Below are 102,773 nucleotides of genomic sequence, written 5' to 3' on the forward strand. Positions count from 1 at the left end.
GGCGGTGGCCTAAGCCGGCCGGCGGGTAAGGCCACGTCTTTCCAGTGGCCCCGCCTTTTAGCCTTACCCAGGCCACCGCACAGGGGCCCCAAACAAAACAACTTCACCCCAGCGGGCACCCCGCATTTATCTGGCGCAATCCAGCGGCGTCGCCGCCAGGCGACAAGCAGTCCCCCGAGGCGAAGCCGAGGCCCAGTGACCCTCAAACCCTCACCACAGCAAACGTATCAGCAGGCAACATCAACTCATCCCCAGCCACAACCCCCTCCGCCGCCAACAACACAGCCGTCACCCGCACCGGCAGCGCCACCGCCGCACCCCCAAGGTTGACCGCCACCCGCAGCGCTCCCCGGTGCAGCACCAGCCACCCATCCCCCGACTCAACCACAAACCGATCCAGCCGCGGATCGGCAAGCTCCGGATACCGCCGCCGCAACGCGATCAACGCTCGATACGTCGCCAGCACCGGCGAAGAGTCTACTTCGGACCAATCCAAAGTAGACGCGGAAACAGTCGCAGGCGACATCGGATCGGGTACCGAAGCCTCCCCCCACCCATGAGCCGCGAACTCCCGCCGCCGCCCCGTGCGGACAGCCGAAGCCAGCTCGGGATCCGGGAACGAGGCGAAGAACTGCCACGGTGTCGACGCCGCCCACTCCTCACCCATGAAAAGCATCGGCGTGTACGGCGAACAAAACACAATCGCCGCCCCGCACAACATCCTAGCCGGGGACACCGTCGCGGTCAGCCGATCCCCAGCGGCACGGTTCCCGATCTGGTCATGATTCTGCAGGTAAGCCAAAAACTGATACCCAGGCAAACTCGAGACGGGCCGCCCATGCGTCCGCCGCCGAAACGACGACCACGTCCCGGCATGGAAGAACGCCGACCGAAGAGTCGCGGGCAACGCCCCGGCGAAGTCCCCGTAGTACCCCGAAGTCTCCCCGCTCAACGCCACGTGCAGCGCGTGGTGGATGTCGTCACACCACTGCGCTGTCAACCCGTAGCCACCGGCAGACCGGGACCGCACATGCCGAGGATCGTTGAGATCCGACTCCGCGATCAGCGACAACGGCCGCCCAAGCCCCGCCGACAACGCGTCGACCTCAACCGACAACTCCTCCAGCACATGTGTGGCCCGAGTATCAATCAGAGCGTGCACCGCATCCAACCGAAGCCCGTCGACGTGAAAATCACGCAGCCAGCCCAGCGCGTTCTCGATGACATACCGCCGAACCTCATCCGAATCCGGACCGTCCAGATTCAGCGTTGGCCCCCAAAGATTCCGGCCTGCGAAATACGGTCCGAACCGGTCCAGATAAGCTCCAGAAGGCCCCAGATGGTTGTACACAACATCCAGGATGACCCCTAGCCCACGAGCATGGCAGGCATCCACAAACCGCTTGAACCCGTCCGGGCCGCCGTAGGGCTCATGAACCGCCCCCCACAGCACACCGTCGTACCCCCACCCCGCGACCCCGTCAAAAGCGTTGACCGGCAAAACTTCCACGAGGTCGATGCCCAGCGACACCAGGTGATCCAACTTCTCGATCGCCCCGTCGAAGGTCCGCGACGGCGTGAACGTCCCGATGTGCAGTTCGTAAACAACGCTGCCCGGCAGAGCCCGCCCGGTCCAGCCGGAGTCGGTCCACTCAAACGCCCCGTGCTCGTACCGACGAGAAGCCTCGTGCACGCCGTTCGGCTGCCACAGCGAACGTGGATCGGGCAGCGGAGTCTCGTCATCGTCAAGCAGGAAAGCGTAATCGATCCCGCCGCTGACCTCGGCGTGCCACCAGCCCTGATCGTCGCGGGCCATTTCGTGCTGGACGTCGTCAACGGTCACGCGGACGCGGGATCGAGCGGGGGCCCAAACGCTGAACGGTTCGGTCATCACGCGCCCCGGACCAGCAGAGCGACCGGGTAGTCGGCCAACAGGTCCCGCACGGACCCGTCGGTCACCCGGTTGGTGAGCTGGTCCACCCAAACCCCCTCCGGCAGTTCCACCACGGTGTCCGCCCAGCCGGGCAGGCTGACCGGCAACCGGGTCGCCACCGCGACCAGGCCGTTCCGCTCGAACGCCACGACGTGGTCCGCCGACGGGCCGGTCGCGTACACCGGGCGGTAGCCGGTGAACAGTGACGGGCGTTCCCGGCGGAGGCGGAGAACGGTCCGGACCACGTGCAGTTTCACCGCCCCGGTCTCGTCCACCGGCGGCGGCCACCCGGTCGCGAGCTTCGCCAGCAACCCGATCCGGCTCGCGTAGTCCACCGGACGCCGGTTGTCGGGGTCCACAAGCGACAGATCCCACAGCTCACTGCCCTGGTAGACGTCCGGCACCCCGGGCCCGGCGAGCTGCAACAGCTTCTGCCCCAACGAGTTCGACCACCCGTGCGCCGTGATCCTGGCGACGAACGCCTCGACCTCGGCCACCACGCCGGGATCGCCGAGCACCGCGCGTGGCCACCCCCGCACGGCCTCCTCGAACTCCTCGTCGTGCTCGGTCCAGGACGTGCGGATCTTGGCTTCCTTGGCGGCCTTGTCCAGGTACGCCGAAAGCCGGTCCGGGGTGATCGGCCAGGTGCCCACCAGGGTCTGCCAGGCCAGCAGGTTCAGCGTCGGCTCCGGCAGTCCCCGGCGCTCGGTCCACCGCCGCACCGCCGTGGCGAACTCGTCCGGGATCTCGGCCAGCACGGCCAGCCTGGCCCGCACGTCCTCCGACCGCTTGGTGTCGTGAGTGGACAGTGCAGTCATCGCCGTCGGATACTGGGCCTCACGGCGGGCTTGGGCGGTGTGGAAGTCGGCAACGCTGACGCCGAAACGCGACGGGTCGCCGCCCACCTCGTTGAGCGCGACGAATCGCGTGTACCGGTAGAAGGTCGTGTCCTCGGTGCCCTTGGCGACGACCATCCCGGACGTCTGCTGCAACCGGGTCGCCAGTTCGCCACCCGCGCGCACCTGCGTGTCGATCGCGTCGAGCGCGGCAGCCAAGTCCGGTCGCCCCCGGCGGACCTCGTCGACCGCCGTCGACCAGTGGTCCTCGCCTTCCGGCAGGTACGACCGGTACACCGGGAACGACACCATCAGCTCGGCGACGGCATCCCGCGCCACCGCCGCGTCGACTCCGGCCACACATCCCGCGATCCGCTTGACCTCGGCTGCCAGCGAAGTCGTCGCGATCAACCGGCGGGCCTCGCCGCGCATCGCGTCGTAATCCGTTGGTACGTCAAGTGATTCGGCGAGCGCGGTGAACGCGCCCTCGGCCGCCGGGTCGATGAAAACCCCGCAGAACTCCCGCAAGGCGTCGTACCCGGTCGTCCCCGCCACCGGCCACGACGACGGCAGTTCCTCGCCGGGCTCCAGGATCTTCTCCACCACGATCCAGCACCCGGACCGCTCCGCCAGCCTGCGCGCGTACCCGCCGGGGTCCGCCAGCCCGTCCGGATGATCGACCCGAAGCCCCTGCACGTCTCCGGCGGCGACCCAGCGCAGCACCTCGCGGTGGGTGTCGTCGAAGACCTCCAGGTCCTCGACCCGAACTCCGGCAAGGGTTGTCACGTCGAAGAACCGCCGGTAGTTCAGTTCCTGCCCGGCCCGCCGCCAGTCGATCAACCGGTAGTGCTGCCGGTCGTGCACCTCGGCGGCCGAACCACCACCCGTGCCCGGCGCGAGCGGGAACGTGTGGTCGTAGTACCGCAGCAGGACCCCGTCGACGGTCAGTTTCTCGACGTCGTCGTCCGAGCCCAAGACGGGCAGCAGCACCGGGAACGACGCGATGTCGAAGTACTTCGCGTACCGCGATGCCGGGCCGTGCGCGAGGACGTCCCACCACCACGTGTTCGCCGACGGGACCTCGACCGCCATGTGGTTGGGCACGATGTCGACCACCATGTCCAGCCCCACCGCGCGCAGCCGCTCGACCAGCGCCACCCGACCGGCCTCGCCACCCAGTTCCGGGTTGGCTCGGGTCGGGTCGACGACGTCGTACCCGTGCGTCGAGCCGGGGGTCGGGGTCAGGATGGGCGAGGTGTAGAGCGCCCCGACGCCGAGGTCGGACAGGTAGTCGGCGATCGCGGCGGTCTCGGCGAACCCGAAGCCCGGCCGCAACTGCACGCGGTAGGTGGACCGCATCACTCGCTCCCGGTGCGTCGCAACACGATGAGTGACCTGGATGGCAGTACCAGCCGCGTCTTGCCCGAGTACCGGGGCGGTTCGGTGTGCGACACCTGGCCGGTCGCGGTGTCGAGCACCACTTCCCACTCGGCGCCGTAGTCGCCGTCGGGGACGATCGCCTCGATGTCCTCGTGGTGGGCGTTGAAGCAGAGCAGGAACGAGTCGTCGGTGACCCGTTCGCCGCGGGCGTCCAGGTCCGGGATGCCGTCGCCGTTGAGGAAGGTGACCACACACCGGCCGAACCCGGACTCCCAGTCCTCATGCGACATCTCTTGGCCGGACGGGGTGAACCAGGCGATGTCGCGCAGTTCGTCACCGCGCCGGATCGGCCTGCCCGCGAAGAAGCGGCGGCGGCGGAAGACCGGGTGCCGGGCGCGCAGCGCCACCACACCGGCGGTGAACTCGATCAGGTCGGCATTCGCTGCGGCCAGCGACCAGTCCACCCAGGACAGTTCGGTGTCCTGGCAGTAGGCGTTGTTGTTGCCGTCCTGGGTGCGGCCCATCTCGTCGCCGTGCAGCAGCATCGGCACGCCCTGGGACAGCATGGTGGTCGCGATCATGTTGCGCCGCTGCCTGGCGCGCAGTTCGTTGACCGCCGGGTCGTCGGTCGGCCCCTCGGCGCCGCAGTTCCAGGACCGGTTGTCGTCGGCACCGTCGCGGTTGTCCTCGCCGTTGGCCTCGTTGTGCTTGCCGTTGTACGAGACCAGGTCGTTGAGGGTGAACCCGTCGTGCGCGGTGACGAAGTTGATGGAGGCGAACGGTTTCCGACCGTCCTCCTGGTACAGGTCGGACGACCCGGTGATGCGGGAGGCGAACTCGCCCAGGGTCGACGGCTCCCCGCGCCAGAAGTCCCGCACGGTGTCGCGGAACTTCCCGTTCCACTCCGTCCACAGGGGAGGGAAGTTGCCGACCTGGTAGCCGCCGGGGCCGACGTCCCACGGCTCGGCGATCAGCTTGACCTGGCTGATCACCGGGTCCTGCTGCACGATGTCGAAGAACGCCGACAGCCGGTCGACGTCGTAGAACTCGCGGGCCAGGGTGGCGGCGAGGTCGAACCGGAACCCGTCCACCCGCATCTCGGTGACCCAGTAGCGCAGCGAGTCCATGATCAACTGCAGCGTGTGCGGGTTGCGCACGTTCATCGAGTTGCCGGTGCCGGTGTAGTCCATGTAGTAGCGGTGGTCGTCGTCGACGACCCGGTAGTACGCCTGGTTGTCGATGCCGCGCATGGACAGCGTCGGGCCGAGGTGGTTGCCCTCGGCGGTGTGGTTGTAGACCACGTCCAGGATGACCTCGATGTTCGCCTCGTGCATGGTGCGCACCATGGCCTTGAACTCGGCCACCTGCGCGCCCTGCGCGGTCTGCGAGGCGTAGTCGGCGTGCGGGGCGAAGAACGCGATCGTGTTGTAGCCCCAGTAGTTGCGCAGCCCGCGCTCCTGCAGGCCGTGGTCGTGCAGGAACTGGTGCACCGGCATCAGCTCGATCGCGGTGATGCCGAGCCGCTTCAGGTGGTCGATCACCGCCGGGTGCGACAGGCCAGCGTAGGTGCCGCGCAGCTCCTGCGGGATGTCGGGGTGCTCCATGGTGAGCCCGCGCACGTGCGCCTCATAGATGACCGTCTCGTTGTACGGGGTGCGCGGCGGTCGGTCGTTGGCCCAGTCGAAGAACGGGTTGACCACCACGGCCTTCACCGTGTGCGACGCGGAGTCGTCGTCGTTGCGCTGGTCGGGTTCCCCGAACGTGTAGCCGAACACGGCCTGGTCCCAGTCGACGGTGCCGTCGACCGCCTTGGCGTACGGGTCGAGCAGCAGCTTCGCCGGGTTGCAGCGCATGCCGTGGCCGGGGTCGTGCGGGCCGGTCACCCGGTAGCCGTAGTGCTGGCCGGGCAGCACCCCGGGCAGGTAGCAGTGCCAGACGAATCCGTCGACCTCGGGCATCCTGACCCGGTGCTCGGTGCCGTCCGCGTCGAACAGGCACAGGTCCACCCGGCTGGCGACCTCGGAGAAGACCGCGAAGTTGGTGCCCGCTCCGTCGTAGGTCGCACCGAGCGGGTAGGGGGTTCCTGGCCAGGGCCGCACACGTTCTCCTCGGTCATGCCCGGCCCCGGGGTACGGCGCGAGGGCGGTCTTGTCGTCGGGGCAAGTCGCGCGCGTCCCAGCCTATGGCGACACGTGGGGGTGCCGCAGAACTGGGAATGGCGGGGCGGTGACGATCCGGCGGGTAGGCGACGACCTGTGGGCGGGGTCACCCGGGACGGTCAGTTGCCGCCCCAGTCACCCCAGTCGCCCCAACCGGGGATCGGGAAGCGCGGGGCGCGGGGTTGCCGGGTGACCGTGACGACCTTGGTCTGCACGGTGGGCACCGCGATGACCCCCGTGGCGGCCTGCATCGGCTGCGGCGCCATGGCGAGGGTCGTGGTGGTGGCCGACGGACTCGTGGTGGTGATGACGGCGGCGGGGGTCGGCTGCGGGGTGTCCGCGCGGGACGCGGCCGTGGACAGCACCGCGGCCGAGCCGCCGACCAGGAGCGCCCCGGCCATCAGGCTCGCGTGCACCAGCTTCGACGGGCGGGCCCGGACGGGGCTCTCCTTGGTGGCCCGCTCCTGTCTCGCGTGCCGTGGGGTGTGCCGCGGGGTCGGGCGGGCGACCGGGTCGAGCAGGGCGGACCCGGCGAGCAGGCGGGCGGTCTCGGCGGCGTCGGGGCGGTCGGCGGCGTCGCGCTGGGTCATCGCGGTGAGCGTGTCGGCCCACTTGGCAGGCAGCCACTGGGGGATGACGGGGTCGCGAGTGAGTCGCGCGATCGCGGCCTCTATGTCGGAGCCCTCGTAGGCGGTTTGTCCGGTAAGGCATTCCAGGAGCATTAAACCGAGCGAGTAGATGTCCCCGGCGGGGCCGGTCTGCTCGCTGCGGATTTGCTCGGGCGCGAGGTACGCGGCGGTACCTACGCAGTGGCCGGTGGACGTAAGACGGGCACCGCCCATCGCACGGGCGATACCGAAGTCGACGAGGTAGCAGGCGTCGTCGTCGTCGAACAGCACGTTGGAGGGCTTCACGTCGCGGTGCACGATCCCGCGCGAGTGCACGTACCCGAGGATGTCGGCCAACCGCATACCGGTCCTGGCGACGTCACGCGCGGGCATAACGCCGCGGTTGAGCCTGTCGCGCAGGGTGCCACCCTCGATGAGTTGCATCACCAGGTACGGACGCTCGTTGTCCGCGGCGACGTCGAACACGCGGACTACCCCCTGGTGCGACAGGCCCGCCAGCAACCGGGCCTCGCTGTCCAACCGCGCCAGGGTGGCCCCGTCGGCCTTCGGGTGGAAAAGCTTGACCGCGACGTGGCGACCCAACCGCGTGTCCAGCGCGCGGTGCACGTCGGCCATGCCGCCCGAGCCGATCAGCTCGCCGAGCCGGTAACGCCCGTCGAGCAGCGTCTCGGTCTCCATGCCATCTCCCCTGCTTACGCCTTGGCCGCGATTTACCCGAGCGGGAGCGCGCACAAACGTGAATCCTGGAGGTGGGAAACCGGTAACGGCCACGCATGACTTGACCCGTTCGGGGGTACCAAGCGGGGGACTCGCAATCCCACCACGAGGAGGCAGGCATGTCCCTGGAAGACGACGACATCCGCAGCGGTCACATCGCGGGAGTGGGCGGCGCCGACTCGGGCGCCGGATCGGACCACGGCGCGGCCGACGGCGGCGGTGACGGAGGTGCGGACGGCGGTGCTGACGGCGGCGCCGGTGTCGCGGATCACGGCGCCTCCGGCGTGCCCGGTGGCCACGACGGGGGCGCGGACGGCGGTGCTGATGGCGGTGCCGACGGTGGCGCGGACGGCGGTGCCGACTCGGGCGCCGGGTCGGACCACGGCGCGGCCGACGGCGGCGGCGACGGTGGCGCGGACGGCGGGGCCGACGGCAGCGCGTGATGGCCACCTCCAGCCCGGCCGGGTGGTCCACGCCGGACCGCCCGGCCGTCCGCCGGTGCGTCGGGGTCGAGCCGGACGAGTTCGCCGCGACCCACTGGGGCAAGCGCCCGCTGCTCACCCCGGCGGGCGGCCTGCCCAAGGCGTTCGACGACCTGCTCACCCTCGACGACATCGACGAGCTGCTGTCCCGGCGCGGCCTGCGCACCCCGTTCGTGCGGGTCGCCAAGGACGGCGCCGTGCTCTCGTCGGCCCAGTTCACCAGGGGCGGCGGGGTCGGCGCGGAGATCGGCGACCAGGTCGCCGACGACAAGGTGGCTCGGCTGTTCGACGGCGGCGCGACGGTGGTGCTGCAGGGCCTGCACCGGCTCTGGCCGCCGCTGGTCGACTTCGCCGGTCAGCTCGGGGTGGACCTCGGGCACCCGGTGCAGATCAACGCCTACATCACGCCGCCGTCGTCGCAGGGGTTCGCCGCGCACTACGACGTGCACGACGTGTTCGTGCTCCAGGTGGCGGGTCAGAAGCGGTGGCGGGTGCACGCGCCGGTACACCCCGATCCGCTGCGTGACCAGCCGTGGGACCAGCACGCGGACGCGGTGGCCGCCCGTGCGCTGGAAACCCCGGTCATCGAGGAGACGCTCAACCCGGGTGACGCGCTCTACCTGCCGCGCGGCTACCTGCATTCGGCCACCGCGCTCGGTGAGGTGTCCGCACACCTGACCGTCGGCGTGCACGTGCTGACCCGGTACACCCTCGTCGAGGCGTTGCTCGCGTTGGCGGGACAGAACGCCGATCTCCGCGCCACGCTGCCGCTGGGCATCGACGCCGCCGATCCGGACCAACTGGCCCCGCACCTCCCCTCGACGGTCGAGGCGCTGGCCCGGGTGCTGCGGACCATCCCACCGGACGAGGTCGCCCGGCGGGTGCGGAACAAGGTGTGGCAGGGGACGAGGCCGGAACCGTTGTCCCCCTTGGCCCAAGCCGCCGCCGCGCGGTCGGTCGGGGTCGGTTCCGTGGTTCGGCTGCGGGCCGGATTGCGTTATCGGATAACGGAATCCGGCGATCGGGTCGTATTGGAGGTGCCCGGGGACGAGCTCTCGTTGCCCGCGTTCACCGGCGTCGCGTTGGCCGACGTGCTCTCCGGTGCGCCGCGCGTGGTCGGGGACCTGCCGGAATTGTCGGTCGACGACCAGGAGGTCCTCGTGCGGAGGTTGCTCCGAGAAGGAATCCTCGTGCCCTGTGACCGTTGAACGCTGCGCCGAGGGATGCCTGCGCCGGGGTGATCCGATGGTGGCCACCGCACCCCCGGTGCGGCACTGGTTGCTGATCGAGCAGCCCGGCCCGTGGGGTCCGGACCCGTGGCGGGACTCGGCGTTGCCTGACTCGGTGGTGTCGGCCGTGGCGGCGCAGGCTTCCGCCGCCCGAGCCAGGGTTCTGCTCATCCGCAGGCCAGGTCGGACGGTGTCCGCGGAACGCCGGTGGGCGTTCGTGGATTCGCGGCCGGGACTGGAACGGGTGTGGTGGACGCGGTTCCGCGATCCAGCGGAGCTCACCGACCTCGGATTGGCCTCGCCCCAGGGCGAGTTGTCGCTTTCGCCGGTATACCTCGTCTGCGCGCATGGAAGGCACGACCCGTGTTGCGCGGTACGGGGACGCCCGTTGGCGGCCGCGTTGGCCCGGGAGCGGCCCGAAGAGACCTGGGAATGCACCCACGTCGGCGGGGATCGGTTCGCGGGCAACATGATCGCGTTACCGCACGGGCTCTACTTCGGCCAGGTCCCGGCGGCACAAGGGGTCGATGTCGCCGAGAAGTACGAGACCGGGGTGATCGAACCGGCGTACTTCCGTGGTCGGTCGGGATTCGCCGCCCCGGTGCAGGCCGCGCAGGACTTGGTGCGGGCGCACTCGGGGGACCACCTGGTCGACTCCTTCGCGCCGCTGGCCGTGCGGCACACCGGACACGAGCAGTGGGTCGTCGAACTGGTCGGCGCGAGCGTCGAGATCCGGGCGGTTTTCCGCCGCAGCGACACCCCGCTGACCTGCTCGGCGACCGTGCCCGCCGCCGTCCGCGGGTTCGAACTGGTGCGGTGGCTGGAAAAACCTCAGTGACCGTTCGCCAACCGGTGTGCTCGGCTGACCTGCTTCTTCGCCATGACCCGGAAAACGACCAGGTGGATCGGGTACACCGCGCGCCAGTACACCCAGCCCAGCATGCCCTTGGCGCGCAACGCCCCCACCTGCTCCAGTTTCGTGCCGCTGATGCGGTAACCCAGCCACGCCTCGCCGCAGAACCACTTCTCGGTCATCAGGACGATGTGCCGGTCACCGAAGTCCGCGACCGTCCACCAGTCCACTGTGGCGCCCTCGGTGACCTCGGGCGGGCGGTGCAGGCTCAGCTTCTCGCCGAACAGCTTGCCCAACACGATGCGCAGCCACCACGCCCACGCCCACCCGTACCAGCGCAGCGAACCACCGCAGCGCCGCAGGTCGAGCCGGGCGGCGGGGGTGACCGACGGCGGTAGGTCGACCACGGTGGTCAGGGTGTGCACGCCGTCGCGCAGGCCGTTGGCGAACTCGAATGCCCGGCGGGCCATGCCGTCGCGCTGATTGTCCAATGTGGACTTGATGGCGGCCCGCACCGGGGTTGGGGCGGTGCCGAACGCGCCGCTGGGATTGGTGACGGTGACATCGGTGGTCAGGCTGCCGATCAGCGACCGGCTCACCGCCCGGTCGACCGGGGTGACCAGGTTGACCCAGTGTGCGGACAAGCCCGGTGTCAGCAGGGGAACCCGGGCGATCCGGCGCCTGCGCAGGCCGCGCACCTCGGCGTAGCACTGCATGAGTTCCTGGTAGGTCAACACATCCGGGCCGCCGACCTCGTGCACCCCGGCGGGCACGTCGGCGTCGGCCGCGCGCAGCAGGTGCTCGACGAGGTCGTCCTCGCCGATCGGCTGGACCCGGGTGGCGACCCAGCGCGGGCACACCATGACCGGCAGCCGCTCGGTCAGGTACCGCAGCATCTCGAACGAGATGCTGCCCGCCCCGATGATCACCGCCGCGCGCAGTTCGACCACCGGGACGCTGGTCGACGCCAGCAGTTCGCCGACTTCCTGCCTGCTCTCCAGGTGCTCCGACAGCGTCCCGCAGCCCAGCCCGCCGAGGTACACAATCCGCCGCACCCCGGCTGCCTCGGCCGCTCTGGCGAATGAGCTCGCCATCTGCCGGTCCCGGTCGGCGAAGTCGCCGCCACCCGCCATCGCGTGCACCAGGTAGTACGCCGTGTGTACCCCCGCAAGCGTTTTCGTCACGGCGTCGGTGTCCGTGACGTCCACCGATTCCCGGGTCACGTCGTCCCCGGTCGGCAATGCCTCGATCCGCCGACCGATCGCCAGCACCGGTTGCCCGGCGAGCGCCGCGACCAGCTTGCGGCCGACGTAGCCGCTGGCCCCCGCTACCGCGATCACGCGGGGACGCGCAGGTGTCGGGTGAACCCGTGGACCGCGGCGACGGCGGCGTGCGGGTCGCGCAGCACGCCCACCCGGTCGCGCCAGGCGGCGTACCGCACCGCCGCCTCGATCAGGGTGGGTTCGGCGTACTGGCCCAGCACCAGCTCGACCAGCGCAACAACCCGTGACCGAACCCGGTCGTCGTCCAGGTTGGGCGAGTCGAGCACCTCGGCGACCAGGTCCACGGTCAACTCGGCTACGACCGTCCGGTCCGGCACGCACCCGCCAACGCACCGGTACACGAACGCCAGCAGACGATCATGCCCCGGTTCCCACTCGGCACCCATGCCGACCTCCCACCCGCGAACTGGGCAGACGGTATCCCGGTGCCCATCGCCTCGCTATTCGAGTTCCCCCGCACCCGGTCCGGCAATCCTCGCGCACCCCGGCGGCCCCCGGACTCGTTGGGTGGGTGGATCCTTGCCCGCCGCACAGGGGGAGTTTGTTCTCGGTGAACCTCGTCGACGCCGCCTGGGCGCTGGCTGATCAGGGCGTACCCGGCCTGCGCGAACGCCTCGGCGGCCCGCTCCGCGTCGGGGTGACCGGCGCCCCCGGCTCCGGCCGCTCGACCGTCGTCGCCGCCCTGACCGGCGGCCCGTTCGAAGTGGTCGACGGCCCCGCCGACGTCCGCCTCCACCTCGTCCGCCGCCCCGACGACCCGGTGGACGCCGACCCGGTCGCCACCATCGTCGTCCTCGCCCGCGCCGACGAACTCGGCGGCGGCCGCCTCGACGCCCTCGACTCGGCCCGCCTGATCGCCGCCGAACACACCCGCCTGGCATTGGGCGAACAGTGCCAACTCGTGGTCGCCACCGCCGCGTTACCCGCCGTGGGAAGCCGACAACTCACCCGCGCCGACGCCACCGCACTGTCCACATTGGCCAGTCGAGAAGACCTCCTGCTCTCCGCCGACCGCCTCACCCACCACCTCGGCCCGGACCTCCTGCACAAACTCGGCCTCTTCGGCACCCGCGCCGCCGTCGCCGCAATCCACCGCGGCGACCCCGTCCCCGCCACCCTGCTCGCCCTGAGCGGCATCCCCGACCTGCGCCAAGCCATCGACACGTACTTCCTCCCCCGCGCCGAAATGCTCCAGGCCCGCGCCGCCCTCCGCGCCATCGCCCACCACCCCGAAGCCGAACGCGCACTGGCGAGTGCCCACGAGCCGAGGGAACTCCGTCTGCTCGCCGACCTCGACACGGCCCGAGTCACCTTCACCGACCTCACCGAAGAAGCCCGCTGCCTCCTCGGCGCCTACGGCACCGCCCCCGCCACCCGCCTGTCCGCCACCGGTGATCCCTTCCAAGCCCACCGCCGCTGGCAAGCGCTCACCGAAGCCCCGCACCTGTCGCACAGGGAACGGCAAGCCGCCGCCACGGTCGCCCGCAGTTGCGAGGCATTGGTGGCAGTGGGGGTGGTCGACTAGCAAGGCCGGGCAAACAGGGCCGGATGGACATGGTGTGCTGGGTTGGCTCACGGTGTTCGCGGTCCCGTGGGGTAGCTCGTCGCCGCAGTAACCGACCGGCCAGGCTTGGCCATCGCGATTGCGAGGTTGACCGTGACGCTGGTTTTGCCGTCGTGGCGGGGGCGGCCGGTGACGGTCAGTACGCGGCGACGTGGACGCGGTTCTCGCCGACATTAAGCTGCTACGCATTTCCTTGCCGTCAGGCTGGTCTCCGTAGGCGCGCTTCCGATGTAGACAGTGGAGGATGTGTGGCGCGGTGTTCAGGTGCCGGGTTGGATTCCCGACCAGGACTCGACATCGCATTGATGGTGGGTGTTGTTCCCGGTACTGACGACCGTGCCGTCGGCGCGCGCGCCGAGGGTGTGGATGGAGCCCGCGGCCACCGTGACGATGTCCCGCCAGTCGTCGACGTCGCACTGCCCGTGGCTGTTGTCGCCTGCCGCGAGGACTCGTCCGTCTGCTGTGACTCCGACGGAGTGGTAGCTGCCTGCGGAGACCGCGACCACGTCTTCCCAACGTTCGACGTCGCAGGCTCCGGTCGATTGGTCCCCTGCCGCGAGAACACGACCGTTGCATCTGAGTGCGATCGTGTGCAGATAACCGGCTGAGATGGCGGTGAGGTCGCGCCAACCGTGGACGGCAGAACATTGTCCTCGGCGATCGTTTCCCACGGCCACTGCCGAGCCGTCCGCCCGGAGTCCGACTGAATGCCAGTCGCCACAAGACAGGGCCACGATTTCCCGCCAGGACCGCACCTCGCATTGGCCTTCTGCGCGTCGGCCCGCTGCCAGCACGGTGCCGTCCGCGAGAAGCCCGAGCGTGCGGCGCCAGCCCGCGGCCACGGCCGTGACGTCGCTCCACGCGGCGATATCGCATTGGCCGTCGGCGTTCCATCCCGTTGCCAGCAGGGTGCCGTCCGATCGAAGTCCGACCGTGTGCGACTTTCCGGTGTTGGACGCGCTGTGGACATTGCCCGCCGCCACAGCGACGACGTCTTTCCACCGCTCGACCCGGCACTCGCCCGCAGCATTGTTCCCGACGGCGATAACCGTTCCGTCCCAACGACGGCCGGCCGAGTGACGTCGCCCGGCCGCCAGCGCCGACGCGTTCCCCCGCATGTGGCCTCCTCGCCTGCCGCTGTGGCCGCCTGATCACGATGGCAGCCGTGCCCTCGTGGTCGCTCTCAACCATCGATGTCGGTTGAGTCGGCGGACCGTCATCGCGGTGGTAGCCCCGCCACAAAGCTGTTTCAGCAGCTCAGGGCGGCTCGGGTACGGCTCTTGTTCCAGCCGGTTGAGTTGTCCACACTCCGCTGACCTGTCCACAGCCCACCATGCCCAACCCTGTCGATCATGGATGCCCGGTAGACTGGCCTCGGGGACGCCCCCCGGGACTGGGTGGGGGCCGCCTGGACCCGTCGGGGGCTTGGTGATGTCGGTGGGTTGGGTTGGGCGGGCGCGGGTTCTGTGTGGTTGTCGGTGCCCATGATCGGTTGAGGATGGCGTGTCGTCGTCCTTGGTCGTTTGGCTACAGCGCCGGATGTGCACGCTGCGCTTTGGCCGGTCTGCGTGACCTCGCCGTAGAACCGTGACACGCCGCGCGAGACCGGCGACGGCCATTCCGACCACTCGGCATCAAACACACTGACCTTGCGACGGCGGGTTATCGGCGGACGGAGTCGATGTGGGTGCGGAGGGTGAGGAGGCGTTCGAGGGTGTGGCGGGATTGGGTGAGGTGGGCGGATTCGGCGTCGAGGGTGGATTTTATTTCTCGGGCGGATTCGGTGGCGGATTCGCGGAGGGAATGGGTGACTTCGGTTACTTGGTCGCGGAGGGCCCGGTGGACGATTCGGGTGGCGTCTTTTGCTTCTTTTCCGTATCGCAGGAAGAAGTCGTCGACGTGGCGTTGGGCGGCGGTTTTGGCGATGGCCTGTCGGCGTTTCAGGCGGGCGCCGCGTTCCTCGAAGACGCTGCGGGCGCCGAAGGCGGCGCCTGCGCCGAGGGAGATCGGGTTGATCAGCGGCAGCCCGGCCAGGGTGGTGGCCAGGCCGGACATCAGCAGGCCGCTGTACGAGCCGCGCAGGCCGACGAAGATTTTCTGGGCTGGGCTGAACCGTTCGATGTTGGGCAGCCGGAGGTGTTCGTCCCAGGCGGCGCCGAGATCGGACAGCAACTGGGCGGGAGCGATGTCGGCATCCGGCATCGCTTCCCGGGCGACCCGGGCCGCGATCCACTCGAACCGCTCGACCAGCCAGTCCGAGTTGACCCCGGCGACGTCGGTGAGGGCGTCGCGCAGCCAGTCGCTGAACTCGTCCCACACCTTTCCCGGGTCGGCGGCGTCGAAGTAGTCGTCGATCTCGCGGAGCACGCGGCGGGTGCGTTCGCGCAGGTCGTAGTCGAGGTCGGCGAGCAGGTCGCCGATGTCGTCGGCGAGTTGGGTCTGCCACCGGGTGCTGTCCCGGTGGAGCTGTTCGACGCGGCGCCCGGCGGCGTGCCATTCGGCGATGGCGGTGGACGAGCCACCCGCGGGCGCGGCGTCGAACTCGGCGCGCAGCGGCGCGATCAACTGGTCCAGCGCGAGTCCGCTGGTGGCCGCGGCCGCTCTGGCGGCGACGCGGGCGGGGTCGGCGAGGACGTCGCGGCGCAGGCAGCCGATCAGCTCCGCGAACCCGGATTCCTTGTTGAGCTCCTGGTCTTCGGTGCGCACGGCGGTCGCCCGCAACACCGATGAGACCGGCACGAGCGGTGCGGGCACCCCGACCTCGGCCAGTCGTTTCCGGTCCGCTTCGGCGATCCGGCGCCACCCGGGAACCAGGTCGATCTTGGTGAGCGCGACGAGCACGGTCGGGCACAGCCGGTGGACGTGGGTCAGCAGCTCCACTTCGAGCGCGGTCAGCTCGCTGGTCGCGTCGGTCACCACCAGGACGGCGTCCGCGTTGGCGAGGACGGCCAGCGCGCGGGCGGTGCGCGGGCACCCCGGCGCGCCGAGGCCGGGGGAGTCGACCAGGACCAGCCCCGCGCCGAGCAGGGCGCGCGGCAGGCCGATCTCGGTGCCCGGCGCCGGTGAGTCACCGATCAGCACGGGACGGTCGGCGTGCCGCACGATCGTGGGTTCCATGGTGGTGAGGTCGTCACCGATCGCGCATACGTCCGCACCGACCAGGGCGTTCACCAGGTATGACTTGCCCTTGCCGGGATAGCCGGCCACCACCACCCGGCGGCCAGGTTCGAGCAGGTCAGCGCGCCTGCCGACCAGCATGTCGACCAGGTCTTCCCGGTCTTGGGCGGCGCAGGCGCGGATGGTCTCGTCGAGCAGGTCCAGCCAGGGCGGTGCGGTCATCACCCGGATGAGAATGCCGTGTTCCCCCGGATAGGTGAAGAAGGCGGGGTCCGTCACCGAGGACTGGACCCCGCCTCCATCGCGGGTCGGCTCAGTGGCCGAGGTCCAGGTCACCCACCAGACCACCCACGTCGGGCAGGGCGGCGTGCTCACCGCCGAGCGGGGTGTCGTGCGTGAGGCCACCCAGGGTGTCGCTGACGTGGTCAGCCACCCCGGGCAGCGGGTTCGCGACCGGGAGGTGCGGCACCTCCGGCAACTGCACCGGGAGGTGCGACAGCTCGGGCAGGTGCGGTAGCTGGGTGGGCAGGTGCACCGGCAGGTGGTCGGGCAAGTCCGTGGGCAACTGCGGCAGGCCCCCGGGCAGGTGCGGCAGGTCGACCGGGAGCTGCGCGGGCAGGTGCGGCAGGTCGCCGTGGCCGACCGGCGCGTGGTGCTCGGGCGACGGGAGCGGCTGCGGCAGCGTGCCGCGCAGGTGCTCGCCGACCTCCTCGACCTGGTGCACCGGGGAGCCGCCGGTCAGGAAACCGCCCAGGCCCGCGGTGGAGGTGCCGAGCAGTTCGCCACCGGAGTGGACGTAGTCGGCGACGGTGCCCGCGGTCAGGTCCGCGCCGCGCAGCGCGTCGGCGTCCAGGACACCGGTCGGGTCCAGGTGCGGCAGGCCCGCGTGGCTGACCAGGCCCGCGGTGGACAACGTCCCGGCGCCCGCGACGGCGATGTCGACCTCCGGCACCGCGTGCGCGTCGAGCAGCGCGGTCGGATCGGTGGCCCCAGTGGACAGGAACGACACGTCGTGCTCGACCGAGACCGCGGTGTCGAACCCGGCGACCGAGCCCGCGGCGGTGGTCCCGTCCGCGGTGGTCGCCGAGGCGAACGAGCCGAAGTCGGAGTCGAACGCGGTCGCCACGCGGTGCGCGGCGACGTCGATGTAACCGGCGCCGTTGACCTCGTCGGACTGCAGCAGCGCGGCGGCGGTCAGCGACTGGCCGTCGGTGGTCAGGTCGGTGGCGTAGCCGAGGTCGTCAGTGGCGCCTGCGGCGGTCGCGTGCAGGCCACTGGTGTCGACGTCGGCGGAGTTGGTGCCGGTGAACCATTCGGCCGTCGTGTCCAGGTGGCCGGAGCCGGCGGCCGGGTTCACACCGCCGGTCAGGTCGGTGCCGGAGGTGAGCTGGGTGGCGATCGCACGCAGGTCGGTGACCGCGTCGGCGGACGGGGCGTAGTCGGCGACGAACGGGATCGCGTCCCGCACGTCGTGCACGTCGACCGCGCCCAGGCCCGCGTTGGCGAGGACCCCGGTGGGATCGGCGGCGAACGCGGTGCGGGCCGCGTCGTCGCCGAGCAGGCCGAGCACGAACTGGTGCAGGGTCTGCCCCTGCGCGGCGAAGTCACCGAGGTCGGTGGTCGGGATCGAGTCCATCGGGAGGCCGGAACCGGTGCTGGACAACTGCTTCTCCTCGAACGGGGTGGGGACGGCGCGCCGAGCCGGGGCATCGAGCGGGGCGCTTGGTCGACAACGCTAGGGCGGCGCGGCCGGGCTGCCATCGGGGATCACTCCCCGTCTAAATCCCCCACGGAAAGGGTGACGGACATTCACTTATTAGGGGGTTAGGGAGTGTTGGACTCACCACTCCGGGTTGCCGTTGGGGGTTGGTCGCCTGGTACGAACAGGGACGCCCACGACTCGAGGAGGACCGGCCGGACATGTCTTACGTGCTCGGCGTCGACATCGGCCGCACCCGGTGCGCCGCCGCCGTGCGCCGCCGGGACGCGGACGGCCACCACCCGGTCGACGTCGTCGCGCTGGACGGACCCGCGCGCTGGCTGCCGACGGCCCTCTTCCTCGGCGAGAGCGGGGAAGTGCTGGTGGGGACGGCCGCGGAGCGCGCGGGCGGCCAGCACCCCGACCGGCTCGCCCGCGGCGTGCTCGACCGGGTCGGCGACGACGTCCCGGTGCTGCTCGGCGGTGAGCTGTACCCGGCGGAGAACCTGGTCGCCGCCGTCGTCGGCTGGGTGGTCGACGTGGCCGGTGACGCCGAGGGGGAGGCCCCGGAGCGGATCGCCGTCACCCACCCACCCGAGTGGGGGGCGTACCGCCGTGGGCTGCTGCACGAGGCGCTGGCCGCGGCCGGTCTGCCCGGCGTCACCCTGCTGCCCACCGTCACCGCCGCCGCCGAGGCCCACCAGGCCGACAACCCGCTGCGGCCCGGGTCCGCGCTGGCGGTCACCCTGCTCGGCGGGCACCGCGCCGAGCACGCCCTACTCCGGCGTAACCAATCGGCGTTCGAGGTCGTTGCACACCACGTGACCTCCCAGGCGGGCGCGGCCCTCGACGACGCCCTGCACCGCCACGTCATCGACAAGCTCGGTCCCCCGGACGACACGGCCGTGATCATCGACGGCCCGCACGGCCCGGTGTCCCGGCCGAACATGCCCGCGCCGGGGCTGTTGAGCGCTTTCCGGCTGGCCTGCGCGTCGGCCAAGGAGCGGCTCTCGGTGGCGACCGAGGTGCGCATCCCCGTTCCGCACCTGCGCGCCGACCTCACGGTGACCCGCCACGACTTCACCGAGCTGGCTGCTCCGGTGCTGCTCCCCGCGCTCAGTACGACCCGCGCCTTCCTCGCCCAGGCCTCGGTCGGGGTCATCGCCGGTGGCACGGCCAGAATTCCGTTCGTCGCCGAGGTCGCCCCCGTGCTCGACGACCCGGCCACCGCGGCCGCCCGTGGTGCCGCGCTGGCGCTGGCCCCGATCCCGGTGCTACCCAGGCAGATCGCCCGATCCACTGTGGACGGTGCGCCGAGCGACCCCCGGCTGACCCCGGCCCGTCGCTCCACTGTGGACCTCATGGACGAGCCGCCGCCCCGGCCGCCGGTCGAAGTGGAGCCGCTGGAGCCGCCGCCGTCGCGGTTCCGGCCGCGTCGGAGCACGCGGTGATCCCCGGGCACGCGAGCCCGGACGAACTGGTCCTCGACGACCCGACCCGCAGGCTGTGCGCGGCGATCACCGCGGGCGGCCTCGCCCCGGTCCGGCTGGCCGTCGTCGCCCCCGGCGGCTACGGCAAGAGCGCGCTGCTCGACCTGCTCGCCACCACCCCGGGCGCACACCGCCGCGACCCGACCGCCGACCTGCTACTGGTCGACGACGCGCACCTGTTGACAGACAAGGACTTCGACGCGCTCGACGACTGTCTCTCCAACGACACCAAGGGCTTGGTCGTCGCCGCCCGGCCACGTCCGCGCCCCGCCCGGCTGACCGCGTTGCTCACCCGCCTGCGCGGCCAGATCGTCCTACGCCCCTTCGACCTCGACCGCTCCCGGACCTGCCTGACCGCCCTCGGCGCCAACCCGGACCACGCCGCTTTCGTCCTCGCCCAGACCGGCGGCGTCCCCGGACTGGTGCACCGACTGGCCCCACACCTGGCCGACGAAGCCGACAAGACCGACGAAACCATTCCGCCCGCCGTCGTCGAGGAGTTCCGGCTCGACCTGGACCGCCTCCCCGTCGACCAGGTCCACGCGCTGCTGGCCGCCGAGGTCAACGCCGACACGACGCTGCTGGCCGGTCTGCTCGGCTGCCCGCCGACCCGCGCCGCCGCCCTGGTCGACGAGGCCCGCGCCACCGGTTTCCTGGCCCAGGACGGTTCCCTGCTCCCGCTGGTGGCCGCGGTGCTGCGCGCGTTGATCCCCGGCGACCAGCGCGCGGCGGTGCTCGGCACCCTCGCCGAACTCCGGCTCACCCGCACCGGTCCCACCCGCGAGTTCGCCGCCGCGCTGCTCGCCGCTGAGGCGTCCGGCCCCGCCGCGGGTGCCGTCTACGCCGCCGCGGCCGCCGAGGCGGAACCGGGCTTGGCCGTCGAACTGCACCGGGCCGCCGAGAACGCGGGCCACCCGGTCGACGAGGTCGGCCGGGCGGAAGCCGAGGCGAGGTCCGGTGATCTGGACTCCGCGCTCCGCCGCGCCGACGTGCTGCTCGCCACCGGTGATCCCCGGGCCGCCACCGTCGCCGCCGCCGCGCTCGCGCACCGCGGTCAACCCACGCGCAGCGCCGAGTTGTACCGGTGGGCCGGGTCGGGCGCTTTCGCCGCCATCGGGCTGGCCGCCACCGGCCGGTTGTCCGACGCCCAGGCCGCCCTGCCCGGCCCGAACACCGGCGAACCGCCGACCCTGTTCGCCACCGCGACCGCCCTCGCCGCCAAGGGAGTGCTCGACTCCATCACGGGCGACGGCGACGCGCTGTCCACTGTGGTCAGAGCGGCCGAGGTGCTGGAACCGGTCGGCCGGGACGTGCTGCTGCCGGACAGCCCGGCCGCGATCGGCGCCGTCCTCGCCGTGCACACCGGCGCCACCGGCATCGCCGAACCCCTGCTGACGAGGGCGAACGCCGCCAAGATCGGCGGGGACCTGTTGCGCGCCAGGCATTCCCTGCTCGCCGCCTGGACCGCCATGCTCAGGGGCGAGACCGTCGACCCGGTCGACGGCGTCCGCACCCCCCGGGACTGGCTGTTCGCGGTCGGTCTCGCCGTCGGCTCGGCCCGGCGCGCCGGTGACCTGGCCGCGCTGCGCCGGGTGTGGGACCAGGCGCACGAAGCCGTCGTCCGGCACGAGGTCGACCTGTTCACCCTGCTGCCGCTGGGGGAGTTCGCGGTCGCCGCCGCCCGGCTCGGCGACCGCGACCGGTTCGCCCCGCACCTGCGCCGCGCCTGGGACCTGCTGGACTCGCTCGGCTACCCGGTCGCCTGGACGACCCTGCCGCACTGGTACTGCCTGCACGCCGAGATCGTCGCCGACCGGCCGGAGGCGGCCGAGCACGCCGAGGCGCTGGCCGAGCGGGCCGACCGGGGCCCGTTCCCGGCCGCGGTCGCCGAAGCGGCGCACTGCTGGTTGCGGGTGCTGGCCGGTGACGTGGACGCCGCCCGGGTCGAGGCGGCCGCCCGCGGCCTGCACGCGGCGGGCCTGTGCTGGGACGGCGCGCGGCTGGCCGGTCAGGCGGCGGTGCGCACCAACGACCGGAAGCGGATGCTGGCCCTGCTCGACTGCGCGCGGGTGCTGCGGGGCGGCGCCGTCCGCGACGACGGGGCCGCCGACCACAGCGGCATGGCCCGGTTGAGCGGACGTGAACTGCAGGTTGCCGAACTGGTGCTGGCGGGCATGACCTACAAGCAGGTGGGCGACCGGCTGTTCATCTCGGCCAAGACGGTGGAGCACCACATGGCCCGGATGCGGTCCCGGCTCGGCGCGACCAGCCGCGGCGACCTGCTGGCCCAACTGCGTGACCTGGTCACCGCCAAGGTCCCGGTCAGTCCTTAGTGGACCGCGCGGGGCCGCGGCGTCACGAGGTCATGATCAGCACCAGTGCGACGACGGCCAGCGGCGCCAGCGCCCACCAGGTCGCCGTGATGGCCACCACGGCGACCGTGGACACCGCCGCCACGCCGAGGAAGACGAACAGCCCGCGGTTGTTGCGCCGCGCCGTCGGCTTCTCCCAGAGCGAGTTGTCGTCGTCCCGCTCCCGCACCGGTGCCACGACGTGGTTGTTCGGCCGGGTCGGCTCGAAGTCGGGGTGCGGGTCGGGCAGGTCGTCGAACAGCTCCCGCAGGTCGGCGCGGGTGCGGGCCGCCGTGGCCATGGCGACCCGCTGCTCGTACTCGGCGATGTCCAACCGGCCGCCGGAGAGGTGCTCGGCCAGCGCGGCGAGCGCCTGCTCGCGCTCGGACGTGCCGACCCTGATGTTGGCCTCCCGACCCGTCCCCATGCGGGCCACTTTACGCCGGGGTCAGCCTTCGGAGCGCAGCTTGGCCTCGATTTCCACCAGTACGCGTACCGCGTCGCCGATCACGAAGTTGCCGTTCGCGAGGGTCGACTGGTAGGTCAGCCCGAACTCGGCGCGGCTGATCGTCGTGTTCGCCGAGAACGCCGCTTTCGTCGAGCCGTCGATGCCGACGCCGAAGCCGAGCAGCTCCGGCTCCAGGGTGACCGGCTTGGTGACGCCGAGCAGCGTCAGGTCGGCGTCGAGCAGGAAGTCCGCGCCGTTGGGGCGGATGCCGGTCGAGCGCAAGACGGCGGTCGGGTGGTTCTCCGCGTCGAAGAAGTCCGGGCCGAGCAGGTGCCGGTTGAACGACTCGAGGCCGGTGTCGAACGAGGTCGTGTCGATCTCCGCGGTGAAGGTCGACTCCAGCGGGTTCGCCGCCGTCACGATCTCGCCGGAGAACCGCTCGAAGCTGCGCCGGTACCGGGTCAGGCCCAGGTGGCGCACCACGAACGACACGTCCGAGTGGATGGGGTCGATGTCCCAGGTCCCGGTGACGTAGCCGGGGATCTGCTGCGCGGGGATCTGATCGACAGTGGTCACTGACGGGGCTCCTTGGTGCGGTGTGACTGGCGGTGTGTCGGGTTGGTGCGGCGGGCTCGCCGGAGGTCCGGGTGGTCCCGCCAACGGGTGACACCAGCCAAAGTGGCACCGACGGCCGGGCGCGTCAAAAAGTCCGGCCGATTGTCCGCTCCGCGAGACGGGTTGTGTCGCCCTAGTGTCAGGGGGGTGACTTATGACGTGGCGGCGGTGCGGGGCAGGTTCCCCGCCCTGGCCGAGGGAGCGGCGCACTTCGACGGGCCCGGCGGATCCCAGGTCCCGGTCGACGTGGCGGAGGCGGTGGCGGCGGCGATGGTGGCCGCCACGTCCAACCGGGGGCGGGTGACGGCGGCCGAGCGACGGGCGGACGCCGTCGTCGCCGAGGCCCGGCTGGCGTTGGGCGACCTGCTCGGCGCGGACCCGGGCGGGATCGTGCTCGGGCGCAGCATGACCCAGTTGACCTACGACTTCGCCCGCACGCTGGCCGGGGACTGGGGACCGGGCGACGAGGTCGTCGTCACCCGGTTGGACCACGACGGCAACGTCCGGCCCTGGGTGCAGGCGGCCGAGGCGGCGGGCGCGACCGTGCGGTGGGCCGAGTTCGACCGGGAGACGGCGGTACTTCCCGTGTCCGCCGTCACCGACGTGCTGTCGCCGCGGACCCGGCTGGTCGCGGTCACCGGCGCGTCGAACCTGCTCGGGACAAAACCGGACATCGCCGCCATCACCGCCGCCGCGCACGAGGTGGGCGCGCTCGCCTACGTCGACGGGGTTCACCTGACCCCGCACGCCGTGGTGAACGTGCGCGCGCTCGGCGCCGACTTCTTCGTCTGCTCGCAGTACAAGTTCCTCGGCCCGCACCTGGGCGCGCTCGCCGCCGACCCGGCCCTGCTGGAGACCCTGCGGCCGACCAAGCTGGAACCGTCGATGAACGCGGTGCCCGAGCGGTTCGAGTTCGGCACCCTGCCGTACGAGGTCCTGGCGGGCAGCACGGCGGCGGTCGGGTTCCTGGCGGGTCTCGTGCCGGGGGAGGGGACCCGGCGGGAACGGCTGGTCCGGTCGATCACCGCGCTGCACGAGCACGAGACCGTCCTGCGTGACCGGTTGGACACGGGGCTGCGTGCCCTGCCCCGGGTCCACGTCTACGGCGACCCGGCGCGCGACCGCACGCCGACCGCTCTGTTCACTGTGGACGGTATCCCGCCCGGAGTGGTGTACGAGCGGCTGGCACTGGCCGGGGTCAACGCCTCCGCCGGGTCGTTCTACGCGATCGAGGCCGCGCGCAGCCTGGGCATCCAGGACACCGGGGCGGTCCGCGCCGGGATCGCGCCGTACACCGACGAGTCCGATGTGGACCGACTGCTGACCGGGATGGCCGAGATCACCGCCTGACGGCGGGGCCCTGCCCGACGCACCCCGGGCAGGGCCCCGCACGCCGGGGTCGGTCAGCCGGTGACCAACTGCAGGCCGTAGGCCGACAGGATCGGGTTGACCGGCTGGAAGTACGTGGTGCCACCGGAACTGCAGTCGCCCGAGCCGCCGGAGGTCACACCCTGGGCCTGGTCGCCGCTGACCCACGAGCCGCCCGAGTCACCCGGCTCGGCGCAGGCGTTGGTCTCGGTGAGCCCGTAGACGGTGCCCTCCTGGTAGTTCACCGTGGCGTTCTTGGACTCGATCGTGCCGCAGTGCCAGCCCGAGGTGGAGCCGGAGCGGCACACGCTCTGGCCGACCCCGGCCTCCTGCGAACCGCCGACCGTCACATCGCCGTTGCCGTAGCCGTTGACCAGCGGCGAGGGCTCCCACGACGAGTTGGTCTCGACCCACGAGTAGTCGTTGCCGGGGAAGGTCGAGCCCTGGAAGGTGCCCATCGCGCTGCGGTCGGCCCCGGCCACGCTGGACCCCGGTTGTCCACAGTGGCCCGCGCTGACGAACCCGCCCTGCACCGAGAAACCCACCGAGCAGCGGGCGGCGTTGTCGATGTAGTAGGCGTCGCCGCCGACGACCTGGCCCGCGAAGGTGCGCGGCGCGGTGGTTGTCTCGTCCACCCGGACCGGGCCTGCCGCCCTTGCTTTATCCACAAAAGACTCCACGTCCGCGCCGCCCGCCCCGCGCCGGACCTCTAGGACGACGGTGTTGCTCCGCTGGTCGACGTACCAACTGGTGACCGCCTTGGGTGCGCCGGAGCGGGACTGCTCGTCGATGGCGGCCTTCGCGGCGTCGAGCGCGGACGCGGTGTGCGCGACCACGGCCGGGCGGGCGCCGGTGGCGCTGACCGCGGCCGACTTGGCGGCGTCGGTCACGCCGACCACGAGGGCGCCCCGGTCGAGCCACGAGCCGCCGAACGCCTCGCCCGCCGCGGTCCGCGCGGTGCCGAGCAGGGCGTTCGCCGAGGTCTCCGCCGCCAACCGCTGCCGGACCTGGTCGGCGGTGAGGCCGAGATCGCGCTGGAGGGCGGGGACGAGCGCCTCCGGGGCGGCGGTGGCGCTCGGCGTGAGCGCGACGGCCGTACCCGCGGCGATGCCGATGGCGGCTAACGAGACGGCGATTCTTCTCCGGGTGGAGCTGCTGCGCATGGGGATGGTCCTTCTTCCTTGCTCGCAGGGTGGCCGGGGAGCCTGGTGTCCCCCCGGGTGGCCCACTCGGTCGTCCCCCGAATCGGTGACCGCTGGTCGACGGGGTCGGCCGGGTGGTTCGGCTGACGCTAGAGCGCTCCGGCGCAGGTCGGACACCCTACGAAAGTCGGTTGAGTGAATCGTTCACCCATTGAGCGGCAATTCGGTTACCAACCGTAGGCGACGATATGCCCCTCGGAAGTCGGGTTTCGTTACGACATTAGAGTGAGCCGCGATGCGGGTTTTGTAGCGATACCGAAAACCAGGAGCGCGCGGTGGGCGAGACACACACGCGGTGGCCGCCGCCCGGCTGGATCATCACTTTCGACATGGTCGACTTCGCCGACGGCCACCCCCGGTTCATCGGCATCGGCGTGGTCGCGGGCCCACCGGAACGGCACCCGCACCTCGGCCTCAACCGGCTGCCGGTCCGGCCGCTCGACCCGGACGACAGGCCAGTCCCCGAGTGGGTCACGTGGTCGGACATCATTGACGCGGTCCCACCGCCGGGGTGGTGACCGACCGACCAGGCGGAGGTGTGTCGTGTCGCTGCACCCGCAGGTGCGCGCGGTGGCCCAGGCCGGTGGCGTCCCGCCGCCGCTGACCACGGAGACGCTGACCGCGGCGCGGATCGGCCTGGAAGCCTCGACCCTCGCCGAGGCCGGACCGGGCACCCCGCTGACCGCCGTGTCCGACGGCGACGCCGACGGTGTGCCGATCCGGCTGTACCTGCCCAGTCCCGCGAACCCGTTACCGGTGGTGTTCTACCTGCACGGCGGCGGCTGGGCGATGGGCAACCTGGAGACGCACGACCCGCTGTGCCGCTACCTCGCCGCGCTCTCCGGTGCCGCCGTCATCGCCGTCGACTACCGGCTGGCGCCCGAGCACGCGTTCCCCGCAGCGCACGACGACGTCGACACGGCCGTCGCCTGGCTGCACCGGGAGGGGGAGCGGTACGGGCTGGACACCGGCCGGGTCGCCATCGCCGGTGACTCGGCGGGCGCGCACATCGCCACCGTGGCCGCCAGGCACTGGCGCGACCGGGGCAAGCCGTTCGCCTGCCAGGTGCTGGTCTGCCCGGTCACCGACCACGACGCCGAACTGTCCGATGTGGAGAGTCCGGGGCTGCGGCCGCAGGGTCTGGAGTTCTGCTGGGACGCCTACGCCCCGGCCGGGGTCGACCGCGACCAACCGGACCTGGCGCCGGGCAAGGCGGACCTGACCGGGCTGCCGCCCGCGCTGGTGATCACCGCCGAGCACGACGTGCTGTGCGGCCCCGGGGAGGCGTACGCGATGCGGCTGGCCGAGGCCGGTGTGCCGACCGTCGCCGTCCGCTACCAGGGCATGATCCACGGCTTCTTCCGCAGGTTGGCCCGGTTCGACGCGGCCCGCCAGGCCGTCGCCCAGGTCGCGGCGAACCTGCGGGCCGAGTTGTCGTGAGCGCCACCCTCGTCGCCAAGGGGCTGGCCGCCGGGCACGGCGACCGGGCGCTGTTCACCGGCCTGGACCTGGTGGTCGCCCCCGGTGACGTCATCGGGCTGGTCGGGGTGAACGGCGCGGGCAAGTCGACGCTGCTGCGCACCCTGGCCGGTCTGCTCCCGGCGGAGGAGGGCGCCGTCCGGCTGAACCCGCCCGCCGCCACCGTCGGGTACCTGCCGCAGGAACCGGACCGGCGCCCCGGGGAGACCGTGCTCGCGTTCCTGGCCCGCCGCACCGGGGTCGCCGACGCGCAGACCGCGATGGACACCGCCGCCGAGGCCCTCGCGTCCGGCGCGGACGGCGACGACTACACCGTCGCGCTGGAACGCTGGCTCGCCCTGGGCGGCGCTGACTTCGACGACCGCGCCGTCGCCGCCGTCGCCGATCTCGGCCTGGGGGTGCGGCTCGACCAGGAGATGGTGTCGCTGTCCGGCGGCCAGGCCGCGCGGGCCGGTCTCGCGTCGCTGCTGCTGAGCCGGTACGACGTGTTCCTGCTCGACGAGCCCACCAACGACCTCGACCTCGACGGCCTGGCCCGGCTGGAGGACTTCGTGTCCGGCCTGCGCGCGGGCACCGTCGTCGTCAGCCACGACCGCGAGTTCCTGACCCGCGCGGTGACCAGCGTCCTGGAACTCGACCTGCACCAACAGCAGATCCACGAATACGGCGGCGGCTACACGGCGTACCTCGAGGAACGCGAACTCGCCCGCCGCCACGCCCGCGAGGCCTACGAGGAGTACGCGGACACCAGGTCGTCCCTGGAGCAACGCGCCCGCACCCAGCGCAACTGGATGGAGAAGGGCGTCCGCAACGCCCGCCGCAAAGCCACCGACAACGACAAGATCGCCCGCAAAACCCGCGCCGAGTCAACGGAGAAGCAGGCCGCCAAAGCCCGCCAAACCGAACGCCTCATCGAACGGCTGGACGTGGTCGACGAGCCGCGCAAGGAGTGGGAACTGCGGATGGAGATCGCCACCGCCCCCCGCACCGGCGCCGTCGTCGCCGCCCTCACCGAGGCCGTGGTCCGCCGCGGCCCGTTCACCCTCGGCCCGGTCACCCTGGAAATCGGCTGGGCCGACAGGGTCGCCATCACCGGCGCCAACGGCGCGGGCAAGTCCACCCTGCTCGCCGCCCTGCTCGGCCGCACCCCCCTGACCTCCGGCACCAGCTACCTCGGCCCCGGCGTCGTCGTCGGCGAAGTCGACCAAGCCCGCGCCCTCTTCTTGGGCGCGGAAGAACTGTTCGACGCCTTCTCCCGCCAACTCCCCACCTGGCCCACCGCCGACGTCAGAACCCTCCTGGCCAAATTCGGCCTCCGCGCCGATCACGTCCTCCGCCCCGCCGCCACCCTCTCCCCCGGCGAACGAACCCGAGCCGCCCTAGCCCTCCTCCAAGCCCGCGGCGTCAACCTGCTGGTCCTGGACGAGCCCACCAACCACCTCGACCTGCCCGCCATCGAACAACTGGAATCCGCCCTCGCCACCTACCCCGGCACCCTCCTCCTGGTCACCCACGACCGCCACATGCTCGACGCCGTCACCACCACCCGCGCCCTCACCCTCACCAACGGCCACATCACCGAATCCTGACCCCCTTCCCCTTGCCTCGCCGCCGCCTCCCCACCACCCTCCGGGCGGCCCCACCCTCCCGGGGGGCGTCCCTGGTCCAGTCTACCGGGGGTGGCGGCGCCGAGGTGGGGACGCTGGCGGGCTGTGGACAAGCCACTCAGATGTGGATGGTTGCGGTGGTGTGGTGTGGACAGGCTCGACAAACGGCGCCGCTCGGTTGCGCGTGGGACCAAGACCAGGCACCCTCCGGGCGGCCCCCACCCTCCCGGGGGGCGTCCCGGGTCCAGTCTACCGGGGGTGGCAGCGCGGAGGTAGGGACGCTGGCGGGCTGTGGACAAGCCGGTGGGTTGTGGATGGTTTGCGGCCGGTGGGTGCGGGGTGGGCGAGCTCCGTGGGCGGCATGGCTGGGCCGTGGAGTTGCCCGTGCCGCGAGGCCGTGAAGTCTCCGAGTATGCCCGCCCTGTTCGGCGGCGCCCTTTGTCGATCTGCGGGTTCGTCGAGGTAGAAGCGCCTTTGAGCCGCAGCAAGCGTGGGACAGGCTCGGCGGACGATGTGACTGGATTGTGGTTGTGCCGTGGGGCGAGACGACGCACCCTCCGGGCGGCCCCCACCCTCCCGGGGGGCGTCCCTGGTCCAGTCTATCGGGGGTAGCGGCGCGGGGGTAGGGGGGTTGGTGGGCTGTGGATGGGCCGCTGGGTTGTGGATGAATTGCGGTCGGCAAGGAGGAGCTCGGTTGGCGGTGGTCCGGGTCGCGTGGGCGTGAGCGGTGGATCGGCGGGATCAGGTCTTGATCGAGGGGGCCGGAGGGGGCTCACGCGGGGGTGGGCCGCAAGCGTGGGGTGAATGTGGTCGTGGGGAGAGGTGGCCGCGCAATCGGGGCGGAAAGGCAAACGGCGCCCGCCAAGGGAAGGCGGGCGCCGGATGGGATTGCGAATTGCAAGATGCGGGGAGTTAGTGCGGCGCGGTGGCCGTGTGCACCTTGCGGAGGGCGTTGTCGATGTGGCGACTGTATTTGCCCTTGGTTTTCTGGTTGACGAACTCGCCCGCCTTGGTGGCCATGCGGTTCACCTTGTCCGGGTGCTTGCGCACGTACTGGGTGGCGGCCGCGGCGGCGCCTGCCAGGGCGGTGAGCTTCTTCAGCTTCGGCATGGTGGGCTCCTTCCCGTGTCTCCCGTCAACGGTTGAGGTACCCCGATTGGTTCCTGGTCACGCGCACCCGCGAACGCATTACTGTGCACGTATGGCCACGTATGCATCGGTGCGGGGGCGGCGGCAGGCCGCGGTGACCCCGGCGCGGGTGGTGGCCGAGGCGTTGGCGCTGACCCGGTCGCACGGGGTGGAGACGTGGACGTTGCGGCAGCTCGCGGCGGCCGTCCAGGCGTACCCGGCCGTCATCTACCACCACGTCGGCGACCGGGAGGCCGTCGTCGCGGCCGTGTTGGACCGGGTGGCGCGCGAACTCCCACTGCCACCGGACAGCCTGCCGTGGCGGACCTGGTTCGAGCGGTTCCTCACCGACGCGCGGCCGGTGCTGCGCCGCTACCCCGGCGTCGCGCGGCGGCTGGCCGTGCACGGCGAGCGAGTCCCCGCCATGCACGACATCGTCGACCGCGGGGTGGACGTGCTCACCCGCGCCGGGTTCGGACCCCAGGCCGGCCCGGTCTACACCGTCCTGGTCACGCACGCCCTGCAGAGCATCGCCACCGAGGACGACCGCGACCGCGCCGCGCTACCCGGGCCGGACCTGTACCGCTACGGCCTGGCCCGGCTCCTCGACGGCGTCGGTGGCGTGGCGTCCCAACCGGACACTCAGCGGGTCAGCAGTCCGTTCAGCTCACCCCACCCCAGCGACTCGGCGACCGACTCGTAAGTCCCCCGCTCCAGCAGTTCCCGGGTCGCACGTTGCACGAGTGCGTAAGCGGCTTGCGGGATGGCGGATCCGAGGCTGGCCCTGGCCACGCCGACCGCCGCCAGTTCCGCCACCGACGGCGCCCCCGGGTGGACCATCGCGTTGACCGGGGCCGGGATCTCGCGCACCAACCGGCCCAACGCATCCAGGTCGGTCAGCCCCGGAACGAAGATCCCGGACGCGCCCGCGGCCAGGTACGCCGTTGCCCGTTCGACCGTCTCGGTGAAGCGTTCCCCCTCGTCCGCGCCGACCTGGCGCAGGTAGGTGTCCAACCGGGCGTTCAGGTAGAGCGCGACTCCAGCCTCTTCGGCGGCGGCGCGCGCCGCCGCCAACCGCTCTGCCTGCTCGGGGATGGCGCGCAGGCCGCCAGGGTGGCTGTCCTCGATGTTCACCCCCACCGCGCCCGCGGCGAGCACACCGCGGACCGTCTCGGCGACACCCTCGGCCGTGGCACCGAAACCCGACTCGATGTCCGCGGTCACCGGCACGTCCACCGCGGACACCACCCGCGCGATCAGTTCCAGCGCGAGCGCGCGGTCCAGCTTGTCACCGTCCGGCGCACCAAGACCCCAGGCCACACCGGCGCTCGTGGTCGCGACCGCCTTGGCCCCGGCCGCCACCGAGACCGCCGCGCTGGCCACGTCCCACGCGTTCGGGAGGGCCAGCACCCCGCCCCCGGTGTGCAGGGCGGCGAAGGCGGCGGCTCGGTCCTGTTGGGAAGTTGTCATGCCCACAGCGAACCACGGGGGACCGACAGTTCCGGGCCGGCCGAAAAGCGACGGTGCTGCTTTCTGGACTGTCAAGTCGTTTTACCGCCAATGACGCTGTACGGCCGACCATCATCCTGTCCGGGTGCATGAGGATTTCGACCGCTGCGTGCGCGCGGTGCGCTCCAAGGACGCGCGCTTCGACGGCTGGTTCTTCACCGCCGTACGGACCACCCGGATCTACTGCAGGCCAAGCTGTCCAGGGATGCCGCCCAAAGCAGAGAACATGACCTTCTTCCCCAGTGCCGCCGCCGCCCAACAGGCCGGGTACCGGGCGTGCAAACGCTGCCGCCCGGACGCCAGCCCCGGGTCGCCGCAGTGGAACGAGCGGGCCGATCTGGCCGCCCGCGCCATGCGGCTGATCGCCGACGGGGTGGTGGACCGGGCCGGGGTGCCCGGACTGGCCGCCCGGCTCGGCTACAGCGTCCGGCAGGTGGAGCGCCAACTGCTCGCCGAGTTCGGCGCCGGACCGCTCGCGCTGGCCCGAGCCCAGCGCGCGCAGACCGCCCGGCTGCTGATCGAGACCACCGCGCTGCCGATGAGCGAGGTCGCCGCCGCCGCCGGGTTCGGCAGCATCCGGACGTTCAACGACACGGTGCGCGAGGTGTTCGCGTTACCCCCGACGGAGCTGCGGCTGCGCGCGGGCAGGCAGGTCGCCAGCCCGGGGGTGATCTCGCTGCGGCTGCCGTTCCGCCAGCCACTGTGTCCGGACAACCTGTTCGGACACCTGGCCCGCACCGCCATCCCCGGCGTGGAGGAGTGGCGCGACGGCGCGTACCGGCGCACCCTGCGGCTCCCGCACGGCACCGGCATCGCGACCCTGCGGCCCACCGCGGACCACATCGCCTGCCAACTCGCGCTGACCGACCTGCGCGACCTGGCCCGCGCGATAAGCCGCTGCCGCCGCCTGCTCGACCTCGACGCCGACCCGATCGCCGTCGACGACCAGTTGGCCGCCGACCCCGTACTGGCCCCCCTGGTCCGCCGGGACCCCGGCCGCCGGGTGCCGCGCACGGTCGACGGGGCCGAACTCGCCATCCGGGCCGTACTCGGGCAACAGGTGTCCATCGCCGCCGCCCGCGCCAACCTGGCCCGCCTCGTCCTGGACCACGGTGACCCCGTCCACGACCCCACCGGCGGCCTGACCCACCTGTTCCCCACCCCCGCGTCCCTCTCCGACATCTCCCCGGACCGGGTCGCCCTGCCCCGGGCCCGGCGCGACACCCTCACCGCCCTCGTCGCGACCCTCGCCACCGGAGCGCTCGACCTGGGCGTCGGGGCGGACCGCGAACGGGCCCGCGCCCGCCTCGGTACCCTGCCGGGGTTCGGCCCGTGGACGGTGGAAACCATCGCCATGCGCGCCCTCGGCGACCCGGACGCCTTCCTCCCGGGCGACCTGACTGTCCGCGCGGCCGCCCGAACCCTCGGGCTGCCACACACACCGACGGCGCTGACGGCGCACGCCGCCGTGTGGCGACCGTGGCGCGCGTATGCCGTCCAGTACCTCTGGGCACTCGGCGAACAACGCGTCTGATCGTCCACACTGGACAACCATCTCGGACGGTTCGGCGCGCACCCCGAACCGCACGTTCCCCACCGGTGACCGCGCCGCCCGTCGGCGCGGTCACCGGTGATCTTCGTCCGATGGATCCCCCGAATTCCAACCTAGCGTGGGGGACTGACAATCCCGACGCGGTAGCTGGCTGCCTGTGGACAACTGGGCAAGCTGTGGCGGGAGGCCGGCCGGGCAGGCAAGTATCCGCGGCAGGCGCGACCTCGGCCGGCCTGTGGGCGATCGGTTCACATCGCCGTCGGATGTCCACAGGCTCGCCATGACCCGGCTGTTCTGCGGGCTACTTGTCCACGTTGCCGCCAGATATCCATGGGTCCGTCGCGATGTCGGCTGTCGTGTGGGTCATCTGTTCGCATCGCCGTTGGATGTCCGCGGCTCCACCGCGTCTCGGCTGTTCTGTGGGTCACCGATCCACGTCGCTGTCGGATGTCCGCGGGTCTGTCGCGATGTCGGCTGTCTTGTGGGTCACCTGTTCACATGGCCGCCGGATATCCACGGGCCTGCCGCGATCTCGATTGTCCTGTGGGCCACTTGTCCACATCGCCGCTGGAGGTCCACAGGTCTGCCGCGTCTCGGCTGTTGTGTGGGGCATCGGTCCATGTCGTCGCCGGATATCCATAGGTCTGCCACGACCTCGGCTGCCTTGTGGGCCGTCTGTGCACATCGCTGCTGGACGTCCACAGGTCTGCTGCGATCTCGCATGTTGTGTGGGCCACTTGTCCACATTGCCAGCGGATATCTACAAGTCTGTCGCGATGTCGGGTGTTGTGTGGGTCGTTGGTGCACATCGCTGCCGGATGGGCGCGGGGCTGTCGCGATGTCGGTTGCGCTGTGGGCCACTTATCCACATCACTGGCGGGCGTTCACAGGTTGGCCGCGGTCGGTCGGTTTTGTCGGGGTGGTCGCCTAGGCTTGATGTGGGGGCTGCTCGGTACGGAGATCGTTTTGCGGGGGACGGTGGGTTAGAGGCGGTCGACGTTGTCGCCGTCCATGCGGCCTCGGGTGTCGAGGATGGCGTGGGCTGTGTCGGCGATGGTGGGGAGGTCGAAGCAGCGGTGGGCCTGGAGCAGGATCACCAGGTCCGCACTGTCCACTGTAGACGAATGGGGCACCTCGACCCCGTCCACCGCGAACCTGGCGGCGTACGGGTCGTGGTAGGTGACGGTGGCGCCGAGGGCGCGGAGTTGGCGGACGACGCCGATGGCGGGGGACTGGCGGAGGTCGGCGACGTCGGCCTTGTAGGTGACGCCGAGGAGGAGGACGCGGGAGCCGTACACGCGGCGGCCGTCGCGGGTGAGCAGGTCGCGGGCGCGGCGGACGACGTAGCCGGGCATGCCCGCGTTCACCTCCTGCGCGGCGGTGACCAGGGAGCAGGGCAGGCCCTCGGCGCGGGCGCGGTTGGCGAGGTAGCGCGGGTCGACCGGGATGCAGTGGCCGCCGACACCCGGGCCGGGGGAGAACGGCTGGAAGCCGAAGGGTTTGGTGGCCGAGCAGCGCAGCACATCCCACACGTCGATGCCGAGTCGGTCGCAGAACACGGCGAGCTCGTTGACCAGCGCGATGTTGACCAGCCGGTAGCTGTTCTCCAGCAGCTTCGCCGTCTCGGCCTCGCGCAGACCGGCGGCGACCACGACGGAATCGACGAGCACCTCGTAGAACGCGGCGCACCGCTTGGCGCACATCGGGGTCAGGCCGCTGACCACCTTCGGCGTGTTCTCCAGGGCGTACTCGCCGTTGCCGGGGTCGATCCGCTCCGGTGAGTAGCCCAGGTTGAAGTCGGCCCCGGCGACGAGCCCGCTGGACTCCAGCACCGGCAGCAGCACTTCCTCGGTGGTACCGGGGAAGCTGGTGGACTCCAGCACCACCAGGCTGCCCGGCCGCAGGTGCTCGGCGACCGCGCGCCCGGCGGCCAGCACCGAGCGCAGGTCCGGCTCGCCGTCGACGAGACCGGTGGGCACGCAGATCACCACCGTGTCCGCTGTGGACACCTCGGCGAACGAAGTGGTGGCGGTGAACCCGCTCGCGAGCATGCCCGCGAGCGCGTCCGAACCGGTGTCCTGCACGTGCGAGCGGCCCGCCATCAGGCAGGCGACCACGGCGGGGTCGGTGTCGACGCCGACCACCCGCAGCCCCGCGCCGCAGGCCCGTCTGGCCAGGGGCAGTCCGACATAGCCGAGTCCGACCACCACGAGGTCAGCAGACACGGGTGCTTGTTCCTTCCTCCGGGGCGGGGGCTCAGACGCTGAAACTGCCGACCGGGCTGACGTGGGTGCCGTCGCCGGGGACCAGGTTGTGCACCGGGAAGATCGGGAACACGCACAGCGGGTCGAAGTAGATGGTGACCACCCGGTCCGTCTGGTTGATCAGCACGTGTGACAGCGGCGGCAGGGTGTGGCAGCCGGTCGGGTGCTTGTAGACGGTGACCGGGGTGAACTCCATCTGGAACACCACGACCTGGTCGACGGTGGTGTCCGCGGGCGGCTCGGCCGCGGCCGCGGGCAGGGCGGCGGCGAGGCTGGTGACGGTGGCGCACAGCGCGAGGAGAACCGGGCGGGCGAACCGCATGACGGAGTTCCTTTCCACGTGATCGGCGGTGATCGGGCGCGCACGGTCCATGCTGGTCATTTCCGGTGTTACCCGCAGTCGCTGAGTCGGGTACGGGTTTTCACCTCATTGATAAGTGGCGCGTGACCGCCGGTATCCCTAGCGTCCGCTAGATCAGGCGCATGAGCGAGAGGCATGGTGAAGATGACCCGCTACGACTGGCCGCTGTCACTACCGGCGCTGTCCCACCCCGGCGTCGAGAGCGTCCGGGCGGGCATCGAACCCGTGCTCGCCGAGGTCGGCGCGCACCCCATCTACCGGCGGATCGGCGGCCGCGCCGAGGTCGCGGTGTTCATGTCGCAGCACGTCTTCGCCGTGTGGGACTTCATGTCCCTGCTGAAGATCCTGCAGAACGAGCTCACCTGCGTGCGCGTGCCGTGGGTGCCGACCGGGGCGCCCATCTGCCGCAGGCTGGTCAACGACATCGTCCTCATCGAGGAGAGCGACGAGTTCGGCGAGGGTTACGTCAGCCACTACGAGCTGTACCGGCACGCGATGACCGAGGCGGGCGCGGACACCATGGCCATCGACGCGTTCCTCGACCTGCTGCGCGCGGGATCGTCGGTGCCGGACGCGCTGCTCGACGCCGTGGTTCCCGCGCCCGCGGCCGGTTTCGTGCGGTCCACGTGGGAACTGGTGAGCCGCGCGCCGGTGCACTGCCAGGCGGCCGCGTTCGCGTTCGGGCGCGACGAACTGCTGCCGCTGATGTTCGACCGGGTCCTGCCGCCGCGCGGGACCGGCGGGCCGCTGTCGCTGCTGCGCGTCTACTTGGAACGCCACCTTGAGGTCGACGCCGACCTGGCCACCCGGATCGTGGCCGACCTGTGCGGACCCGACGAGGTCAAGTGGGCCGAGTGCGTGGCCACCGTCGTCGGCGTGCTGCGGGCCAGGATCCGGCTCTGGGACGGCGTTGTCGCCGCGATGGACGCCGAACTCGCCCGCGCCTGACTACCGGGAATCCGGTAGGGCTAATGGAAATACATCCGAATAGGTGATACGCGTACCGGGCCGGCATGGGCATGCGTTGCTAGTGTCCCCATTGCGGGCCACTTCGTTCGGTTCCGCGCACAGCCAAGCACACGAAGGAGCAAGGTCGTGACCGCTAGCGTCCAGGACAGCCGGTTGAAGCGCCGATTCGAACTCTGGGACACCAACGGGGACGGGTCGATCGACCGCTCGGACTACGAGACCGAGGCACGCCGAATCCTGCAGGGCTTCGGCGAGCAGGAGAACTCCCCCAAGGGTCGGGCGCTGCTCTCCGCGTACACCGGCATGTGGGACACCCTCGCGAGCAAGGCCGGGGTGAACTCGGGCGGCCAGGTCACCCTGGACCAGTTCATCCAGATCACCGACTCCGAGATCGCCCACGGCGGCGACTCCGGCTTCGACCGCAACCTGCGCCCCACCATCGAGGCCATCGTCGACATCTGCGACACCGACGGCGACGGCGAGGTCAGCCCCGCCGAGTTCAAGCGCTGGATGCGCGCCGCAGGCGTGGACGAGCGCCAGGCCGAGCAGGCCTTCAGCCAGCTCGACAGCAACCACAACGGCTCCCTGTCCGTGGAAGAACTCGTCGACGCCGTGCGCGACTACCACCAGGGCAAGCACGACATCTCGCTGCTGGGCAAGTAAACCCAGTCGCCCCATCGCCCCGAGCGCCCACCGGCTCTCGGGGCGATGCCGCGTCTACAGTGGACTGGGTGGTCGGAGTACCAGGGGACCGGTACGGGGTGGGTCTACCGGTCAGCGGCGGAATGAGGCCAGGAGGGTGCGGCCGAGGATGGTGGGGGTGAGCATGTCCGCGGGGCGGATTCGCATGTTGATGACCTCCACGAAACGTCGGGCGACGACGGGGTCGGTCATGGCGGCGTGGTCGATGGCGGCGGACAGGGCTCGTTGGAGGGGGAAGGTGCGGGGGCGGGGGGCGGTGACGTGCGGGAGGCGGAGGTCTTCGGTGGTGCTTGTCGTCCAGCCCGCGTCGGTGATGACTTTGAGGTGGCGGAGGTAGGTGGTGATGGGGTCGCCCGTGGTCAGCCAGGAGGAGAGGGCTGAGGCGTGCAGGGTGGCGGCGGTGATGCCCTGGCCGTAGATGGGGTTGAAGGAGGCCACGGCGTCGCCGACGGGGAGGAGGTTGCGGGGGAAACGGGGGAGCAGGTGGAAGTCGCGGCGGAGGCTGTGCGGGAAGCGGTAGGGGATGACGGGACCCGCGGGGGCGCACGAGTCCACGAGGGTGGTGAAGGCGGGGGCGGGTTCGGCGTGGCAGCGGGACGTGAACTCGGCGCGGTCGCGGGTGGGGCGGTCCGGGCCGTAGCCGGAAACGGTGCAGATCCAGCGGTCCGGGCCGAGGGGGGCGACGCAACTGACCCCGGGGGACGGGGAGGACGGCGACCGTACCGAGTGGACACACAGGAGGTCGTCGAGGCGTTGACCGGGTGCGCGGTGGAACAGGGCTGTCGCGTAACCCAGGTCGAGGTTGACGCGGCGGCGCGGCGGGCCGGGGTGGTCCAGGGCCGCCAGCCAGGAGCCGAGCCTGCTGCCGCGGCCGGTCGCGTCGACGACGAACGCGCACGCCATCTCCGCGCCGGACGCCAGGCGGACGCCGGTGATCTCGGTGGTGCCGGTGAAACCGACGACCCGGTCGGACACGAGCCGCACGGACGGCAGCACGGCGCGGCGGATGTGCCACTCCAGCAGCGGGCGGTGGATCGGCATCAGGCGATCACCCGGGACCGGCGGGCGATCCCGGCCGTCGACCAGCATCCGGCCGTCGGACAGCGGGTCGCAGACCACGGCGCCGTCGCGGGCCAGCGCGGCCTGCAGGTCGGGGAACCAGTGGGTCAGCAGGTCCTGGGCCTGGCCGAGCAGCATGTGGAACTGGTCGCCGTGCGCGGCCCCCGGGCGGTTGACCGGTGACGCGGGCAGGGCGTCCGGCTCGACGACCACCACCTCGTCCACCCAGTCGCGCAGGACCCGGGCGGCGAGCAGGCCCGCGACGCTGCCGCCCGCGACGACGGCCCTCACGACGACTGGACGAACTGGACGGGGGACTCCGGCGACAGCGCGATCTGCGCGCCGGTGACCGGCTGTTCCGCGCGGATCAGGATGTTGTAGTGGTTCGGGAAGTGGCACGAGTCGAAGCCGAGGACCCGGCCGACGACCTGGTCGCCGATGCGGACCTCGTCGCCCCGGTCGATCACCCCGCCGTGGTGGATCTCGGCGAACCCGAGGAAACCGACCCGGTCGATGCTGGGGTCGCCGACGGTGTGGTCGGTGGTGACCAGCTCGTGCACCTCGCCCCGCCGCACGCACCGGCTGGCGAAGTCCTCCAGGCGCATGCCCCGGTCGTCGCGGCTGTGCACCAGGACCTTCACCAGGACCCCGGACACCGTGCGCTTGCTGCCGTCCTCGATCACGACTTCTCCCCGATCAGCGCGGGCCGCGACCACTGCTCGGCCCGGTAGGCGGCGTCGACCAGCGCCAGGGCGGCGAGGCCATCGCGGTCGACCCCGCCGGTGTGGATGGCCACGGTGAACGCGCGCAACACCCCGGCGTACTCGTGCCACAGCGACTGCTTGAACCCGGCGAACCCGGCCAGCATGTCCGCGCGGTGCACGGCCCCGTCGGCCAGCCGGACCTCCAGGTCCTTGGTCTCGCCGCGGTGGTCCCAGTCCAGCTCGACCACCGCCCGCGCCCCGCTCTCGGCGGCCAGCTCCACCACGGCCCGCCGGTCGACGCCGTGCGCGTCCCGCCGGATGTCCACCCCGCCCACCTGCAGGGTGCCCAGCAGCAGCCGGACCAGGTCGAACGCGTTGGGACCGTTGTCGGCGACGCAGCCGCCGCCGCAGCGGGCCGGGTCGAGGTACCAGCGGTCGGCGCCGACGTGGTCCTCGATCCGCTCCAGGTACCGCACCCGCACCGACTCGATCGGCACCCCGCGCGGCAGGCTCTCCAGCAGGGCGCCGACCCGGGCGTTGTACCGGCGGTGGAACGAGGTGAACAGCACCGCGCCCCGGGTCGCCGCCAGCTCGGCCAGCGCCAGCCCGTCCCGCAGCCGGGTGGCCAGCGGCTTCTCCACGCACACCGGCAGCCCGGCGTCCAACAGGTCGAGGCACACCCCGGCGTGCTGGTCGTTGGGCACGGTCACCACCACGCCGTCCAGGCCGCCCGCGGCGATCATGTCCCGGTGGTCGCGCCAGCACGGCACCTCGTCCCGGTACGGGGCCAGCGCCTCCGGCCGCACGTCGCACACCGCGCCCAGCCGCAGCGGGCCGCCCTCGCCCAGCGCCGCCAGGTAGTACCGGGAGATCACGCCGAGCCCGATCACGCCGATCCGCATCAGCCCACCTCCGGCAGCGCGACACCCAACCGGTCACCCAGCTCCACCAGCTCCGCGTACAACTCGCCGCTGAGCGGGACCCCCTCACGGCGGGACCGCTCCGCCCGGCGGGCCTCCGGTACCCCCGGGTAGGACACCTGCCCGTCCGGCTGGACCGGCGGGCAGGCCAGCAGCGCCCCGAACAGCGACCCCGCCTCCCGCTGGTAGGTGCCCGGCTGCCGCAGCGCGGCGGGGGCGACGGCGAGCACGAAGTAGCCGATGTCGTCGTCCGGCGCGCGGTCGACCGACAGCGCCGCCTGGGACGGGCCGAGCCCGGCACCCGGCACCAGCGCGGCCAGCACCTCCACCATCAGGCCGAGGCCGAACCCCTTGTGCTGGTCGCCGAGCCAGGTCAGGTGCGCGGTGCCGTCGTCGAACCGGGTCGGGTCGGTGACCGGCTCGCCCGCGTCGTCGACCAGCCAGCCCGCCGGGACGTCGACCCCGGCGCGGGCCGCCGCCCTGACCTTGCCGGTCGGCACCGTGGTCGTGCTCATGTCCAGCAGGAACGGCGGGTGCTGACCGGCGGGCGCGGCGACGCTGAGCGGGTTCGTGCCCAGCATCGGCACCCGGCCACCCGGCGGCCGCGTGATCCGCTGGTGCCCGCAATTGGCCGCGACCACGCCGATCATCCCGTGCGCCACCGCCCGCATCGCGTGCGGGCCTGCGCAGCCGAAGTGCGTGCCGCCGCGCACCGACACGAGCCCGATCCCGAACTCCCCCGCCCGCTTGGTGGCCAGGTCCATCGCCTCGCCCGCCAGCCACAGCCCCAGCGCGCCCTGACCGTCGAGCAGCACGGCGGCGCCCCGGTCGGACAGTACGCGCGGCTCCGCGTCCGCCCGAGCCCGTCCCGATGCCAACAGCGGCAGGTAGATCCGGCTCAGGTTGGTGAGGCCGTGCGAGGTCATGCCGACGATGTCGCCGTGGCACAACGCCGTCGCGGCCGCCTTGGCCCGCTCGGGCGGGATGCCGTGCGCGCTGAACACCGCCGAGGTGAAGCGGAGCAGGTCGTCGTGCGGGACCCGCACGGTGGTCACGGGCAGGGCCTGGTCGAGGTCCGTCATGGTGCTGCCGTTCTGGTTGTGGCCGGGGGATCGGGTGGGGCCGGGGGATTGAGTGGAAAGGTGCGCAAGATCCGCGACACCTGGTCGGCGAACGCGGAGAGGTCGCCGACGGCGACGAACTCGCCGTCGGCGTGGGCGTTGTTGGCGGCGAGGTCCCCCGGGCCGAGGACCGCGGTGGCGGTACCGGGGACGCCGGACATCCAGATCGCGTCGCACGTGAACGCGGGCTCGGTCTCGGGCCAGGCGGGGATACCGGCGCCGGTCATCACCGCGTCCAGCCAAGGATGCTTGCCCGACAGTGCCGGTAGGCCGCGTTTGAGCCAGTCGACCGTGGTTACCCGTGCGGCGTCCGCGGCCGTGCGGGCCAGTTCCGGTACCGACGCGAAGGTCTCACCGAAGCGGGTAAGACCGTCGGCGACAGCACGATCCAGTGCCGCGGTGAGTTGTTCGCCGTCGTCCGCGTAGGCGAGGTTCACCAAGAGGTCGCCACTGCCGTACACGCGGTTGTGCCGGGTACCGGTGTGCAGCCCGGCGATGCACGCCTGGCCACCGGCGAGTTGACCCGCCAGGTGCTGGGCGAGGTAACCGAGCAACACGGTCGCGTTGTGGCCGTCGCCGGGGCGGTCGTCGATGGAGCCGGAGCCGGTAACCCTGACTCGCGCGGTAGCCGACGCGGTGGCTCGTGGCAGGTAGCGCAAACCGGTTGGTTCGCAGAAGACGTTCAGGGCGCCGTAGTAGCCGAGTTCGATGAGCGGGCGCGTCCCGAAGGTGCCCATCGCGCCGCCCTCCTCACCGGAGACCGCTTGCACCAGAACGGAGATCTCACGGCCGATACGGCGGTCTCGTTTCGCGGCGTCACGGATACCCGCCAACAACGCCACAGCGGGCCCCTTGGCGTCGACGGCGCCGCGACCTCTTACCACGGCGCCGTCGTAGTGCCCGGGTTCATGCCCGGCGACGGTGTCAAGGTGGACGTTGAACATGACGGTCGGCGCGTCCGCCGGTCCCATGCGCAACACGAGGTTCGGTTGCCCCGCGAGGAAAGACGGGTTCTCCGCCGCCGCGCGTACCGCCGCCGGTACACCTGGCAGCCGCAGCACCGAGGGATCAGCGGGACCGTGGTGCACGACGGTGAACCCCGTCGCCGCGTCCGCGTAGAGGTACTGGCACTCCCACAGCAGCGCGGGCTCGACGCCCTCCATCGGGCCCGCCGTGGGCAGGTTGATCAGCCGGAGCAGCAACGCCGCGTCGGCATCGGTGAACTCGGCCACGTCACCGGCCCGTGGTGGCGAGCAGGGTCTCCAACGCGCGCCCGGCCGCGATGAACCCCTCGGCCGACCCGGACCCGCTCTCCTCTTCGTGCGGCAGCAGACCGAGGTGCGGTTCGATCGACAGCGCGCCCTGGTAACCGCTCTCGGTCAACACATCCAGGCACTCGGCGACGTCGGCGGTTCCCTGGCCCGGCAGCGTCCACCGGGGACCGTTCGCGTCGGTGACCCCGTCCTTCACGTGGACGTGGGCGACGTACTCGACAAGAGGCCGCAACTGCTCCACCGCCGAATAGCCATAAGCGATGCCGTTACCGGTGTCGAACAGCAGCCGCAAACCGGGGCTGTCGGCCTCTTCCAGCATCCGCAACGCCCGCTCGGACTCGCTACCGGCCCACCCGGCGCAGTTCTCGTGCAGCAACACCAAGTCCGCCTGCTCCGCGCGCAACGCCAACTCGCGCATCCGGCGCAGCGCCCGGTGCTCCCACTCGTCGGCGTGCAGGCCGTCGTTCGGGTACGACATGACCCGCACGTACCGGGTGCCCAACCGGCCGCAGCGGTCCGCCAACACCCGCAGCTCCGCCAGGTCACGCCCGAAGTCACCGGTGATCACCGAGGACCAGTCGCCGATCCGCGAGTCGACGCAGACCGTGCGCAGCCCCAACTCGGCCAGCGTGCCCGCGACCCGGTCGAACGCCGCCTCGGTCAACCCGGCCAGCGGCACCCCGTCCACCGTGCGCAGCTCGATCGCCGACCAGCCCAGCGCCGCGATCGCGGCGACCTGCGCGGCCAACCCCGGACCGGCCTCGTCCCCGATCCCGGCCAGCACCGTCACCGCTCGACCCCCACCGGCACCCGCAACCCGGCCCGCCGCTTCGCCTCCGCCACCAGCACCGCCACCGCGACCCCGGTCGCGGGCTCGTCCACGATCGGCTCCTCGCCCTCGAAATGCCGGTACACGCGGGTGAAGAACGCGGCCAGCGAGTCGTCCCGGAACACCGAGTCGACCTTGCCGCCGCGCGTGCGCACCGACAGTTGCGCGTACTCGTCGGCCGCACTGATCGGGTAATGACCGACCAGGGTGCCGCCCTCGAGCTCGACCGTCATCCGGCGCTCCCGGACCGGTGACGTCAGATCCGCGCGGATCTCGGTGTGCACACCGTCCGCGTGCCGCAACCGCAGCCACGCGCTGCCCATCGCCGGGAACACCGCGTCGCCCAGCAGCATGTCGGCGCACCCGGCACCCAGCACCTCGGCCCCGCCGGCCAGCATCAGCGCGACCGTCAACGAGTGCGGTAGCTCGACGTCGAACGCGCTCGGGTGGTCGTCACCGGCCAGGGTTCGCGCGAACCGCGGCTTCGACTGCACGAACTCCACCGACTTCAGCCGCCCCAACCGGCCACCGCGCAGCACACCCAGCACCCGCGCGGTCAGCTCGCTGCACCGCCACTGCGCCACCGGGACCAGGTCCAGCCCGGCCTGCTCACGCAACCGCAGCACCTCGCGCAGCTCCACCTCGTCGACCGCCAGCGGCTTCTCCACCAGGAACCGGCGGAACCCCAGGTCGGCCAGCTCGGTCAGCGGCCGCAGCCGCGCCGACGGGCCGGTGCACAGGTGCACCACCGTCCGCCGTGGATCGATCATGGTGGCCGCGTGCGCCAACGAGTGCGCGACGGCCACATCGGACGGTCCCGACGGCTCGGCGGGCTCGTCCGGCCCGCGCTGCGGGTCGTAGACCGTGATCGGCGGCTGCCCGTACGGCCTGCCGCCGCCGTGCCCGAGCTTGCGCAGCACCGGCAGGTGCAGGCCCGCGCCTGCCCTACCGAGCCCGACCACCAGGGTGCCCAGCATGGGTGGCGTGCCTCCTCTGGCCGACCGCGGGACGGGCCAACCCTGGTGGGCACCCGGTGGGCGTGTCAACGCGGACCCCGGACCGCCACACGACCGTGTGATCTTTTGATTTCCTTGCGGCGCAACGGATGCCGACCGCCTAGTTTGGACGGCGCGTGTCCTGGCGCGGGGAGTGTCCGGGACACGCGCCGGAACGGGTGGGTCCGGGTCGGTGCCGTCGGTGTGGTGGACCGGCTCGGGACCGATCGCGCGGGCCGGTTGGGCACAGGGGTCGGTCGGGTACGCGGACCGGTCGGGACGCAGGTCGACCGGGAGTGAGCGGTCGGTCGGGGACACGCAGAGGACGATCATGGAGCACGCCGCGGTAGTCGCGGACCGGGGGACCGCCGCCGCGCCCGCGGTGCCCTTCTTCACCCAGGCGGCGTCGTTCACCGCGCTCTGGCCGTCGGTCCGGGCCAACCTGGACGCGGTGGTCGACCGCGGCAAGTACTCGCACGGCCCGCTGGTCGGCCGGTTCGAGCGGGCGCTGGCCGAGCACATCGGCGCCGCGCACGTGGTCGGCGTCAACTCCGGCACCGACGCGCTGGTGCTGCTGCTGCGCGCGGCGGGCCTGGAGCCGGGTGACGAGGTCGTGGTGCCCGCGTACAGCTTCGTGGCGTCGGCGTCCTCGGTGGTGCTCGCGGGCGGCCTGCCGGTGTTCGCCGACGTCGACCCGCTCAGCTACGGCATCGATGTCGACACGGCCGCGACCACCGGCGCCACCCGGATGGTCATGCCGGTGCACCTGTTCTGCCAACTGGCCGACCTCACCGCCGTCGCCGAGTTCGCCCAGCGGCACGCGCTCACCGTGGTCGAGGACAGCGCCGAGGCCATCGGCATGCGCTGGGACGGCGTGCACGCGGGCCTGCACGGCGCGGGCGGGGTGCTGTCGTTCTTCCCCACCAAGACCCTCGGCGCCCTCGGCGACGCGGGCGCGGTCATCACCAACGACGACCGGATCGCCGAGACCGCCGCCGCGCTGCGCCACCACGGCAGGCACGGGCACACCCTGGACAACTTCCCCGGCATCTCGAACGAGACCGTCCTGCCCGGACTCAACAGCAAGATGGACGACATCCAGGCCGCCGTCCTGCTGGCCAAACTGGACCGGTTGGACGCCGACATCGCCCGCCGCAACCGCCTCGCCGCGCTGTACTCGGACGGCCTGCGCGGCTGCCCCGGTGTGCGGCGGCTCCCGGTGGTGGTCGACCGCGACGTCGACACGAACCCGGTGTTCTACGTGTACCTCGTCGAGGTCGAGCACCGCGACGCGCTGGCCGCCTACCTCGCCGCGCACGCGGTCGGCACCGAGACGTACTACCCGGTGCCGCTGCACCTGCAACCCTGCTTCGCGCACCTGGGCTACCGCCGCGGCCAGTTCCCCCGCGCCGAGGCCGCGTCCGCCACCGCCATCGCGCTGCCGCTCTACCCGGACCTCACCGAGGCCCAGGTCGACCGGGTGTGCGCGGTGGTCCGCGGGTTCTACGGCGGGGGTGGGGCATGACGCTGCCGTTCTTCCCGCCGGACCTCTTCGACGACGAGCGGGACGTGTTGCTGGAGACGGTGTTCCGCATCGGCACCGCCCCGGCGCAGCGGTTCATCCTCGGCGAGCGCACGGCCGCGTTCGAGCAGGCGCTGCGGCTGCAGTTGGGCGCCGCGGACGTGATGGCCTGCGGGAGCGGGACCGCCGCGCTCACCCTGGTGCTGGGGGCCATGGGTGTCGGGCCGGGCGACGAGGTGGTGGTGCCCGCGTTCGGGTGCGCGCCGCTCGCGTCGTCGGTCGTGTCGGTGGGGGCGACGCCGGTGTTCGCCGACGTGCACCCGTGGACCATGGTGGTCGAGCCGTACGAGGTGGAGGCGGCGATCTCGGCCCGCACCGCCGCGATCATGCCCGCGCACATGTTCTCGGTGATGGCCGACATGCCCACCATGCGGGCGCTGGCCGACCGGCACTGCGTCCGGCTGGTCGAGGACTCCGCGGTCGCCCAGGGCGGCACGCTGGCCGGGGTGCCCGCGGGCCGCTGGGGCGACGCGGGGGTGTTCTCGTTCGTCCAGGTCAAGACGTTCGGCACCGCCGGTGAGGGCGGTGCCGTGGTCACCGACGACCCGGAGCTCGGTCGGCTGGTGCGGATGCTGCGCAACCACGGCCAGGACGGCCGCGACCGGTTCGTGCACCACGTCATCGGGCACAACAGCCGGTTCGACGAGGTGCTGGCCGACTTCCAACTGCACCGGCTGCCGGGGTTGGCGGGCAGGCTGCGCAGGCGCGCCGAGATCGCCGACTACTACACCGAGCGGTTCGCGCCGCTGGTCGAGCGCGGCGTGCAGCCCCCGCCGCCGGGCCGCGACGGCCGCTGCTTCTACGTGTACTCGCTGCTGGCCGACCGCCGCGACGACCTGAAGCGGCACCTGACCACCCGGGGCGTCGGCAGCCACGTCTACTACCCGGCGCCGCTGCCCGCGCAGCCCGCGTTCGCCCGGTACGCCAAGCCCGGCCAGTACTGGCCGCACGCGGAACTGGCGTCCGCGCGCACCCTCGCCCTGCCCATCTACCCGCACCTGACCGACGCCCAGGTCGAGCACATCGCCGACGCGGTCTGCGACTTCCCAGGAGGCCCGCGATGACGATGCCGTTGTCGCCGATCGGCGTCAGCAGAATCGGTGCCTACGCCCGGTTGGCGAAACTCGACGTCTGGGACTACTACCTGGCGCTGCCGCTCGCCTGGTCGCTGGCCGGGTTCACCCCCGGCGCGTTCGCGGTGCTGCTCGTGTTCGGGTTGGGCACGGTGTGCCTGGTCGCGGGCTCGGTCGCGTTCGACGACGTCACCGGCTACCGCGACGGCAGCGACGCCGCCAACTACGGCCAGGACGCGCCCAGCCGGGGCCTGGCCCGCAAACCGCTGCTCACCGGCGAGCTGACCGAGGCGGACGCGATCCGGTTCGGCTGGCTCGCGGTCGGCACGGGCGGCGCGCTGTGGCTGCTGGCCGCGGCGGTGGCCCCGAGCGCTCCACTGTGGACACTCGGGCTGGCCGCGCTGTGCTTCGGGTCGGCCGCCCAGTACTCCTGGGGGTTGAAGATCAGCTACCGCGGCTGGCAGGAGGTGTTCCTCGCCGGTTTCGGCGCCGGGCTGGTCCTGGTCGGCCAGGGGCTGTGCACCGGTCACGCCACCGGGTTCGGCGTCGTGCAGGCCGTCCTGTTCGGACTCGGACCGCTGATGTTCGGCGTCTACTCGAACACCCAGGACGCCGACGCGGACGCCGCCGTCGGCAGGCCCACCGTGGCCGCCCTGGTCTCGGCGCGGGCGAACCTGGTGTTCATCGCGGCGCTCACCGTCGCCGAACTGCTGCTGGTGATCACCGTCACCGGGCTCGGCCCGGCGCCGTGGTGGTTCGCCCTGCTGATGCTGCCCGCGATGGGGGTCCGGGTCCACCAACTGCGCCTCGGCGTCGGGCTCGGCGACCTGCTCGCCGCCCGCCGTCTCGGGCTCTACGCCCATCGCCTCACCGCCGCGACGCTCGTCGCGGTGAACCTGATCAGTGTGGTTGGAGTCGGCTCGTGAGCCCTGACCTCGATGTCGCCGTTGTCGGAGCCGGGCTCGCCGGGCTCGCCACCGCCCACCGGCTGCGTGCCCAGGGCCGCTCGGTGCACGTGTTCGAGTCCGCCGACCAGGTCGGCGGCCGGATGCGCACCCTCCGCCAAGACGGCTACACCGTCGACACGGGCGCCGAGATGCTCAGCAGCAGCGGCTACCAGGCCACTTGGCGGCTGCTGGCCGACCTCGGCATCGAGGAGGAGCACGTGCCGCTGATCGGCCGCGGCATCGCCGTCTGGCGCGAGGGCAAGCCGCGCAAGCACGTCGGCGACCTGCGCGGCCTGTTCTCCGGCGCGGGCCTGTCCACCGCGGCCCGGCTCAACCTGGTCGGCATGCTCAGCAACGCCACCCTGCGCCGCCGCTCGTACAGCGTGGACCGGCCGGAGCGGACCCCGTTGGGCACCCAGACCATCGCCGAGGTGGCCCGCGGCGACCTGCACGACTACCTGCTGCAGCCGCTCTCCGGCGGCTTCTTCGGCTGGGACACCTCGGTCGCCTGCGCGGGCCCGCTGGTCAGCCACATGCTCGCGGTCGGCCCCACCAAGACGCTGCGCAGCTACGACGGCGGCATGGACTTCCTCACCCGGCTGCTGGCCGAGCAGGTCGAGGTCAGCACCGGGGTCGCGGTCCGCGAGGTGGTCACCACCAGCACCGGCGCCCGCCTGGTCGCCGACAAGACCCCGCTCACCGCGCGCACCGTGGTGCTGGCCGTGCCCGCCCCGGTCGCCGCCGAACTGCACCCCGAGGCCCCCGAGTACGTCCACCTGTGCCGCTACCAGCCGATGATCAAGCTCATCTGCCTGCTGGACCGGCCGCTGACCGGCGCGGGTCGGGCGTTCGCGCTCGCCGTCCCGGCCGTGGAGAACCCGCTGCTGGCCGGGGTCGTGTTCGACGACCGCAAGAACCCGGACCGGGTGCCCGAGGGCGCGGGCATGGTCACCCTGGTCGCCTCGCCCGGCTCGGTCGCGGGCCTGCTCGACCAGGGCGACGACGAGATCAGCCGGGTGCTGATCGCCGAGGCCGAGCGCTATGTGCCGGGGGTCGCGCACGCCCTGCGCAGCACTGTCGTCGTCCGGCACCAGTACGGCCTGCCGATGCCGACCGCCGAGGCCATCGCCATCCGCGGCCGGTTCGCCGTCCGCCCGGTCGTGCCGGTCGAGTACGCGGGCGACTGGTACACGCTGCGGCCGAGCAGCGAGTCCGCCGCCCGCTCCGCCGAGATCGTGGTCGACCGGCTGGCCACCGCCGTCCAGCCGGTGACGGCGGGCGGCTGAGATGACCATCGGGTACGTGTTCGCGACCCCGTTCTCCCGGGAGGGCGAGCGGCTGTCGCTGGGTGAACTGCTCTGGGACCCGGGCACCACCAGCAGGCTCGCCGACCTGGTCGGGCCGGGCACCCGCTGCCTGGAGGTGGGCGCCGGGCGCGGCTCGATCGCGGGCTGGATGGCCGCCCGCGGCGCCGACGTCACCGCCGTCGACCTGGACGCCTCCCGGCTGGACTGGCTGCGCGCGCGTGGGGTGAGCGTGCACGAGTGCGACATCACCGTCGACGCGTTGCCGGGCAGGCGCTACGACGTCGTGCACGCCCGGCTGGTGCTGCAGCACGTGCGGGACCGCGCCGAGGTGGTCCGCAGGCTGTGCGCGGTGCTGCGGCCGGGCGGGCACCTGGTGCTGGAAGACACCGACACGGCCACGACGCTGGGCACGGTGCAGGGTGTGCTCCGGCCGGACGTGCGGGCCGCCGCCTACGCCGTGATGGCCGAGTCCGGCTACCACCCGCGCTGCGGCCTGCTGGACGTGGACCTGGCGCTGCGCGCCGGGTTGGTCGACGTGCACGCCGAGGGCCGGGCCGAGGTCGTCGGCGGTGGGACCCCGGCCGGGCGCTGGTTCGTGCTGTGGCTCGAACACCTCCGACCCGCCATGGTCGCGGCCGGTCAGGTGTCCAGTGTGGACATCGACGCCGCGGTGGCCGAGCTCGGCGACCCGGACCTGCGCTGGCTGTCCCAGGTCATGATCACCGTCATCGGTCGGAAGGCAGCCGATGTGCTCGCCGCGTGAGCCGGGAGGCCGGTGATGGCCGGGCCGACCGAGCTGGGCACCCTGTTCGACGACCTGCTGGCCCGCCGGGTCAAGACCGTCGTGCGGCTGGCGCGACCGCTGGACATCGCGCCGGAGTTCGGCACCCGCTACGACATCGCCGCGCTGGCCGGGCTGGTGCGCAACGTCGCCGGGTGGTTCGCCGCGGCCGGTGTGCGGCCGGGCGACCGGATCGCCGTGGTCAAGCCGAACCACTGGGACTACGTGCTGCTCGCCTGCGCCGCCGCCAGGGTGGGCGCCGTGCCCGCGCTGCTGTCCGACCAGGTGGCCCCGCACACGCTGGAGGTCATGCTGGAGCGACTGGACCCGGCGCTGCTGGTGACCACCCGCACCGTGCTGGACACCGCCAAGTCGCACGGCATCACGCTGATCGCCAAGGCCGCCCACACGATCACCCTGGACGGCCGTCACCCGGACACGATCAACCTGGACCGGCTGCGCGGGCACGAACCACCAGCCCCGGTCACCCGGGACGACGACGACCCACTGGTCATCACGCACACCTCCGGGACAACCGGCGTCCCGAAGCTGGTCGCGCACACCAACCGCACCCTGCTCATCGGGTTGGCAGGCGCCGAATCCACCCGGCTGCCGATCGTGTCGGCCCGGCGGCGGGACACGGTGTGCTCGGCCATCTCGTTCGCGCACGGCCGCGCGGTGCCGTGGACGGCGAGCGCGTTCTGGTTGGCCCCCAGGGAAATCGTCATCGTCGACTCGGCGGACACCGCCGAACCGCTGCTGCGCGAACACCCCCCGACCACCATCGAGGCGCTGCCGTCCACCTACGTGCGGTGGCGGCCGCTGGTAGAGCGCGACGACCACCCGTTCCGCGACGTCCGGCTGTTCGTCAGCACCTTCGACGCCATCCACCCCCCGGTCGTCCGGGCGTTCCTCGGCGCGACCCGGCGCAGACCGCTGTGGGTGCAGGTGTGGGGCCAGACCGAGACCGGCCCGCTGACCTTCCGGTTCCTCACCCGCCGCTCCATCGCCCGCCGCGACCGCAGACACCCCACCACCCGCAACCTCGGCCGCCCGGTCCCCGGCCGCGCCCGCCTGCGCGTGGTCGACCCGCGCACCCTCGCCCCCGTCCCGCGCGGCACCCCCGGCATCGTCCTCGCCCGCACCCCCACCCTCGGCCTCGACTACCTCGGCGAACCCGACCGCTGGACCGACAAACTCACCCCCGACGGCTGGTGGAACACCGGCGACATCGGCGTCCGCACCCGCCTCGGCTCATTCCTGCTGCTGGACCGCGAGGTCGACGTCCTCCCCGGCCAGAGCTGCGTCGAACTGGAAGACGTCCTCGAAGACCGCGTCCCCAACGTCGTCGAGTGCGTGGTGCTCGGCACCCCCGGCAGACTCCCCCAACCGGTCATCGTCACCGAAGACGGCAACCTCGACCCGACCACCTGGCGCCAAGCCCTGCACGACCTCCCCGCCCTCGCCGACCCGGTGGTCCTCCCCTGGGAGCAGATCCCGCGCACCGCCACCGGCAAAGTCCGCCGCATGGAACTCCGCGCCGTCATCCGCACCGGCCAAGACACCTTCGGCACCGGCCGCTGGACCTGACCCGTTGGCCCGCACCGAGCCGCTTCGACGACCCTTGGCGGTTCGCGTTGAGCCGCGCCTCGATGGCGGCTGTTGGCTTGCGCCAAGCGCTTCGATGACCCCTCCGTTGGCGCGCACTGGGCCGCGCCTCCGGTGACGCCTGTTGGTCGGCAGTGGGCCGCACCCCGACTACCGCCCTTCGCGCGTTCGCCTGGCCAGTCCGGACACGGCCGCGCTGGTGGCTCCGGCCGGTTGTCCACACTCCACCGGGTTGTCCACAGCAGCCCCCGTCCCCCTCTTGACAACCCGCGATTCGCGCTACGGTCAGGAATGGGCCCCCGAACCCCGGGTGGGTGGGCGCTGCGTGGACCCGGGTGGGGTTAATGTCAAGAGCTCGCGCCTGCGGATTGGCCGGATGCGGGCTCGACGGGTTGGTTGGGCGGGGCTCGGTGAGATGGCCGGATGTGAGTTTGACGGGTTGACTGGGCGGGTTTGATGGGTTGGCCGGATGCGGTTTCGGCGGGTTGGTTGGGCGGGATTCGGTGGGGTGGCCGGATATGGGGTCGGCGGGCTGGTCAGGTGGGGTTCGGTGGGGGTGGCCAGATGCGTCGATGGGTTGGCTGGGCGGGGGTCGGTGCTGGGCCGGGTGCGGTGAGTCGTGGTCGGGCGGGTAGGTGTGGGTGAGCCGGGGCGCGGGTGAGCGGGCGCACCGGGGGTGGTCGGGGTCGAGTGGACGGAGGGCCGGGGTGGGGTGGCGGCGTGGGCGGGTGGATCTGACCGAGGCGGTTGATCGGTTGGCGGGGGCGGTGCGCAAGCAGTGGCGGGACGAGGTGGCGCGGCGGTCGTTGAATGATCCGTATCCGTTGCCGGTGAGTTGGGGGCCCGCGCCCGCTGACCTGGTCGCGGAGTGGGGTGCCATTGCTCGGCTCGCCGAGCACGGGGCGGGGTGGCTCAGGCCCAAGGACGGCTGGGCGGCTGGGCCTGATGAGCTGGCGGGTTCCGATGGTGGCCTGGTCGACGTGTGGCGCAAGGTCCCGACCGGGCGGCTGGTGGTGCTCGGGGAGCCGGGGGCGGGCAAGACGATGTTGTTGGCGCGGTTCGTGGTCGACCTGTTGGGGGCGCGGGCGAGTGGTGATCCGGTGCCGGTTCTCGTGTCGGTCGCGTCTTGGGATCCGCGCGGGCGGGACCTGCGGCGGTGGTTGACCGAGCGGTTGGCGGTGGACCACCCGGCGTTGGCGACCGGGGAGCGGCCGTTGTTCGAGGCGTTGGTGGACAACGGGTCGATCATCGTGGTGTTGGACGGGTTGGACGAGGTCCCGGAGCCGTTGCGGGCATTGGCGTTGGCCGGGGTCAACGAGATGTTGGACGGCGACCAGCCGCTCATCCTCAGTTGCCGGACGGCCGACTACCGGGCGGCCGCCCGGCCGGACGGCGGCGCCGGGGTCACCCTCACCGGTGCCGCCGGTGTCCAATTGCGACCGTTGGACGTCAAGGATGTGATCGGCTACCTGCGCAGCAGCGCGGGTGGGCCCGCGAGTGAGCTCCGGTGGCTCCCGGTGGAAGAAGCCCTGTGGGCCGGGGGTGTGCTGTCCGAGGTCCTGGTGACACCCCTGATGACCACGCTGGCCCGCGTCATCTACAACACCGGCCCCGCCGACCCGGCGGAGCTCGTCGCCTTGCCGGACCGCCAGTCCGTTGAGCAGCACCTGTTCGACGGGTACCTCCCGGCCGCCTACCGGGACCACCCCAGCCGCCGTTCCCGTTGGACATCCGACGATGCCCAACGTTGGCTCGGCTTCCTCGCGCACTACTTGGAGACCGACCGCTCCGGTTCTCCCAACCTCGCCTGGTGGCGGCTGCGTGCTCCCGCGCGGGTCCCGTGGTGGCAGGCGGCGGTTCTCGTCGTCGTGATGGCTGTTGTCGCTGGGTGTGCGGCGGCGTTGCTGTTCTCGATGGCGAACAAGACGCCCTTCCTCATGGGGGTGGCGTTTCCCGTGGCCTGCACGGTGGTGCTCACCGCCGCGTCGGCGTGGTGGTTGACCGGGCGGTTCGTCGATGTGGTCGTCGTGGTCGCCGTCGCGGGTGGGTTGATCGCGAACCTGAGTGACTTCTCGGACATCCGGGGTATGTGGCTGCCGCCGTCGCTGCTGATCGTGGTCGGGTTGGCGGTCGGGTTGATCCGGCCGCTCCGGGAGAACCTGCCGAACGCGCTGGTGGTCGTGGTGGTGGTCACCGTGGTCGCGTTCCTGGTCTACGGCTTGCCATATGTGCAGAACCTCCCGGTTTCCGTCGTGGCCTACTTCGTGGCCGACGGCAGCCTCGCCATGGGGACGCTCGCCATGGTCGCGATGTCGCTCGCCGGGCGGTCTCCCGGTTTCCCCGCGTGGTGCGCGTATGCCGTGGTCGTCGCGGCGACCCGATTGGCGTTGTCGTCACCGGAACCCCTTGAAGAGGAGCCCGCTCTGGCGGTGCGGCTCGGGATCGGGTTGATCGCCGTCGCCTGCTGTCTGGTGCTGCTCGGCCGATCGCGGCGGGGGATCGGGATCGTGCTGTTGCCGCTGGCCACGTTGGTCGTGAACGCGTTTCTCGTGCCGGGCGGTTTCACGTCGATGGATGCCGTTCTGGTCGCCGGGATGTCGTTCGCGGCGGCGGTGGCACTCGGCCGCGGTCACGTCCTGGAGTCCACAGAGGTCCAACCGTGGGCGCGTAGACCCGTACTGGTCGGCCTCGGTGCGGGTGTGCTGTGCAACGCCTACTACCCCGTGCAGTACGCGTTGACAGCGGGGTTGTTCGTCGGGCTGGCGGTTGAGCTGGTGGCCCGCAGGCGCCCGGATGCCGGTCCGGCGCAACGGATCCGGTTCGCCTACCGGGCGTTCCCGCTTGGCGCGGGCGTATTCGGGATCTTGACGTTCATGTTGCTGCCGCGACTGGCCGACGCGTACTCGTCGATCGCGGCCGCGATGATCGCCGCCGTGGCGGTGGCGTTCGTGTACGGGGTGGACGCGCCCCGACTCATCACCGCCGTCCGTTCGCCGCGAGAGGTGTTCAAGCGGGATCGGGCGGTCTTCCGTGCCTGCGTGGTCGTTGTCGCGGTGGTGGTGGCGGCCGCGATCGGGCTCGCGGTCACCGACCTCACCATCGGAATCGTCGGCGGTGTCCTTTATGGCTTGCCTGCGGGCGTTGTGGTCGGGGCGAGCAGGACACGGTGGTTCCAGTACGCGGTCGCTCGGGCGAAGCTGCGCCGCGAACTGCCGTGGCGGCTCATCGACTTCCTCGCCGACGCCCATGAAGTCCACGGTGTGTTGCGGCAAGACGGGGCGACCTACCAGTTCCGGCACCTCGACTTGCAGCGGCGGCTGGCGGCTACTTGCGCAGTGGGGCGGGCAGGGTGAACTCGATGGTTTCGCGGGTCGTCTCGTGTTCGGACACGGTGACCTCGCCCAGGCCGGATAGGGTCGTGACCACTTCGTCCACCAGGTGTGGTGGGGCGGAGGCGCCTGCGGTGAGGCCGATGGTGTGGGCGGTGCGCAGCCATTCCGGTTTGATGTCGCGGACGTCGTCGATCAGGTGGGCTGGGGTGTCGTGGCGGCGGGACAACTCCACGAGCCGCTGTGAGTTCGACGAGTTGGTGGAGCCGACCACCAGGACCAGGTCGGACCGCTTCGCCACGGCCAGCATGGACGCTTGGCGATTCGTTGTGGCGTAACAGATGTCGTCGGAGCCGGGGCCGCGCAGGGCGGGGAAGCGGGCCTGCAGCGCGGCCACGATCTCCGTTGTCTCGTCGACCGCGAGCGTTGTCTGGGTCAGGTAGGAGACCCGGGTCGGGTCGGGGACCTCGACGGTGGCGGCCTCCTCGACCGACTGGACCAGCAGCATCCCGTCGACCTCGCCGAGTGTTCCCTCCACCTCCTCGTGACCCGCGTGGCCGACCAGGATCACCGTGTCGCCCCGGATGTCGAACCGGCGGGCCTCCGCGTGCACCTTGGTGACCAGTGGGCAGGTCGCGTCGATCACCCGCAGGTCCCGCGCCGAGGCGTCGGTGCGGACGGCGGGCGACACACCGTGCGCGGAGAAGACCACGGTGGACGAATCCGGCACGGCGTCCAGCTCGTCGACGAACACCGCGCCCCTGGCCTCGAGATCGGCCACCACGTGTCTGTTGTGGACGATCTGCTTGCGCACGTACACCGGCCCGTCCGACTGGTCCAGTGTGCGTTCCACCGCCTGCACCGCCCGCTCGACCCCGGCGCAGAACGAGCGCGGCGAGGCCAGCAGCACCGACCGCGACCGGGCGACGGCCAGCCACGACCGCAGCGCGGACCGGGCGGCTTGGCCGAGGTCGCGGTCGCCGGACCACTGCACCCCCAGACCGTGGTCGCCGAAGGTGACCCAACTGGCGTCCTGGGCGGGCTTGAGCACGTCGCGCACCACGGGGGTGCCGCGCCTGCGGAGTTCGCCCTCCAGCAGCGGGGCGGCCGGGCAGGTGGCGACCGCAGGCGGGCAGTGCAGCTCGTCGGCGACCAGGACGGTGCCGTGCGGCAGGGAGACCACGGTGCTCCTCGTCAGTGGTCGCGGCGGATGACCAGGTCGGCCAACGCGGTCAACTCGGCGGCGGCCCGCGGGTCCGAACCGGCGGCGGCGAGGTGGTCGGCCGCGTCGGCGAGCAGGTCGTCGGCCCGCTCCCGCGCCCAGGCCCGGCCACCGGCCGACTCGACCAGGTCGGCGGCGCGCACCAGGTCGGCGGCCGACAGGGCGTCGGTGCGGTGGTAGAGCACGGCCAGGTCGCGGGCCGCGGCGGTCTCGGAGGTCAGCGCGGCCACCACGGGCAGCGACTTCTTGCGGTTCTCCAGGTCGGAGTACACCGGTTTGCCGGTGGCGGTCGGGTCGCCCCAGATGCCCAGCAGGTCGTCGACCACCTGGAACGCCAGGCCCACCCGCTCGCCGAAGGACCGCAGGTGGTCCACCCGGTCCGGGCCCGCGCCGCCGAACAGGGCGCCGAGCGCCGTGGCGCAGCCGAGCAGGGCGCCGGTCTTGCCCTCGGCCATCCGCAGGCACTCGGCCAGGCCGACGTCGGCGCGCTGCTCGAACGCCAGGTCCATCGCCTGACCCTCCTGCACGGCCAGCACGGCCGCGGAGAGCACCCGGGCGGCGGGCTGCGATCGCGGGTGCCGCGTGCCCGCCAGGACGTCGAAGGCGAGGGTCAGCAGGGCGTCGCCCGCGAGGATCGCCGGGCCCAAGCCGAACACGCTCCACGCGGTCGGCCGATGCCTGCGGGTGCGATCGCCGTCCATCACGTCGTCGTGCAGCAGGGTGAAGTTGTGCACCAGTTCCACCGCGACGGCGGCGGGCAGCGCGTCGGCGGGCGACCCGCCGACGGCCTCGGCCGCGGTCAGCACCAGCGCGGGCCGGATCGCCTTGCCCGCGTCGGCGTCGGTGAGCCTGCCGTGCTCGTCCCACCAGCCGAAGTGGTAGCCCGCGATGTGCCGCATCGAGTCGGGCAGGGTGTCGACCGCGGCGCGCAGGGCGGGGGCGAGTACGGCGCGGCTGTGCGCCAGCACCTCCCTGGCGGAGCGGTGACCGGTGGCGGGGACGACGGTCACGGGGTGGTTCCCTTCGCGGGCGTGGCGTTCCTCGGGACGCCGGGCGTCGGGAACGTGGACTGTGGGGTTGATGTGCACGGGCCGGTCCTCGATTCGTGCGGTGCGGCGGACGGCGGGCCCGGGGGAGCCCCGCCCGCCCACCGGTTCGCGGTGAGCGGGCGGGTGGGGGAGATGCCCTTGGTGGACCGAACCGCTAGAGCCCGATCTGGACGTTCTCCAAGACGCCGAGCGCGTCCGGGACCAGCACCGCGGCGCTGTAGTACGTGCTGACCAGGTAGGACAGCACGGCCTTGTCGTTGATGCCGGTGAACCGCACGGACAGGCCGGGCTGGTACTCGTCCGGGATGCCGGTCTGGTGCAGGCCGATCACGCCCTGGTCGGACTCGCCGGTGCGCATGACCAGGATCGACGTGACGTTCGTGTCGGTGATCGGGATCTTGTCGCAGGGCAGCAGCGGCACCCCGCGCCACGACTGCACCTGCCTGCCCTGCAGCTCCACGGTCGGCGGGTAGATCCCGCGCTTGGTGCACTCCCGGCCGAACGCGGCGATCGCCCGCGGGTGGGCCAGGAAGAAGTTCGACCGGCGGCGGCGGGCCAGCAGGTCGTCCAGGTCGTCCGGGGTGGGCGCGCCGTCCCGGGTGTGCACCCGCTGCCGCAGGTCGGCGTTGTGCAGGAACCCGAAGTCGCGGTTGTTGACGAGCTCGTGCTCCTGGCGCTCGCGCAGCGCCTCGATGGTCAGCCGCAACTGCTGCTCGACCTGGTTCATCGGCTCGTTGTAGAGGTCCGCGACCCGGGTGTGGATCTTCAGCACGGTCTGCGCCACGGACAGCTCGTACTCGCGCGGCGCCGAATCGTAGTCCACGAACGTGCCGGGCAATTCGTGCTCGCCGCTGTGCCCGGACGACATGGCGATCTCGGCCTCGCCGTGCTTGTTCGCCGCGGGCGGCGGGCTGGCCCGGAACGCGTCGACGTGCCTGCGCAGCGCCGCCGAACGCTCCTGCAGCGACAGGAACTCCGACCGCGACAGCGTCATCACGATGCAGGCGGTGCTCGCCTTCGCGGTGAACTGCCAGGTGGCGTCCGGGTCGATCAGGCCGCGGTCGCCGAAGAACTCGCCGTCGGCCAGCACGGTGAGCGCCGCCTCGTCGCCGAAGTGGCCCTCGGTGTACGTGGTGACCTTGCCGTGCGCGATCAGGTGCACCGCGTCCGCGGGTCGACCCGCCTCGACGATCGTGTCGCCCGCCGAGAACTCGCGCTGCTCGAACCGGCTCGCCAGCTCGGCCAGCGCCGCGTCGTCGGTGAGGTCGCGCAGCAGCGCCAGCTCACGCAGCTCGGTCGGCACGATGTCCACGTCGGCGCCGGTGTTGGTGAAGGTCACCCGACCGTCGCCCAGGGTGTAGCTCAGCCGCCGGTTCACCCGGTACACCGCGCCCTTGGCCTCCACCCAGGGCAGCAGCCGCAGCAGCCAGCGGGTGCTGATCTCCTGCATCTGCGGCACGGACTTGGTGGTGGTGGCCAGGTTCCGCGCCGCGCGGGTGCTCAGGCTCTGCTGGTGTTGCTGATCCGTCTCAAGTAGACCGGTCACGCCGGATACCGCCAATCAGGGTTCGGGTGGGTCACAGACCGATCTGCACGTCGTCGAGCACGGCCAGCGCGTCCGGCACCAGCACGGCCGCCGAGTAGTAGGCGGTGACCAGGTAGGAGATGATCGCCTTCTCGTTGATCCCCATGAACCGCACGGACAGGCCCGGCTCGTACTCGTCCGGCAGGCCGGTCTGGTGCAGGCCGATCACACCCTGGTTGGCCTCGCCGGTGCGCATCAGGATGATCGAGGTGGTGCGGGTGTCGCTGATCGGGATCTTGCTGCACGGCAGGATCGGCACGCCGCGCCAGGACGGCACGTGGTGCCCGCCCAGCTCCACCGACGCCGGGTAGATCCCGCGCTTGCTGCACTCCCGGCCGAACGCGGCGATCGCCTTCGGGTGCGCCAGGATGACCGACGGCTCCTTCCACACCTTGGCCAGCAGCTCGTCCAGGTCGTCCGGGGTCGGGGCGCCGGTGCGGGCGTGCACCCGCTGCCGCGGGTCGGCGTTGTGCAGCAGGCCGAACTCGCGGTTGTTGACCAGCTCGTGCTCCTGGCGCTCGCGCAGCGCCTCGATGGTCAGCCGCAACTGCTGCTCGACCTGGTCCATCGGCTGGTTGTAGAGGTCGGCGACCCGGGTGTGCACCTTCAGCACGGTCTGCGCGACGGACAGCTCGTACTCGCGCGGGGAGACCTCGTAGTCGACGAAGGTCTCCGGCAGCTCCACCTCACCGGAGTGGCCCGCCGCCAGGTTGATCGGCACCTCGCCGTCGCCCTGCTCGTGCGCGCCGCTGGCGATGAACTCCTCGATGTGCGCCCGGATCGACGCGGAGCGCTCCAGCAGGCCCTGGAAGTCGGCCCGGCGCAGCGACAGCACGGTCACCGCGGTGGCGGCCTTGGCGGTGAAGTCCCAGATCTTCTCCTCCAGCAGGCCCCACTGGTCGAAGTACTCGCCGTCGGTGACCACGCCGACCACGGTCTCGTCGCCGTACTGGCCCGCCGCGCGCTGCTCGACCCGGCCGTGCGCGATCACCAGGAACCGGTCGGCGGCGTGCCCCCACTCGACGATGGTGTCGCCCGCCGCGTACTCCTCCTGCTGGAACAGGCCGCCGAGCGCGGAGAGCGCCTCCTCGTCGTCGAAGTCGCGCAGGAAGGCCAGCTCGCGCAGGTCGCCGGAGACCACCCTGGGCTGGGCGTCCGCCCGGTCCACGGTGATCCGGCCGTCGCCGACCACGTAGTCGATGGCGATCCGCCCGTCGCCGACCACGTAGCTGCGCCGCTGGTTCACCCGGTAGGTGCCGCCGCCGACGTGGGTCCACGGCAGGACCCGCAGCAGCCAGCGGGAGGTGATCTCCTGCATCTGCGGCACGGACTTGGTGGTGGTGGCGAGGTTCCGCGCCGCCTCGGTGGTCAGGCTCTGCTGCGGCGACGTGTCGCCGACGGGGCGCAGGGTCTCGGTCACGGTGCTACCGCCAATCGGTTGTCCAGGCGTGAATGGAGGAAAAGGCCGTGGGACAATGCCGAAGACCGGGTTTCCCTGGCCCGCCGGAAAAACCCTGAAAAGCGTCTCACCTTCACGTTGTGCCTGGTGGAGACCCCGGTGCTCACCTCGGATTGTCGACGGGCACGAAGCTAGCACCGGGAATTTGTGACGGTACAGTCCCCGAATCGGCTGGTACTGGCCCGGGTGAACCGACCGGAATTGGTGATCATGCAGACCGGGAGTAGTCATTTGCCCCCTGCGTCACCCGATCTTGTCCCCGATTGGTCCAGGCGTGACACAGGGGTACCCCAGATGGACGCACGGTGACCGGGCAGACTTGCCCGCATGAGCGAAGGCGCGATCCTGGTCCTCGGTGGACGCAGCGAGATCGGACTCGAGGTGGCCCGCCGGGTGGCGCCCGGCAGGCGCGTCGTGCTCGCCGCCCGCCGAGCCGGTGACCTTGATCACGAACGGGCGCTGCTGCTCGCCGACGGCGCCCGATCGGTCACCACCGCGGAGTTCGACGCCGACGACCTGGCCACGCACGAGTCCGTCCTGGCCGGGATCGGTCCCATCGACACGGTCATCGTCGCGTTCGGAATTCTCGGTGACCAAGAGGTCGCCGAAACCGACCCCACCCACGCGGTGTCGATCGTCCACACCGACTACGTCGCCCACGTGCACGTCTTGACAATCCTGGCGAACATGTTGCGGCGCCGGGGAACCGGGACGATCGTGGTGTTCTCCTCGGTCGCCGGGGTCCGGGTCCGGCGGGCGAACTACGTCTACGGGTCCGCGAAGGCCGGTTTGGACGGATTCGCGTCCGGGCTCGCCGACGCCCTCGCCGGATCCGGAGTCCGATTGCTCCTGGTCCGCCCGGGATTCGTGATCGGACGGATGACCGAGGGCATGTCCCCCGCGCCGTTCGCCAGCACCCCCGCGCGAGTCGCGGAGGCGACCGTACGCGCGCTGCGGAGCGGTCGGGGCGAGGTCTGGGTCCCCGCCGTCCTCCGCCCCCTCTTCGCCACCCTGCGCCTACTCCCCCGCCCCCTCTGGCGCCGCCTCCCCCGCTAGCCGCTTGGGCCTTCCCCCACCCCTGCGGGCTGCCCTCGCCCTGCGCCCCGTTGCTCGCCGCTCCGTTGCTCGCCGCTCCGTTGTTTGCCACAGTGCGCCAGCCCGCTCGCGGCACCGCCCTCGACGTGGGCCACCCCCGGCCCCTACGACCCCAGACCGCCGCGGGCCCAGACCACCGCCGGCTTCGCGCCACGGTCTCCTTCGCCCCGGCCCGCCACGCCCCGGCCCGCCACGCCACGGCCCGCCACGCCACGGCCCGCCACGCCACGGCCCGCCACGCCACGGCCCGCCACGCCACGGTCTGCTTCGCCACGGCCCTGCCACACCGCCAGCGAATACGACCACCGCTCGGCCAAAGGCCGACACCGCCGACAGACCAAGACCACGGCCCCCCAGGGGCCCGCCCTCCCCTGGGTCACTGGGTCCCACTTCAAAGCGTATCGCGGTGGGCGCGGTGTCAAGGGGGGTGCGGGGTGGGCTGTGGACAGGGGGGTGGGTTGTGGACAACTCGCGGTCAGGTGGGGGCGAACTTGGGGGCACGTGGGCACGTGGAGGGCGGGCTTGTGATCGAGCGGGGGTGAGTGGGCGGGCGAGGGGCGGGCTCGTGACCGAGTGGAGGGGTGGCTGGCGGTCGAGTGGATGGGCGGGCTCGCGACCGATGGGTCAAGTGGGCGCGGACTCGTGATCGGAGCGGGTCGAGTGGAGGGGCGGGCTCGTGATCGAGTGCGGGCACACCCGTGGTCGAGTGCGGGCGGACTTGTGACCGAGGGGACAAGTCCGTGATCGAGTGGTCGTGTGCGGGAGGCCCGTGACCGGGTGGAAGGGTGGACTCGCGATGGAGTGGCGGTAAGCCCGTGGGTCGAGTGGCCGAGTGCGAGGTGGGCTAAGCCGTCGGGTGGGTTGAGTGGGGCACTCGTGGCCGAGTGGGGGCGAACCCGTGGTCGCGCGCGAGGCGGGCTCGCGACCGACTGGAAGGGGCGGACTCGCGATGGAGTGGGGCAACCCGTGGTCGAGTGGTCGCGCGTGAAGTGGGCTAGTGGTCGAGTGGGTTGAGTGGAGGGCGTTCGCGTTCGAGTGGGGGCACTCCGTGGTCGAATGCGGGGCGGGCTCGTGATCGGGTGACTTGAGTGGGGGCACTCGCGGTCAAGTGGGGTGAGCCCGTGGTGGAGTGCGGGGCGGGCTCGCGACCGAGTGGGTTGAGTGGAGGGGCACTCGGGCAGGGGCGAGCCTGTGGTCGAGGGGAGTGGCGAACTCGCGATTGATTGAGTGGTCGAACAGTGCGTCAGCGGTCCTCGGCGGTGGCGAGGAGTTGGTGGGGGAGGCCAGCGGGGAGGTCGGTGCGGCGGCTGACATTGAGTTTGCGGTAGACCCTGGTGAGGTGTTGTTCGACCGTGCTCACCGTGATGTAGAGCTTGCCGCCGATTTCGCGGTTGGTGTGGCCGAGGGCGGCGAGGACGGCGACTCGGCGTTCGGCTTCGCTGAGGGCGTCCATGCCGGTGGGTTCGCGGTGGGACTGTTCGGGGACCTCGGGGTCGCGGCCGGGGAGGAGTTCGCGGCTGAGGGGTTCGGCGTGGCAACTCTTGGCCATCTGCAGGGCGCGGCGGGCGACCGTTCGGGCTTTTTCGCAGTCGCCGGAGGCGTTGTGGGCGTGGCTCAGGTCGAGCAGGGCCCTGGCCAGTTCGAAGCGGTCGCCGCCGGTGTGCAGCAGGTCGACGGCCTCGGTCAGCAGGGTGATGCGGCGGTCGGCGGTCGACGCGGTGGCCAGGACGCGCAGGGTCGCGCCGCGGGTGCGGGCGCCTTCGCTGCCGGGGCGGGTGAGTTGGTCGGCGATCAGCGCGCGGGCGCTTTCCCGGTTGCCGAGGGCGACCTGGGCCTGGGCGGCACCGGCCCGCCACGGGACCAGGGCGGGCAGGTCGACGTCCCACCCGGACATCATCTCGCCGCAGCGCTGGAAGTCGCCGAGTGCCGCGTGTGGACGGTCGGTGGCCAGGTAGTGGCAGCCGCGGGCGTAGAGGTACTGCAGGCCGAACTGGGTCTGGTACATGGCTTCCGGCACCGGGACGCGCAGCAGCGCGGCGGCTTCGTCGTGCTTGCCCATGGCGGTCGCGGCGGCCACCCTGGTGGACAGCGGGACGCCGATGGCCACGCCCCAGCCCTGCGGGGAGAGCTTGGCGAACGCGGTGGCGGCGTGTTCGGCGGCGGCGGGCAGGTCGCCTTGGCGCATCGCGATCTCGGCGCGCATGGCGCCGAACACGGCCTGCCAGGTGACGGCGCCGCGGGCGGCGGCGTCGGTGAGCAGCGACTCGCACCAGTGCGCGGCGCGGTCGTTGCGGTCGGCGTGCACTAGGGCGGCCAGCGCGGACAGTTGTGAGCCGAGGGTCTGCTCGCCGAGCCTGCAGCTCTGCAGGATGTGTTCGGCGGCGACGACGATCTCCTCGCGTGGGCCACCGAAGCGGACCCGGTCGAGCATGGCCGACGCGCGCGCCCACGGGTTGGCCAGCGTCGCGGCCGACTGGCCGGTCTGCTCCGGCACCGGCACCCCGGCCACCACCGGCGGGAACAGGAACGCCAGCCAGTGGAACACCAGGCTCAGTTGACCGGCCTTGGGCGCGTCCCGGTGCGCGGCGGCCGACGCCAGCCCGGTGAGGGTGCCGGACAGGTCGTCGGTGTGGCCGTACCAGAGCAGGAACTTGGCCAGGTGCACGGAGTTGCGCTCGGAGAGCCTGCCCTCGGCGCGGGCGGCGCGCAGCGACGGCAGGTGCCGGGCGGCGGCCGATGGGTTGCGCCGCCACTCCACCCGCAGCAACTGGGTGGTGATGTCGGCGCGCTCGTCGGCGTCCCGGCTGATCCGGGCGGCCAGGTCGAGCCTGCCGACGGCCAGGTCGAACCGGTCGGCGACCAGGTCCTCCTGCGCGGCGTGCCGGAGCACCTCGACCGCCCACGCGGCCTCGGTGTCCTCGCCGGTGCCCTCGGCGGCGGTGAGGTGGTGGGCGACCTCGTCGGCGGGCGCGCCGTCGCGGTAGAGCAGGCGGGCGGCGCGGGCGTGCAGGCCGCGGCGCTCGGCGGGGGCGAGGCTGTCCAGCACGGCCGCCTTGGCGACCGGGTGGCGGAACCGGCCGCCGTCGAGCAGCCCGGCCATCTCCAGCACGTCGAGCACCTGGGCGGCGGAGTCGGAGGTGATGTCCAGCAGGATGCCCAGCAGCACCGGCGACCCGGCGTCGCCGAGCAGGGCGAGGCCGCGGGCGACCAGCAACATGGCCGGTTCCCAGCGGTGCAGGCAGGCCAGCACGGCGGTGCCGAACTCGGGGCCGACGGCGATGCCACCGCTACCACCGCTGCCCCCGTCGGCGGGCCGCAGCCGGGCGCGCGCCCGGTGGTCGACGTGGTCGGCGATCAGCGCGGTGACCAGCAGCGGGTTGCCGCCGCTGATGGCGTGGTGCACCGGGGCGAGTGCCTGCGCGGTGGCCGGGTCCAGCCGGGTGGCGAGCAGTTCGCCGACCCCGGCGCGGCTCAGCGGCGCCAGCCGCAGGTGCGCCGTGTTGGGTTGGCGGGTGACCTCGGCGCGGAACACGGCCTGGGTGGGTCGGGGCAGCGCCCACTCGGTGAGCAGCACCAGCACCCTGGCGAACCGCATCCGCCGCTGCAGGTACAGCAGGGCCTGCAGCGAGGGGGCGTCGGCGAACTGGACGTCGTCGACGGTGAGCACGACGGTGCGGTCGCGGGCCAGGTCGAGCAGGCAGGCGCAGACGTCGTCGAGGACCCGGGCGCCGGTGCGACCGATGGCGGTCGGGTCGGTCACCGAGTCGAGGGGGTCCACCTGGTCCGGGCCGTGGCCTGACCGCTCGTCCGGGGTGCCCGCCGCGCGCAGCGGACCGGTGAGCCGGGCGGCCACGGCCACGGGTAACGACGGCGCGGCGAACAACTGCCGCAGCACCCCGAACGGCAGCGTGCGCTCGGCCCGGGAGCCGGTCGCCGCGAGCAGGACCGCCCCGTCGGCGGCCACCCGTTCGGCGAAGGTGTCCAGCAGTTCGGTCTTGCCGCTGGCGACGCCGCCGCTGATCAGCGCGACCTGCCCGCGGCCGCGGCCGCTCTCGGCGTAGAGCCGCCCCAGGGCGGCCAATTCCTCTCCCCGTTCGACCAGCGCCATGCCCCGCCCCTTTCCCCTCCTGGCCCCGGTGGCGGTTCCCCGGCCCACCCTGTCCGAAGTCACACCCGGTGATCGCTGAATTCCGCGGCCCACGTTCCGACGTGAATCTAACGGCAATCACCGCCGTTGTGGAAGGTTTGCCAATTGACTGGATGAACAGTGCGTGATGTTGATGCCTTTTCGCTTTTTCGGTGGACCGATCGGAGCATCCGACTAGGGCGCAGGACGTACTTCGGCCCGATTGGATGGGTGCTGGTTCAACGACTTTATCCGGGGACAGTCCTGTGACCGGCGGTCACGGGGAAAATGGTGAGCGATGTCGAACCGGTTGGCGAATACCCCACTGAAGACCTCAAGAGCGCCTTAAGTTGCCGCAGGTTAGGGGTGTTCGGGGGTTGCGCTCACCCGGGCGCAGGGGGTGAACCGCCCGGACGGGCGGAACCGGACACCGGCCGACTCTACCGCGTCAGCTACCGGTAGTCACCAAATCCGTTCCCGAATGGCCTAGTCCGATGCTCGGGGTCGGCCGTTCGGCCGGAAAGGCGTTACCGCCCGGTGTGTCGGATCCAGAGCAATCCGAGAACGGGCAGCACCAGGGGGACGAATCCGTATCCCATACCGAATACCGACCAGACGGTGGCGTCCGGAAAAGCGCTCGGGACGACCACGCTCGCGGTTCCGACGGCGATCACGCCGAAGAGTTCGAGCGCGCAGGAAACAACCGCCAGCCGCCGCGACGCGGTACTCCCCTTCGCCAGGCAGGCGGTGGCCACCACGTACACCACGGCGGCCAGCGCGGACAGCAGGTAGGCCAGCGGCGCCCGGTCGAAGTGGGTGGCGATCTGGGTCGCGGAGCGGGCGCAGGCGGCCAGCGCGAACAGCGCGTAGACCGCGATCAGCAGCCGCCCCGGGCCGGACCGGGTCGCGGTGCGCAGGTCGTCAGCCACGGGTCCACACCTGCCCCAGGCGCACGATCAGCACCGGGACCACCAGTGCGCCGACGACCAGCACGGCGGTGCCCCACCGGGTCCGCTCGGCCAGCGACCAGAACACCGCGATCGGCAGGATCAGCAGCGCGCCGAGCAGGTAGCCGCCGTAGGTCACGCCGGGCACGGGGTGGTCGGCGCCCGCGAGCTTGACGAACCCCAGCACCGCCTGGACCAGCAGGCCCACCTCGATCAGCGCCAAGAGGCCCAGGTAGGCGAGGCCGGACGTGCGGTCCGGGCGCAGCGGGCGATTGGCGACCACAAGCACGACGGCCCACAGTGCAGCCACGACAGACACCCAGATCAGCGCCTGTGACAGTCCAGTGACCATTGCCCGCTCCCGGCCTCGCGTGAACCGGGTGAGAGTCGCATGCCCCGCCGCGTGTGCCGTGACCGGGGGCGTTCAGTGTGGTCTGCCGCACGCCCGCCGTGGGTCAGTCCACAGTGGAGAGTGAACGCACCTGGGCGCGGATGCGGTCGAGTACGGCCGGGACGTGGTTGTTGAGGTAGAAGTGCCCGCCCGGGTAGACCTCGCGCTGGTACCCGCCGGAGGTGTGGTCGGCCCACTGGTCCACCTCGGCCAGGGTCGCCTTCGGGTCGGCGTCGCCGGTGAGGGCGAGGATCGGGGTCCGGGTGCGCCTGCCGTCGGTGCGGCGGTAGGTCTCGGCGGCCTTGTAGTCGCTGCGGATCGAGGGCAGCACCATGCGCAGGATCTCGTCGTCGTCGAGCAGTTCGGACTCGGTGCCGTTGAGCCGCTTGATCTCGGCGATCAGGCCGTCGTCGTCGAGCAGGTGGAACCGCTCGTCGCGCAGCGCGGACGGGGCGCGGCGGCCGGAGGCGATCACGCCGTGCACCTCGGTGCCGCGCTCCTCGAGGACCAGGGCGAGCTCGTAGGCCACGGAGGCGCCCATGCTGTGCCCGAACAGGGTCAGCGGCTTGTCCAGCAGCGGCGGCAGTTCGTCGGCGACCCGGGTGGCCAACTCGGTCACCGTCTCCACGCACGGCTCCTGGCGGCGGTCCTGCCTGCCCGGGTACTGCACGCTGATGACCTCGATCGCGGGCGCCAGCGCGCGCGACACCGGGAAGAAGTAGCTGGCCGACCCGCCCGCGTGCGGCAGGCACAGCAGCCGGGTCGCCGCGTCGGGAGCCGGGTGGAACCGGCGCAGCCACAGGTCCGTGCTCATCGTGGATCCCTTCCCCTCGCCACACTCCGACACACTCCCCAGCGGCGATCGTGCCGGTGCCGCGGTCACCTCGCCCGCGGGCGAGTCAACCGCATCCGACAACCCCACGGCGACCGCTATGAGGCGGATCACCGGGTTCGGCGCCGGGAGCGAACCACCGATTCCGACGATTCCCCGGGGCGGCCACCCCTATTTCCCCACTCCCCGAACAGAGGTGCTGACCTGCGGCGGGTGCACCCCGTGTCCACCCCTGGACACCCCTATTCGGCACCTTCTCCGCCAGGTTGCCTGCTTGGCGTCGAGTTAACGGGAAAATATCTTCCCGGCAATCGGCTTCACTTCTCGGACACCATCCGGCGGGAGTAGATTGCCCAGGCCGAACGCCGCTCGCGGGGTGTGGAGGGAAGGCCGGATGACACTGGTCGAACGCCGGACCGCGGTCGACGCGTTGGTTGGCTGGCTCGCCGAGTGCGCGTTGGGCGGCTGTCGGGTGGTCGCCGTCGTCGGTGGGCCCGCGACCGGCAAGTCCAGCCTGCTCGACCTGTTCGCCGACCGCGCCGCCGGGTCCGGGGCGCTGCTGCTGTCGGCCACCGGGGCGCGCGGCGAGCGGCGCATCCCGTTGGGCGCGGTCCGCCAACTCGCCTCCGGACTGCCGGACGACCTAGTGGCTCGACCCAGGGGGTTGGCCGGGTCTCGACCTGCCCACGACGTCCCTGGCTGCGTTGCCGAAACGGCCAAGTACGTCCAGTACGAGGCCGTTGCGGCGCCTTGCCAGGAACGCCGTGGACAGGCCGATACCCAACCAACCCCCTGGGTCGAGCCACTAGGCGGCGACTTCGTCGACCTGGTGCTCGCCGCGGCCCGGGAGCGGTCCGTGGTGGTGGCCATCGACGACATCCAGCACGTGGACACCGCGTCCCTGGACCGGTTGACCGAGCTGCGCGAGCGGGCGGCCGCCGTGCCGCTGCTGGTCGTGGTCACCGACTGGGAGCCGCTGTCGACCGAGCTGACCACCACCGCCGACCACCGGCTGCGCCTGGGCCTGCTGACCGAGCGCGGTGTCGCCGACCTGCTGCGCGCCGAGACCGGCTCGAACCCGGACACCGCCGATGCCGCCGAGTACCACCGGGTCACCGGTGGGAACCCGTTGCTGCTGCACGCCCTCATCGCCGACAACCGGGGTGGCGGCGCTGTGCGGCCGGGGTTCGCGTTCCGGCAGGCCGTGCTCGCCTGCCTGCACCGGTGGGACCCGCGCCTGCTCGACCTGGCCCGCGCGCTGGCGGTGCTCGGCAACTCGTCCGCGCCTGGCGCGCTGGCCGAGATGATCGGCTCGTCGGAGGCGGTGGCCGCCCGGCTGACCGGGGTGCTGTGCTCGGCCGGAGTGCTCGCGGGCTGGCGGTTCCGACACGCCGCCGTGCGCGCCGCGGTGCTCGACGGGTTGTCCCCCAACGAATCCGGGCGATTACACCTGCGCGCGGCGGACGTCCTGCACCGCCGCCGCGCGCGACCGGTTGAGGTGGCCCGTGAGCTGGTGGCCGCCGGGCGAGTCGGGGGTGACTGGGGGATCACGGCGTTGCGGTCGGCCGCGTTGGACGCGATTGCCACCGACCGGGGGGAGTTCGCGGTGCGGTGCCTGGAGTTGGCGCTGCCCGGCACGTCCGGTCGGGTCCGCGCGGACACCGCCGCCGACCTGGCGGGCGCGGTGTGGCGGTACCAGCCTGCCGAGTTCGGCTATCTGTCCGATGTGGACGCTGTGACGGCGACCCGGTTCACCCTGTGGCAGCAGGCCCCCGAACCGTCCGCCGTGGACTTCGGGCTGGGGTTGGCCGACGAGTGGATCCGGGGTGGGCGCTCGCCGGTGCGGGCGAGCCGGTCCTGGGAGCACGCGGCGGCCGCGTTGACCGCCGGGCTGACCCGGGGTGCCGCGAGTGAGGTGGTCGTCGACGCGGAACGGGTGCTGCACGGCTGCCCGCTGGCCGACCGGACGCTGGAGGTGCTGGCCGCCGCGATCACCGCGCTGCTGCTGGTCGACCGGGTCGACCTGGCCGAGCGTTGGTGTCGGGAACTGCTCCGGGAGGCCGAGGCGCGCCGGGCGACCACCTGGCAGGCGCTGCTCGGCGCGGTGTCCGCCGACGTCGAACTCCGCCAGGGTGCGATCGGCGCGGCGCGGGCCACCGCGGAGCACAGCCTCCGGCTGCTGCCCGCCCGGTCCTGGGGCGTGCTCATCGGGCTGCCGCTGGCGACGATGATCACCGCCGACACGGCGGCCGGTGTCGTCGACAGCCCGGCGCTGCGTGAGGTCGTGCCGGACGAGATGGCCGAGACCGTGGTCGGCGCGCGGTACCTGCGCGCCCGCGGCCACCACTACCTTGGCTCGGACCGGGTACTCGCCGCCATCGCCGACTTCCAGGCTTGCGGGCGGTTCCTGACCCAGGTCGGCGTCGACCTGCCCGGTCTCGTCCCGTGGCGCACCGACCTGGCCGAGGCGCACCTGCGGTTGGGCCGTGTTCGGGCGGCGGTGCAGTTGGCGCGCGCCCAGTCCGAGTTGCCAGCCGGGTCCGCCCGGCACACCCGCGCCCGGTCGGTGCGCGTGCTCGCGTTGGCGGGCCACCAACCGGTCCGGCTGCTCCAGGAGGTCGCGGAATCGTTCCGCGCCACCGGGGACCGCTTCTCCGCCGCCGTCACGTTGGCCGAGCTCGCCGCGGTGCTGGCGAACCGGGGTGAGGGGACCCGGGCCCGCCGGGTCGCCAAGACCGCGTCCGACGAGGCCGCCGCGTGCGGGGTGTCCGGACTGCTCGACCGGGTTCCGGTGCGGTCCGGCCCGGCGGCGGGCCAGTCGCCGCCGACGTTGAGCGACGCCGAGCACCGGGTCGCCACCCTGGCCGCCCTCGGCCACACCAACCGCGAGATCGCGCACAAGCTCTACATCACGATCAGCACGGTGGAGCAGCACCTGACCAAGATCTACCGCAAGCTCGGCGTCAGCAGGCGGTCCGACCTGCCCGCCGGACTGGCTGTCCACAGTGGAGGGATGGTCGGGTAGCGGCGCTCAGCGGTCGGACAGCGCGGTGATCCGCTCCGAGACCATGTTGGCCACAGTGGACACGAACGAGGTCAGGTAGTCGTGGCCGCCGGAGAAGACCTGCAGCTCGAACTGCCCAGAGGTCACCTCACCCCAGGCGGCGGCGCGCTCGGCGGCCGGGTCGGTGTCCTCGACCATGGCCAGGACGTGGCAGGAGACCCGGTTGTCCCGTTGCCAGCGGTAGGTCTCGGCGGCGGTCCGGTCGTCGCGCAGGGTCTCCAGCGGGGTGGGCGCCGGGGACCGCGCGGGCTGGGTGAACTCGTCGGTGTCGACCGCGGGCGCGCCGAGCCGGGGCGGGGCGGGCGCCCCGGAGACGAACAGCGCCAGCGGCTGGTGCCCGGCGCGTTCAGCGCGGACAGCCGTCTCGAACGCTACCGCGGAGCCCAAGCCGTTGCCCAGCAACGCCAGTGGCAGGTCGACCCGCGACCGCAGCGCGGTGGCCACACCGTCGGCGAGGCCGGTGACCGAGGTGATCGACGGCTCGTGCCTGCGGTCGCGCCGACCCGGGTACTGCACGCCGAGCACCTCGACCGGGCGGGCGATGGACTGGGCCAACTGCAGGAAGAAGGTGGCCGACGCGCCTTCCGGCGGGAAGCAGACCAGCCGCGAGCGCGGCTCGGACGCGGGCCGCAGCCTGCGGATCCAGGAGTCGCCGGTGGTGCTCATGGCCTCCCGGTTCCTCTCCGCGCGCGGGCGTTGGGAACTTTCCGGCGCCTGCCGGTCAACGTGCCAGTCCGCCGGGCGGCCGGGCAACCCCTAGCGGTCCCGCCATCGGATGTCCGGCAACCGGATCGGCCCAGGAGGGCTAGGGGTTGAGGCTAGGGGGACGGTCCGGTCTAGCGTGGCCGCGGAGGGACCATGACCGATCTGGCGGACCGGCAGGCACATGCGCAGATGTCCTTGTGGCAAGAGCACGTGCGCGCCGTCAGCGAACGTGGTGACCCGTATGCGAAACTGCTGCGCGCGCCCGAGGACCCGTACCCGCTCTACGAGCAGATCCGCGCTCGCGGCCCGCTGCACCTGAGCGGGCTGGGTGTGTGGGTGACGGCTGATCACCGGTTGGCCAACAAGGTGTTGCGGGACCGCCGGTTCGGGGTGCGCCGCGCGGACGGCACGAAAGCACCCGAGTTCATGCCGTTCGACAACTCGATGCTGGGTCTCGACCCGCCGGACCACACCCGGTTGCGCAAGCTGACCGTGCCGTCGCTCAACCCGCGCAGGCTCGCCCGGTGGCGGCCGGTCGCCGAACGGGTGTGCCACGAGCTGATCGACGGGATGCTGTCCGGCCGCGCCGAGGTCAACTTCATGAGCGCCTTCGCCCAGCGGTTGCCGCTGCGGGTGATCGGCGACCTGGTCGGCATCCCGGAGCGGCACCGACGCGCGTTCTTCCAGTTGAGCAGGCGGATGGCGTACCTGCTGGACGGGGTCGCCTCGGTGGCGGTCGCGGCCGACGTGCGGGCGGCGATCGCGGAGATGACGGTGCTGTTCACCGACATCGTCGCCGAGCGCAGGGTTGAGCCGCGCGACGACCTGATCAGCGACCTGCTGCCCGCGGTCGACGACGGTCGGTTGGCGATGGCCGAACTGGTGCCGCTGTGCGTGTTCCTCCCGTTGGCGGGCACGGAAACCACGGTCAACCTGATCGGCAACGCGGTCCGTGCGCTGCTGCTGCACCCCGAGCAGTGGACGGCGTTCAAGGCCGATCCGGCGCTCGCCCCGGCCGTGGTGCAGGAGACCCTGCGCTACGACACGCCCGTGCAGCAGTACCGGCGGATCGCGCACGTCGACGTCGAACTCGGCGACGCGATTGTGCCCGCGGGCGCGGAATTGGCGATCTGCGCGGGGGCGGCGAACCGCGATCCCGAGGTGTACCCGCGTCCGGAGCGTTTCGACATCGGCCGGGAAGCAGGACCCGAGACATTGTCCTTTTCCGCTGGAATCCATTTCTGCCTCGGTGCGGCGCTGGCCAGGATCGAGGCCGAGATCGCGCTGGCCGCGGTGGCCGAGCGGCTGCCCGACCTGCGCCCGGTCGGCCAGGTCCGCCGCCGCGATTCCTTTATCATCCGGGGGATGCTGCAGTTCCCGGTCGCGGTGCGGCAGTAGGGGCCTGCTAGGGGTTGTCCGGTCCGGACTGTCGTCCTTATCGTTGGCGCGCGGAGAGGTGGGAATGCGCGCGACGGCGGTTCCGCGCGGGTTCCGCGAGCCGGTCGTGCGCCGTCCGAGAGGTCTGGGGTAGATGGCAGACAAAGAGACCTTGCGGGACTACCTCAAACTCGTCACCGCCGACCTCCGGCAGACCAAGGCCCGGCTGCGCGAGGTCGAGGAGGGCGCGCGGGAGCCGATCGCCATCGTCGGGATGGCGTGCCACTACCCCGGTGACGTCCGCTCCCCGGACGACCTGTGGCGGCTGGTGGCCGAGGGCCGCGACGGCGTCACCGAGTTCCCCGCCGACCGCGGCTGGGACGTCCGGTTCTCCGACGACCCGGACGTGCCCGGCACCAGCTACGTGCGGCACGGCGGGTTCGTCGCCGACGCCGCCGAGTTCGACCCGGCGTTCTTCGGGATCTCCCCGCGTGAGGCGCTGGCGATGGACCCGCAGCAGCGGTTGTTGCTGCGGGCGTCGTGGGAGGCGTTGGAGCGGGCCGGGATCGACCCGGAGGCGTTGCGCGGCAGCCGGACCGGCGTGTTCACCGGCACCAACGACCAGAGCTACCTGTCCCTGCTGGTCGGCGACCCGCAGGGCACCGAGGGCTACCTGCTGACCGGCGGCGCGACCGCGGTGGCGTCCGGCCGGGTCGCGTACGTGCTGGGCCTGGAGGGGCCCGCGGTCACCATCGACACGGCGTGCTCGTCGTCGCTGGTCGCCATGCACCTGGCCGCCCAGTCGCTGCGCTCGGGTGAGAGCACCCTGGCCCTCGCCGGTGGTGTGACGGTGATGGCCACGGCGGGGGTGTTCACCGAGTTCAGCAGGCAGCGCGGGTTGGCCGCCGACGGCCGCTGCAAGTCGTTCGCGGACGCCGCCGACGGCACGGGGTGGGCCGAGGGCGTCGGCGTGGTCGTGTTGGAACGGTTGGCCGACGCCAGGCGCAACGGTCACCGGGTTTTGGCCCTGCTGAAGGGTTCCGCCGTCAACTCCGACGGCGCGTCGAACGGGTTGACGGCGCCGAACGGGCCGTCGCAGCAGCGGGTGATCCTGTCGGCGCTCGCGTCGGCCGGGCTCGGACCGTCCGATGTGGACGCCGTCGAGGGGCACGGCACCGGCACCGTGTTGGGCGACCCGATCGAGGCACAAGCCCTGCTCGCCACCTACGGCCAGGGGCGCACTGAGCCGCTGTGGCTGGGATCGGTCAAATCCAACATCGGGCACACCCAGTCCGCCGCCGGGGTCGCCGGGGTCATCAAGGTGGTGCAGGCGCTGCTGGCCGGGGTGTTGCCGCCGACGCTGCACGTGGACGAGCCGTCGCGCGAGGTCGACTGGGCCGGTGGGGCGGTGTCGTTGCTGACCGGGGCCCGGCCGTGGCCCCGGGGCGGGCGGGTGCGCCGGGCGGGCGTGTCGTCGTTCGGGGTGAGCGGCACCAACGCGCACCTGATCATCGAAGAGGCACCGGCGGTCGAGGACGAGCCGGGCCCGGTGTTCCCGGCGGAGGCGCCCCTGGTCTTGTCCGCCCGCTCCCAGGCCGCGCTGCGCGAGCTGGCGGGTGAGCTGCTGGTGGTTGACGGCTCGGCCACTGACATCGCCTGGACGTTGAGCGGCCGCGCCTGCATGGAACATCGGGCCGTCGCGTTCGGGCCCGACGACCTCCGCGCTTTGGCCGACGGTTCGTCAGTACTCCATGGGCAGCAGCCGGGCGAGCTGGCGTTCCTGTTCACCGGCCAGGGCGCCCAGCGGGTCGGGATGGGCGACGGGCTGCGGGTCTTCCCGGTGTTCGCCGCCGCACACGACGAGGTCATGGCCCGGCTCACCGGGTTTGACCTGCGCACCGAGGCGATCGACCAGACCGCCAACGCGCAGGTCGGCCTGTTCGCCCTGGAAGTGGCGCTGTTCCGGCTGTTGGAATCCTGGGGTGTGCGGCCGGGCGTCCTCATTGGACACTCGATCGGCGAGCTGGCGGCTGCGCACGTCGCGGGCGTCCTCTCCCTCGACGACGCCTGCGTGCTGGTCGCGGCCCGCGCCCGGTTGATGCAGGCCCTGCCGACCGGCGGCGCGATGCTGGCTGTCGAGGCGGATGAGAACGAGATCCCGGCGGCCCTGGACCTGGCCGCTGTCAACGGACCACGGTCGCTCGTCGTCTCCGGGGTTGGCGACCTGGTCGACGAGTGGGAACAGCGGTGGCGCGCGGAAGGCAAGCGGGTCAAGCGGTTGACCGTCTCGCACGCATTCCACTCGCGACTGATGGAACCGATGCTCGACGAGTTCGGTCGGGTCGCGAGCGGGCTGACCTTCCAGCCGCCGCGGATCCCCATCGAGGCCGCTGGCGATGTGACCACACCGGACTACTGGGTCCGGCAGGTCCGCGACACCGTCCGATTCGCCGCGGCCGTCGAGCGCGCCGACGCGACCCACTACCTGGAGTTGGGACCGGACGGTGTGCTGTCCGCCCTGGTCGACGGCACGCCCGCACTCCGGGCAGGCCGCGACGAGCCCAACACGCTCTTGCGCGCCCTCGCCGCGTTGCACGTCAACGGCATCGGAGTTGACTGGCGGGCGGTTCTCGGCGGTGGACGGCTCGTCGACCTGCCCACGTATCCGTTCGCGCGCGAGCGCTACTGGCCGCGCCCCGGTGTTTCCGCCGGTCTCGGTACCACCGGACACCCGTTGCTCACCGGGTCCGTCGAGGTCCCGGGCGGTCGCCTGTTCACCGCGCGCCTGGACCTGACCGCGCGCCCCTGGTTGGCGGACCATGTCGTGCACGGCCAGGTTGTGCTGCCCGGGACCGCATATGTCGAGATGGCCCTGTTCGCGGGTCGCACGATCGGCATCCCGGGGCTGGCCGAGCTGGTCCTGGAGAACCCGATCGTCCTGGAAGGACCGCTTGACCTCCGGCTGAACGTGGACGATGAAGGCACGTTCACCGTCCACACGCGACTCGACGACGACTGGGTCCAGAACGCCACCGGACGGCTCGCCGAGGCCGACCCGGTCGAAGCGGACTTCGCCCAGTGGCCGCCGGTCGGCGCGGAGTCGGTGGACCCGGAGGCGGTATACGACCGCTTGGCCGCTGCGGGGCTTGTCTACGGTGAAGCGTTCCGGGCCATTCGATCGGTGTGGGTACGCGGCGCGGACGTGTTCGTCGACCTCGTCACCGAGGATCGCGGCTACCTTGTCCACCCTGCCTTGCTTGACGGTGCCCTCCAATCCGTTGCCGCCCAAGCAGGTACGGCTGAAGCAGGCGTTCCCTTCACCTGGACCGGTGTGACGGTCCAGACCACTGGCGCGGTCGAGTTGCGGGCCAAGGTGTCCCCGGTGGACGGCGGCATCAGCGTGGTCGCGGTCGATCCGGCGGGTGCGGTCGTCGTCTCGGTCGACCGGGTGATCACCCGACCGGCTCAGCGCACCGGCGTCGACACCCGCGACCTCTACACCGTCGACTGGGTCCCGGCCGCCGACACCCCGCTCCCGCCGCACACGGTCATCGAGCCGTCTGATGTGGACGACCTGCTGCCGCGACTCCAGGCGTTGCTCGCGGGGGACGACGTGGTGGTCATCCGCACCGACAACGCCGTCCGCGCGCTCCCCGGTGATGACGTCGACCCGGTCAAGGCCGCGATCTGGGGCCTGGGCCGATCCGCGCAGTCCGAGCACCCCGGCCGCGTCATCCTGGTGGATGGCGACCCGGCCAAGGCGACCGGCGACTCCCAGGTGGCCGTGCGCGGCGACACGCTGCTGGTACCACGACTGTCCGCTGTGGACCAGGGCTTGCGTGTTCCCGAAGGCCCGTGGCGGCTGGATATTATCGAGCGCGGCACGGTGGACAACCTTGTCTTGGCGCCGGTCGAGCACCGCGAGCTGGCCGACCGCGAGGTCCGGATCGCGGTCAAGGCCGCTGGGCTGAACTTCCGGGACGTGCTCAACGCGCTCGGCATGTACCCGGGCGAGGTCGACCTGGGCGGTGAGACCGCCGGTGTCGTCACCGAAGTCGGCCCGGCCGTGACCCGGTTCCAGCCGGGCGACCGCGTTCTCGGCCTGGTCACCGGCGCGATCGGCCCGGAAGCGGTCACCGACGAACGCCTGCTTGTCGCCATGCCCGCCACCTGGTCGTTCGTCACCGCGGCCACCGTCCCGGTCGTTTTCGCCACCGCCTACTACGGACTGGTCGACCTCGCTGACCTCAAGGCGGGCGAATCCGTGCTGGTCCACGCCGCCGCCGGTGGAGTCGGCATGGCGGCCGTGCAGTTGGCGCGGCACCTGGGTGCCGAGGTCTACGGCACCGCGAGCCCGGCCAAGTGGCCCGCGACCGGCCTGGCCGACGAGCACCTGTCCTCGTCGCGTGATCTTGACTTCGCGGACAAGTTCCCGCAGGTGGACGTGGTTCTCAACGCACTCGCGGGCGAGTTCGTGGACGCCTCGCTGGGGTTGCTCAAGCCTGGCGGCCGGTTCGTCGAGATGGGCAAGACCGACGTCCGCACCGGGGTTCCCGGCTACCGCGCGTTCGACCTCGGCGAGGCGGGGCCCGACCGCATCGGCGAGATTCTGAATGTCCTCATGGGCCTCTTCGCCGCAGGCACCCTGACCCCGCTGCCGGTCCGCGCGTGGGACGTGCGGCGCGCGGCGGAGGCGTTCCGGTTCGTCGGGCAGGGCGGCCACATCGGCAAGGTCGTGCTCACCCTGCCCCGCGCCCTGGACCCCGACGGCACCGTCCTGATCACCGGCGGCACCGGGGCGCTCGGGACCGCCCTCGCCCGGCACCTCGTCGACAACCACGGCATCGGCGACGTCATCCTGGTCAACCGCTCCGGCCACGGTGACGTCCCGGGTGCGCGGGTCGCGGCCTGCGACATCACCGATCGGGACGCCCTCGCCGCGCTGGTCGGCGGAATCCCGAACCTCACCGGCGTGTTCCACCTGGCGGGCGTGCTCGACGACGGTCTGGTCGAGTCGCTGACCCCGGACCGGGTACGCGCGGTGTTCGGCCCGAAAGCGCTTGCGGCCCAGTACCTGCACGAGCTGACCGACCCGGACGTCTTCGTCCTGTACTCGTCGATCTCCGGCACCTTCGGCAGCCCCGGCCAGGCCAACTACGCGGCGGCCAACGCCTACCTCGACGCCCTCGCCACCGCCCGGTACACCGCCGGGCTGCCCGCGCTGGCGCTGGCCTGGGGCGCTTGGCGCACCGAGGGCGGCATGCTCGGTTCGCTCGGTGCCGCCGAGGTCGACCGGATTGCCCGGTCCGGCTACCCGCCGCTGTCCGTCCGACACGGACTGTCGCTTCTGGACTCGGCGCTCGCCCTGCCCGGCCCGGTGGTCGTCCCGGTCACCCTGGACCGCCCGGTGCTGGCGGGCAAGCCGGTCCCGCCGCTGTTGACCGCGTTGATCCGCCCCAAGACCGGGCCTGCCGTCGACCCGACCCGCCTGGTCGACCTGGTGTGCGCGCAGACCGCCGCCGTTCTCGGGTTCCCGTCGGCCGCGTCGATCGACCCGGACCGGCCGTTCAAGGACCTCGGGTTCGACTCGCTGACCGCCGTCGAACTCCGCAACTCGCTCGCCCTCAAGATCGGCAAGCCGCTCCCGGCGAGCCTGGTCTTCGACCACCCGACCCCGACCGCCGTCGCCGACCACCTGCGACGGTTGCTCGACGCCGCTCCCGCCAAACCCCGGCAGAAGGTCGAGACCACCGTCGGGGTGGACGACCCGATCGCGATCGTCGGCATGGCCTGCCGGTTCCCCGGCGGTGCCAACACCCCCGAGGCGCTGTGGCAGTTGGTGCTCGACGAGGTCGACACCATCGGGGCCGTGCCCGGCGACCGTGGCTGGACCGAGCAGGCCTTCGTCGGCGGGTTCCTGGCTGACGCCGCCGACTTCGACGCCGCGTTCTTCTCGATCTCCCCGCGCGAGGCCCTGGCGATGGACCCGCAGCAACGCCTACTGCTGGAAACCGCCTGGGAGGCCGCCGAACGCGCGGGCATCGACCCGACGACGCTCAAGGGCAGCCGGACCGGTGTGTTCATCGGCACCGCCACCTCCGGGTACGGCATCGGCCACTTCGACATCCCCGAAGGGTCTCGCCCGCACGTGCTCACCGGCACCGCGACCAGCGTGATCTCCGGCAGGCTCGCCTACGCCCTCGGCCTGGAAGGCCCCGCCGTCACCGTCGACACCGCCTGTTCGAGTAGCCTCGTCGCCCTGCACCTGGCTATCCAGGCGATGCGCAACGGCGAGTGCGACCTTGCGTTGGCCGGTGGCGCCACGGTGATGACCTCGCCGAGCATGTTCATCGACGCGGCCCAGGGCGGGGCGCTCGCCGGGGACGGCCGGTGCAAGGTCTTCGCCAAGAGCGCCGACGGCACGGGTTGGGGCGAAGGCGTCGGTATGCTGCTGGTCGAGCGGCTCTCGGACGCGGTCAGGCGCAACCACCCGGTGTTGGCACTGGTCAAGGGTTCGGCGGTCAACTCGGACGGCGCGTCCAACGGTCTCACCGCGCCGAACGGTCCCGCGCAGGAACGGGTGATCCGCCAAGCACTGGCCTCGGCCGGACTGCGACCGTCCGAAGTGGATGCCTTGGAAGCGCACGGAACCGGCACCGAGCTCGGTGACCCGATCGAGGCGCAGGCCGTCATCGCCACCTATGGCGCGGACCGGGCGAACCCGCTGCTGCTGGGCTCGGTGAAGACCAACATCGGGCACACGCAGTCCGCCGCCGGGGTCGCCGGAGTGATCAAGATGGTGCTGGCCCTGCGGCACGGGGTGCTGCCCCGGTCACTGCACATCGACGAACCCACCCCGCACGTGCCGTGGGACCGGGGCGTCCGGCTGCTGACCGAGCGGGTCGACTGGCCCGCCACCGGTCGCCCGCGCCGCGCCGCCGTGTCGTCGTTCGGTATGAGCGGCACCAACGCGCACACCATCCTTGAACAAGCACCGGAAACCGCTGCTGCCGAGCAGTCCGGCGACGGTCCGTGGCTGCTCTCTGCCCGCTCCGCGCAAGCCCTTCGTGCTCAGGCGGCTCAGCTCCACGGCATCGACCCGAGCGGCGTCGCGTTCTCCCTGGCTCGCCGGACGCAGTTCGAACACCGAGCTGTCCTCTTAGGACCTGACCACGCGGCCCAGCTCGCGGCCCTCGCTGATGACCTCCCGGCAGCCGGGTTGGTTCGCGGGGTTGTGACCCGGCCTGGCCGGACCGTGTTCGTCTTCCCGGGGCAGGGCACCCAATGGGCGGGCATGGCGGACGCGTTGCTGCGCGAGTCGCCGGTGTTCCGGGACAAGTTCCGCGAGTGCGCCGCCGCGCTGGGGCGGCATGTCGCCTTCTCGGTGGAGACGGCCCTGCTCAACGCCGACTTCGACCGGCTGGACGTGGTGCAGCCGGTGTTGTTCGCCGTCATGGTGGCGCTGGCGGAACTGTGGCGGGACCGGGGGATCGAGCCGGACGCGGTGGTCGGCCACTCGCAGGGCGAGATCGCGGCCGCCCACATCGCCGGAGCGCTGACCCTGGCCGACGCGGCGCTGATCATCGCCGAGCGGAGCAAGCTGCTGCTGCGGTTCGCGGGCCTGGGCGCGATGGCGGCGGTGTCGCTCTCGCACGACGAGGCCCTGGCCCGGATCGAGCGGTTCGACGGCAGGCTCACCATCGCCGCCGTCAACGGGGCCCGGTCCACCGCCGTCGCCGGGGACCACGAGGCGGTCGACGAGCTGATCGCCGAGCTGGAGGCCGCCGAGATCCGGGTCCGCCGGGTGCGGATCAACGGGGCCGGGCACTCGCCGGTCGTCGACGCCGTCCGCGCCGAGGCCCTGCGAATCCTCGCCCCGGTGGTCCCGCGCGAGTCGACGGTCCCGTTCTACTCGACCGTCACCGGCGCCCGCCTCGACACCACCGAGCTGGACGCGCACTACTGGTTCGGCAACATGCGTCGCCCGGTCCGGTTCGAGAGCGCGACCCGGGCCCTGCTCGAAGACGGCCACGCCACGTTCATCGAGTGCTCCCCGCATCCTGTTCTGGCGGGCGGCATCAACGAAACGGCGGACGACTTCGGCGTCGACCCGGTGGTACTGGCCACATTACGCCGGGACGAGGGCGGTCTGGCGCGGTTCGCGCTGTCCGCCGCTGAGGCACACGTGCGGGGGATCAGTCCGACCTGGGAGTTCGCCGGGGCCCTGGTCGACCTGCCCACGTACCCGTTCCAGCGCTCCCGCTACTGGCTGGAGCCGACCGAGGCGGGCTCCACCGCCGAGGACGCCAAGTTCTGGGCCGCCGTCGACCGTGGTGACGCCGACACCCTCGGCATCGATCCGGCCGCACTCCCCGCATTGGCCGCGTGGCGGGCGAAGACACGCGAAGAGTCCACTGTGGCCGATTGGTCCTACCGGGTGGTCTGGCGGCAGTTGAGTGCGCCGAAAACCGCGGAGCTGACCGGGGCGTGGGCGGTTGTCGCGTTTGGCCACCAGGCTGAGCTGGCCGCCCGGGTTGCGGCCCAGATCACCGCCGCAGGCGGCGAGCCGCACATCCTCCGGGCCGATGGCGCCTCGGAGATGTCGTTCGCGGGTACGGTTTCCCTGCTGGGCCTGGACAGCACGCCGGACCACGCCGCGACGTTGGACCTGCTCAAGATGGACGGTCCACTGTGGCTGCTCACCAGCGGCGCCGTGTCGGTCGGCCGCACTGATCCGTTGGGTGATCCCGACCGGGCGCAGGTCTGGGGTCTCGGCTTGGTCGCGACCCTGGAGCGACCCACCCAGGTCGCCGGTCTCGTCGATCTGCCCGTCAACTTCGACGACCGGGCCATCGCGCGGGCACTCGCGGTGTTGGGCGGCGGCGAGGACCAGGTCGCCGTCCGCTCCTGGGGTGTGTTCGGGCGCCGGATGGTGCGCGCGGGCGAGTTGCCCGCCCAGCGCGACTGGCGTCCACAAGGGACAGTTCTGGTCACCGGCGGCACCGGCGCGCTGGGTGCCAGGGTCGCCCGGTGGCTGGTCGACCGTGGCGCCGAGAAGGTCATCCTGACCAGCAGGCGCGGGCTCGACGCGCCGGGCGCGCGGGACCTGGTCGACGAACTGGATGTCCTGGTCGTCGCCTGTGACGTGGCCGACCGGGACGCGGTGGCCGCGTTGCTGGCCGAGCACCCGGTCAACGCCGTCGTGCACGCGGCGGGGGTCGCCCAGTCGACGCCGGTCACCGAGACCACCGCCGAGGAACTGGCCGAGATCACCGCCGCCAAGGTCGCCGGGGCCGCGCACCTCGACGAGCTCGCGGGCGATGTCGACGCGTTCATCCTGTTCTCCTCGGGCGCCGCGACCTGGGGCGGCGCGGGCCAGGCCGCCTACGCCGCAGGGAACGCCTACCTCGACGCGCTCGCCCAGTACCGCCGCGCGCGGGGCCGACCGGCGACTTCCGTCGCGTGGGGTGGTTGGGCTGACGGCGGGATGGCCGACGCGGCCGCCGTCGCCGCGCTGGGCCGCCGTGGTCTGCGCCCGATGGACCCCGACCTCGCCCTGGTCGCGCTGGGTCGGGCGGTGGACGCGGACGTCACCTGCCTGACCGTCGCCGACATCGACTGGCCCCGGTTCGCCCCCGGCTACACCGCCGCCCGCCCCCGGCCGCTGATCGGCGAGATCCCCGAGGCACAGGTCGAGGAAGCCGCTGTCGAGAGCGACGAGCTGCGCGACCGGGTGCTCGCGTTGCCCGACGGCGACCGCGCGGACCACCTGCTCGACCTCGTCCGCACCCAGGCCGCCGCCGCGCTCGGGTACACCGACACCACCGCCGTCGAACCCGACCGGGCCTTCCGCGACCTCGGGTTCGACTCGCTGACCGCCGTTGATGTGCGCAACCGGCTCAGCGCTGCCACCGGTCGCCGCCTGTCCGCGACGATGGTGTTCGACTACCCGACTCCGCGCGCCCTCGCCGGTCACCTGCTCGCCGACGTCCTCGGCCTGACCGGCCCAGTCAGCCAGGTCACCGCGAGCGCGTCCGACGAGCCGATCGCGATCATCGGTATGAGCTGCCGCTACCCCGGCGGTGTCAACTCGCCGGAAGACCTGTGGCGACTGGTGCTGGCCGGGACCGACGCGGTCACGCCGTTCCCCGACGACCGTGGCTGGGACCTCGACGCCCTCTACCACCCAGACCCGGACAACCCCGGCACCTCGTACGTCCGCGAGGGCGGTTTCGTCCTGGACGCCGGGCATTTTGACGCGGAGTTCTTCGGGATCAGCCCGCGCGAGGCGACCGCGACCGACCCGCAGCAGCGGATGCTGCTCGAAGCGACCTGGGAGGCGTTCGAGCGGGCCGGGATCGACCCTGGTACCCGGCGGGGAAGCCGGGCGGGCGTGTTCGTCGGTACGTCCTTTGTGGGCTATGGCATCGGCGCGCTCGCCCCCGGCAGCGACGCGGAAGGCTTCTTCCTCTCCGGGACGGGCACGGCGGCGGCGTCCGGGCGGGTGTCTTACACCTTCGGGCTTGAGGGGCCGGCGGTCACTGTGGACACCGCGTGCTCGTCATCGCTGGTGGCGATTCACCTTGCCGTGCAGGCGTTGCGGCGTGGGGAATGTGATCTCGCGGTGGCGGGTGGCGTGGCGGTGTTGCCGTCGCCGACCTCGTTCACCGAGTTCAGCCGTCAGCGCGGGCTCGCGGCCGACGGCCGGTGCAAGCCGTTCGCGGCGGCCGCCGACGGGACCGGCTGGGGTGAGGGCGTCGGTGTGCTGCTCGTCCAGCGGCTGTCGGACGCGGTGCGCGACGGGCATCCGGTGCTGGCGGTCGTGAAGGGCAGCGCGATCAACCAGGACGGCGCCTCGAACGGCCTGACCGCGCCCAACGGGCCGTCGCAGCAGCGGGTCATCCGGGCGGCCTTGGCCGATGCCGGGCTGCGACCGTCTGATGTGGACATCGTGGAGGCGCACGGAACCGGGACGACGTTGGGCGACCCGATCGAGGCCCAAGCGGTCATCGCCACCTATGGGCAGGAACGGGAACACCCGCTGCTGCTCGGCTCGGTCAAGTCGAACATCGGGCACACCCAGTCGGCCTCCGGTGTCGCCGGGGTGATCAAGACCGTGCTGGCGTTGCGGCACGGGATCGTGCCGAAGACCCTGCACGTCGACGAACCCACCCCGCATGTCGACTGGGCCGAGGGCTCAGTCGAGCTGGTCTCGGAGACGGCCCCCTGGCCTGCGGTGGACCGGGTGCGACGCGCGGGCGTGTCGTCATTCGGCGGCAGCGGGACGAACGCGCACCTCGTGCTGGAGCAGTACACCGCCCAGATGCCCGAACCTGCGGAGACTTCCTCGCCGGTGCCGTGGGTGATCTCCGGCCGGACCGACGACGCTCTGCGCGACCAAGCGGCGAAACTGCGTGACTACCTGGTCGAACGCAAACCCGCACCGGCCGACGTGGCGTACTCGCTGGCCACCACTCGCGCCCGGTTCGACCACCGCGCAGCCTTCATCGCCGCCGACCTGGATTCCGCTGTGTCCGCTTTGGATGATGTGGCCGTTCGGGGGGTCGCGCGGACCGGGAAGACCGCGTTCGTGTTCCCCGGGCAGGGTTCGCAGTGGGTGGGGATGGCGGTCGAGCTGCTGGCGACCAGCGAGGTGTTCGCCGCCGAGCTGCACGCCTGCGCCGAGGCCATCGCCCCGCACGTCGACTGGAACCCGCTGGACGTCCTGACCAGCGGCGATGGTCTGGACCGGGTCGATGTCGTGCAACCGGTGCTGTTCGCGGTCATGGTGTCGCTGGCAGCGCTGTGGCGGTCACACGGGGTCGAGCCGGACGCGGTGGTCGGCCACTCGCAGGGTGAGATCGCCGCCGCGTACGTCGCGGGCGCGCTCACATTGGACGACGCGGCCAAGGTCGTGGCGCTACGGGCGAAGGCGATCACGGCGCTGGCCGGACACGGCGGCATGGTGTCGGTGTCCTTGCCGGTCGAGCAGGTGCGGGATCGGCTGAGCCGCTATGCGGGGATCTCCGTCGCGGCCGTCAACGGGCCCGCAACCGTGGTGGTCGCCGGTGAGGTCGACGTCTTCTTGGCCGACTGCGAAGCGGAAGGTTTGCGGGCCAAGCGAATCCCAGTGGACTACGCCTCCCACTCGCCGCAAGTCGAGCGGATCGCCAACGACCTGCGGCGCCTGCTCGCTGATATCAACCCGCGTGCCTCCCGGGTCCCGTTCCGTTCCACGGTCACCGGCGATTGGCTGGACACGACCACATTGGACGGCGAGTACTGGTACCGGAACCTGCGGCAGACCGTCGAGTTCGAGTCCGCAACCCGCGCGTTGGCCGATCAGGGCTACCGGTTCTTCGTCGAGGTCAGCCCACACCCGGTGCTGATCCCGGCCATCAGCGAGACGGTGGACGCCGTCGCGGTCGGCACCCTGCGCCGGGACGAGGGCGGTCTGCCGCGTTTCCTGGAGTCCGCCGCCGAGCTGCACGTCCACGGTGGACCGGTCGACCTGCGGGCGGCGTTCGACGGGCTCCCGGTGCGGGCCATCGAGTTGCCCACCTACGCGTTCCAACGGCAGCGGTACTGGCTGGAGCTGGTTTCCGCCGGGCTGGGCGATGTCGCCGCCGCCGGCCTGACCGCCGCCGACCACCCGCTGCTCGGGGCCGCCGTGCCGCTGGCCGCAGGCGACGGGCTGGTGCTCACCGGTCGGATCTCGCCGCGCACCCACCCGTGGTTGGCCGACCACTCGGTTCTCGGCACGATCCTGTTGCCCGGCACGGCATTCGTCGAACTCGCCGCGCACGCGGGCGCCCAGGTCGACACCTCGCGCGTCGCTGAGTTGACCCTGGGCACACCGCTGGTTCTCGGCGAGCAGGACGCGGTATCGTTGCAGGTCAAGGTCGGTGGGCCGGACGGCGCCGGTCGACGCGAGATCTCGATCCACTCCAGCGCCGACGGCACCACCTGGACCAAGCACGCCACCGGCACCCTCGCCCCCGCCGCGCCACTTGGTCTCGACTGGACCGTGAGCGGCGAACCCGTTGACCTGAGCGGGTTCTACGGCGGCATCGCCGATCTCGGCTACGGCTACGGTCCGGCCTTCCAGGGGCTCACGGCCGCTTGGCGCGCGGACGGTGTGGTGTTCGCCGAAGTCCGGTTGCCGGAGGACCTGCCGTCGACCGGGTTCGCGGTGCACCCCGCGCTGCTCGACGCCGCCCTGCACGGCATCGGCCTGCTCCGCGAAGGCACCGACCGCCCGGCCGAACTGCCGTTCTCCTGGAACGGCGTGACCGTGATTCCCACCAATGCCAAAGTCCTGCGCGCTCGCATCACCGAGTCCGACGCTGGTGTCGAACTCCAGGTCACCGACGAAAGCGGCAATCCGGTCGCGCACGTCGAGGCGTTGGTGGCCCGGCCGATCGGCGCCGAGCTGTCGACCGCGCGCCGGGGCATCGCCGACGCCCTCTTCCGGCTCGACTGGTCCACTCCGATCACCCTCGGCGACCCCGGCACGTCCCGGTGGACTCTGCTCGGCCCGGACCCGCTCGGCCTCGGTTCGGCGCTCGCCCTGGGTGGCAATCAGGTGATCACCCACGCTGACCTGGACCAACTGCTCGAAAATGAGGTTGGTGATGCCACTGTTGCCCAGTTCATCGCCGACGAGGCCGACGAGTCACCGGAACGGGCCACGACGAGAGCACTGGACCTGGTGCGGGCGTGGCTCTCCGACGAGCGGGTGGCGGCGGTACCGCTGATCATTGTCACCCGCGGCGCGGTCGCCGTCACCGATGGGGAATCACCGGATCTGATCGCGGCACCGGTATGGGGGTTGCTGCGGTCGGCCCAATCCGAGCACCCGGACCGGTTCTGGCTGGTGGACGTCGACCAACCCGGGTTGGTCGCGGCGGCCGTCTCCGCCGGGGAGCCGCAGATCGCGGTCCGTGGCGCGCGGGCGTTCGCCCCCCGGCTGGTCCGGCACCCGATCACCGACGGCGACCCCGGCCTGACCGGGACCGTGCTGGTCACCGGCGCGACCGGGACCCTGGGCGCGGCTTTGGCCCGGCACCTCGTCACCGCCCACGGTGTCCAGGACCTGTTGCTCACCAGTCGTTCTGGGCCGCAGGCGGCCGGCGCGGACGAGTTGGTCGCCGACCTCACCGACCTCGGCGCGCGAGTGCGACTGGTCGCGTGCGATGTCGCCGACCGGGACGCCGTCGTCGAACTGCTGGCCGCCAACCGGGTCGACGCGGTAGTCCACACGGCGGCCGTGCTCGACGACGGTGTGCTCACCGCGCTCACCCCCGACCGGGTCGCCAAGGTGCTGGCTCCGAAGGTGCGGGGCGCGCTCAACCTGCACGAACTCACGTCCGACCTGTCCGCGTTCATCCTGTTCTCCTCGGCGGCGGGCGTGTTCGGCGGCGCGGGTCAGGCGAACTACGCCGCTGCCAACGTCTTCCTCGACGCCCTCGCCCAACACCGCCGCGCCCAAGGGCTTCCGGGCGTGTCGCTGGCCTGGGGACCGTGGGCGGAACGCACCGGGATGACCGGTGAGCTCACCGACGCCGACGTGCGGCGGGTCATGCGGTCCGGCCTCGGCCAACTGTCCACGGAGGACGGTATGGCGCTGTTCTCCGCGGCGAGCGGGGCCGGCGCCGCCGCGCTGGTGCCGATGGCGTTCAACCCGGGCGCGCTGCGCGGTCGTGGCGCGGTGCCGCCGGTGCTGCGGTCGCTGGTCCGGGTCGACACCCGGGCCGTGGCCGACGTGCGGGCCAGGATCGACGCTGCCCCCGAGGCCGATCGCGGCCGGATTCTGCTCGACCTGGTCCGTGGCCAGGTCGCCGCCGTCCTCGGCTACCCGGACGCCGCCGCGGTCGCCCCCGACCGGGGATTCCTCGACCTCGGCCTCGACTCGCTGACCGGCGTCGAACTGCGCAACCGGCTCGCCGCCGCCACTGCCCTGCGCCTACCCGCGACGCTGGTGTTCGACCACCCGTCCGCCGGTGCGGTCGCCGACTTCCTGCGCGGCGAGTTGGGTCCACGTTCGGCGGGTGAAGCGGTCCTCGCCGAGCTGACCCGGCTGGAGTTGTCCTTGGGCGGGGTCCAGGACGGCGATCGGGAGCGGGTCGCCGCCCGGCTGCGCGCGCTGGCGGCCCGCTGGGACGCCCCAGCCGCCGGTGCCGACCTCGCGGGCGCGTCGGCCGAGGAGATCTTCGACCTGCTCGACAGCGAGTTCGAGAAGTCCTGAGAGGACGGTCATGGCCGACGAGGAGAAGCTGCTCGCCTACCTCAAGCGGGCCACGACCGAGTTGCGCGCGGCCCGGGACCGGGTGCGCGCGCTGGAGGACCGGGCCGCCGAGCCGATCGCCGTCATCGGTGTGGCCTGCCGGTACCCGGGTGGTGTCGAGACCCCGGAAGACCTGTGGCGGCTGGTGTCCGACGGGGTGGACGCACTTGGGCCGCTGCCGACCGACCGGGGCTGGGACCTGGCCGCGCTGCCCGGGTCCGCCGAGGGCGGGTTCCTGGCGGACGCGGGCGGGTTCGACGCGGGCATGTTCGGGATCTCCCCGCGCGAGGCGCTGGCGATGGACCCGCAGCAGCGGCTGTTGCTGCACGTGTGCTGGGAGGCGGTCGAGCGCGCCCGGATCGATCCGTTGTCGCTGCGTGGGAGCCGGACCGGGGTCTACGCGGGCGTCATGTACAACGACTACGCGACCTCGGTGCCCCCGGAGGCGTTGGACGGATTCCTGGGGACCAGCAACGCGAACAGCGTGCTCTCCGGGCGGGTCGCGTACAGCCTCGGACTCCAGGGGCCTGCGGTGACCGTCGACACCGCGTGCTCGTCGTCGCTGGTCGCGTTGCACTTGGCCGCTCAGGCGTTGCGGTCGGGGGAGTGCACGCTGGCGTTGGCGGGCGGGGTCACGGTGATGGCCGGGCCGATGATGTTCGCCGGGTTCGGGTTCGACGAGGGCACGGCCGCTGACGGTCGCTGCAAGTCGTTCGCGGCCGCCGCCGATGGCACCGGGTGGGGTGAGGGCGTCGGCGTTCTGTTGCTGGAGAAGCTGTCGGACGCGGTGGCTCATGGGCACCCTGTGTTGGCGGTGGTTCGGGGGTCTGCGGTCAACTCCGATGGGGCGTCGAGTGGGCTGACGGCACCGAACGGCCCCGCACAGCAGCGGGTGATCGACCAGGCACTCACCGCCGCGCGGTTGACACCATCCGATGTGGACGTGGTCGAGGGGCACGGGACCGGGACCGTGCTCGGCGACCCGATCGAGGCGTCGGCGCTGGCGGCGACCTATGGGGCCGGGCGGGTGGCACCGCTGTGGCTCGGGTCGGTGAAGTCCAACATCGGGCACACGCAGGCGGCGGCGGGGGTCGCCGGGGTGATCAAGATGGTGTGGGCGCTGCGGGAAGGTGTGCTGCCCGCGACGCTGCACGTGGACGAGCCGTCGCCGCACGTGGAGTGGGGTGCGGTACGGCTGGTGACGTCCGCGCGGGCCTGGCCGGAGGTGGCTCGGCCGCGCCGGGCGGCGGTGTCGTCGTTCGGGGTCAGCGGGACCAACGCGCATGTCATCTTGGAACAGGCGCCTGCGGCTGACGTTCGGGACGAGGCTGTTCCGAGTGGACTGTTGCCGTTCCTGGTTTCGGCCCGGTCTGGGGTGGCGCTTCAGGGGCAGGCTCGGCGGTTGGCTGGCCTGGCCGTGTCGCCGGGGGATCTGGCGCGGTCGTTGGTGGAGACGCGGGCGGCATTGGAGCACCGCGCGGTGGTGCTCGCCGAAGATCCGACCGCTGGTCTACGGGCCTTGGCGGACGGGGTGGAGTCGCCGGAGGTGGTGCGGGGAACCGCTGTGAGTGGGCCGGTGGCGTTTCTGTTCACCGGGCAGGGCTCGCAGCGGACCGGCATGGGGTTGGCGCTGCGGGTGTTTCCTGCCTTCGCACGGGCGTTTGACGAGGTGTGTGCCGGGCTGGGGCTAGAGGTTGGCGTGTTCGAGGGAGGACTTGACCATACGTCGATTGCTCAGCCCGCGTTGTTCGCTTTTGAGGTGGCGTTGTTCCGGTTGTTGGAGTCGTGGGGGATGCGGCCGGACTTTGTGATCGGGCATTCGATCGGGGAGTTGGCTGCGGCGCATGTGGCTGGGGTGTTGTCGCTGGCGGACGCGTGTGTGTTGGTGTCGGCGCGGGCGCGGTTGATGGGCGCGTTGCCTGGGGGTGGGGCGATGCTGGCTGTTGAGGCGGCTTCGGTTGAGTTGCCGGAGGGGGTGGAGCTGGCTGCGGTCAATGGGTCTTCTTCGCTTGTGGTCTCCGGGGACAGCGCGGTTGTGGAGCGGTTGAAGGCGCGGTGGGTCGCAGAGGGGAAGCGGGTCAAAGAATTGGCCGTGTCCCATGCCTTCCACTCGCACCACATGGAGCCGATGCTGGACGAGTTCGCTGTGGTGGCCAAGGGGTTGGCCTATCGGCGGCCGGAAATTCCGGTGTTGCCCACGGCCGATGGGGATGTGGCCACGCCGGAGTACTGGGTGCGGCAGGTGCGGTCGACGGTGCGGTTCGCGGACGCGGTGGCGGAGGCGCGGGCGCAGGGGGTTCGGCGGTTTGTCGAGATTGGGCCGGATGGGGTGTTGGCGGCTCAGGTTGAGGGGATCGCGACCCAGCGGGCCGGGCGCGATGACGTGGGGACGTTGCTGCGGGCTGTCGCGTCGGCGCACGTCTTGGGTGTTCCGGTGGACTGGCGGGCTGTGTTCGAGGGCGGGCGGGTGGTTGATCTGCCTACGTATGCCTTTGATGTGCGGCGGTATTGGCCGGTTCGGGAGGTTGACACGGCGTTGTGGCGGTATCGGGCGGAGTGGCAGCAGGTGCCAGCGGGGCCGGTGCCGGTGCTGACGGGGACCTGGTTGGTGTTGGGGGCGCCGGAGGTTGGGCGGGCTATCGCGCGATATGGGGCGACCGTGGTTGACACGGACAACGGGGGGCCGTTGGCCGGTGTGATTACTGGTCTTCCGCTGGTCGAGACTTTAAGGGTTGTGCAAGCGTTTGTGGGGCGGACTCGGGTGTGGGCGGTGACGGTTGGCGAGTCGCCGGACTCGTCGGCGGTGTGGGGGTTTGGGCGGTCGGTGGCGCTGGAGTACCCGGACGGGTGGGGTGGGTTGATCCAGCTTGAGCCGGGGTTTGACGAATCGTTGATTCCTGGGGTGTTGGTGGGGCGGGAAGACCAGGTTCGGGTGTCGTCGGTGGTGGAGGGGCGGCGGTTGCGTCGTGCGCCGGAGGCGGTGGGGGTGTGGAGTCCTCAGGGGACGGTGCTGGTCACTGGGGGGACAGGGGCCTTGGGGCAGCATGTGGGGCGGTGGGCTGCTCGGACGGCGGATCGGGTCGTGTTGGTGAGTCGGCGGGCGCCTTCGGTTGATTTTGATGCGGTGGTTGTGGCTTGTGATGTGTCTGATCGGGATGCGGTGGCTGCGTTGGTGGCGGAGTATCGGCCGGATGTTGTGCTGCATGCAGCGGGGGTTGGGGGGTTGGGGCGGGTTTCCTCGTTGAGTGCTTCCCTGGTGGAGTCGGTGTTTGCGGGGAAGGTGGAGGGGGCTCGGCATTTTGCGGAGTTGTGTCCGGATGCCGAGTTGGTGCTGTTCTCGTCTGCGGCGGCGACGTGGGGTGGGGCGGGACAGGCTGCTTACGCTGCGGCGAATGCGTATTTGGATGGGTTGGCTGCTGGGCGGGCTCGGACTACCTCGATTGCTTGGGGGCCTTGGGCGGGGGAGGGGATGGCGGCGGGGAGTGATCTTGCCCGGCGGGGGTTGGTGGGGTTGTCGGTGGAGCAGGGGTTGCGGGCGCTGGGGGAGGCGGTGGCGTCTGATCGGGTGGTGACGGTGGCGGGGGTGGATTGGGCTCGGTTTGTGCCGGTGTTCACGGCTGCTCGGGACAGTCCGTTGCTGTCGGAGTTGGTGCCTGTTGCGGATGTGGATGAAGGGTGGTTTCGGGCGCGGCTCGCTGAGATGCCTGGCGATGAGCGGGCGGGTGCGGTGGCGCAGTTGGTTCTTGTTGAGGCGGCGACTGTGTTGGGGCATGCGGATCTTGGGGGGATTGAAGCTGGGCGGGCGTTTCGGGAGTTGGGGTTTGATTCGTTGACGGCGGTGGAGATGCGGGATCGGATTGCTTCGGCTACTGGTCTCTCGTTGGCTGCGACGGTGGTGTTCGACTATCCGACGCCTGCTGCGTTGGCGGGGTATTTGTTGGGGGAGCTCGATCCTGAGGTTTCTCTTCATGAGGTGTTTGCGGGGATATCGGTGGAGCGGTTGGAGGAGGCTGGGTTGTTGCAGCCGCTTCTGCGGTTGGCTGGGTTGGCGGACTCCTCGGAGGTTTCTGATCTGGACGCGTTGAGTGGGGATGAGTTGTTGCGGTTGGCGTCTGGTGGGGGAATGGTGTGAGGGGGCACTGGGCCTCGGCTGCGCCTCGGGGGACTGCTTGTCGCCTGGCGGCGACGCCGCTGGATGCGCCAGATTTTACGGGCGGTGCCCGTTGTGGTGAAGTTGTTTTGTTTGGGGCCCCTAGCGGTAGCCTGGGTAAGGCTAAAAGGCGGGGCCACTGGAAAGCGTGGCCTTACCCGCCTGCCGGCTTAGGCCACCGCTCCCCCCAAACAAAACAACTTCACCACAACGGGCGGTTGGGTCCGGCGGGTTTCGAGGCGCGGGGGGTGGGCTGGCAGCCTTCGTCGATGTGGGTTGGGTTGGGTTGGGTTGGGTTTGGTTTGGGGTGTGCGGTGCAGGTTGGTCGCGGTGCTTCTTCGCCTGGTTGGCGGTTGGGATCGGTGGGTTTCGAGGCACGCGGTGCTGGTTGGTCGTGGTGTTTCGTCGGTGTGGGGTGGGGTTTGAGGCGCGCGGTGCGCGCTTGTTGTGGTGGGTTGATGGGGTTTCCGGGAGCGGGGAGTGGTTGTGGCTGGGTCTGTTGAGCAGTATGTGGAGGCTCTGCGCAGCTCTCTCAAGGAGAATGAGCGGCTGAAGGCGCGGAATCGGGAATTGGTGGGGGCCGGGCGGGAGCCGGTGGCCATTGTGGGGATGGCTTGTCGGTTGCCGGGTGGGGTGGGGTCTGCGGATGACCTGTGGGATCTGGTGGCGCGGGGTGGGGATGGGATTTCGGGGTTTCCTGTTGATCGGGGGTGGGATCTGGGGAGGTTGTACGACCCTCGTGGGGAGCGGGAGGGGACGTCGTATTCGCGGGAAGGGGGGTTTGTTCATTCGGCGGGGTGGTTTGATCACGGGTTCTTTGGGATTTCTCCGCGTGAGGCGGCGGCGATGGATCCGCAGCAGAGGTTGTTGTTGGAGACCTCGTGGGAGGTGTTTGAGCATGCGGGGATTGATCCTACTTTGTTGCGGGGGAGTAGGACTGGGGTTTTTGTGGGGGCGGCTACCTCGGGGTATGGGTATGAGGTAGTTGATGAGGGATATGGGTTGACGGGGGCGGCTACCAGTGTGTTGAGTGGACGGGTTTCCTATTTCTTCGGGTTCGAGGGGCCGACGGTTACGGTTGACACGGCTTGTTCCAGTGGGCTGGTGGCGTTGCACCTGGCTGTGCGGGCGTTGCGGGCGGGGGAGTGTGAAGCGGCCGTTGCGGGTGGGGTGACGGTGATGGTGCGGCCTTCTGCCTTTGTTGAGTTTTCGCGGCAGGGGGGGTTGGCGGGGGATGGGCGGTGTAAGTCGTTTGGGGCGGGGGCGGACGGGACGGGGGGGGCGGAGGGGGCGGCCGTCCTGTTGGTGGAGCGGTTGTCGGATGCGGTGGCCAAGGGGCATCGGGTGTTGGCGGTGGTGCGGGGGTCCGCCGTCAACTCGGATGGGGCTTCGAATGGGTTGACGGCGCCCAATGGGTTGGCGCAGCGGCGGGTGATTCGGGATGCGTTGGCGGATGCGGGGGTGGAGGCTCGCGACGTTCAACTGGTGGAGGGGCACGGGACGGGGACCGTGTTGGGGGATCCGATTGAGGCGTCGGCGGTGGTGGCGACGTATGGGCAGGGGCGGGGGTACCCGGTTTTCCTGGGGTCGGTGAAGTCCAACATCGGGCACACGCAGGCGGCGGCGGGGATTGCGGGGGTGATCAAGGTTGTGCAGGCAATGCGCAACCGGATCTTGCCTGCGACGCGGCACGCTGAGGTGCCGTCGCGGCATGTGGAGTGGGCGGCTGGGGCGGTGGAGCTGCTGGTCGAAAGCCGCGAATGGTCCGTCGTGGATGGGGTGCGGCGAGCGGCGGTGTCGTCGTTCGGGGTGAGTGGGACAAACGCGCACACGATCATTGAGGAGAGGGCGGAGGTCGAGCGGGAGAGCAGTGCGGCCGACCTGCCGTGGTTCGTGTCGGGGCAGACTGCGGAGGCTTTGCGGGAGCAGGTTTCCCGGCTTGGTGGGGTGACGGCGGCGCGGGGGGATGTGGCGTTCTCGCTGGCCACCGGGCGGGCTGCGCTGGAGCAGCGGGCGGTGGTGCTGCCAGGAAGTCGGTCCACTGTGGTGGGTGAGGTGGTGGCGGGGAAGGTCGGGTTCCTGTTCAGCGGGCAGGGGTCGCAGTGGTCGGGGATGGGGGTTGGGCTGCGGCGGTTCCCGGTGTTCGCTGAGGTCTTTGACCGGTTGTGTGCTCGGTTTGGGGTTGATCCGGCGGGTGAGCTGGATCGGACTGAGGTGACGCAACCGGTGTTGTTCGCGTTTCAGGTGGCGTTGTACCGGTTGGTGGAGCACTGGGGGATCAAGGCGGATTATCTGGTTGGGCATTCGATTGGGGAAGTCGCGGCGGCGCATGTGGCGGGGGTGTTGAGCCTGGAGGACGCCTGCACGCTGGTTGAGGCGCGGGCCCGGCTGATGGGGGCGCTTCCCGGTGGGGCCATGTTGGCGGTGGAGGCCGACGAGCTGGAGTTGCCCGATGGGGTGGATCTCGCGGCGGTCAATGGGCCTCGGGCGCGGGTGGTGTCCGGCGATGTTGCCGCTGTCGACGAGCTTGCGGCGCGGTGGCGGGCGGAGGGGAAGCGGGTTAAGCGGCTGGTGGTGTCGCATGCGTTTCACTCGCGGCACATGGATGGGATGTTGGCCGAGTTCGGTCGCGTTGCCGCGAAGCTGACGTACCAGCGGCCGGGTGTTCCGATTGTCACCACGGCGGGAGGTCAGCCGGACTCGGCTGAGTACTGGGTGGGGCAGGTTCGGGCGACAGTCCAGTTCGCGGCTGCTGTTGACACCCTGGTGGGGAAGGGGGTGACCAAGTTCGTCGAGATCGGGCCGGATGGGGTGTTGTCGGCCGCTGTTCGGGATTGTGCGGACGGGGTTGTCGCGATTCCGTTGCAGCGGGCCAATCGGGATGCGGTTGATACCTGGTGGCGCGGCCTGGCCGGGGTGTTCGTCGCGGGGGTGCCGATCACCTGGCCGGAGCCGGGGCGGCGGGTCGACCTGCCCACCTACGCGTTCCAGCGCTCGCACTTCTGGCCGGTCTCCACGACCAACCACCGCTACCGGGTGACCTGGAAGCCAGCGCACACCGCTGCGAAGGGGCTCACGGGTACCTGGCAGGTGCTCACTCGGAAGCCGGACTCGGACCTTGCTCGCTGGTGTGCCAAGGCTCTGGGTGACCACGGGGCGACCGTGGTGGTCGGGTCTGAGCCGGTGCAGGCCGATGGTGTGTTGTCGTTGCTCACCAGTACCGCTCCACACCCGGAGTTCCCCGTTGTCCCCCAAGGCATCGCGGACACGCTTGATCTGGTGAAGGTGGAGGGTCCGCCGATCTGGCTTGCCACGCGGGGCGCGGTCGCGGTGGATGAGCCGTTGGCCGACCCGGACGCGGCGCCGTTGTGGGCATTGGGGCGGGTGGCGGCACTGGAACACCCACATCGGTGGGGTGGGCTGGTTGACTTGCCGCCCGAGCTGGACGAACAGGCGGCGGACCGGCTTGCTGCGGCGCTCGTGGGGGTGGAGGACCAGCTCGCCATCAGGGCGGGCAGGTTGTTCTGCCGTCGCCTGGAGGCCGCGCCCGCCGGGGTGGCGGACAACTGGCGTCCACAAGGGACTGTCCTGGTCACGGGTGGTACCGGGGCGCTTGGTGGGCATGTCACGCGGTGGTTGTTGGGCCGTGGGGCGGAAAAGGTTGTGCTTGCCAGTCGGCGTGGGGCGGAGGCTGCTGGAGAACCCGATCCTCGGGTGACGGTGGTTGCCTGTGATGTCACCGATTCTGTCGCGTTGACGGCGTTGTTGGCCGAGTACGTGCCGACCGCTGTGTTCCACGCGGCGGGGAGCGGGGAGTACGGGGCGATCGCCGATACTGATCTCGCGCACTTCGCAGCGGTGCTTGACGCCAAGGTGAGCGGGGCTCGGACAATTGCCGCCGCCTTGCCCGACCTGGACCGGTTTGTGCTGTTCTCCTCGGTGTCCGCGACCTGGGGGAGTGGCGCACAATCGGCGTACTCCGTCGCCAATGCGGCGTTGGACGCATTGGCCGAGTCGGTGGGGGCCACTTCCATCGCGTGGGGGCCGTGGGCGGGTGCGGGCATGGCAGGCGCCGACAGCACCGTCGACTACCTGCGCAAACGCGGTCTCAACCCGCTTGACCCGACCGTCGCGATCGCCGCGCTCGGGCAGGCCGTGGACCAGCGTGACACCTGTGTCACGGTCGCGGATGTCGACTGGGCCCGGTTTGTCCCGGCCTTCACCACCGCCCGGCCCCAGCACTTCTTTGCCGACTTCGTCGAGACCGTCGCGCCCGAGGTGGAAACCGCTGTCGAAGATTTCTCCGGTTTGTCCGAAGGAGACTATCGTCGCACGCTGCTGGATCTGGTGCGCACCAACGCGGCGGCCGTCCTCGGTCATGCCGATCCGACCGCCGTGAAGTCCCACCAGGCGTTCAGCGACCTGGGATTCGACTCGCTCACCGCCGTCGAACTCCGGGACCGGCTGGCGGCGGTCACGGGACTCAAGTTGGCCACCACGATCGTCTTCGACCACCCCAGCCCGGCCGCCCTCGCCGATCACCTGGTCAGCTTGGCTCGGCCCACCGCCAAGGTCACCACGACCACGCACACGGCCGTCGACGGTGAGCCGATCGCGATCATCGGTATGGCCTGCCGGTACCCGGGCGGGGTCCGCTCGCCCGAGGATCTTTGGGAGTTGGTGTCCGAGGGGCGGGACGGCATTGGGGACTTCCCGACCGACCGTGGCTGGGACCTCAGCCGTGTCTACGACCCCGATGGCGGTAACGGCACCTCTTACGTCCGCGAGGGCGCGTTCCTGGACGGGGTAGCCGAGTTCGACCCGGTGTTCTTCGGTATCTCCCCGCGTGAAGCGTTGGCCATGGACCCGCAGCAGCGCCTCTTGCTCCAGTCGTGCTGGGAGGCGTTCGAGCGTGCGGGGATCGACCCGGAGTCGATGCGCGGTAGTCGTACCGGGGTGTTCGCGGGCACGAGCGGACAGGACTACCCGGTGCTCTTAGCCGGTGCGCGTGATGTCAGTGAAGGGCATCAGGGCACCGGTAATGCCGCTGCTGTCTTGTCCGGTCGGGTCGCCTACACGTTTGGGTTGGAAGGACCCACGCTCACCGTTGACACTGCCTGCTCCAGCAGTCTGGTGGCCTTGCACCTCGCGGTCAAGGCGCTCAGGCACGGTGAGTGCGACTTGGCGTTGGCCGGTGGCGTGACCGTCATGTCGACGCCGTCGGCGTTCGTGGAGTTCAGCAGGCAGTTGGGCCTCGCGGCCGATGGGCGGTGCAAGTCGTTCGCGGCGGCCGCTGACGGGACCGGATGGGGCGAAGGCGTCGGCGTATTGCTGGTCGAGCGGCTCTCCGACGCGCGACGGCACGGGCACCGGGTGCTCGCCGTCGTCCGGGGCTCCGCCGTCAACTCGGACGGGGCGTCCAACGGGCTGACCGCACCCAACGGTCCGGCCCAGCAGCGGGTCATCCACCAGGCACTGGCCGACGCCCGGCTTGAACCGTCCGATGTGGACGTCGTGGAGGCGCACGGCACCGGTACCCGGCTCGGCGACCCGATCGAGGCGGAAGCCCTGCTCGCCACCTACGGGCGGGACCGGGACACCCCGCTGTGGTTGGGGTCGGTGAAGTCGAACATCGGGCACACCCAGGCCGCGGCCGGGGTCGCCGGGGTGATCAAGGTGGTGCAGGCGCTGCGGGCAGGCGTGCTGCCCCGCACCCTGCACGTGGACGAACCCACCCCGCGCGTCGAGTGGGCGGCGGGCTCGGTCGAGCTGCTGACCTCGGCCCGGCCGTGGCCGGGGCCACCCGGGTTGCCCCGCCGGGCCGGGGTGTCGTCGTTCGGGATGAGTGGCACCAACGCGCACGTGATCATCGAGTCGGCGCCGGACCAGGTCGACCCGGATCCGGTCGGCGCGCCACCCGCCCTGATCGTGCTGCCCGTGTCGGCCCGCACCGAACACGGCCTGGTCGCCCAGGTCGAGGCGCTGCGGGGGTGCGGCCACGACCTGGTCGACCTCGCGCACTCGCTCGCCACGACCCGGTCCGTGCTGGACCACCGGGCGGTCCTGTTCGGCGACGTGAGCCTGGACGGCGCGGTCATCGGGCAGGCCGACGAGGGCCGCACCGGGTTCCTGTTCACCGGTCAGGGCTCCCAGCGGCCCGGGATGGGCGCGGGCCTGTACGCCGCCTTCCCGGTTTTCGCGGCCGCGTTCGACGATGTCTGCGCCCGGGTCGAGCTGCCGATCAGGGATGTTGTGTTCGGCGGCGGGGTCGAACTGGACCAGACCGCCTACACCCAGCCCGCGCTGTTCGCCCTGCAGGTCGCGCTGTTCCGGCTGGTCGAGTCCTGGGGGCTGCGGCCGGACGTGCTCATCGGTCACTCCATCGGCGAACTCGCCGCCGCCCACGCCGCAGGCGTCCTGTCCCTGGACGACGCCTGCGCCCTGGTCGCCGCCCGGGGCCGCCTGATGCAGCAGCTCCCACCCGGTGGCGCCATGCTCGCGATCGAGGCCACACCGGACGAGCTCGACCTGCCCGACGGCGTTGACCTGGCCGCCGTGAACGGCGAGCGCTCGGTCGTGGTTTCCGGTGCCGGCGCACTGATCGAGCAGGTCAAAGCGCGGATGGCCGGGCACCGGACCAAGCAGCTCGTCGTCTCGCACGCGTTCCACTCCCGGCTCATGGACCCCATGCTGGACGAGTTCGCCGCCATCGCCCGGTCGCTGACCTACCACCGCCCCCGGATCACCCTGTTGACCACTGTGGACGGTGACCCGGCGACCCCGGAGTACTGGGTGCGGCAGGTCCGGGAGCCGGTGCGGTTCTCCGCCGCCGTCGAGCGGGCCACCGGCGTCACCCGGTTCCTGGAACTGGGGCCGGACGGGGTGCTGAGCGCCGCCGTCGACCGGCCGTCCGCGCCGACCCTGCGCGCGGGCCGGGACGAGGTGGAGACCCTGCTGCGCGCGGTCGCCGAGATCCACGTCCACGGCGGTGCCGCCGACTGGGGGGCGATCACCGCGGACTGGGGTGGTCGTCGAGTCGACCTGCCCACTTACGCCTTCGCCCGCGAGCGCTACTGGCCGACCCCGGCCGTCCTCGCCGATGTGGTCGCGGCGGGCATGGGCGCGACGGACCACCCGCTGCTGGGCGCCGGTGTCGGGGTCGCGGGCGGTGACGGGGTGTTGTTCACCGCCCAGTTGTCGACCCGCACCCACCCGTGGCTGGCCGATCACCGCGTTCAGGGCCGGATTGTGTTGCCGGGCACCGGGTTCGTCGAGATGGCCGTGCGGGCCGGTGACGCATGTGGACTGGGCACGCTGGAGGAGCTGGTCCTGCACGCGCCGCTCGTGCTGCCGGACCGCGGAGCGGTGCAGGTCCAGGTTGCCGTTGAGGCCGGTGCGATCACCGTGCACGGACGGGCGGCGGACGAGACCGGTTGGTCGGAGCGGCCGTGGACCCTGCACGCGACCGGCACCCTGGTCGCCGATTTTGGATCCATTGTGGACTTTGATTGGCCACCGCCGGGCGAGGCCGTTGACATCAGCGGGTTGTACGCGGACCTGGCGTCCGCCGGCCTGTCGTACGGCCCCGCTTTCCAGGGCCTGCGCGCGGTCTGGAGTGGACCGGGAGCGGTGTTCGCCGAGGTCACGGTCCCGGAGTCGGATGCCAGGTTCGGCCTGCACCCCGCCCTGCTGGACTCCGCGCTGCACGCCCTCGCGGTGGACGCGCGCGGGTCCGGCGGCCCCGGTGTGCCGTTCGCCTGGTCCGGGGTTCGGCTGTCCGCGACCGGGGCCACCACCCTTCGCGTGCGGCTGACCAGGGACAACGACGGCGTCAGCTTGGTCGCGGTCGACCCGGCCGGGACGCCGGTGATCTCGGTCGACCGGGTCGTCCTGCGCGCCGCGACTGCCGAGGTGAGCGCGCCGCCGCTGCACCGGGTCGCCTGGCAACCGGTCTCACTCGGCGACCCGTCCGGCCGATGGGCCGTCCTCGACAACGACGAAGCCGCCGCGGGCCTAGCCGCCGCGGGCGCCGAGATCGTCCCGCTTGCCGACGCCGACAAGGTATTGCTGACCTGGCACGGGGACATCGTCGACCGGGTGGTCAACGCCATCGACGACGTGCGGACACTGCTGGCCAGACCGGTCACACTGGTCGTCCTGACCCGGGGCTCCGTCGCCGCCGAACCGGGCGACGACGTCCCCGACCTCGCCGGATCCGCCGTGTGGGGCCTGCTGCGGGTCGCCCAGAACGAGGAACCCGACCGAATCCAACTCGTCGACGTCGACGCCGACCCCTGGGCCGCACTCGTCCGCTGCCCCGACGAACCCCAACTCGCGATCCGCGCAGGCACAACCCTGGTGCCCCGCGTGGTGCCCGACCCCGGCACCGACCTCGTCCCCCCGTCCGGCGACTGGCGACTGGACACGACCGGCCGTGGCACCCTGGAGAACCTGGTCCTGACCCCCGCTCCGCCGGTCGAGTTGGGACCGGGCGAGGTGCGGGTCGCGGTCCGAGCGGCGGGCCTGAACTTCCGCGACGTCCTCAACGCGCTGGGCATGTACCCCGGCGAGGTCGCCATCGGCGGCGAAGCGGCCGGGGTCATCACCGAGGTCGGCCCCGGCGCGCACCGGTTCGTCCCCGGCGACCGCGTCCTCGGCCTGTTCTCCGCCGCTTTCGCGACCTCCGCCGTGGCCGACGAACGCCTGCTCGTCCCACTCCCCGACACCTGGTCCTTTGTGGACGGCGCTTGCGTCCCCATCGTCTACGCCACCGCCTACTACGGCCTGGTCGACCTCGCGGGCCTCAAAGCAGGCGAGTCCGTCCTGATCCACGCCGCGGCGGGTGGCGTCGGCATGGCGGCCGTCCAACTCGCCCGCCACCTCGGCGCCGAGGTCTACGGCACCGCCGGCCCCGCCAAGTGGCCCGCCACCACCCTGGCCGACGACCACCTGTCCTCCTCCCGAGACCTCGCCTTCGCCGACAAGTTCCCCCAGGTCGACGTCGTCCTCAACGCCCTCGCAGGCGAGTTCGTCGACGCCTCGCTCCGCCTCCTCAAACCCGGCGGCCGCTTCCTCGAAATGGGCAAGACCGACATCCGCGAAGAATCCACAGTGGACTATCGACCCTACGACCTGGCCGAGGCAGGCCCAGACCGCATCGGCGAAATCCTCACCCGGGTCATGGCCCTCTTCGAAAGCAACACCCTCACCCTCCCACCCCACCGCGCCTGGGACGTCCGCCAGGCCCGGAACGCCTTCCGCCACATGAGCCAGGCCCGCCACATCGGCAAGGTCGTCCTCACCATCCCCATCCCCGTCGACCCCGCCGCTCCCGTCCTGATCACCGGCGGCACCGGCGCCCTCGGCGGCCTACTCGCCCGCCACCTGGCCGCCTCCGGCCGCCGAAACCTCATCCTCCTCAGCCGAACCGGCAAGGCCCCCGACGACCTGATCGAGGCCGTGGCAGCACACGGAGCCTCAGTCACAGTCGTCGCCGGAGACGCCGCCGACACCGACCTCCTCACCACCCTCGGCGCACGATCGGTCTTCCACGCGGCAGGCGTGCTCGACGACGGCGTGTTGGGTTCGCTGGACCGCTCCCGAGTCGAGCCGGTACTCCACGCCAAGGCCATCTCCGCCCTAGCCCTCCACGCGGCAGTCCCAGACGCCGCTGAGTTCGTCCTCTTCTCCTCCATCGCCGCCACCCTCGGCACCCCGGGCCAAGCCTCCTACGCCGCCGCCAACGCCGTCCTCGACGCCCTCGCCCACCACCGCCACGCTCGCGGCCTCCCCGCCCGCACCCTGGCCTGGGGCCCCTGGGACCTCGACGGCGGAATGCTCGGCCCACTCACCGACACCACCCGAGACCACCTATCCCGCACCGGTTTCCCCGCCCTACCCCCCGACATCGGCCTCGCCCTCTTGGACCGCGCCCTACAAGAACCAACCCCCACTGTCGTCGCCGCCCTGGTAAACCCGGCAGCCCTCGACACCCCACCCCCCATCCTGCGCGCCCTGGCCCGCCCCTCCCGCCGAGTCGCCGAGACAGCCGCCCCCCTCGACCTCGGCGCCCGCCTGCTGCCCTTGCCCCCCGCCGAACGAACCCGGGTCTTGGTCGACTTGGTACGCACCCACGCCGCCACCGTCCTCGGCTTTCCCTCAGCGGAGTCCATCGACCCCACCCGAGCCTTCTCCGACCTGGGCTTCGACTCGCTGACCGCCGTCGAACTCCGCAACCGCGTCACCACCGCCACCAACACCCGCCTCCCCGCCACCCTGGTGTTCGACCACCCCACCCCCACCCTGCTGGCCCACCGCCTCCTCGCCGACCTGACCCCAGCACCCCCCACCCCCACCACCGCCGCCCTAGCCGACCTGGACCGCATCGACGCCGACCTACCGTCCCTCCCCCCTGCCGACGCCACCCGCATCCGAGCCCGCCTCACCGCCCTCCTCGCCAAAACAACCCCCACCACCCCCGCCACCGCCAACGACGACCTGGACGCCGCAACCCCCGACACCATCTTCACCCTCATCGACAACGAACTGGAAAGCTAGCCACCCCCATCGACGAAGCCCCACCCCCGCCCCGCACACCTCAAACCAATCCCGCCTCACATCGACGAGGGTCGCCTGCCCTCCTCGCGCGCCGCGAATCCCGCCTCACATCGACGAGGGTCGCCAGCCCACCCCGCGCGCCTCGAAACCCACTCCTCATCGACAAAGGCCGCCAGCCCACCCCACGCGCCTCGAAACCCGCCGATCCCAACCGCCCGTTGTGGTGAAGTTGTTTTGTTTGGGGGGGAGCGGTGGCCTAAGCCGGCTGGCGGGTAAGGCCACGCTTTCCAGTGGCCCCGCCTTTTAGCCTTACCCAGGCCACCGCTAGGGGCCCCAAACAAAACAACTTCACCACAACGGGCACCACCGCTTTCATCTGGCGCCCAAGCGCCGGCGTCGCCGCCAGGCGACCAGGCCGACCCCCGAGGCGCAGCCGAGGCCCAGTGACTCATTCCTCCCCCACCCCCCAAAAC

The 102,773-nt window shown here is 71.6% G+C and carries 58 protein-coding genes and 1 pseudogene; 27 read left to right on the forward strand and 32 right to left on the reverse strand.

Annotation, left to right across the window (positions count from 1 at the left end; all coding sequences use genetic code 11):
* Window positions 1-202 precede the first annotated feature (202 nt).
* From treZ to H504_RS37980, 4 genes are all read right to left on the reverse strand, one after another.
* Window positions 203-1,891 carry a malto-oligosyltrehalose trehalohydrolase gene (gene treZ, locus H504_RS0131330; protein ID WP_026426025.1) on the reverse strand — a complete coding sequence of 563 codons (1,689 nt, stop codon included), beginning with the start codon at window positions 1,889-1,891 and terminating at the stop codon, window positions 203-205.
* Window positions 1,891-4,128, reverse strand: a complete 2,238-nt coding sequence (gene treY / locus H504_RS0131335; RefSeq protein ID WP_026426026.1) for a malto-oligosyltrehalose synthase — start codon at window positions 4,126-4,128, stop codon at window positions 1,891-1,893. The genes treZ and treY overlap by 1 nt, the downstream gene beginning before the upstream one ends.
* Window positions 4,128-6,248, reverse strand: a complete 2,121-nt coding sequence (glgX, locus tag H504_RS0131340) for a glycogen debranching protein GlgX (RefSeq protein ID WP_026426027.1) — start codon at window positions 6,246-6,248, stop codon at window positions 4,128-4,130. The genes treY and glgX overlap by 1 nt, the downstream gene beginning before the upstream one ends.
* Window positions 6,249-6,427: 179 nt before the next feature.
* A complete protein-coding gene (locus H504_RS37980) occupies window positions 6,428-7,615 on the reverse strand; it encodes a serine/threonine-protein kinase (protein WP_051386459.1) in 1,188 nt (395 codons plus the stop codon).
* 158 nt (window positions 7,616-7,773) lie between these two features.
* On the opposite strand from H504_RS37980, the gene H504_RS0131350 reads away from it, so the two are divergent.
* The 3 genes from H504_RS0131350 to H504_RS0131360 are packed head-to-tail and all read left to right on the forward strand — an operon-like array spanning window position 7,774 to window position 10,203.
* Window positions 7,774-8,097: a hypothetical protein gene (locus H504_RS0131350; protein ID WP_026426028.1), complete on the forward strand. Its 324-nt coding sequence runs from the start codon at window positions 7,774-7,776 to the stop codon at window positions 8,095-8,097.
* Window positions 8,097-9,344: a cupin domain-containing protein gene (locus H504_RS0131355; protein WP_035307154.1), complete on the forward strand. Its 1,248-nt coding sequence runs from the start codon at window positions 8,097-8,099 to the stop codon at window positions 9,342-9,344. The genes H504_RS0131350 and H504_RS0131355 overlap by 1 nt, the downstream gene beginning before the upstream one ends.
* Window positions 9,334-10,203 carry a sucrase ferredoxin gene (locus tag H504_RS0131360; RefSeq protein WP_026426030.1) on the forward strand — a complete coding sequence of 290 codons (870 nt, stop codon included), beginning with the start codon at window positions 9,334-9,336 and terminating at the stop codon, window positions 10,201-10,203. The genes H504_RS0131355 and H504_RS0131360 overlap by 11 nt, the downstream gene beginning before the upstream one ends.
* On the opposite strand, the gene H504_RS37985 is transcribed toward H504_RS0131360, so the two are convergent.
* Window positions 10,197-11,558 carry a DUF2867 domain-containing protein gene (locus H504_RS37985; protein WP_051386461.1) on the reverse strand — a complete coding sequence of 454 codons (1,362 nt, stop codon included), beginning with the start codon at window positions 11,556-11,558 and terminating at the stop codon, window positions 10,197-10,199. The two genes, H504_RS0131360 and H504_RS37985, sit on opposite strands and share 7 nt — an antisense overlap.
* On the reverse strand, window positions 11,555-11,887 hold the full coding sequence (locus tag H504_RS42220; protein ID WP_026426031.1) for a hypothetical protein: 333 nt from the start codon (window positions 11,885-11,887) through the stop codon (window positions 11,555-11,557). The genes H504_RS37985 and H504_RS42220 overlap by 4 nt, the downstream gene beginning before the upstream one ends.
* 164 nt (window positions 11,888-12,051) lie before the next feature.
* Between H504_RS42220 and H504_RS37990 the strand changes: the two genes are divergently transcribed.
* Complete coding sequence (locus H504_RS37990; protein WP_051386462.1) at window positions 12,052-13,026, forward strand: hypothetical protein; 975 nt, start codon at window positions 12,052-12,054, stop codon at window positions 13,024-13,026.
* A 299-nt stretch (window positions 13,027-13,325) separates the two neighbouring features.
* Here the strand turns inward: H504_RS37990 and H504_RS39205 are convergent, their stop codons facing one another.
* From H504_RS39205 to H504_RS0131390, 3 genes are all read right to left on the reverse strand, one after another.
* Window positions 13,326-14,183 carry an RCC1 domain-containing protein gene (locus H504_RS39205; RefSeq protein ID WP_051386463.1) on the reverse strand — a complete coding sequence of 286 codons (858 nt, stop codon included), beginning with the start codon at window positions 14,181-14,183 and terminating at the stop codon, window positions 13,326-13,328.
* 544 nt (window positions 14,184-14,727) lie between these two features.
* Window positions 14,728-16,461 (reverse strand): GTPase, encoded by a 1,734-nt coding sequence (locus tag H504_RS37995; RefSeq protein WP_245614528.1) that lies wholly within the window; start codon window positions 16,459-16,461, stop codon window positions 14,728-14,730.
* A gap of 34 nt (window positions 16,462-16,495) precedes the next feature.
* Complete coding sequence (locus tag H504_RS0131390; protein ID WP_026426033.1) at window positions 16,496-17,845, reverse strand: IniB N-terminal domain-containing protein; 1,350 nt, start codon at window positions 17,843-17,845, stop codon at window positions 16,496-16,498.
* A gap of 257 nt (window positions 17,846-18,102) precedes the next feature.
* On the opposite strand from H504_RS0131390, the gene H504_RS0131395 reads away from it, so the two are divergent.
* A complete protein-coding gene (locus H504_RS0131395) occupies window positions 18,103-19,332 on the forward strand; it encodes an Hsp70 family protein (RefSeq protein WP_026426034.1) in 1,230 nt (409 codons plus the stop codon).
* Window positions 19,329-21,704: a helix-turn-helix transcriptional regulator gene (locus tag H504_RS0131400; protein ID WP_026426035.1), complete on the forward strand. Its 2,376-nt coding sequence runs from the start codon at window positions 19,329-19,331 to the stop codon at window positions 21,702-21,704. The genes H504_RS0131395 and H504_RS0131400 overlap by 4 nt, the downstream gene beginning before the upstream one ends.
* A 22-nt stretch (window positions 21,705-21,726) precedes the next feature.
* Here H504_RS0131400 and H504_RS39210 read toward each other — a convergent pair whose 3' ends face one another.
* Together H504_RS39210 and H504_RS0131410 are read right to left on the reverse strand one after the other, a co-directional pair.
* On the reverse strand, window positions 21,727-22,149 hold the full coding sequence (locus tag H504_RS39210) for a DUF1707 SHOCT-like domain-containing protein (protein ID WP_051386464.1): 423 nt from the start codon (window positions 22,147-22,149) through the stop codon (window positions 21,727-21,729).
* A 21-nt stretch (window positions 22,150-22,170) separates the two neighbouring features.
* A complete protein-coding gene (locus H504_RS0131410) occupies window positions 22,171-22,746 on the reverse strand; it encodes a YceI family protein (RefSeq protein WP_245614529.1) in 576 nt (191 codons plus the stop codon).
* A 186-nt stretch (window positions 22,747-22,932) separates the two neighbouring features.
* Here H504_RS0131410 and H504_RS0131415 point away from each other — a divergent pair, with 186 nt between their 5' ends.
* Complete coding sequence (locus tag H504_RS0131415) at window positions 22,933-24,135, forward strand: cysteine desulfurase-like protein (protein ID WP_026426037.1); 1,203 nt, start codon at window positions 22,933-22,935, stop codon at window positions 24,133-24,135.
* Window positions 24,136-24,188: 53 nt separating this feature from the next.
* On the opposite strand, the gene H504_RS0131420 is transcribed toward H504_RS0131415, so the two are convergent.
* Window positions 24,189-25,316 (reverse strand): S1 family peptidase, encoded by a 1,128-nt coding sequence (locus H504_RS0131420; RefSeq protein WP_026426038.1) that lies wholly within the window; start codon window positions 25,314-25,316, stop codon window positions 24,189-24,191.
* A 314-nt stretch (window positions 25,317-25,630) separates the two neighbouring features.
* Here H504_RS0131420 and H504_RS42225 point away from each other — a divergent pair, with 314 nt between their 5' ends.
* From H504_RS42225 to H504_RS0131435, 3 genes are read left to right on the forward strand one after another with little or no spacing between them, the layout of a single operon-like run.
* A complete protein-coding gene (locus tag H504_RS42225) occupies window positions 25,631-25,873 on the forward strand; it encodes a hypothetical protein (RefSeq protein WP_026426039.1) in 243 nt (80 codons plus the stop codon).
* 25 nt (window positions 25,874-25,898) lie between these two features.
* Window positions 25,899-26,795: an alpha/beta hydrolase gene (locus H504_RS0131430; protein WP_026426040.1), complete on the forward strand. Its 897-nt coding sequence runs from the start codon at window positions 25,899-25,901 to the stop codon at window positions 26,793-26,795.
* Window positions 26,792-28,423: an ABC-F family ATP-binding cassette domain-containing protein gene (locus H504_RS0131435; protein ID WP_026426041.1), complete on the forward strand. Its 1,632-nt coding sequence runs from the start codon at window positions 26,792-26,794 to the stop codon at window positions 28,421-28,423. Before H504_RS0131430 ends, H504_RS0131435 begins: the two co-directional genes overlap by 4 nt.
* Before the next feature lie 930 nt (window positions 28,424-29,353).
* On the opposite strand, the gene H504_RS0131440 is transcribed toward H504_RS0131435, so the two are convergent.
* The gene (locus tag H504_RS0131440) at window positions 29,354-29,551 is read right to left on the reverse strand and encodes an antitoxin (RefSeq protein WP_026426042.1); all 198 of its coding nucleotides are present in this window, start codon (window positions 29,549-29,551) and stop codon (window positions 29,354-29,356) included.
* A gap of 91 nt (window positions 29,552-29,642) precedes the next feature.
* Between H504_RS0131440 and H504_RS38005 the strand changes: the two genes are divergently transcribed.
* Entirely contained in the window at window positions 29,643-30,272 is a 630-nt protein-coding gene (locus tag H504_RS38005) for a TetR/AcrR family transcriptional regulator (RefSeq protein ID WP_084468476.1), read from the forward strand.
* On the opposite strand, the gene H504_RS0131450 is transcribed toward H504_RS38005, so the two are convergent.
* The gene (locus H504_RS0131450; protein ID WP_026426043.1) at window positions 30,212-31,039 is read right to left on the reverse strand and encodes an isocitrate lyase/PEP mutase family protein; all 828 of its coding nucleotides are present in this window, start codon (window positions 31,037-31,039) and stop codon (window positions 30,212-30,214) included. The two genes, H504_RS38005 and H504_RS0131450, sit on opposite strands and share 61 nt — an antisense overlap.
* A 124-nt stretch (window positions 31,040-31,163) precedes the next feature.
* Between H504_RS0131450 and H504_RS0131455 the strand changes: the two genes are divergently transcribed.
* The gene (locus tag H504_RS0131455) at window positions 31,164-32,612 is read left to right on the forward strand and encodes an AlkA N-terminal domain-containing protein (protein WP_026426044.1); all 1,449 of its coding nucleotides are present in this window, start codon (window positions 31,164-31,166) and stop codon (window positions 32,610-32,612) included.
* A 1,001-nt stretch (window positions 32,613-33,613) separates the two neighbouring features.
* Here the strand turns inward: H504_RS0131455 and H504_RS0131460 are convergent.
* Both H504_RS0131460 and H504_RS0131465 read right to left on the reverse strand, forming a co-directional pair.
* A complete protein-coding gene (locus tag H504_RS0131460; protein ID WP_026426045.1) occupies window positions 33,614-34,855 on the reverse strand; it encodes a nucleotide sugar dehydrogenase in 1,242 nt (413 codons plus the stop codon).
* A gap of 31 nt (window positions 34,856-34,886) precedes the next feature.
* The gene (locus H504_RS0131465; RefSeq protein ID WP_245614530.1) at window positions 34,887-35,216 is read right to left on the reverse strand and encodes a hypothetical protein; all 330 of its coding nucleotides are present in this window, start codon (window positions 35,214-35,216) and stop codon (window positions 34,887-34,889) included.
* A 174-nt stretch (window positions 35,217-35,390) separates the two neighbouring features.
* Between H504_RS0131465 and H504_RS0131470 the strand changes: the two genes are divergently transcribed.
* Both H504_RS0131470 and H504_RS0131475 read left to right on the forward strand, forming a co-directional pair.
* Window positions 35,391-36,203, forward strand: coding sequence for a DUF3050 domain-containing protein (locus H504_RS0131470; RefSeq protein ID WP_245614531.1), 813 nt, complete (start codon window positions 35,391-35,393; stop codon window positions 36,201-36,203).
* A gap of 147 nt (window positions 36,204-36,350) precedes the next feature.
* The gene (locus tag H504_RS0131475; RefSeq protein ID WP_026426048.1) at window positions 36,351-36,887 is read left to right on the forward strand and encodes an EF-hand domain-containing protein; all 537 of its coding nucleotides are present in this window, start codon (window positions 36,351-36,353) and stop codon (window positions 36,885-36,887) included.
* A gap of 111 nt (window positions 36,888-36,998) precedes the next feature.
* Here H504_RS0131475 and H504_RS43780 read toward each other — a convergent pair whose 3' ends face one another.
* The 7 genes from H504_RS43780 to H504_RS38020 are packed head-to-tail and all read right to left on the reverse strand — an operon-like array spanning window position 36,999 to window position 43,810.
* On the reverse strand, window positions 36,999-38,276 hold the full coding sequence (locus H504_RS43780; protein WP_051386467.1) for an FAD-dependent monooxygenase family protein: 1,278 nt from the start codon (window positions 38,274-38,276) through the stop codon (window positions 36,999-37,001).
* On the reverse strand, window positions 38,273-38,668 hold the full coding sequence (locus H504_RS0131485; protein WP_026426049.1) for a DUF6917 domain-containing protein: 396 nt from the start codon (window positions 38,666-38,668) through the stop codon (window positions 38,273-38,275). Before H504_RS0131485 ends, H504_RS43780 begins: the two co-directional genes overlap by 4 nt.
* Complete coding sequence (locus H504_RS0131490) at window positions 38,665-39,591, reverse strand: Gfo/Idh/MocA family protein (RefSeq protein WP_026426050.1); 927 nt, start codon at window positions 39,589-39,591, stop codon at window positions 38,665-38,667. The genes H504_RS0131485 and H504_RS0131490 overlap by 4 nt, the downstream gene beginning before the upstream one ends.
* On the reverse strand, window positions 39,591-40,691 hold the full coding sequence (locus tag H504_RS0131495; RefSeq protein WP_026426051.1) for an Ldh family oxidoreductase: 1,101 nt from the start codon (window positions 40,689-40,691) through the stop codon (window positions 39,591-39,593). Before H504_RS0131495 ends, H504_RS0131490 begins: the two co-directional genes overlap by 1 nt.
* Window positions 40,688-41,962 (reverse strand): M20/M25/M40 family metallo-hydrolase, encoded by a 1,275-nt coding sequence (locus H504_RS38015; protein WP_051386468.1) that lies wholly within the window; start codon window positions 41,960-41,962, stop codon window positions 40,688-40,690. Before H504_RS38015 ends, H504_RS0131495 begins: the two co-directional genes overlap by 4 nt.
* Before the next feature lies 1 nt (window position 41,963).
* Window positions 41,964-42,794 carry a sugar phosphate isomerase/epimerase family protein gene (locus H504_RS0131505; RefSeq protein WP_026426052.1) on the reverse strand — a complete coding sequence of 277 codons (831 nt, stop codon included), beginning with the start codon at window positions 42,792-42,794 and terminating at the stop codon, window positions 41,964-41,966.
* Window positions 42,791-43,810 (reverse strand): Gfo/Idh/MocA family oxidoreductase, encoded by a 1,020-nt coding sequence (locus H504_RS38020; RefSeq protein WP_051386469.1) that lies wholly within the window; start codon window positions 43,808-43,810, stop codon window positions 42,791-42,793. The genes H504_RS0131505 and H504_RS38020 overlap by 4 nt, the downstream gene beginning before the upstream one ends.
* A gap of 349 nt (window positions 43,811-44,159) precedes the next feature.
* Between H504_RS38020 and H504_RS0131515 the strand changes: the two genes are divergently transcribed.
* The 7 genes from H504_RS0131515 to H504_RS39220 all read left to right on the forward strand — a co-directional run bounded on the left by H504_RS0131515 (window position 44,160) and on the right by H504_RS39220 (window position 54,479).
* Window positions 44,160-45,353, forward strand: a complete 1,194-nt coding sequence (locus tag H504_RS0131515) for a DegT/DnrJ/EryC1/StrS family aminotransferase (RefSeq protein ID WP_026426053.1) — start codon at window positions 44,160-44,162, stop codon at window positions 45,351-45,353.
* Window positions 45,350-46,474, forward strand: coding sequence for a DegT/DnrJ/EryC1/StrS family aminotransferase (locus tag H504_RS0131520; protein WP_026426054.1), 1,125 nt, complete (start codon window positions 45,350-45,352; stop codon window positions 46,472-46,474). The genes H504_RS0131515 and H504_RS0131520 overlap by 4 nt, the downstream gene beginning before the upstream one ends.
* Window positions 46,471-47,409: a UbiA family prenyltransferase gene (locus H504_RS0131525; protein WP_026426055.1), complete on the forward strand. Its 939-nt coding sequence runs from the start codon at window positions 46,471-46,473 to the stop codon at window positions 47,407-47,409. Before H504_RS0131520 ends, H504_RS0131525 begins: the two co-directional genes overlap by 4 nt.
* Window positions 47,406-48,716 (forward strand): protoporphyrinogen/coproporphyrinogen oxidase, encoded by a 1,311-nt coding sequence (locus H504_RS0131530; protein WP_026426056.1) that lies wholly within the window; start codon window positions 47,406-47,408, stop codon window positions 48,714-48,716. The genes H504_RS0131525 and H504_RS0131530 overlap by 4 nt, the downstream gene beginning before the upstream one ends.
* A gap of 1 nt (window position 48,717) precedes the next feature.
* Complete coding sequence (locus tag H504_RS39215; protein ID WP_051386470.1) at window positions 48,718-49,500, forward strand: class I SAM-dependent methyltransferase; 783 nt, start codon at window positions 48,718-48,720, stop codon at window positions 49,498-49,500.
* Window positions 49,501-49,515: 15 nt separating this feature from the next.
* The gene (locus H504_RS0131540) at window positions 49,516-51,108 is read left to right on the forward strand and encodes a class I adenylate-forming enzyme family protein (RefSeq protein WP_026426057.1); all 1,593 of its coding nucleotides are present in this window, start codon (window positions 49,516-49,518) and stop codon (window positions 51,106-51,108) included.
* Window positions 51,109-51,854: 746 nt separating this feature from the next.
* Window positions 51,855-54,479 (forward strand): NACHT domain-containing protein, encoded by a 2,625-nt coding sequence (locus H504_RS39220; protein WP_051386471.1) that lies wholly within the window; start codon window positions 51,855-51,857, stop codon window positions 54,477-54,479.
* Here the strand turns inward: H504_RS39220 and ispH are convergent.
* From ispH to H504_RS0131565, 4 genes are all read right to left on the reverse strand, one after another.
* Complete coding sequence (ispH, locus tag H504_RS0131550) at window positions 54,451-55,638, reverse strand: 4-hydroxy-3-methylbut-2-enyl diphosphate reductase (RefSeq protein WP_211239436.1); 1,188 nt, start codon at window positions 55,636-55,638, stop codon at window positions 54,451-54,453. The genes H504_RS39220 and ispH overlap by 29 nt on opposite strands.
* An 11-nt stretch (window positions 55,639-55,649) precedes the next feature.
* Window positions 55,650-56,687 (reverse strand): family 2 encapsulin nanocompartment cargo protein polyprenyl transferase, encoded by a 1,038-nt coding sequence (locus H504_RS0131555; protein ID WP_026426059.1) that lies wholly within the window; start codon window positions 56,685-56,687, stop codon window positions 55,650-55,652.
* A gap of 193 nt (window positions 56,688-56,880) precedes the next feature.
* On the reverse strand, window positions 56,881-58,272 hold the full coding sequence (locus H504_RS0131560) for a family 2B encapsulin nanocompartment shell protein (RefSeq protein ID WP_026426060.1): 1,392 nt from the start codon (window positions 58,270-58,272) through the stop codon (window positions 56,881-56,883).
* A 31-nt stretch (window positions 58,273-58,303) separates the two neighbouring features.
* Window positions 58,304-60,001 carry a family 2B encapsulin nanocompartment shell protein gene (locus H504_RS0131565; RefSeq protein WP_425394095.1) on the reverse strand — a complete coding sequence of 566 codons (1,698 nt, stop codon included), beginning with the start codon at window positions 59,999-60,001 and terminating at the stop codon, window positions 58,304-58,306.
* A 96-nt stretch (window positions 60,002-60,097) separates the two neighbouring features.
* On the opposite strand from H504_RS0131565, the gene dprE2 reads away from it, so the two are divergent.
* On the forward strand, window positions 60,098-60,826 hold the full coding sequence (dprE2, locus tag H504_RS0131570) for a decaprenylphospho-beta-D-erythro-pentofuranosid-2-ulose 2-reductase (RefSeq protein ID WP_026426062.1): 729 nt from the start codon (window positions 60,098-60,100) through the stop codon (window positions 60,824-60,826).
* Between the two features lie 1,282 nt (window positions 60,827-62,108).
* On the opposite strand, the gene H504_RS0131575 is transcribed toward dprE2, so the two are convergent.
* The 4 genes from H504_RS0131575 to H504_RS0131590 form a co-directional block, all read right to left on the reverse strand.
* Window positions 62,109-64,973 carry a helix-turn-helix transcriptional regulator gene (locus tag H504_RS0131575; protein WP_026426063.1) on the reverse strand — a complete coding sequence of 955 codons (2,865 nt, stop codon included), beginning with the start codon at window positions 64,971-64,973 and terminating at the stop codon, window positions 62,109-62,111.
* Window positions 64,974-65,518: 545 nt separating this feature from the next.
* Window positions 65,519-65,920: a hypothetical protein gene (locus tag H504_RS0131580; protein WP_026426064.1), complete on the reverse strand. Its 402-nt coding sequence runs from the start codon at window positions 65,918-65,920 to the stop codon at window positions 65,519-65,521.
* The gene (locus H504_RS0131585) at window positions 65,913-66,248 is read right to left on the reverse strand and encodes a hypothetical protein (protein WP_245614533.1); all 336 of its coding nucleotides are present in this window, start codon (window positions 66,246-66,248) and stop codon (window positions 65,913-65,915) included. The genes H504_RS0131580 and H504_RS0131585 overlap by 8 nt, the downstream gene beginning before the upstream one ends.
* Window positions 66,249-66,393: 145 nt before the next feature.
* Entirely contained in the window at window positions 66,394-67,143 is a 750-nt protein-coding gene (locus tag H504_RS0131590; RefSeq protein ID WP_026426066.1) for a thioesterase II family protein, read from the reverse strand.
* Between the two features lie 412 nt (window positions 67,144-67,555).
* Between H504_RS0131590 and H504_RS0131595 the strand changes: the two genes are divergently transcribed.
* Window positions 67,556-70,186 carry a helix-turn-helix transcriptional regulator gene (locus H504_RS0131595; protein WP_026426067.1) on the forward strand — a complete coding sequence of 877 codons (2,631 nt, stop codon included), beginning with the start codon at window positions 67,556-67,558 and terminating at the stop codon, window positions 70,184-70,186.
* Between the two features lie 6 nt (window positions 70,187-70,192).
* Here H504_RS0131595 and H504_RS0131600 read toward each other — a convergent pair whose 3' ends face one another.
* Window positions 70,193-70,891, reverse strand: a complete 699-nt coding sequence (locus H504_RS0131600) for a thioesterase II family protein (RefSeq protein ID WP_026426068.1) — start codon at window positions 70,889-70,891, stop codon at window positions 70,193-70,195.
* Window positions 70,892-71,083: 192 nt separating this feature from the next.
* Here H504_RS0131600 and H504_RS0131605 point away from each other — a divergent pair, with 192 nt between their 5' ends.
* From H504_RS0131605 to H504_RS42720, 4 genes and pseudogenes are all read left to right on the forward strand, one after another.
* Window positions 71,084-72,328 (forward strand): cytochrome P450, encoded by a 1,245-nt coding sequence (locus tag H504_RS0131605; RefSeq protein WP_026426069.1) that lies wholly within the window; start codon window positions 71,084-71,086, stop codon window positions 72,326-72,328.
* Between the two features lie 151 nt (window positions 72,329-72,479).
* Window positions 72,480-87,554 (forward strand): type I polyketide synthase, encoded by a 15,075-nt coding sequence (locus H504_RS38035; protein ID WP_425394096.1) that lies wholly within the window; start codon window positions 72,480-72,482, stop codon window positions 87,552-87,554.
* Window positions 87,555-87,564: 10 nt separating this feature from the next.
* A pseudogene (locus H504_RS38040) lies at window positions 87,565-91,725 on the forward strand (type I polyketide synthase); the annotation flags it as partial.
* A gap of 504 nt (window positions 91,726-92,229) precedes the next feature.
* Window positions 92,230-102,300: a type I polyketide synthase gene (locus H504_RS42720; RefSeq protein ID WP_035307221.1), complete on the forward strand. Its 10,071-nt coding sequence runs from the start codon at window positions 92,230-92,232 to the stop codon at window positions 102,298-102,300.
* Window positions 102,301-102,773: the final 473 nt, after the last annotated feature.

It is taken from the genome of Actinokineospora inagensis DSM 44258 (genome assembly GCF_000482865.1).
GTDB classification, from domain to species: Bacteria; Actinomycetota; Actinomycetes; order Mycobacteriales; family Pseudonocardiaceae; genus Actinokineospora; species Actinokineospora inagensis.

Coding starts and splice junctions, on each gene's coding strand:
- treZ (WP_026426025.1), bottom strand. CDS start 1,891: ATGACCGAACCGTTCAGCGTTTGGGCCCCCGCTCGATCCCGCGTCCGC.
- treY (WP_026426026.1), bottom strand. CDS start 4,128: ATGCGGTCCACCTACCGCGTGCAGTTGCGGCCGGGCTTCGGGTTCGCC.
- H504_RS37980 (WP_051386459.1), bottom strand. CDS start 7,615: ATGGAGACCGAGACGCTGCTCGACGGGCGTTACCGGCTCGGCGAGCTG.
- H504_RS0131350 (WP_026426028.1), top strand. CDS start 7,774: ATGTCCCTGGAAGACGACGACATCCGCAGCGGTCACATCGCGGGAGTG.
- H504_RS0131355 (WP_035307154.1), top strand. CDS start 8,097: ATGGCCACCTCCAGCCCGGCCGGGTGGTCCACGCCGGACCGCCCGGCC.
- H504_RS42220 (WP_026426031.1), bottom strand. CDS start 11,887: ATGGGTGCCGAGTGGGAACCGGGGCATGATCGTCTGCTGGCGTTCGTG.
- H504_RS39205 (WP_051386463.1), bottom strand. CDS start 14,183: ATGCGGGGGAACGCGTCGGCGCTGGCGGCCGGGCGACGTCACTCGGCC.
- H504_RS0131395 (WP_026426034.1), top strand. CDS start 18,103: ATGTCTTACGTGCTCGGCGTCGACATCGGCCGCACCCGGTGCGCCGCC.
- H504_RS39210 (WP_051386464.1), bottom strand. CDS start 22,149: ATGGGGACGGGTCGGGAGGCCAACATCAGGGTCGGCACGTCCGAGCGC.
- H504_RS0131420 (WP_026426038.1), bottom strand. CDS start 25,316: ATGCGCAGCAGCTCCACCCGGAGAAGAATCGCCGTCTCGTTAGCCGCC.
- H504_RS0131440 (WP_026426042.1), bottom strand. CDS start 29,551: ATGCCGAAGCTGAAGAAGCTCACCGCCCTGGCAGGCGCCGCCGCGGCC.
- H504_RS38005 (WP_084468476.1), top strand. CDS start 29,643: ATGGCCACGTATGCATCGGTGCGGGGGCGGCGGCAGGCCGCGGTGACC.
- H504_RS0131450 (WP_026426043.1), bottom strand. CDS start 31,039: ATGACAACTTCCCAACAGGACCGAGCCGCCGCCTTCGCCGCCCTGCAC.
- H504_RS0131465 (WP_245614530.1), bottom strand. CDS start 35,216: ATGCGGTTCGCCCGCCCGGTTCTCCTCGCGCTGTGCGCCACCGTCACC.
- H504_RS0131470 (WP_245614531.1), top strand. CDS start 35,391: ATGGTGAAGATGACCCGCTACGACTGGCCGCTGTCACTACCGGCGCTG.
- H504_RS0131490 (WP_026426050.1), bottom strand. CDS start 39,591: ATGCGGATCGGCGTGATCGGGCTCGGCGTGATCTCCCGGTACTACCTG.
- H504_RS0131495 (WP_026426051.1), bottom strand. CDS start 40,691: ATGACGGACCTCGACCAGGCCCTGCCCGTGACCACCGTGCGGGTCCCG.
- H504_RS38020 (WP_051386469.1), bottom strand. CDS start 43,810: ATGCTGGGCACCCTGGTGGTCGGGCTCGGTAGGGCAGGCGCGGGCCTG.
- H504_RS0131515 (WP_026426053.1), top strand. CDS start 44,160: ATGGAGCACGCCGCGGTAGTCGCGGACCGGGGGACCGCCGCCGCGCCC.
- H504_RS0131520 (WP_026426054.1), top strand. CDS start 45,350: ATGACGCTGCCGTTCTTCCCGCCGGACCTCTTCGACGACGAGCGGGAC.
- H504_RS0131525 (WP_026426055.1), top strand. CDS start 46,471: ATGACGATGCCGTTGTCGCCGATCGGCGTCAGCAGAATCGGTGCCTAC.
- H504_RS39215 (WP_051386470.1), top strand. CDS start 48,718: ATGACCATCGGGTACGTGTTCGCGACCCCGTTCTCCCGGGAGGGCGAG.
- H504_RS0131540 (WP_026426057.1), top strand. CDS start 49,516: ATGGCCGGGCCGACCGAGCTGGGCACCCTGTTCGACGACCTGCTGGCC.
- H504_RS0131565 (WP_425394095.1), bottom strand. CDS start 60,001: ATGACTACTCCCGGTCTGCATGATCACCAATTCCGGTCGGTTCACCCG.
- dprE2 (WP_026426062.1), top strand. CDS start 60,098: ATGAGCGAAGGCGCGATCCTGGTCCTCGGTGGACGCAGCGAGATCGGA.
- H504_RS0131575 (WP_026426063.1), bottom strand. CDS start 64,973: ATGGCGCTGGTCGAACGGGGAGAGGAATTGGCCGCCCTGGGGCGGCTC.
- H504_RS0131590 (WP_026426066.1), bottom strand. CDS start 67,143: ATGAGCACGGACCTGTGGCTGCGCCGGTTCCACCCGGCTCCCGACGCG.
- H504_RS0131595 (WP_026426067.1), top strand. CDS start 67,556: ATGACACTGGTCGAACGCCGGACCGCGGTCGACGCGTTGGTTGGCTGG.
- H504_RS0131600 (WP_026426068.1), bottom strand. CDS start 70,891: ATGAGCACCACCGGCGACTCCTGGATCCGCAGGCTGCGGCCCGCGTCC.
- H504_RS0131605 (WP_026426069.1), top strand. CDS start 71,084: ATGACCGATCTGGCGGACCGGCAGGCACATGCGCAGATGTCCTTGTGG.